The organism is Nitrospirota bacterium (genome assembly GCA_016214845.1).
Classification (GTDB): domain Bacteria; phylum Nitrospirota; class Thermodesulfovibrionia; order UBA6902; family UBA6902; genus SURF-23.
Map to the genome: position 1 here is coordinate 1 of JACRMS010000020.1, position 115,343 is coordinate 115,343.

Consider the following 115,343-nt stretch of genomic DNA (forward strand, 5'->3'; position numbering starts at 1 on the left):
ACTTTATTACAGATTCTGTCAGTTACTCTTTTCGAAAAAATGCCTTTACAACAAATAGTTCAGTATTCCAATTATGGTTTCAATATAACCGAAAATCAAAACCAGTTGAATCTATTCGATTCTTAACCGGACAGTAGTGATAATGAGACATTAGATACTTCCTCACTTGGCTGTCATGCAGTCGAAGAATACCATACAGCAAATGGACCTGCTGATTATGCATTGTTTGTACATGGCAAGTTGCTCGGTATTATCGAGGCAAAGAAAGTCGGGGTAGGCCCTCAGAATGTACTGGAACAAGCAAAGCGATACTCACGGGGCTCTTTTAAAGGACCGGGCAACTGGAACGGCTACCATGTGCCTTTTCTTTATTCAACAAACGGTGAACTGATTTATCACATAGACGTCCGCGATGAGCAAAACCTCTCCCGCCAGATTGCCAATTTTCACACAGCCGATGCGCTGACAGAATTATTCAACGATGATAAAGCCGGCAGCGCCGCGTGGCTTCAAGCTACTCCTAACAACATAGAGAGACTGCGTGATTATCAGAAAGACGCCATTGCGTCCATTGAGTTTGCAATGATCCAGGGGAAACGCACCATGCTGATCGCAATGGCAACCGGTACAGGCAAGACATATACGACAGTCGCGCAGATATATCGTCTCCTCGAATCAAAAGCAGCGAAACGCATCCTCTTTCTGGTTGACCGGCGTGCGCTCGCCGCACAGGCTGTCAGCGCCTTTGCAGCATTCAATACTCCAAAAGGGAATAAATTCATTCAGGAATACGAAGTCTTCAGCCAGCGATTTTACCGGGAGGATTTCGATGACGACAAACCGTTTGACCCCAAAGTTCTGCCCGGGGCTTATCTGACAGCCCCAAAACCCGCTCATACATTCGTTTACGTTTCTACGATACAGAGGATGTGCATCAATCTGTTCGGCTGGGAGAGCGCATTTCCTCAGGACGGCGGCGACCCCGACGATGAAAGCGATGCAGAAAAGATAGACATCCCTATTCATACCTTTGATGTAATCATTGCCGATGAATGTCACCGTGGTTATACCTCACGGGACACTGCAATCTGGCGCAACGTACTGGACTATTTTGATGCCGTAAAGATCGGCCTCACCGCCACCCCGGCGTCTCATACCCTCGCATATTTCAGGGATGTTGTCTTCCGATATACTACCGAACAGGCTATCCTTGACGGGTTCCTTGTAGATTATGATGCAATCCGTATTAACTCAAATGTTCGCATGAACGGAGCTTTCCTCAAAGAGGGCGAGCAGGTCGGTATAGTTGATACCAGTACCGGAAAGATTATTTAAGACGCCCTTGAGGATGAACGAGAGTTCGGCTCAGCAGACATCGAACAAAAGATCACATCGCCTGAGAGCAATCTTAAAATAATAACGGAGATAGCTGAATATGCTCGAAGGCACGAAGAAGAAACCGGACGCTTTCCAAAGACTCTCATTTTTGCCGTGAATGACCCGCCGTTTACTTCCCATGCAGACCAGCTTGTGAAGATATGCCGTGAGGTATTTGGAAAGGGAGACGATTTTGTCCAGAAGATCACCGGCAGCAAGAGTGTGGACCGACCTTTGCAGAAAATCCGCGAGTTCAGAAACAGGCCGAATCCCAAGGTCGTTGTTTCGGTTGATATGCTCACTACCGGAGTTGATATTCCGAGCCTCGAATTTATCGTATTTCTGCGCCCCGTCAAATCACGTATCCTCTGGGTGCAGATGCTCGGTCGCGGAACGCGAAGATGTGACGCGATCAATAAATTCAAATTTGTCATCTTTGACTGTTTCAACGGGACGTTGATCGAGTATTTCAGGGACACCACGGACTTCGAGGTGTCCCTTCAGAAGGAGGCGCTTTCCCTTCCGCAGGTAATCGAAAATATTTATCAGAACATCGACCGTAATTACCATATCAAGGTCCTCGTCAAACGCCTGCGCCGCATAGAGAAAGAAATGAGCGGCGAGGCAAGGGAAAAGTTTTCTGCTTATATCCCCGATGGCGATGTGGGCAGGTTTGCATCTGAATTGGCTGACAGAATAAATAAGGATTTCAATAACACGATGATGCTCCTGCGGGACAAGGATTTTCAGGACTTGTTGCAGAACTATCCAAGGCCGAAACGCTCTTTTATTATCGGTTACGATATCACGGATACAGTCAGTTCAGAGGTTATGATCCACAGGGGCTCTGAATATCAGAAGCCGGAGGATTATCTGGTTTCTTTTTCACGGTTCGTAAAGGAAAACCCGGAGCATATCGAAGCTATACGAATCTTGCTGGAAAAGCCAAGAGAATGGAAGACCGCTGTGCTGAACGAACTGGTCGATAAGCTGAAACAAAACAAGTTCCCTCCTGACGAACTCGAGAAGGCGCATAAGTATGTCTACAAGAAACCTCTCGTGGATATTATCTCCATGGTCAAACATGCGGCCAGGGAGCAGGAGCCGATACTGACCGCAGAAGAGCGTGTGAACAGGGCCATGAAGAAGGTTACGGACGGCAGGAGCTTTAATGATGAACAGCAGAAATGGCTCGGCCTTATCCGCGATCATCTGGTCAGGAATCTCACGATAGAAGAAGCCGATCTGGACTATGCGCCGATCTTTGAGCGGAACGGCGGGTTGGGAAAGGCAAGAAGGGTATTTGATAAAGAACTATCGTCGCTGCTAACTGAGATCAATGCGGCCATAGCAGCTTAGAAAGGATTTTCATGTCTGATATTGTTAACAAACTCTGGGGATTCTGTCACACGCTTCGTCATGACGGAATAGACTACGGCGATTACATAGAACAGCTTACTTATCTGCTGTTTCTCAAGATGGCTGATGAGCGGGATATCGAAGTCCCCAAAGGATGCGGCTGGGCAAGCCTCAAGGAACTATCGGGAACAAGCCTGACTGATCATTATTCCAAAATCCTTCGCAAGCTCCGGGAGGCACAAGGAATCCTTGGTGACATCTTTGCCCAGTCAATGCCGCGCTTCAATAATCCCGTGAACCTTAAACGCATCATCAATATGATCGACGAGGAACACTGGTCGGAGATGGATGTGGATGTGAAGGGCGCGGCCTTCGAGGGTTTGCTTGAAAAAGCAGCGAGCGAAGGAAAGAAAGGCGCGGGGCAGTACTTTACGCCTCGTGTTTTGATCCAGTCCATCGTCCGGGTCATGAAACCGGACCCGCGCGATGTGCGTGATTTCACGATCTGCGACCCAGCCTGCGGTACAGGAGGTTTTTTAGTCTGTGCTTATGAATGGTTGATAGAGCAGACTAAAGGGGCCTTTGACCGCAAAGATATCAAGCGGATAAAGTCCGCGACCTATTATGGTCAGGATTTAGTACCGCGTCCCAGAAGGCTTGCGCTCATGAATCTCTTCCTTCATGGGTTAGAGGCGAAGATTTATTTAGGCGATACGATTTATGAACCTAACAGAGGAGAGCTTTATAATTGCGTGCTGACCAATCCGCCCTTCGGCACCAAAGGCGCGAATCAGTCGCCCGTGCGGGACGACTTCACAATAGAGACAAGCAACAAGCAACTTAATTTCGTTCAACATGTAATGAATATTCTCAAACCCGGCGGCAGGGCCGCGATTGTTCTGCCTGACAATTGCCTCTTTGAAAATAAGGCGGGAGAGGTTTTTGAAATCCTTATGCAGGACTGCAACCTTCACACTGTCCTGCGCCTGCCGAGAGGCACGTTTACGCCTTACAGCCAGGGAGTGAAGGCAAATGTCATTTTTTTCCAGAAGGGGGTGCAGACTGAAAACGTCTGGATTTTTGATGCCCGCTCCAACGTTCCCGGGATTACAAAGAAAGACCGGCCGCTGGCTTCGAAGCATTTTGAGGAATTTGAGAAGTGCTACAGCAAAAACCCTAATGGTCAAAGTAAGCGGAAAGATTCAGGAGAGGGAGGCCGTTTCCGCAAGTTTCATGTAGATGAGATCAAAGAGCGAAACTTCAAGCTCGATATCACATGGCTCAAAGATGAATCGCTTGAAGACAGCGACGGGCTGCCCGATCCGCAGGACTTGGCCAGTGAAGCCATTACTGAGCTTGAGGCAATGGTTGATGACTTAAGGGATATTGTTTCACTGGTAGAAAAAGAAGAGGGTGTGGAGAAATGAGTGAGTTGCCGGAAGGGTGGGTGACAACACCACTTCAAACACTTGCAGCAAAGACGAAATATCCGATAGGAGACGGGGACCACGGTCAGATCAAGCCTGCCACGTACACTGACAAGGGGATTCCTTATATCCGTGTTGCTGACATGGGATGGGGAAAATTCGAGCCAAACGGATTGGTCTATATCCCAGAATCTGTCCACGAGAAAAATATAAAAAGCGAACTTCATCCAGGAGACATTCTGATTGCCAAGACTGGCGCGACTATTGGGAAGTGTTGCATTATTCCTGATACGATTCCGACAGCAAACACCACGTCATCTGTAGGCAAGGTGACAGTCAATCAAGATATCACGTCGCCTCAATGGATTCTTTACTATTTTCTCAGTCGCGAATTCAAGGAACAGATGTGGGCAGTAAGCGAGAAAACAGCACAGCCAGGCTTTAACATTGCTGACCTGAAGATGTTTAAAGTCCCCCTCGCTTCTTTGTCCGAGCAAAACCGAATTGTGACAAAACTGGATAAACTATTAGGCAAAGTGGACGCCTGCGAGAAGCGGCTGACAAAGATTCCGGTCATCCTCAAACGCTTCCGCCAATCCATCCTCGCCGCCGCATGCTCTGGAAGATTGACAGCGGAGTGGCGAGAAGACGATAGTTACGAAAATGACTTGCCTGCTGACTGGCAATGGATACCGCTCGAAGAACTACTTCCTCGTGGCGGTATATTTGACGGGCCGTTTGGCTCAAACCTGAAGTCGTCCGACTACACAGACTCGGGCGTCCGTGTGGTTCGGTTGGAGAATGTCGGGCACCTTAGGTTTATCGGAGAAAAGGAAAGTTTTGTTAGTCGCAAAAAATATGAGACACTTAAGAAGCACACGGTCGGAATAGGCGACATTATCTTTGCTTCGTTCATCTCCGAAGAAATTCGCGTCTGCCTGCTTCCAGTGCTGGCAACGAAAGCCATTGCCAAAGCAGATTGCTTCTGTTTACGACCCAAGGCGGAGGTAGTAGATCGGCAATACCTTACTTACCAGCTTGTCAGCAGGGAATCCTATGATAAGCTGGTTGAAGAAGTTCATGGTGCTACGCGTCCACGAATCAATACAACTCAACTCCGCAAGGTAGAGATCAGGATATGTCCGCTCCCCGAACAACAAGAAATCGTCCGCCGGGTGGAGGCGTTGTTTGCTCTGGCTGACCAGATCGAGGCCCGCTATACCAAGGCAAAAGCCTATGTGGACAAACTCACCCAGTCCATCCTTGCCAAAGCCTTTCGTGGTGAACTTGTCCCGCAGGATCCAAATGATGAACCTGCGTCAGTGCTGCTGGAAAAGATTAAGGCGGAGCGGGAGAAGAACGAAAAGACGAATGTTCGGTCTAAAAAAACCACTAAATGAAAACTGCTTTTTCTGATATAATAACCTCAAATTATTTCTTCGTTAAATGGGAACGATGAGCAACTATCCAATCTTATCCAAGGCTCCTATCACAGAAGCAGTTATCGACTTTCGCGTAAAAATACGAGAAGACTTGCGTCTTGAGCAGATTGAGTCAATATACAATGCGGTCTCCGGTCAATACCCGGATAAAAAAGAAAGATTTAAATGGGAAGGGAAACTGGAATTTAAGAAAGGCGCTCCTCTTCTCTCAAATGCTGCAGAAGCAATTGATGGGTATATGTTTTATTCTGCTGATCAGAAACAGATCCTCCAGACAAGACTGGATGGTTTCACATTTAGCAGATTGAAACCTTACGAAACGTGGGAAAGTTTCCGGGACGAAGCACACAGGTTGTGGCAAATCTACAGAGATGTCGTTTCTCCTGAAATTACAAGAGTAGCTTTACGATATATCAACAAAATAGAAATCCCCCTACCAATAAAAGACTTCGGCGATTATTTGACCGCAGCGCCAATCGTACCAGAAGAACTGCCGCAAGACGTCAGCAGTTTTCTGACACGTATTGTCATACATGAACAGGCAATTGATGCCGCAGCCATCATTACACAGGCCTTTGAGCAGATTGTTAATCCTAAGATTCTTCCTGTAATATTAGATATTGATGTATTCAGGCAAAAATCTGAAGGTATAAATGAAGATGATGCTTGGAGTACTATCGAACAATTACGCGATTTCAAGAATAATATATTCTTTAAAAGTATTACGCCGAAAGCAAAGGAGCTATTTCAATGAGTGTTGCAATACAATGTATTGACTGTCCAAGCTTTTTTGTTGGTCCAAGCAGTACTGGGTTCAGTGATGATTCAAGAAATCTGGTGACGAATCTTCTAAATCAATTCCGGGAAATCTGTGAACCATTAACCATTGGACGTCATTTAGAGGAAGCAATGGAGTCGCTTATTGAAGTTTACACAGAATGTACAGAAGCAAACTGGGACGGCTATGGCGCTGAGCCAGTGTCGAAAGATTCATTTTTTGAGGCATCTAAATTTATAAATTTAATACCATCTTCCTTCCCAATGCCTCAAATTACGGCTGAACCTTCCGGGGAGATAGGGTTAGAGTGGTATAAAGATAAAAAATTAATATTCGTCATAAGCCTTAGCGGGAAAAACATTGTTACCTATGCCGGGATATTTGGGAGCAACAAGACGCATGGCACAGAATATTTTGGGGACACGATCCCACCGGTCCTTATAGAAAATCTCAGACGTCTCTATCCATAAGATGAGGGGAAATGGATTTAGAACAGGTACTCCCTGAAGAAGACTTAACACGTTATATTCTTCATAAAAATCATTTCAGTGCTCTGCATAATAGAGTTAAATATGCAGCCTTCCTTCCCGCGCCTAACGGGGAGACTTCCGTATTTCGTATTTCAAATCTGTCTGATAATGAAATCTGGGAGACAGGTGACAAAGAAGTAGCGCAGAAACGCGGTATACCGCTGTTTGGACGGGCTGATATTTTAGCGTCTCAAATCCTTCGAAGACGATTGAGAATAGTGCCTGATGATAAACCACAGCGACATGCAAATATCATTGGATGGCCGGAGGAAAAGTCAGAGCAAAAACTAATTGCAATCGAATTGGCCTATAATGCTCGGCTGTACATAAAATGAAAAAGCTGAGAGACATTCCAGAACCGGATCGTCCGCGTGAAAAACTCCGTCAAAAAGGGGCGGAAGCTTTAACCGACCTTGAACTGATGGCTATTCTTCTGGGCAGCGGAACAAAGACGCATGATGTTATGATGGTTGCAGACCGAATTCTTAAAGCCCTGGATGGTAATAATGCAAAGCTGGATATAGAAGAATTGCAGAAGATTGACGGCGTAGGATTAGCAAAGGCAACTCTTATTGCAGCGGCCCTCGAATTTGCCCGCCGTCGCATTCGTCCTGAAGGATTAAGGATCTCTTTCCCTGCCGACGTACTTCCATTGATCCAGCATTATGCCGACCGCAAGCAGGAGCATTTTATAAGCATTTCAATAAATGGCGCTAATGAAGTGATCGCAAGTCGTGTGGTGTCTGTCGGGTTGGTTAATAAAACACAGGCACATCCACGAGAGGTATTTGCAGATTCAATTACAGACAGGGCGTCAGCAATCATCATTGCTCATAATCATCCATCCGGTGGATTGACGCCAAGTAAAGAAGACACCGAGATTACCAGACAACTGAAGTCCGCAGGCGAAACCCTCGGCATCCGCCTGCTCGATCATATAATCTTTAACCATAATGGATATTACAGTTTCCTTGAGAACGGAGAAATGTGAATAGTGACGTATGATGTATCAACAAGCCCTTTACGTTCCACTTAATGTCGATAGCAATTCTTTAATCCTCTTCTTCAAAACCGGATGCAATTTCTCCGGCGCGATCTCTGCAAGTGGCTTCAAAACAAATTCCCTCTCGCTGATATGAGGGTGAGGTATCTCTAATTCAGGCGTCTTCATTATCAGATCATCATAGAGCAGGATGTCGAGGTCTATGACACGGGGGCCCCAGCGTTTTGCCGGGCGTCTGCCGATCTCGACCTCTATCTTTTTTAAAACAGACAATAACTCGTCAGGCCCAAGATCGGTCTCAATCTCAACAGCCATATTGATGAACTTCGGCTGGTCTTCAACTCCCCACGGCTCTGTCTCTAAAAGCGAGGAGCGTTTTGTAACTTTGATGTTGTTTGCTTCGAGGAGCCTTATCGCCTTCCCGCAATTGTTTTCTCTGTTGCCGAGATTGGATCCGATGCCGATGTACGCTGTGGGCATATCCCCGGTATTTTATCACAAACTATTTTCTCCGCGTTTTTCTTTAATCTTCCTTTAATCGACCGTCTGGTAAAGTGAAGTCAAAGATTGGGCAAGAAGTTCAATCTTAATTTTATAAAAAGAAGGCGGTTGCCGGTTATGAGACACTCACTATTTTTTAGAAACGTTCAGCCTTTCCTCTTCAAGTTCATCCTGCTGATACTCATGACCCTGATAATAGACTTCATGCTGCATGAATCCGGACTGCTCTGGATCGGAAGGTATCTTGGCATCCCCGGCACTTTTCTTATCGCAGTCTCTTTTGCCTATTCAGCGAGAAAGAAAAAAATAATTACGCATGGCTCACCGGCCCTCTTCCTGAGACTGCATGAGTACCTGGCGTGGACGGGCGCCCTCATGATTCTCGTACACGGGGGAATTCATTTTAACGCTCTATTGGCATGGGCCGCTTTGATCGCAATGCTTGTCGCGGTAATAAGCGGCCTGGTCGGCAAATACCTTTTAAAGGAATCGAGAGAGACACTGACCGCTAAGAAAAACCTGCTCTTAAAGAACGGTATGAAAGAGGAAGAAGTTGAAAAGGAACTGTTCCTGGAGTCCTTGACCGTAAAGGCCATGACTAAATGGAGGTCCGTGCACAGGCCGATAACAATTGTCTTTGCGATCTTTACATGCCTGCACATTGTAACAATCATTTTTTTATGGAGGTGATTTATGATAAAAACAACTTTCATTGCAATAACACTGATACTGACTGTCCTGTTACTTTCAATATTTCCTAAGCAGATGCTCAGCCCCGGCGACCTTTTGAAAGGCCACCGGCACATGGACAATGATTGCCTGAAATGCCATGTCCTTTTAACCGGCAGCATGGGAGAAAAGTGCGTCTCGTGCCACAAGCTTTCCAGCATAGGAAAATTTCTGGTATCAGGTGCCGCGGTCAATGCGGACTCAAGACCCGGGAAGGCGCACTTTCACCAGCTTTTTTCAAACGAGTCATGTTCATCTTGCCATAGTGAACATACGGGGAGAAAGGTAGATGCCGCCCCGAAATTTTCTCACACATTACTGCCGGTCAAGAATATAGGGAATTGTTTAAGCTGCCACCAGAAACCTTCCGACGCGCCGCACCAGCGGTATGGTCAAAACTGCGGGCAGTGCCATAATACAACCGGCAACTGGCGCGCGGCAAAGGTCGCTCACGACTACTTCCGCTTTGACAAAAATCACACGCCTGACTGCCTGAAGTGTCATCCGTCAAACAACAACTATAAGGAATTTACCTGTTACGGCTGCCATGACCATACGCCTGAAAAGGTCCGGCAGGCGCATCAGCAAAAGGGCATTTTAAGTTATAAAAATTGCACGGTCTGCCATCCAAGCGGCGACGGAAAAGATGCTGAACGCATCTTGATGCTGGTGAAAAACCAGCATGTCACTGAGAGTGGCTCACAAGGGGATGGTTACAGGCAGCTTGCAAGTTACAAAAATATCGCCCCTGCTGTGATAAGGGACAACAGCATAAGCAACTGCCTGTCATGCCACCAAAGGCCGTTTGACACCTTGCACCAGAACAACCAAAGCTGCAATCAGTGCCACTCCACAAACAGTTGGCGCACCGCGAGGATCGACCACGCGCAGTTTTTCCGTTTTGACAGAAACCATAATTCCGACTGCAAGACATGTCACCAGAGCGGTAACTACAAAGAATATACATGCTACGGCTGTCATGAACATTCGCCGTCAAAGATCCAGCGGAAACATCAGAAAGAAGGCCTGTTCAGTTATCAAAATTGTTCGGCCTGTCATCCAAGCGGCAATGAAGACGATGCCAGGCGCACGGCAAGGTCAATAAGAGATCAGCATGGTATGGAAAGCAGCTTCAGCGGCGGGGCTTATAACCCGTCAGAAGGCTACGGGCAAGCCGGATATAATTACATCGAAGCCCGTGATAACCAATATGGCGGTTACGATAAACGTCAAAAACATCAGAAGGATGATGAGGAAGAGGATGATGACTGAGTTTAAATTGCCTTCCCTATCCTCTGCACAGCTTCTTTCATTCTCTTTGCCGGAACTGTCAGCGCAAAGCGGATGTAGCCTTCTCCCGGCGCGCCAAAACCGTTGCCGGGAGTGCCAAGCACTCCGGCGTTTTCAAGGAGATGAGCAACGAAGCTGGATGAATTGAAACCCTTCGGCACTTTTGCCCAGAGGTAAAAAGTCGCGCGCGGTTTCTGGACTTTCAGGCCGATGTTCTTTAAGCCGTTGTACAGGACATCTCTTCTTTCCTGGTAGGTGTCCCTTATTTTTTTGAGGACGGCATCGCCGGTATTCAGCGCCTCAATTCCGGCCTCCTGCACTGCCTGAAAGATACCGGAGTCGAGATTAGTCTTTATCTTTCCAAGCCCCGCTAACGCGTTTGCGTTTCCCGCTGCAAAGCCGATCCTCCATCCCGTCATGTTGTATGTCTTTGAGAGCGAGTGGAACTCGATGCCCACGTCTTTGGCCCCGGGCATTTGAAGAAAGCTCATGGGTTTTTTGCCGTCATAATAAACCTCGGAATACGCGGCATCATGGCATACAAGAATATTGTTCTTTGCTGCAAACCCGATCACGTTATTATAAAAATTCCTGTCCGCAACGGCAGACGTAGGATTATTGGGATAGTTGATAAACATGAGCTTTGCCTTTTTCAGGACATCCCGGGGAATTGCCTTTAAGTCAGGAAGATATTTGTTCTTCTCGATCAGCGGCATGATGTGGCTCTTTCCGCCCGCAAAGAGCGTGGCAACGGGGTAGACAGGATATCCCGGAGACGGCACAAGCACAAAGTCGCCGGGATTTATAAACGCAAGGGGTATGTGCCCGATGCCTTCTTTTGAGCCGATGAGCGAAAGGACCTCGGTCTTCGGATCAAGCTTCACGTTAAATCTCCTCTTGTACCAGTCCGCCACCGCCTGCCTGAAAGAAAGCATTCCTTCATACGACGGATAACGGTGGTGCGCGGGATTTTCAACGGCCTTCTTCATCCTCTGAACAATGTTTTTCGGGGTCGGGATGTCAGGGTCGCCGATGCTTAGATCTATTACGTCAATGCCCTTTTTCAGGGCCTCCTGCTTCATCTTGTCAATCGCCGCAAAGAGATAGGGCGGCAGGCCCTTTACCCTTCTGGCAAGGTCAATGGAAATTTTTTTATGCAATTTATTCCTCCTGAAAGTTTTGTAAACTAAAAAAGTCCTCTATTATACGGAGTTTGACGGAATTATTTCAAAACCTGTTCAATCAATGTATAATTTAATCTTATAAAAAACATACTGGAGGAAGATATGAAACATTTAACGAAATACATTTTACTATTATTGTGCGGGTTGATTATAGCCTGCGCGCAAAAAAGTGAGATGCGCAGCGGGCCGGTTGAATATAAATCGGACAACGTAACATTGAAAGGATATCTTGCCGTTGATAATAAATTCAAAGGGAAGAGGCCCGGCATACTCGTTGTGCATGAATGGTGGGGGGCCGGCGATTTCGTACGCGACAGGGCGAAGAAGCTTGCGGAGCTTGGCTATACAGCCCTTGCCGTTGACATGTACGGAGACGGTAAACAGGCAACCACGCAGGAAGAGGCGGCGGGATACGCAAAAGGGATTTCTTCTGATCCTGAGCTCAGGAAGGCGCGGTTTCTGGCGGCGCTGAATTTATTGAAACAGCAGGAGACCGTGGACCCTGACCGCATTGCTGCAATCGGATATAGTTTCGGAGGCAATGTTGTGCTGGAAATGGCCCGCGCGGGTGTCGATCTCAAAGGCGCTGTCACTTTTTATGGAGGCCTGTCAACCAACAATCCGGCCCAGCCAGGAGTTATAAAGGCAAAAATATTAGTGTGCCAGGGGGACAAGGATTGGTATGTACCGGCCCTCTATGTCACTGAATTTGATCAGGAGATGAAAAAGGCAAATGTTGATTACAAACTCATTACGTATCCAGGCGCCGAGCACGGTTTCTCCAATCCTGATTCCACGTCAATTGAGCAAAAGTTTAAGATGAAGGTTGCATACAATGCCGAGGCCGATAAAAAGTCATGGGCCGACATGCAGGAATTTTTCAAAACGATTTTCAAAAAATAACCACAGAGACACAGAGTCACGGAGGAAATAAAAATTGTTTTTGTTATACATTTCCTCTGTGTCTCAGTGACAGTGATATGTAATGCGGGATAGTTTATTTTGATACGGAAAGCACGCCTGCTAATTCCTTTGCAAAGTCCGATAGCGTTTCATCGCGCGCGCCGAAGATGATATATGCCTTGTATTCATGAGACCTCTTTAAAATATCTTCCCTGTGCTCGATAACTTCAACAGACTTTCCCGCAGCGCTTATCTCCTCCGCGAGGTCGCGGCTTGATATGTCTTTGCCTGCTGTGCCTCCGGCGTAGTAAATCGGCAGGAGCATGAGGTGGTCCCGGTCGCGCAGGTTTTGTATGAAGGCTTCTATGTATTCATTTTTCATGAGCCGCGTAGGGCCAAACCCGTGCGGCTGGAATATGTAGCAGATATTCTCTTTCAGTTGCCTTACTGTCTTCATCATGGACGAGATCTTATGCGGATTGTGGGCGTAATCGTCAATGACAAGCCTTTCACCGTCATTCAGGTGAACGTCGAATCTTCTCTCTATCCCTTGGAACTCATGGAGAACTTTGGCAATAGCATTCAAAGACACCCCTGTCTCCGAAAGCAAAGCAATACATGAAAGCGCGTTGTAGAGGTTGTATTCTCCGGGTAGTGAAAGAATGAATCTCGTTTCATGAACTGAGAACTCCGTGATGAACGGTTTGTAGCTTATTTTTTCTGCCCTGAAATCAGATGGGCTATGGATGGAAAAGGTGATCATGTTTTTATCAGCTATTCCAACGAGGTTTGTGTCATCAGCGTTGAGGACAATCTTGTCCTTTGTATTTTTTGCGAGTGTCATGAACATCTTCGCGGTCTCATTGACTGCGTGATGGTCGAGGGCGAGGTTTAAGATAATGGAGTGCTGCTGCCTGTAATTTACGATAGTGCCGTCCGATTCACAAGCCTCTATAACGAGATATTTGGAATTCCCCGTGAGCGAATTGCCGGGATTGGAGAAAGATTTAAACTGTTTCACCCTTCCGCCGCCGATGAAATTAGGCTTAAGCCCGAGCTTCTGCATCAGAAATGCAAGCAGCCCGGACGTGGTTGATTTTCCGCTTGTCCCCGCAACGGCGATCGTGCTGAATGAGGCGGTGATCTCGGCAAGATATTCGGGACGTGTCTTTACCGGGATTCCAAGCGACCGGGCCTTTATGACTTCGGGCTTGTCAGGCTCCACCGCCGTGCTGAAGACCGTAAGATCAAATGTAGCATCTATTCCATTCCCGTCCTGGGGCACGATGTTAATACCTCTTGACTGAAATGTTTTTTTCAGCGGATGCAGAGGGTCCATATCAAAGGCCCTGTCAGAGCCGACAATGATATGCCCCTTGTCTGCCATGAAACAGGCTATGGCAGACATTCCGCTGCCTGCGATCCCGGAGAAAAATATTTTCGATGGCTTGAGGCGCATTGTCGCGGTATTTTAACATTTATAAAAAAATGTAGAGACGCCATTAATGGCGTCTCTACATGATCTGAAGATTTATTTTCTAAGGTTCTTTACCTGTTGACTGGAGACACGGGGGGACAAGCGGTAGTAGGTCTCAAATAGTTCTTCATAATATTGCTGGCCATTTCATAGAAATTAATGCTTGCCAGACTGTCGCGCCTCTTGGCCAGAAAATCCGCCATATTGTTTATTGACATGCCCAGCACATTGTCGTATTGCACGACCCCGAGATCTTCCATATTAAGGGCAAGGTAATTCTTTGCGACCGACTTGACGATATTGCCGACATTTCTTTCTTTTGCGTCCCTTACCATGTTTACGATCAATTTTATTTTTATGTTGTCAATGCACTGGAGCATTTTCTCCTGGTACTCTTCTCCCAGGGCCTTAAATGAATCGTAGAGCTTGGATATGGAATCAATTGCCTCGCCCTGGACTGAATTGCCGGCCCGTTTAATGAGCTCAGCGGCATTCTCGTCTTTGCCGAAGGTCTCGTTCAACTGGCGGTAAAGGCTTGCCTTGATAAAGCCGTACGCATTCTGTATTGAGGTTATCTGCGGGGTAAGCACAACTATTTTGTTCGGGGCATAAAGGAAAAAATCCACTGTAGTAAAAGACGTACCAGCACCGAGGTCCAGAAGGATCAGGTCCGCATCGAGCCTCTTTAAGTGATTGAAGAGCTTTGTCTTCTGCGTATATTTAGGATTGGCCATTCCCAGTATATCGTCAGCGCCGCAGATTATTCTCAGGTTTTCCACAGGCGTTTCCATTACCACTTCATCAATCGTCTCCACTCTCTTATTGATGAAATCCGCCAGGGTATTTTTAGGGTACCGTATGCCGACGAGAGTGTGCAGATTGCTGCCGCCGAGGTCCGCATCTACAAGTATGACCTTGTTGCCAAGCCTTGCCAGCGAGGTCCCAAGCAGCAGGGTGACGATGCTCTTTCCGACGCCACCCTTGCCTCCGCCGACTGCCCAGAATTTATTTTTTATTTCATCCATATAATAATCCCCCGCTTATTTTTCGTACTGCTCCCAGAGATTCCACATCATGTTGTGGTCCTTGTTTCTCATTCCGATCAATTTCTCGATGGCCTCCATCTGCCAATTCTCAACGTCCTGGAATTCGATCCCCAGCTTGATGGAAAAGCTCCGGGGGTCAATCTTTTTTATCCAGCGGATCAGGGCCAAAATACTCGCCTTGCCTCCGTGAGGAATGCTGAAAGTGATCTTGATTTTTGCGTTATTCAGGTCTTTCAGGCTGAGCCTGCCGTATTTATCTTCAAACTGCATGCAGGCGCCGCTTAAAGAAATATCTTTTAACTCTCCGTTGTAAGACACGTGTTCGGTGCTTTGTGAAAACAGCTTGAATTCGACCGGATAGGTAAAGACAGCGCGCGGGAATTTTCTTCTGTCCGCAAGGTCGTCTTCACTCGCATTATCATCCTCTTCCTGTTCCGTTAATTCTTCTACACGCGGAGATATGTTATGAGAATGGAGCTTTTCTATTGTTAGATCGATGATATCCCCATCAAGTGAAGATGTTTTTTCCGGCTTCTCTTCCTGCATATCAATATATACGGCAGGAAGACATGAAATCTTTAGACGGGGTTAAGCAGGCAGTTTCCTCAATCTTGCAAACCTGGTGAATAAGGTTTTATGCTCCGATTCCTTCTTGAAACCGGCATTCTCAAACATCCCGACAGTCCTCTCCATCTTTACTTTATTCACCTCGACTCCCGGTTCATAGATGGCAAGGATTCCGCCGGGTTTAATGGCCCTGCTGATATTTATTACAGCGCCATCCTGGTTTTTTATTTCGTGGAAACAGTAATACAGAAGGCACACGTCCGCAAACGAATCCCCAGCGCTGTGTGAGGCTATGTCGGCAGTAACAAGCTTAACCTTGCCGCCAAATTTCATTACCCTCTTGTTCAGTTTTTTTACCATGCCGGGCTGTAATTCAACAGAGACGACTTTTCGCGCGCGCCCGGCAATCGCCTCTGTCAGAAAACCGTTACCCGGCCCGATCTCAAGCACCACGGAATCCGCTCTGATCCCAGATTCATCAAGGACCTTTTTCCTGTCGGTAAAGGTCTTTCTGATGGGATTATAGAGTACAAATGACAGCCATGAAGGACAGACGTGACTCACAACAACTCTGCCGCGCGTTCTGCGAGGACGGACCGCGCGCTGTGCTTAAGGTTCAGATAGCAGAAGTTCTCTTCCTGTATGAACTTATTTATCAGGTGGGCCAGGCCGTTAGACGCGGCATCAAGAAAGGGGGAATCGATCTGCTCCAGGTCCCCGGTGAAAACAACCTTTGTCCCCTCCCCGCATCTCGTGATAATAGTCTTGACGTCAAGGGGCCTCAGGTTCTGCGCCTCGTCAATAATGAGAAAACGCCTCGGCAGGCTTCTGCCCCTGATGTAGGTAAGTGGTTCGATGTGGACGATCCCGGATTCAATCAGGTAGTCCGCGCTCCGGTAATCGCTTTCTTTGTCATCGCCGTGCTCGTTTGGCGTGCCGACAATGAAGTCCAGATTGTCGTATATCGGCTGCATCCACGGGTGGAGTTTTTCTGTCACGTCTCCGGGCAGAAAACCCAGATCATTGCCAAGCGGGACGATTGGCCTTGCCACCATGACCTGCTCGTATCTCCTTGAATACTCCGGCGAGCCTTTGTGTACGGGTTTTGTGCAGAAGTATAAACCGGCGGCGATAGCAAGCAGGGTTTTCCCTGTGCCCGCCCTTCCGGTAAGGGCTATCACGCTTATCTGGGGCGACAGGAGGGCATCGATCGCGCATTCCTGCTCTATATTTTTCGGCGAGATGTTCATGACAGAGCGCTGTCTCCTGATAAGCTCCATGTTGCTTTCGCCATAGACCCTGAATATTTTGTCCCCGGATTTCAGATACCGTACGGATTTAATGCCGTTTGTGACTTCCCCTCCATCGACGATACTCCCGTACCGCTGGAACACCGTGGTTTTGTCTTTCAGATAATCCTGTGTAACAAGTCCGAGCGCGTCAGCCTTGATCCTGACAGACGTGTCCTTTGACACGAGTATTACGGGGTGTGGCGCGTTATCGACGTTTGCAAGAGAGACGGCTGCGGAAATGATCCTGTTGTCGTTTGAAGGCCTGGTCAGATGCATGTTCTCTTCGATCATTACACGGAGCGAGCCGCCGTTTGGGGTTTTGACACCGGCTGACAAGTTGCCCTGCTCCCTGAAAGAATCTATCAGCCTCAACGCCTGCCGCGCAGAGTACGGGATTTCGCCGTTGCCTCTCTTTAATTTATCTAATTCCTCGATGACGGTTATCGGCAATATGATATCGTTGTCTGCAAATTGAAGGATGGCTTCCGGGTCGTGAATTAATACGTTTGTATCAAGGACAAAAGATTTTTTCATTCCTGTTTATTATAACGGATATTTATTTCTCCGGCTTAAGTTTTTTTGCATATTCACGTTGATTCCTGATATTATTTATTCAAAATTTTTCAGCGGGGGGAAGTTATGCTTGAAATTGACATACCTAATTTCGGCGCAGTAAGGCTCCAGCATCTTGTCACAGATTTCACCGGGACCCTATCATTCAACGGGACGCTTATCCCTGGCGTTAAAGAGCGCTTCCTCAAGATATCGGAATTCCTGGACATACATGTGCTGACATCCGATACGTTCGGCACCGCGTTGCTGGAATTAAAGGGACTCCCCTGTAAGGTGCATATACTTGAAGGAGAGTACCACGATCTCCAGAAAGAAGAATATGTTGAAAAGCTCGGCCCGTCTTCCGTGATCGCGTTCGGTAACGGCAACAATGATAGGAAAATGCTGCGGGTCGCAAGGATCGGGGTGGCAGTCACCGAAGGAGAAGGCTGCGCGGTTGATATACTGATGGCGGGGGACATACACGTCACAAGCATAACTTCAGGGCTTGATCTGCTTCTCAATCCAAAACGGATCAAGGCGACGCTGAGATACTGACAAGCTTACAATGATGCAAACATTGTTCAAAAATTTATTTAATCCGATAAATTTTTTAAAGCACACCGGGTTTGAAAAATCTTCAAGCATGTTTGCAAATTACAGATTAAATATATCTGTTGCAGGACCAAGGTATCGGTAAATAATTTTTTTCACAACATTTGCATCATTGTAAAAGTGTCTTTCGGAAGAAGGGGAGAGACGATGGATATATTCGAGTTCATTTTTCCAGTATCAGGGGTCAAGACCTCGATCTTCATCCCGCCGCTTGTTGCGCTTGTTGTCTCTTTTTTCACATCAATGGGAGGCGTGTCTGGCGCGTTCCTGCTCCTGCCTTTCCAGATGAGCGTTCTTAAATATACCAGCCCTTCTGTGAGCGCAACAAACTTTGTCTTCAACATTGTCGCCATTCCAAGCGGGGTGTACCGCTATTTAAAAGAAGGCCGCATGGCATGGCCACTGACCTGGATTGTTATTGTCGGGACCCTGCCGGGTGTGTTTATAGGTTACTATCTCCGGGTCCTTTATCTTCCTGATCCGCGGACGTTCAAGCTCTTTGTCGGGTGTGTATTGCTGTATATCGGGAGCCGTCTTTTTTATGAAGTGACCGGCAAGGCAGCGGCAGGGAAAAGCAAGAGCAAGGCGCTGGAAGATAAATTTAAACAGCGGGCGGAAGAAATTAAAAAACAGCAGAACGCGCGCCTCGCATCGGGGCTGCCGAAAGACGCGGTTGTCAAGACAATCTCTTTCACTCTCTCAAGAGTGGAATACGAATTCTGGGGGGAGAGGTTTTCATTCAGCACGCCGGCAATGTTTGTCCTTGCATTTTTCGTGGGCGTTATCGGCGGCACTTACGGGATCGGCGGCGGCGCGATCATCGCTCCTTTCTGCGTGGCGGTCTTTCATCTGCCTGTTTACACAGTTGCCGGGGCCGCGCTGATGGGGACCTTTTTAACGTCCATCGCCGGAGTGACCTTCTACAGCATCATGCCCGTAAGGGAAGGGCTTGCCACGTCGCCTGACTGGCTGCTGGGCTCTCTCTTCGGCGCGGGCGGTTTTGCAGGTGTGTACCTGGGCGCGAGGTTCCAGAAGTTTGTGCCTCAGAAATTTATAAAGATGATACTCGGGCTTGCGATCCTGTTTTTGGCGGTCAAATATATTGTTCAGTATTTTTAGTTTTAATCCACATTTCATCAACCTGCTTTGCACAGTAAAACCTCATTAAAATCAACGAGTTTTAAAATATGTATTTTCCTCTTGACTTATACTACATATTGTGGTTTAATTGCAGTGCACCTCTAAATAGAGGGTAAAATTAAGCTGGATAAATTTTGAAAAATCGTATTAAATAAATGGCCTTTTAATCAAAAAAAGGGAGGAATTATGGCGGAAATGGTCACGACACATCTTGAGTTAACACCGAGTGCATTAAAGGTCCTGGAAAAGAGATACCTCAGGAAAGACGAGGAAGGGCGGACCGTTGAAGCCCCGGAGGACATGTTCAGGAGAGTCGCAAAGACCGTTGCCTCTGTAGAACTGAACTACGCGAAATCCGAGGCCGAAGTCAAAACCATAGAAAATGAATTTTATAATCTGATGACGGCATCAAAATTCCTCCCAAACAGTCCGACTCTCATGAACGCGGGAAGACGGCTTGGACAGTTGTCCGCGTGTTTTGTGCTTCCGGTTGAAGACTCCATGGAATCCATTTTCGAGGCGGTAAAAAACGCGGCATTGATCCACAAATCAGGCGGCGGCACAGGCTTTTCATTCTCCAACCTCAGGCCCAAGGGCGACATCGTAGGCTCTACAAAGGGGATCTCTTCGGGGCCCCTTTCATTCATGACGGTCTTTGATTCAGCGACCGAGGCCATAAAACAGGGCGGCACAAGAAGGGGCGCGAACATGGGCATTCTCCGTGTGGACCATCCTGATATCCTCCAATTCGTTTCCGCCAAAGAAAACAATTCCAGGCTGAATAATTTCAATCTCTCAGTCGGCATAACGGACACCTTCATGAAGGCGCTCGAAAAAGATGAAGAGTACGATCTGATAAATCCCCACACCAAACAGCCCGTGCGCAGGCTCAAGGCAAGAGAGGTTTTCAACCTGATAGTACAGCACGCGTGGAAAAACGGTGAGCCGGGCGTTGTTTTTATAGACAGGATGAACCAGTATAATCCTACTCCCTCGGTCGGGCAGATCGAAAGCACCAATCCCTGCGGCGAGCAGCCCCTTCTGCCGTACGAGTCCTGCAATCTCGGCTCGATCAATCTTGCAAAACACATAAGGTATGACGCGTCCCGCGCCGCTGGTGTGGACTGGGACACCCTGAGGGAGACCGTGCACCGCTCCGTGCATTTCCTTGATAACGTCATTGTCATCAACAGATATCCGCTGAAGAAGATCGAAGAATCAACAAAGGCAAACCGTAAAATAGGGCTCGGTGTAATGGGCTGGGCTGACATGCTGATACAGCTTGGCATCCCCTACAATTCGGAAGACGCCTCAAAGCTCGCGACCGAGGTGATGAAATTCATACAGACCGAAAGCAAAAAGCAGTCGTCATTTCTGGCCGATGAAAGGGGGACCTTCCCTAATTTCGAGGTCAGCATTTACAGGGACAAAACCCCTTTAAGGAACGCCACTACAACAACCATCGCGCCAACCGGGACTCTCTCGATAATCGCGGGATGTTCAAGCGGCATTGAGCCGCTGTTTGCGGTAGCGTTTGTGCGCAACGTCCTTGAAGGCACAAAGCTCTATGAGGTCAACCCCATCTTTGAAAAGATCGCGAAAGAGCGCGGCTTCTGGAGCAGGGAGCTTATCGACAAGATCGCGGAAAAGGGAAGCCTTCAGGGGATCACTGAGGTTCCCGATGATGTGAAAAAGTTTTTTATCACGGCGCACGACATATCCCCGCTGGACCACATCAGGATGCAGGCGGCCTTTCAAAAACACGTTGACAACGCGGTCTCAAAGACCGTCAACTTTTCTCACAACGCGACCCCGAAAGAGGTGGAAGACGCGTATTTCCTTGCCTACGGCCTCGGCTGTAAAGGCGTCACTGTCTACAGGGACGGTTCAAGGGAAGAGCAGGTGCTCTCCACCGGAAAAACAGAGCAGGGAACAAAGGGTAAAGAACAAAAAGAACAGGTCGTGGACCATAAAATAACGCCGAAGAAAAGGCCCGAGGTCATCACGGGCACAACAAGGCTCATGAAGACCGGCTGCGGCAACCTGTATGTCACCATCAATGAAGATGAGGAGGGAAACCTCTTTGAGCTCTTCACTCAGATGGGCAAGGCAGGCGGATGCGCATCAAGCCAGGCAGAGGCGATCGGAAGGCTCGTGAGTCTCGCGCTCAGGAGCAACATAGAACCCGAAGAGCTTGTCAAAAATCTCAAAGGCATCAGCTGCCACAGCCCCGCGTGGGCCAACGGCGGGAAGATCTCATCCTGCTCCGACGCCATATCAAAGGCCATCGAAAGATACGCTGAACGCGGCGCCAAGAAAAACGGCAACGGCAACGGCTCGCATCACGAAGAGCATAAAGAGAGCAAAGAAAATATAATGCTCTGCGGCGCCTGCCCCGACTGCGGAGGGGCCGTAGAACACGAAGGCGGCTGCGCAGTGTGCAGAGACTGCGGGTTTACGAAATGTTCATGATGAGTTAACCTTTAGAGGCGAGGCGATGCCTCGCCTTTTTCTAAAATGTCAGAAAATATTTATAAAACGTCATACGAACATAAGAAGACATCAAACAGGAACATGGGAAACTATGTTCCTGTTTTTGTCTCCCCTCTATCAAGAGGGGACAAAGGGGTGTGTTTCCATCATCTGCTGACGACAGTACATCGTTTCAATTAAAATAAGATAATATGCAAAGCAAACTTTCCATAATCATCCTCCTCACCACCCTCCTCTTCTCCTGCGCCCCTTTCCCTCACAGGGAAAACAAGCCCCGTACAGGGGAAGATTATCTCACAGCCTCGTGGTACGGGCCGGATTTTCACGGGAAGCCGACTTCATCGGGCGAGAGATACGATATGTACGGGATGACGTGCGCGCACAAGACTTATGATTTCGGGACGAAACTGCGGGTCACAAATCCTGATACCGAGAAATATGTTGAGGTGGTCGTCAATGACAGGGGGCCGTTTATCTGGGGCAGGGACCTCGATCTCTCCTATGGTGCCGCAAAAGAGATCGGCCTCATGGGAAAAGGCGTCGGCGCTGTGAAGATAGAATATCTCGGAAGGGACATGCGTTACGCCAAGCGATTGCCCTTTGAACCTGTAGCGTCATCCGGCGGCCTGACCATCCAGGTGGGTTCATTCATTGAGCAGCCAAACGCCGACCGTCTTAAGAAGGGCCTCGAATTTAAATACAGCGATGTCTACATTACAACCGCCAATGTTAACGGGCAGAAATTCTTCAGGGTGAGAATGGGTGAATTCAGGGAATACAAGAACGCCTATTCCGTCGCGGCAAAACTTGCCGATGAAGGGTACAGCACGATTATAGTTGCGAATAACTAAGAATTAACCACTGAGAGCACTGAGGCACGGAGGAAAATAAAAACTGAATTAGCCACGGATTACCCGGATTCACACGGATTTATGTAGAAGTTTATTTTTTTAATCTGTGTTTATCTGTGAAATCTGTGGCTAATTCTCATGTCTGTGATTTTATAATGGACACTCGCGCAATACATAAGTTGTGGCCTCAATTGAAAAAGCAGGTGAGCGGGCTTGATGTGCCGTGGCTTGAGAACATGGTGCAGCAATCCTTCAGGGACAGGGACCCGTTTAAAGTCCTCATCTCCTGCATACTGAGCCTGCGCACACAGGACAGGACAACAGGCGCAGCCTCTGAAAGGCTTTTCAATCTTGCGCCTGACGTGAAGACAATGTCAAAGCTTCCAATGAAGACAATTGAGAAGGCGATCTATCCGGTCGGGTTTTATAAAGTAAAGGCGCAGAGGATAAAAGAACTGTGCAAGGCGCTGATCAAGAATTGCAATTCAAAAGTCCCTGATGATCTGGATGAGTTGATGAAGCTAAAAGGCGTCGGCAGAAAGACCGCGAACCTCGTCATCACCCTCGGCTATCAGAAACCTGGAATATGCGTTGATACCCATGTGCATAGAATTACAAACAGATGGGGCTATGTAAAAACAAAGACGCCTGAACAAACCGAATTCGCACTCCGGGAAAAAATCCCTCAGGAATACTGGCTCGAAATAAACGGCCTGCTCGTCGCATTCGGCCAGGGCATCTGCAGGCCGGTCTCTCCATTGTGCAGCAAATGCAGCATTGAAAAATATTGCGAAAAAGTTGGAGTGACAATCCATCGATAGAAAATGCAGGGGCGGGTTTAAAACCCGCCCCTGCCGCAGAATGGATGCTATACTTTATCTATGAAAAATCAGGAGGTCGCCAGGATCTTCAACGACATTGCTGATATTCTTGAGATCAAAGGTGACAACCCTTTCAGGATTCGCGCGTACAGGCGCGCGGCGCAGAACATTGACGGGCTTGCCAAAGACGTCACGGAAATATCCGCGGAAGAATTGCAAAAGATTCCGGGCATCGGGGCTGACCTTGCAAACAAGATTCATGAGTATGTCGGGACAGGTCATTTAACATTCTATGAAGAATTAAAAAAGGAAGTGCCCTCCGGCCTCGTTGACCTCCTCTCCGTTCCGGGTCTTGGCCCGAAGACTGCGAAGCTCCTCTTTGACAAGCTTCATGTTAAAGATGTGGACGACCTTGAGAAATACGCGAAGGAAGGAAAGCTGAAAGGCCTTCCCGGCATTCAGGCAAAGACAGAAGAGAACATCCTCAAAGGGATCGCGATGATCAAGCGGCACACTGGACGTTTCCCCCTGGGGCGAGTGCTGCCTGTTGCCGAAGGGATTGTGGAGAAGCTGAAGGGAAAACCTTTCATTAATAAATTGAGCATTGCAGGAAGCCTCAGGCGCTGGAAGGACACGATACATGACATTGACATACTTGCAACTTCAAAAGACCCTCATAAAGTGATGGACGTGTTCGTCCATCTGCCGCAGGTAAAGGAAGCGCTTATGAAGGGGCCGACGAAATCAAGCGTTATCACCGCTGAAGGAATTCAGGTGGACTTGAGGGTTGTGGAGGAAGACTCGTTCGGCGCGGCGTTAGCTTATTTTACCGGCAGCAAGGAGCATAACATAAGGCTCCGCGAGATGGCTGTGAAAAAGGGAATGAAGATAAATGAGTACGGCGTCTTCGATGTCAAGACGGACAAGAAATTAGGCGGAGAGCATGAGGAAGATGTCTATAAAATACTTGGTATGCCGTACATCCCGCCTGAAATACGTGAGGATACTGGAGAGATCGAAGCGGCCCTTACAGGCAATCTGCCGAAGCTTATCGAGTTGAAGGACATAAAAGGCGACCTCCATGTGCATACCACTGACAGTGACGGGAGCCACGACATAGAGGAACTTATTGAAGCCGCGAAGGCGAGGGGCTACGAATATCTTGCTGTAACAGACCATTCAAAAGGACTCGGCGTAGCCGGGGGATTGAGCATCGAGCAGGTGCTTGAGCAGAATAAAAAGATACAGGCTCTGAACAAAAAATTAAAAGGCTTCAAAATCCTTTCCGGCACGGAGATGGATATCAAAAGTGACGGGACACTGGACTATCCCGATGATGTTTTGAAGAAGCTTGATATTGTCATCGCCTCCATACATTCAGGGTTCAGGCAATCTAAGGAACAACTCACAAAGCGGCTTGTCTACGCCATGAAGAACCCGTACGTCAACATCATCGCCCATCCGACCGGAAGGATCATCGGAGAGCGCGAGGCATATGAAGTAGATATGGAAGAAGTTTTAAAGACAGCAAAAGAAACAGTCACAGCAATCGAGATAAACGCCTATCCGCTGAGACTCGACTTGAGTGACATGTATGTCAAGAAGGCAAAAGAAATGGGGATCGCGCTTTCGATCAATACAGACACCCACGTCACGTTCCAGTTTGACTTTATGACCTACGGCATAGGCACTGCGAGAAGGGGCTGGGCTGAGAAGAAGGATGTCTTGAATACGCTGGGGTATGAGGCGTTGATGAAGAGATTGAGAAAAAAGAAAAGTGCAAAAGCGCAATAGCGCAGAAGTGCAATAGAACAAAGGTGCGGGCGCGGGGTTGTGTTATAATCATGTTATAACATTTTGAGGAGGTGTTGATGCACAGGAAAATATGTTCAATAGGAAACAGCCGGGGGGTTTCCATCCCCGTTGACGTCCTTGAAAAGCTTGATCTGTCAGTCGGCTCGGATGTGGATGTAAAACTTGACGAGAACAAATCAAGGATAATAGTAGAGCCCGTCAGGAAAAAGAAATATCCTAAAGGTGTTGACAGGGAATTTGTTTCTCAGGTTAACGAATTTATAAAGAAGTATGAGCCTGCGCTCAAAGAGCTTGCAAAAAAGTGAAATGTCTTTCCGCGGAACAGGCGCTGTTTATTCACAGCAGGCTTATTGATGAAACAGGCGGCGCTCACGGCGTCAGGGATTTAGGTCTCCTTCAATCCGCCGTATCAAGACTACAGGCAACATTCGAAAGCAAAGACCTCTATCCCGATATCTTCCATAAAACTGCCGCGCTGATGGAATCACTCATAAAAAACCATCCCTTTATCGACGGCAATAAGAGGACCGCTATAACAGCTTCAGGTATTTTTTTGAGAATTAACGGTTACTCACTGGAAGCCTCGCAGAAGGAGCTTGAGCGATTCGTACTCAGAATGGCTACCGGGAAAATTTCCTTTGAAGCGGCTGTTAAGTGGTTCAAGATCAATTCCTTAAAACAATAATACCCGGCAAGAGCCATAGTACGAAAGACCAATAGCGCGCTTTGAAAAATTTACGTCGTTCTTCTTTTGTTATGCGCTGCGGTACTTATGCACTATTTCAGCTTTTGCTCTTCTGCAATATGGAAAATGTGGCATTGGATAGTGTTATGTCAGAGGGGGTGCTTCTGAACTCTCCTCCATCGAGTTTAATTCTTTGAGTTGCAAAAGTTTATACCAGAAAAACGGTGCCACTGGAGTACGAAAATGCCTGCATGCAATCAAGTCGATTGCTGAAATTCCTGCCTTACCCGCCGTTGACGAAGCGATGACATTGTGGCGTTCTGATTTAAGAATGCCTTCCATCCGAGCGCGAAACTCTCTTGCATCATCTGGCAAAACAATCGGGGCTTCAGACTCTCCGCAATGATGATAAGCAGTCCAATAATAAAGATGTTTGAAAAAGTCTTGATTTGTTGGATGCCATAGCTGAAGACATATCTCAGCGTAGTCCTTTTTTGAATTTTTCGTCAGCACATCATAGAGATCGTGCCGTTCTAAAATTACAGACCATCCTGCAATCGTCGGTAGCAGCCAAGATGTGCTCATAAGACGAGTAGCAATCTCATCATCTCCGAAAACAGTTGCTTTGACCAAATCATCTGTTGAATCGGTACAGATTGGGAAATCTCGCTTGCGCTTAAAAGTGTAGTCAACGCGCTTGACTAGTTCAGCAAGCCAATTTTGAGCTTGAGAGATATTTCCTGTAAGAACCAACAGGAGCATTCCAAGCACAATGTCTACTATCTGGATATCAAGTCGAGGAGAGCCTGAAACAGGATTGTCTTTAAGCAATGCTGTCAGCCCGTCGGCAACAATAGCTGCGTTATTAAGCTCGGTCTTCCGGGTCTCCTCATCTCCTGCAGCGGCTAAAATTCGACAGAGTCCAATTGATGCAAGCAGACCAATTTGCTCAAAAACTACCAGAGAAAATTCAGCGTTTTCCCGGCAGTATCCGGATAACCCATCTTGCACATATAGATGCCCTTGAAGTTTCTCAAAGTACCGGTGAGCGACCGCATTATAGCTTTGAAATAGATCACTAAATTCCTGGTAATAACGACGTCTGTCGTTTTCTTCTTCTTGCTGTATTCGATGCCAGGACCAAAGCAAGGCGCGTTCTGAGGCTACAAGCGCCTGCTTCAAGTTGCCCTCTTCCTCTGACCATCGTGAAAAAACCTGTGCAGAAAGATTAATAACTCGTAAAGCTTTTACTATATATTGCGATCCGTTGCCGGTGTCCACCCGCTCACCTTCATCCGTCAATCTTAACTGCCGATGGAACAATCGATATAAGTCCTTCTGGTCATAATCGAGTTCGCCCGCTAAGGCGAGGGCTTTCCTAAGATGCGCTCTATCTTCCGTGTTGAAAATATTTTCATTCAGCATGTGTTGCTCAATGAGTGATGCAATCATGTCGCCACCCCAAAAGCTGAAAAGAGCCCGCATAGAGTGTTCCTTTGCGTAGTTATCCCAGTTGATCTGAGTATCTTGCTTTAAGTCACCTGTCGTAGCAAGGACGATTCTTTTCCTAATTGACTCGTGGGCGGGTTCAATATGCGTTTTCAAGTAAACATCAATAACTTCGTTCAAGCTCTGTCGAACAGACTGTGGGCCTGAATCCCACTCGCTACGGCCTATATCCCCACGCTTGATTACCAATAACAGCAATTCCTGAATGCCATCTTCAGGCGCAAGACCTACTGCTGCCAAATCAACACCGAATTGACGAATTCCGGTTTGCGGTTTTGAAATTGGAACGTAACCCATCACCATCAGAAGGTCTGGGAGAAGCTTATCAAATTCGTCCCGTTCCTTGAGACTTCGCAGGTACTGTGCAAGAATCAATTTCATGATTCACCTCTTTTCGCAAGCCGAAACAATAGCCGACTTATTTCATACCCCACCGTATCGATTGCATGTCGTCTGGGTACCGCAACTTGATGTGAGAACGACTGGAGATAACTAGTGTCAGTATAGCCTCCGTCGTGAAAACTGAACGACCCGATTCCAGCTTTTATTGGTATATGAGTTACAAGCTGATGAAAGATGGATTGCTTTTGAGATTCCTCTGCCATTGTGTTCATCTGCTTTGCACGTGCTTTTGCAAATTGACGCTGGAGGCTGGGTGGAGGTCTTAATTCTGAAAGACGCGGCAATGCTTCAAGTTTTCTAATACGGCTTTCGATAGCTTCAATTATACTTGAGTAAAAAGCAATCAATTCACTCTCTTCTGTTAGCTTTTTTGCTGCCTCAAGTGCTTCGACTGTCGACTCCGGGAAGTCTTGTCCTATCTCTTCAACGAATAAGGAACGAACAATTCCGAATGTGCGATGCTCTGCATCTTTAGTTTTGAGAAAAGACATCGTGAGCGATAGAAGGTGATTCTCAGAGTAAACATACCCAAGCGTACGTCTTGCCAAAAACAGCAGATCGCTTAGCTCCGAGAGATCGAGCCGCGAACTGCTGTACTCTGGGTTTTTTAGTCCATGCACCCCTAAATAAGACAGTAATCCGGCAGCAGCGGAGGCAAGTCGTCTACTGTCTGAAAGAAACCAGTCAGTAATTATCTGAGAAAGCAATGCCGGGTGTTTGATCAGTTTAGATGTTGTCGAGTCAAACAACTTTGTCATCGACTTATCTTTCGGCGAGTTATCTGCGTTAGCTTGGACCCAATCAGTTAAGCAAGAGATAACAAACTGCTGCTGCGATTCGTCACTGATCAACTGATAAAGAACAGAATCGAAATTATCAATACCACCTTTTGTCTCCGGTAACAGTTTACATAGCAATCGAACCCATTTGTTGAAGCTATCCGTCCCTTTCATCCCATTTGTATTCATCATCAACATACCAGCAATTGCGGCAAGAACATCTTGATCACCAGACTCTCCAAGCTTAGTCAGGGTGTCATCAAATGCACCTATGACTGGAACGGCATGGGCTGCAACGGTTATAGCGGCATGACGAACTCGCTCAACGGGATTCGACATATTCATGATGACGATAGCTGATACTGCTGGAATTGCATCTGCTGTGATTATTGTCAACGCAAGCAGTCGCCCAAGAGTCCACAAGGCGGCACTCTTAAGAATTATGTTTGCGGCTTGCGTGTCTTCGAGTGCGAGTTTGACAGCTTCATTGGGTAATGATTTAGCAAGCGCCGAGAATACGACTGTATATAGGCCAGCCGTTGCTTCTGATATTTCAGATCTGAGGCGGACATGGATTGATTTACAGGTATCGGGCTGAACAACCAAAACCTTTTCAATGTTATTGAAAAACATACCAGCGGCAAGATCATTCTTGGTTTGTTCGTGTTGTGCAGAGCAGAGCGTAAAAATCCCGTCTACGGGTAAATTACTTATATAAGGCAGCGCAGCCTCTACTACATGAAGAACATCAAATACCTGCATTGATTCATTTTCAATTGCGCTTGCAGCAATGGAAAATATATCTTCTGATTCATTGACAAAAGAGAGCAGGCCGCCTGATGCACTATCAGCCATGCCAATCTCGCATCGCCAAAGGTCATATGCTGTCCCAATCCACTTTTGAGCATCATCTGAGAATGCCTGCCGATTCTTCTGGAATACATACGCGGCAACGCAACGGTTCCGTGCCTCTATCGAGGGAAAGCGAAGAGTGTTACCATCGATGACGAAATCATCTGTTTCCTTGTGTGATGATTTCAGATTTTCCGCATCTTCAACAGGTAGGTCGCAGATCAATTCCTCAGATTGTTTCATGTGAAGGTCAAACGCGCATTCACCGACTATTATCATTGACTGATCTTTATCCTCCATACCTCACCCCCTGCTCCCTCACAATCATCTCCTTCTCCCTCTCAATCTCTTCTATGAGTTGCCGTTCGCTGGGCAGATAGAGTTTATATCTTGAAGCGAAGAGCTGTTTGTTTTCCTTGCCTCATATCTCCGCTTCAGGGACCGCAACCTCTTCCCCGCACCCCGGACAGCGATAACGCCCTTTCCGCTCATCAACTGCTGAAAATCTCATTCCTGTGTCAACACCCGGTGTTGCTCGATTACTGACGATCAGAAATCCCTCGAAAGTTACGTCTTCCTCAATATCGCAGCGAGGGCATGAGAGCAGCTCTCTGTCTTCACAAAACAATCCCATCTGTCTTTGCTGTTTTTTAATTGCCTGTATTTGTCTGGTCAGGGCGCGAATTTCTGATGACAACATACTTCCCCTTTTACGCTATCTTCAACTCTTTCCGGATATGCTCGGCGACCCACTGACGCACCAGGGTTTGATACGGGATACCTTTTTGCGTAGCGACTTTTTTTATTGAGACAAGATACATCGGGTCGATCTTGATAGTTACGTTCCGCAGTTTTCTCTTCCGCTTTCGCGTTATGATGTCTCGTTTGAGTGCCTCGTCGAGGCTGACCGCAACGTCCTCTTCGATGATCTCGCCCAGGACGCCCCGTTTGTCGTAATATTCTTCGTCCGTTATTTTCTTTTTTGCCGCTCTGACTTTCATAAGTTTATCTCCTTCCGGGCATTACCTCCGATTGTATTACTTTGATTTATCTATGTCAAAGGTTTCAGAGTCGTGAACGGCAACTACTTCTTTGTTATTTTAAACATGCTACAATAATTCTGAATCTTTACAAAGAGGAATTACCTTGTTAGCTCAGCGTAAAAACTCCGGCACTTTTAAACTGACCTCGGACTTCAAGCCCACGGGTGATCAGCCGAAAGCGATTGAGATGCTTAATGAAGGCATCCTGAAAAACCACAAGCACCAGGTGCTGTTAGGCGTCACGGGGTCCGGCAAGACATTTACGGTTGCTAACGTCATTGAGAATGTGAACAAACCGACTCTCGTCATCGCCCACAACAAGACCCTTGCTGCGCAGCTTTATGGCGAATTCAAGTCCTTCTTCCCTGAAAACGCGGTGGAATATTTTGTGAGCTTCTACGACTACTATCAGCCTGAAGCCTACCTGCCATCCACCGACACGTATATTGAAAAAGACTCCATGATAAACGAGGACATTGACAGGCTGAGGCACGCGGCGACACGCTCCGTGCTGGAGAGAAACGACACTATTGTTGTCGCCTCGGTCTCGTGCATTTACGGCATCGGCTCGCCTGAGGATTATATGGGGATGCATCTTTTAATTGAGGAGGGGATGCGCACCGAGAGGGACGCGTTTTTGAGAAAGCTTGTGGACATGCTTTATGACCGCAGCGAGGATTTCAAACGCGGGACATTCAGGGTGCGGGGAGATGTTGTCGAGATATTTCCGTCGTTCTCCGGCGACAACGCGCTGAGGGTGGAATTCTTCGGCGACGACATTGACGGTTTGCATGAGTTTGATTCCCTCTCGGGCAGGGCCATCAGGCGTCTTGAAAAGATCGCACTCTACCCGAACAGCCACTGGATAACGCCAAGGCCGAGAATTGAGCGTGCCATGAAAGAGATCAACAAAGAACTTGATGAACGGCTCACTTTTTTTCTCAGGCAGGACAAACACCTTGAGGCAAAGAGGCTTGAGCAGAAGACGCGCTTTGACATGGAGATGCTCAAGGAATTCGGATACTGCCACGGGATTGAAAATTATTCGCGTCACTTAAGCGGAAGGGCCCCGGGGGAGCCGCCGTTCTGCCTCATTGATTATTTCCCGGAAGACTTTCTCCTCATCATTGACGAATCTCACGCGACAGTCCCGCAGATCGGCGGGATGTACGAAGGCGACAGGTCGAGGAAACAGACGCTTATTGATTACGGCTTCCGCCTGCCGTCTGCGCTTGATAATCGCCCGCTCAGGTTCAACGAATTTGAGCACAGGGTGAAGCAGGCGATCTACGTGTCTGCGACACCGGCTGAATATGAGATCAAAAAATCAAACCTCAGGATAGCGGAGCAGATCGTCAGGCCCACAGGTTTGATGGACCCCGTCATTGAAGTGCGTCCCGTTGCCGGGCAGATCGATGATCTACTCGGTGAGATCAGAACGAGGGCCGAAAGAGGAGAAAGGGTCCTTGTGACCACGCTGACAAAGAAAATGGCCGAGGACATCACTGAGTATTATTCTGAATTGAATTTGAAGGCCCGTTATCTGCATTCGGACATTGACACCCTTGAGAGGGTGGAGATACTCAGAGACCTGAGGCTTGGAAAATTTGACGTGCTCATCGGGGTAAACTTACTGAGGGAAGGACTGGACATCCCGGAGGTATCGCTTGTCGCGATATTCGACGCTGACAAGGAAGGGTTTCTCCGTTCCACACGCTCACTGATCCAGACAATGGGCAGGGCAGCGAGAAACATTAACGGCATGGTCATATTCTACGCTGATAGAATTACAGGCTCGATGAAAAATGCCATGGACGAAACCAACAGACGGCGAAAGATCCAGGAGGCCTACAACAAAAAGCACAACATAACGCCGACGTCTATCAAGAAGGAGATAACGAACATCCTCAGTTCAATCTACGAAGCGGACTACTGGACCGTGCCTGTTGTGGCGGAGGAAAAGGTTGAATACGGCGATGAAGCAGCGATCAAAAAGCTTGAAGATGAAATGAAGCAGGCCGCGGCGAAACTCGATTTCGAAAAAGCCGCGGAGCTGAGAGACCGGATAAAGGCGATCAAGAACAAACTGATCGAACTGGGGATAAAGGCGTGAGTCGCTGGTAACAGCCAGTAATTATTTTGAAACCTATCATCATTAAATCCAACATCTTTTTAATGACAACAGAAATTCCTGTAAGGTATAATCTTCTCACATGAAACGCCTTGTCATAAAAATCGGCAGTAACATCCTCGCCTCTGCGGAGCGGGGGTTGAATATTGAGCGGCTTCACGCGCTGGCAAAAGATATTTCTGAAGTAGTGGACGCCGGGCATAAAGTTGTGATCGTCTCCTCCGGCGCGGTTGCGGCGGGACTTAAGAAACTCGGGCTGAAGGAAAAACCCAGGGACATCAAACTCAAACAGGCCGCCGCCGCAATCGGTCAGTCCAGCCTGATGTGGGCGTATGAACAGAACTTCGCCGGATTTCAGAAAAAGGTCGCGCAGGTGCTTTTGACGAGAGACGATATCGAAAACCGCCAGAGGTATATCAACGCGAAAAACACCTTATTCACCCTGCTGAGTTACGATGTGATCCCAGTTATCAACGAAAATGATCCCGTAGCAGTTGATGAGATAAAGTTCGGGGACAATGACATGCTTGCCGCGCTTGTTGCAAGTCTTGTAGAAGCGGACATGCTGATCATCCTGTCGGATGTCGATGGGCTTTATTCAAAGAACCCCGCGCACAAGGACGCGGAGCTCATCGGGTGTGTTAATGAGATCACATCCGGCATTGAAAAGATCGCGGGCGGCGCCGGCAGCGCCGTCGGTACCGGGGGGATGTATTCAAAAGTACTTGCCGCGAAACAGGCGAACAGCCACGGCATTCCCGTGGTGATAATGAACGGGAAAAAGGGCGGGCTTATCACGCGTCTTATTAACGGTGAGAAGGCCGGGACATATTTTCAGCCCAAGGCGCAGCGCATCTCTTCAAAGAAAGGCTGGATCATATACGGGGTGAAATCAAAAGGCGTTATCCATCTTGATGACGGAGCGGTGAACGCGCTGACCACGCAGGGCAAGAGCCTTCTGCCTTCCGGCATTATAAAAATAGAAGGCGACTTTGAGGTCGGCGATTACGTGAGGTGCGTTAATCAAGAGGGAAAGAAAGTCGCCAAAGGGCTGACCAACTATTCCTCAAAAGACCTCGAACGTATCAAAGGTAAAAAAACCTCCGAGATCGAGAAAGTCCTGGGATATAAATACTCCGACGAGGTTGTGCATAGAAACAACCTCGTTTTAGTTTAACGACAAAGCTACTCTGAAGCGGCCCCGTTAATGCAGTAGTAAATATTCCGGTTAAAATATTTTTTCTGCACATCACAGACGCCGCAGTTACATCCCTGCTTATCCGGCTTTGCAGCGCTCTTTCCCCTGGCGCAGAACAGCGCCTCTCCGCCTCCGGGATAAGTCAGGCACGAGCCGCAATATTTCATGCAGATATCTGCGTTCTCCTGGTTATCTTCTATTTTTGGCATGATATCCTCCTTAAATTTTCTTTTGCTTTAAAAGCGATGCCGCTCCTTCGTCTAACAGAAAACAAAGTTTTCCTTTTTCGGGTCTAACCATAGCTGCAGGAAGTGAAATATTTCCGCCTTCAATTACATCCTTAACAATTTTCGCCTTGCTGCTGCCGCTGACAAAAAACATGATATTTTCTGAATTATTGATCAAAGGAAAAGTTATCGTGATCCTTTCGTATAAGACAGCCTGCGATTGCGGGACCGGGATTGCCAGCCGCTTTGTTTCCTGAAGCGCGGTCGAATCAGGGAAAAGAGAGGCGGTATGTCCGTCTTCACCGATGCCGAGTAATACCAGGTCAAACCCCGGCAGCTTCACGTGCCATTTTTTAAAAAAGGCATTTAACTCTTCTTCATATTTTCTGGCTACATCCTCCGGAGATGTGTCCGAGGTCAAAATCGGATGGATATTTTTTGGAAGTATGGGAATGTGCCGCAGGAGCGTCCGGTTGATCATGCGATGATTATTCCAGTCGTTTTCATAAGGGACAAAACGCTCATCGACCATGAATATGTGCGTCATGCCCCAAGGAAGGGTTTTATTCCAGGATAGTTTCTGATACAGGACCGCAGGGCTCTTGCCTCCAGACAGGGCAGCGGTAAAATATCCTCTTTCCTGAATTGCCGCTTGAGAGATCTCTTTCCATTTTTCGATGACGAATTCAGCCATTTCGTCATCGTCCTTGAAGATGAGGACTTCCCTTACCATATCCTCCATTGCCTGCCTTCGCTTCTGAGCAGGTCATCGGCCTTTTCAGGCCCCCATGACCCTGCTGAATAGTTGGGAAGCTCAGGCGCGGGGGTCTCTTCCCATCTTTTTATTATCGGGTCCACTACGGCCCACATCGCCTCAACGCCGTCCTGACGGGCAAAAAGGGTCTGGTCCCCCTTCATACAGTCGATCAGCAGGCGCTCATAAGGCAGGGGGAAATGGACATTGCCCTGAAAATCACGTTCATAATTGAAGTCCATACTGACCGGATAAAGCTGGTTGCCGATGCCGGGATGCTTGACGCCGAAATTCAGGGTTATATTTTCATGGGGCTGGACCCCGAGCACAAGGACGTTGGGCTCGGATATTTCACATACGGCGCTGAAAAGTTTCAGGGGCGGCTGTTTGAAATGTATGCTGATCTCGGTTATGCGTTTTTTTAAACGTTTCCCGGTCCGAAGGTAAAAAGGGACCCCCGCCCACCGCCAGTTGTCTATGTGAAATTTGCCAGCAAAGTACGTCGGTGTGTTTGAATCACGCGCAACATCTTTTTCTTCGCGATAGCCCGGGACCTCTTGCCCGTCTATCACCCCGGCCCCGTACTGGCCGCGTACGGTGAACCTGTCTATGTATTCATTGTCCATCTGGCGGACAGTCCGGTACACCTTTGCCTTCTCATCGCGGATATAATCCGCCTCAAAACCTATCGGAGGCTCCATCGCGACCAGCGACAGGATCTGCATCATGTGGTTTTGCACGATGTCCCTGATGACGCCTGCCTTCTCGTAAAACCGCGCCCTGTTCTCAATGCCGATTGCCTCGGACACTGTGATCTGCACGTGGTCGATGTAGCGCCTGTTCCAGAGCGGCTCAAAGATGCTGTTGGCAAAGCGGAAGAACATTATGTTCTGCACCGTCTCCTTGCCGAGATAGTGGTCAATGCGGTAGATCTGGCCCTCGTCAAAGGCCCTGCCGATGGTCCTGTTCAGCTCGATGGCGGAGGCCCTGTCGCTGCCGAAAGGCTTCTCAACAATGAGCCGCGTGCTGAACACGCCTTTGCAGAGCTTGCAGACTGAAAGCCTGTCAATTATCCCCGGCATGGACTGCTGGGGCACGGCCATGTAATAAATTATTTCTCTTGTGCCTTTGTCCGTAGTCTTTGTTATTTCTTCAAGCCGCAGGGAAAGTCTCCTGTAACTGTCTTCATCCTCAAAGCCCCCGGAGAGGTAAAAGATATGCCTGCTGAAATTTTCCCAGCATCCCCAGTCGATGGCTTCTTCGCTGTATTCTTCGATGGCCTTTCTGACGAACTCGCGGTATTCATCGTCAGAGCGGGGGCTGGACGCGAACCCGATTACCGAGAACTCTTCCGGCAGGTGCTGGTCTTTGCAAAGGTGATACAATGTCGGCAGGAGCTTCCTCCTGCTCAGGTCCCCTGTGCCGCCGAATATCACCATCGTGAAGGACTGGATATTTACCTTCTCAGGCAATATCTCACAGAAAAACGCGTTTGAGAAACCGGTTTTTTCAGCCGTCAAGACAGTCTCCCGGACTTAATAAACCTGTCCGCATTTATTTACCCGTGACCTTGCCTGTAAAGATATAATCATTGTCCTGCACAGTGCTGTGACATTTTATGCAGTCTTCAACCTTCCCCTCTGCGAGGATGTTGAACTGAGGATCAAACTTTGCCCAGAACCAGTCGCCGCCTTCAGGATTGTAATCCTTCGCCTTATACATAACCGTGATTGCCATCAATTGCTTGTTTGCATCATAGTTTTCTTTTACGATTATGGACTTGCCGGCCATGCCCTTTCCCTTTTTGATTGAATCAAGCGCAGCGTCATTTACATACGTTGTTAAAAGCGCCCCGTGAGGTTCTTTACCCTGATACATCTCTCCTTTGCCGGGCCATTTCTTCCATTTCTTGTACGGCTTGTGGGTTGTAATGTGATAGCGCACGTCTCCGCCTGCAGGCCAGGGCGTATGCTTCATGATTGCCTCATAAGGAATTGCCGCGATACCTTTCTCAGGATGCATGGCATAGGCAGCAGACACCACAGCCACGGCAAATAATAATACCGATAGAATCAGCATCTTCTTTCTCATTTCTTTTCTCCTTTCAGTCTTAAAAAGGTTAGCATGGACAGGTTACTATTAGTAAATACTGCCCGGGTTCTTTTCTTAAATAAAATATAGCACATCTTTTTTGCGTCCGCATTATTTTTATGAAATATAGTGTCCATATCTTGAGCGGCCGTGATGCGTGGCATATCCTGAAAAATGTCACTGAGGGGTGTATATCGTTACAACAGGTTCGAAGCTGAATATCTCCATCGCAGAGTCAAACACCTTGGCCTTTTTATGGCCCTTTATTTTCTCCTCAATATTCCCCGGCAGCCTCTGCACGGTCCCGTTGGATATAACGACTACAGGTGAATGCAACCCCTCTTTAATTCCCCCCTTGCTAAGGGGGGACACAGGGAGGTCTTCATAATACCGCGGATTCCTGTACTCCCACGTAAATCTGAGCGCGGATTCTTTTATCTGTTCAAAAGGCAAAGTAAAGCTCGCGTCGTAATTATATTTGATGTCTTTATCTGTGAACATATCAAGCATAGGTACCGTGACCGCGATATTGACGATTGTATCTGTCGCGGGGATTGTGAAGGCCTCTATCCGATCAGCCTCAATTGAGTTTAAAAACTCCCCAGCGTCTTTTATGTTTACCAGATTCATCTTTTGCAGAAACGGCAGGTAGGCCGCGATTGCCACGGTAAGCGAAGCAGCAACTACGCAATAGACAGTAAACCTTCTGAGCTCAGCGGTTTTGATTTTCTGTAGACCATATGAAGCCATCAGCGTCAACATCGGAAAGGCCACCATTACATATCGCGCCCTCCTTATTTGCAGAAGTATGATAAGGAACAACAGCCAGCCGACAATGATAAACTTTAAATCCCTTTTCCGTATGGCCTCAAAGACGGAATACACTGCCGCAAGTGTAATGAACGGATGGACCTGAAATAGGAAGGTCGAGACAAAGCTCTCCCCCCACCTTCTTAATCCCGGGGCCTGATATTCCCGGAGGAATTTTATCTGTGCAAATATGACATCGTATTTGATCCAGACCATAATGGCAATGAGTAATCCTGCAATGAAGAAGACCGTGATACCGCGACAGATAACCCCACCCAACCTCCCCTTATCTAAGGGGAGGAGCAAGGAGGGGTTATCTTCTGTGCTCTGTCTTCTGTCTTCTGTCTTCTGTTTTCTGTCTTCTCTGCTCTGCACAAGGAATATCACAGGCAACACCGAAAGCATCACCCACGTCGAATACTTGGAGAAGACAGCGCAGAATATGGCAATGGATGAGACTGTGACCCATATCCCGCCTTTGCTCAGGGCGTTAATGAACGTAAAGATCGAGAGCATGAGAAAAAACATTGTGGGCACATCAACGAGCATAAGAGGAACCTGCGGGAAAAAATAAGGGATTCCAAGAAGAAGTAATCCCGCAAGAAACCCCGTCTCCTCATCCCAGAGTTTTTTCCCGGTGAGACAAGTAAGCACAACGGTCATCGAGAATAAAAAAGTCGTGAAGGCCTCAATGTATATTCTCGCTTCCCCAAAGATTCTGAAGATCAGCCCGTAGAAAAAGGACATGAGCGGCAGGTCCGTCCACGCGTTGATCTCCCTGCCCCATTCACTGATGAAATACTTTATCCCGTACAGTTCAAGATGCTTGGCCTGGGTGAAATACCTCGAAGCATCCACTAAAAGCTCCGGCTCGCCCCAAAAAACCGCGCTCACTGCAAACGAAAGAAGAAAGAGGAGTCCTCCTTTGTAAAAGGGGGATGCAGGGTGATTTCCAGATGATAACCGTGACAGGAAATACGCAGCCGCTATCCCGCAGATCAGGACAACAGCAAACCGGACCAAATCAGCATCTGCAAAAGCCCACTGCCAGCTTGTCAGCCTGTTGTCGTCAAAGGCGCGGCAGGCGTATTGAACAAAAAATGTTGAGAATGTCAGAAGCGCTATGAGGATGGAGGCGAATATATTTTTGCGAGATTGTTTGCCGGGAAACATTTCTGAGTATATTACATGAAAGGCCCGGTTCTGTCATTCAATGCTTGGTGCGGTGGAACTGCAAGCGCTGCTGTTTATGAACGAATTTATATAGTGCCAGTGTATAATTGTCATTCCGGCAGTTCTTAAGCCGGAATCCAGTTTTTTTAAAGTCCTGGATGCCCGATTAAAGACCCCCGATTACGAAATTCGAGGGCAGGCTTCGGGCATGACAAAAAAATAAATGGCAATTTATGGACAGACTCTAAACAACTGCCGGCACCCTACCACGAGATCACTCTGTCATGAGAGAATATCTCATCAACAATTTTTTCATAGGAGACTTTTTTTTTGGAAAGCTCGATAACTTTCACTTCATGGGCCTTTGACTGGGCATCTATGATCTTCTTCGATAACCCCGTCGGCTTATCGTTTATGATATGGAGGACCTTCATAGCACGATCACCCTGTCGGCCTCGTGGTTCATCATGGCATTGTTATACTGGCTTCCGCAGACCATCTCCCCGCAGGCCCCGGTTTTCGGCACATTAAGCTTCTGGGTGGAGTAATCGCAATAGCTCATGCTGACTCCAGGCAGCTTGCACAGCGCGGCTATTTCCTTCTTTGAAAGAAGCTTAACCCCGTCATCCATGAAAAAGACAATGACCTCATGCCCTTTTGATTGCGAAGCCTTTGTTAAGCCGATCAGGTCCTTTGCGTGCCTGTCTGTATTAACGAAAATGCCGAGTTTCATGTCAGTAAATATTATACACGAAAAAAAAGCCCGGATGATCTGTCAACCATCCGGGCTTCATTGTAAATTCCTATTTCTCTACAGGATACTTCTCATTATTGCCCCACTCCATCCAGGAGCCTATGTAAATTTTGACATCCGGATAACGTAAGACCTCTTTGAGGACAATATACGTGTCAGCAGCACGCGGACCGCCTTCGCAGTAGGTGATCACTTCTTTATCAGGTGTGACTCCCGCTGCCTCATAAGCGGCTTTAAGGTCAGCAACTGATTGATAAACTCCGCCTTCACCACGGTTTGTCGGATAAAAATTCAGATTGACCGCCCCGGGAATGTGGCCTTTACCTTTTATATATGGAATGTCCTTTTCCCCTGTATATTCATCTTCAGCGCGGGTGTCTACAACAACAACTTTGGGGTTCTTGAGATTTGCCAATATGTAATCCGCATTTGCCATCATGGACTTGTCGCCTTCACCTGCCACGTAAGTAGCCGGGGAAATTTTTACTGGGTCAGCTGATGTCTTGCGGCCCTCTTTCTCCCATTTGTCTAGAGAACCGTTCAGTATAGTCACATATTTATGGCCGAAATATTTCATCAGCCAGTATGCGCCGGAAATAAAAGGGTTCGCGGCAGGTGTGCTGTATAAAACCACATGCGTGTCATTTCTGCTTATGCCGAGTTTGCCCATCAAGGCTTCGAATTTTGCCTTGTCAGGGGCGCCGTTATTATTCATGGCAGCCATAAGATCGCCCATCGGGAGATAAGCGGAGTCTGCGATGTGTTTGCCTTCATATTTCTTCACATCATCATCTCCGACAAAACCTACGTACACCAATTTGGCCTTCTCAATGTTATCTCCCAGCCACTGGGTCGAACCAAGCGGGTCCGCAAATGCATTCTGGTTCACGCTGACAAGCGCTGTCAGAAGCATCAGTGCGATAAAACCAAACACGATTTTTTTGCGTAAAAACATACTTCCTCCTTTTGAATGAAAGTTATTTTTGATGATAGCGGAAAATAATCCTCCATATTAAATAATACGTGCTTGTTTTATGTCAAGTGTTCTAATAACAGTTTAAAAAGAAATTATGCCATCTTTCTCACCATCTTGTTTTTAGTTTAAGTTAATATATCAATTAATGGAGAAAACCTGTTATACCGTCACAGCGGGATCGAAACCGGAAAGAATCGATACATATGTTTCCCTGAAAAGCGGCCTCACGCGTTCGAATGTTCAAAGGCTCATTGCAGAAGGTCATGTCCTGGTCAATTCATCTTCGGCAAAAGCAGGCCATAAAGTTAAAGTAGGCGACCGGATCGAGTGGACGTTGCCGGCCGCGCTGGAAGGTTTACTCATTCCGGAAGACATACCATTAGACGTCATCTACGAAGACGAATATATGATAGTCATAAACAAACCTCCCGGCATGGTAATGTATCCCGGCCTGGGCCATGACAGCGGCACACTCATGAATGCCGTGGCCTCAATAACAGGGAAACTCTCCTCGGTCGGGGCCCCTTTGCGGCCGGGCGTTGTACACCGCCTGGACCAGGACACCTCAGGGCTGATAGTAATAGCCAAAGACGACACAGCCCATCATGATCTTGTAAAACAATTCAGGGAGCGCGAAGTTGAAAAGCATTACCTGACCCTCCTGTATGGAAATTTAAAAGCTGACAGCGGTGAAATAAAGACCCTTATCGGCAGGTCCGCGTCAAGCAGAAAGAAGATGTCGGCAAAACCCAGAAGCGGCAAGGAGGCTGTTACCCGATACGAAGTGGTTAAAAGATTTAAATTCGCCACGCTGACAAAGGTCAGGATCATCACCGGTAGGACCCACCAGATCAGGGTCCATTTCGCGTCAATTGGGTTCCCTGTGTTAGGCGATAAAACTTACGGCAAGAAAACCGCGATCACGTTCGCGCAAAAAACTATCAGCTTTCCCCGCCAGATGCTTCACGCATACAGTTTAAAACTCAAACACCCTGTCAGCGGAGAGGTCATGGAATTCACCGCCCCCATGCCGGAAGATATAAAAAAGGCGATGGAGGAGTTTGAGGGATAGGCCCAGTAAGAAAAAAAGACATTATTTGATACTTCGCTAAACTTCTTCAGCAGGCTGTTCGCTGTCGACCGGCTGCAATTCTTCTTTGTACCCGCACTCTTTTTTCAGGCACGCGAGGACTTGTTCCTTCTTTGTCTTCTTCTCTATTAAAATGCTTGCGCCGCATTTGGGGCACTGTTTATTTACCGGTTTATACCATGTCGCGAATTTGCATTTCGGATAATTGCCGCAGCTGAAGAACACCTTGCCCTTTTTCGTCCTTTTCTCGACGATCTCTCCGCCGTCTTCAGGGCATTTGACGCCGATGCTCAGGGCCTTTGTTGTCTTGCACTCAGGATATTTACTGCATGAAATGAACTTCCCGTACCTGCCTGTCCTGAGCACCATCGGTGAACCGCATTTTTCGCACTTCTCATCCAGTTCCTGCAGCACGGCATTTTGCGCTGCATTGCCGGCGCCTTCCTGCTCAAGGGGTTTGGTAGTTTTGCATTCGGGATATCCAGTGCACGCGATGAACCTGCCGTGCCTGCCCCATTTGATCACCATCGGCTTGCCGCATTTTTCACAGACCTGGTCCGTTGGAATGTCCTGGGGCTTTACCTTGCCGATGATTGCCATTGCCTCCGCGAGGTCCTTGTCAAAAGGCTTGTAAAAATCATTCACGACATCAACCCACTTGAAGCCGCCTTCTTCTATCTTGTCGAGATTGTCCTCCATGTTCGCGGTAAAGTTATAGTCCATGATATCAGCGAACCTCTCAACAAGCAGGTCGCTTACAACAACGCCGAGTTCTGTCGGCTTGAATTTGCCTTCGGCCTTTTCCGCGTATTTTCTGTCCTGTATCGTTGAAAGAATAGAGGCGTATGTGCTCGGCCTTCCGATGCCCCTGGCCTCAAGCTCTTTTACAAGCGAAGCCTCAGTGTATCTTGGAGGAGGCTGGGTGAAATGCTGTTTCGGGATAATGCCGTGAGACTTCAGTGTCTCATTCTCTGATAATGAAGGCAGGAGCCCTTCTTCTTCTTTTCCGTTATCTGTGCTTTCAATATACAGCGTCATAAATCCGGGGAATATAACTACTGTGCCTGATGCGCGGAAGGTGTATTTGTCCGCGCCTATATCGATTGAGGTCTGCTCAAGCTGCGCCGATTCCATCTGGCTCGCGACAAAACGCTCCCAGATGAGCTTGTAGAGTTTGTACTGGTCCGGTTCAAGAAATTTCTTTACGGCGGCAGGCGTCCTGTAAGCAGACGTCGGCCTGATCGCCTCGTGCGCCTCCTGCGCTGATTTCTTGCTTTTGTAAACCGGGGGTTTTGGCGGGGCATAATCCTTGCCGTATTCCTTGACGATGAATTCCCTTGCCTCCTGCTGCGCCTCGGCTGCCGTCCGCACGGAATCAGTTCTCATGTAGGTTATAAGTCCGGTTGAGCCTTCTTCGCCGAGTTCAATACCCTCGTAGAGTTTCTGCGCCAGCATCATGGTCTTTTTCGCCGTGTACCTGAGCTTCCTTGCGGCATCCTGCTGAAGTGTGCTTGTGATAAAAGGCGGTGAGGGCGAGCGTTTCCTCTTTTTCTTTTCAATCTTGGTGACAATAAAGCTCTTGCCCTGCAGATCTTCAACTATGCCCCGCGCCTGTTCTTCATTTTTAATGTCAGCCTTCTGCCCGGCTACCTGGAAAAGTCTCGCCTCAAACTGCGGCGGCGTTTTGCCCTCCAGGGCAGCGGTGATGCTCCAGTATTCTTCCGACTTGAACGCCTCTATCTCTCGCTCCCTGTCTACTACGAGCCGGACCGCAACAGACTGCACCCTTCCGGCGCTGAGGCCGCGTCGCACCTTGCGCCACAGAAGCGGAGAGAGTTTGTAACCGACGAGCCTGTCAAGGACCCTTCGCGCCTGCTGGGCGTCAAAAAGATTTGAATTGATCTTCCTCGGGTGCTTGATGGCCTCTGTCACGGCCTTTTCCGTTATCTCATTAAATTCCACCCTGAATACTTTTGCGGAATCGCCGTTCAGCTCTTCGGCAATGTGCCACGCTATCGCTTCACCCTCTCTGTCGGGGTCGGGACCGAGAAACACCTGATCAGCCGCCTTTGCCGCCTTCTTCAGGTCCTTCATTACCTTCTCTTTCCCCTCGATCACAACATATGTGGGGGCGAAGTTATTTTCAACATCAACGCCTATATCTTTTTTGGGAAGGTCTTTGACGTGGCCGATTGACGCCTTGATGGTAAAATCCTTGCCGAGGAATTTACTGAGCGTTTTTACCTTGGCAGGAGACTCAACTATTAAAAGTGATTTCATCTGATATTACCTCTTGTATAAAAAATACTGCCCGTTAAGTGCGATGCTTATGCCGTTTATCTAATCGGCAGTTCAAGGGAAACCTTTACATCGAAAACCACAGAGGGCACAGAGAGAAATTTTTTGTTTTATTAATCCACAGATTACACAGATGCGCACAGATTGTTTTGTTTAAATTCCATCTGAGTAATCTGCGAAATCTGTGGATTCAATTTTTTATCATTCTCTGAGCGCTCTTTCAATTCAGGGAAAAGTTCTTACCCTGTAACTGTCTTACAACTCCTTTTAGTTCAAGACTCAATAGTACTGACAACGCCTTGCTTGTGGGCATTTTTATCTCTCTGATAATAGAATCTACATGCTTCGGCTCACTGCCCAGATAATTGTAAAGCGCCTTTTCGTCGTCGCTCATCGCGGGCAGCGATTTTTCAGCGCATACTTTATCTTCTTTTAAAATGCCTTTTATCTGGGGGCGGAGTTCCTCCAGCACCTCTTCAGCGCTTTCCACGAGCTTTGCGCCTTTTTTAATAAGGTCATTTGTGCCCTTAGAATTTTTTGACGTGACGTTCCCAGGGACCGCAAAGACCTCTTTGCCCTGCTCAAGTGCATAGGCTACTGTAATGAGAGAACCGCTGTCAAGTGCGGCTTCTACAACAATGACGCCAAGCGATAACGCGCTGATGATCCTGTTCCTCCTTGGGAAATTCTCTCTGTTAGGCAAGGTGCCGAATGGGAATTCGCTGATAACGGCCCCGGACGAGGCGATCTCATCAACGAGTTTTTTGTTCTCCGGCGGATAAGGGACGTCGATGCCTGAGCCTAACACGGCGATCGTCCTGCCGCCTGCCTTCAACGCGCCTTTGTGAGAAACGCTGTCTATCCCTCTTGCCATGCCGCTTACCACTGTCAATCCTGACGCAGACAGTTTATAACTCATTTTTTCCGCCATCTGCATTCCATAATTAGTTGAGGTCCTCGAACCTACCATTGCTATAGCATACTTGTCAGTGTCTTTCAACTCGCCCTTGACATAAAGCACGGCAGGGGCCCCGTGGATGCGTTTCAATATTTCGGGATAGGATTTATCATTGCGGGTTACAAGACGCACATTGTTTTTTTCCGCCTTCTCGATTTCCTCCTGCACCTTCTGCCACTGATTAAAAGCTGCGATGTTACCCGCCCTGTTTTCGCCGATGTCCTCTACCTGTCTCAATTCCCTGACAGACATACGGAAGATATTTTCAGGGCTGCCGAATGCAGCAAGCAACCGCCCCGCGGAAACAGGGCCAATGTCGGGAACGAAATTCAGGGCAAGCCAGTATTTCAGGTCAGGCATAATTTATATAATGCAAAATGAGAAAGGAAAAATGCAAAAGCAGGATTTTTATTTCCCGCTCCGCAGCTTCCGCATTTTCAAACGCAGCGCATTCAGTTTTATAAATCCCTCCGCGTCCTTCTGGTTGTAAACAGTCTCAGCCTCAAACGTCGCAAGCTGCGGATTGTACAAAGACCTCGGGGATTTTCTGCCGGCCACCATGCAATTGCCTTTATAAAGCTTTAAACGCACAGTCCCAGACGCGCCTTTCTGCGACTCGTCAATGAGGCTCTGCAGTGCCAGTCTTTCAGGAGAGAACCAGAAACCGTAATAGATCATCTCCGCATATTTGGGCATCAGGGAATCTTTCAGGTGCATGACCTCCCTGTCGAGGGTGATCGATTCGATCGCGCGATGGGCGATCTGAAGCACTGTGCCGCCCGGTGTCTCGTACACGCCCCTGGATTTTATGCCGACAAACCTGTTTTCAACCATGTCCAGCCTGCCGATGCCGTGTCTTCCCGCGATGTCGTTGAGTTTTTTCAGGAGGTTTGCGGGCGAGAGCTTTTTCCCGTCAACGGAGACCGGGTTGCCATCCGCATAACCGATCTCGATATACTGGGGTCTTGACGGGGCTTTCTCAGGAGATACGCTCAATGTAAACATGTCAGCGGGAGGCTCAGCCCACGGGTCTTCCAAAATCCCTCCCTCATAACTTATGTGAAAGAGGTTCATGTCAGAGCTGTATGGTTTCTTTTTCGTCACTGGCACAGGTATGCCGTTTTTCTTCGCATAGTTTATCAATGATTCCCGTGAATCGAATTTCCATTCCCTCCACGGGGCGATGACCTTTATGTCGGGTTTTAATGCATAGTACGTCAATTCAAATCTCACCTGATCATTGCCCTTGCCGGTTGCTCCGTGAGCGACCGCGTCCGCCTTTTCCTTTTGTGCAATTTCAATCTGCTTTTTAGCGATGAGAGGACGCGCAATTGACGTGCCCATGAGATAAGCGCCTTCGTACACCGCGTTTGCCCTCAGCATCGGGAACACATATTCCTTCACAAACTCTTCCCTGAGGTCTACGACATAAGCCTTTGAGGCGCCTGTCTTCAGGGCCTTGCTTTTTACTGCCTTAAGATCTTCACCCTGTCCGAGGTCTGCGCAGAAGGCGATAACTTCGCAATCATAAGTCTCCTTCAGCCATTTGATAATTACAGATGTATCAAGCCCCCCGGAATATGCGAGCACTACTTTTTTTATCTTCATTGCTTTCTCCTGAAATTGTTTTTTGATGAAACATTATACCTCAACATAGGTTGAAATGTTAAAATCTATTCATGAGAAAAAACGCTTCTTTCATCGCGATCTTCTTTTTCGTGGCAGTCCTCCTGTATATGCTCTCAAGAAAGGAATTCGCGCCCATCCCTGCCGACGAAAGACACGTCAGCGTAACTGCCAAGGAAAGATGCCTCGATTGTCATGCAAAGGACAAAGAGGCGCCCCTGAAAAAAGAACACCCTCCAAAAGACCAGTGCTTTGAATGTCATAAAAGAGCGAAGAAATAATTCATATGACCAAAGACATCGGCATAGTTGACACGCGCAGCGTTTCGCCCACTGTAAGCGCTGCCGGTAAAGGCGTCAATGTAAAAGCAGGCACTGTTGTTAAGGCGGAGGTCGTGGATTTTACGAAAGATGGGAATGCCCTCCTTCGCATCATTCCTGCCGGTACAAATAAAGATGCTATGGCTGAAACGATCATTAAAGCCTTCTCCGGGGTCCCTCTTGTCAAGGGACAGAGCGTGTTCCTTGAAGTCCTCGGGTGCAAAGACAATATCAGGATGCAGCTTGTCGGAGACATGAAAGGCCCGGCAGCGCCTTTACAGCAAAACATCCCGGTGAAATTTCTCGATATGCTTGCCGGGCTTTCCGAATCAAAACTCGGCAACCTGGAATTCAAAGACCTTGTGAGCATGCTCAAGTCCCTGCCTGAGAGCATAAAGGCGGCCATCCCGGAATTCGAAGGTCTTGAAAAACTTCTGCTTAACGCAAAGGAGCTGGACGGCAACCTCCTCCGCGCCTTTGTAGAGACATCAGGAGTGGCCTTTGAAACAAAATTAAAGATTGCCGTGCAAAGTGATCCCAAATCATTTCTCCGGAATCTTATTGCGCTCCAGGCTGGAGGAGACCTGAAAGGGCTGCTCATCAGGCTTGCAGATCTCCTGAAAGACAAGGATGTCATTCAAGCCCTCAGGAAGGGAGGTGTTAAGATCTCGCAGCTCTCTGACATGGTCGAAAAATTTACCCGGAATATAGAGTTCTTCCAGTTGACGTCAAAGATCGAAGATATGTTCTACACCTTCCTGCCGCTCCTGTGGGACGGCTTGAAAGACAGTGAATTCCTGTTCAGAAAAAATAAAGATGGAGAAAATGATTCGTATGCCTGCGATATAAACCTGGACCTCGAAAAACTGGGGAAACTCTCCGTTTCAGTGACAACCCTTGATAAGGCATTTTATGTTTCTTTTTTTGTTGAGCAGCCGGAGATCGCGGCAATCATAAGTTTGGAAAAGAAAGCGCTCAAGGACCGTTTTGCGGCACAGGGACTTAAGCTGAAGGCAATTCATGTCAATCAAAAAAAGGACATATCCTTTGGTAAAGCCCAGTGCCGGGGGATTAATTTAACAGCATAACCATGAAAGAAAAAACCGGAAAAGCCGCGGCATTAAAATATATACACGGAAAAGACCCCGCTCCACAACTTGTGGCCAAAGGCAGGGGAGAAGCCGCAAAAAAGATCCTCGAGATCGCAAAGAAACACGATATCCCCATCCACGAAGACAAAGAACTCGTCGAACTCCTTTCAACGCTTGACCTGTACCAGGAGATACCGCCTGAATTATACAGGGCGGTAGCAGAGATCCTCGCCTTCATTTATTTAATAGACAGGAAAGTCCCGCTCAATAAACCCCGTTAGAATGCTTTCGTCCTTCTTATATAGGGCATGCATAAAACAAGCAGTCCGGGAAATAAGACGGCGCTCAGTGCCTGCAAGGGATATTTAATCACGAAAACCACCGGCGTCAACAAAAATCTTACCGCGGTTTTTAAGACAACATGCCTGCTTATGAAATCCGCAGCAGGAGGCGAGTATTTATAATAATAATGTACAAATGTCCTGCCTGCGGAGTTAGTCAATAGATGATGGTCTCTGAATTTTGTTAAGACCGTTACCTCCTCCGCAAGATAGCTTCCGTACGCAGCGGTCGCAATAAAACAACCGCCTCCTCCACCGCCGCCTCCTCCTCCACTACTAACGCAGGTCGTCCCTGTCTTGCCTGCTGAGATTGAATAAGCTGCGCTGTCCAGAGAAGACGATATATTCATGACTACCATCACTGCTTTGGAATAAGTCGAGGCAGTTCCAAAGAGGTCTATCTGAGATGAAACACATGCGCTGCTTAATGTTACATCCTGTTCATCGTAGACGCCGGGGGCCTTTTGTAAGATAAGCCTTACAGCAAGGTTTCCCGAATTCATATTATTGAATGTTAAGGTGAGGGTTGACGATGTTTCGTCAGGCTTAAAGGCATAGAAGCGGCTGGACAAATGATCTATTGTGCCGCTTATGCTTTGCGGAAATGTCGCGTATGCTGCCTCATGACGGATTAGAGGATAAGAAGCCCCGTCAGGATAATCTCTCTTGTAATTTGCCGCCTGAAACAGGCTGAAGGCCGAGCTTAAATTTGTTCCCTGTGATACAAGTGCACCTGATATAGCATCAAGCGCTGTCGCGCCGCTGCCGATCCGGCCCCACACCGATTTTATTAAACCGCTGCCGAAGGTTTTTGAAAGATATTTTGCGAAGATAACAGTGCCGTATTCGTGAATGTTATCTGTTGAAGTCAGAGGAAGTTCAGGAGAGTCAAACCACCTGTTTGGCCTTCCGGCAGTGCCTGCTATCGTTACGCCGTCTATATCGTACCATGTCTCCCCGATGTCCCATTGACCGTTATCATTAATATCATCATACTTAAAGCCTTCGTAGTTGAGATAATCTTTTACCTCAGGATAGATGAGGTCTTCCATCCATGTGGCTGCAGCCTCCATCCACCATGCGTTTGCCGTCGTGTTTACAGTGTATTGAAACTGGGATGTATGAAAGAATTCATGCGCGGCGGTCACCTTCTGCGCCCCGGTCTGGTTGCCAAGCGGGTCAAGGTTTTCAGGGAATCCAACGAAATCATTTTCTATGACAATATAAACATCGGAAGGACTGGAATCGAAACTCGTATACCCGAAGGCATCCATATTAATCAGATACACGTCAAGCCTGGCATCACCGCCTGCCGTGCCGTCAGACGGCGGGGTAGTGTAGCCCATATTTGTAATTACCTGCGTCCAGGAATTATCAAGGTATCCGGCAAGGTCAATGACATATTGCGGAACTGTAAGCGCATTTCCGTCAAAACCGAAGACCGCATCTCCATTGGTGTTGTCTTCAGTATAATGGATTTTAAAATGCCCGCCTGCGCTGTCATAGGTCAGAACAGTTATGCCCAGCCCGTAGAAGTCCGGGTCGTTTGTGTCAGTCGGTCTTTGAAGGACGAAATGATTGTCTTTAAAAAGAAGATGACTGTTCTCTTTGGCCTCAAGAATTACAGGAGTTGCTGATTTTACCGGCGCGTCTGATTGAAAAGCACTTGGGAGTCTCTTTTTGTTGAATATTGCGTCGAGTTTATAATTAAGTGCAGACTGATAATCCAGTTCTCCCTTCTCGTAAGCCTTCTGTAAAAGATTTATGCTGTCTTCTTCTGAATAGGAAGACGCGGGAAAAAATAAGATACACCCTGCAAGAAATAAAAGGCGGATGCTGTAAAAAAGTTTCCAGTTCAATCTCTCAACACTAACCCTTTCTGAATATTTTTAATTGTGGTCCTGCCTTTCGCAATATTCACTCTGCCAATATTTTCATTGTTGAAGACAATATCATAATCTCCGGGTGGAAGTTCAATCATGAATATCCCCTCATCATCAGTTGTTATCTCCGGAGACCACTTATCTTTGATCAGAGTTATCCTCTCTCCCTTAAACGTCTGGAAAATACCTTTGTGCTCCTTCAGCTTTCCCCCGGTAACGGGTTTATAAACAACCCCCGTCAGGATTCCCTTTCCGGCGTCTTTCAGAGGAGAAAGTGAAACCTTGTCAACCTTCACCGATTTCTCCTGCGCCCTGAAAATTATCGCCTCTGGATAATATCCGTGCTTCGTGAAGAAAAGCGCCCCGTACTGCCCTGAGGTTACACCGTGCGCTTCTGCAAATTTATCATTTGCGGGGATTGTTTTTAGAGCGGTCCCGTCAAATAAACTTATCTCAGTATGGTTGACGATGCGTCCCCTGATATCAGCCGGGGTTATTTCAACAAGGATTTCCGTGCCCGCGCAGGATGTGTTTATAAGCAACAGCAAAACAAAAATCATTAAAAAATGCATGGAGCTATTTTATCATGTTCTCAGGATAAAAAAAGGGCGGGGCTTAAGCCCCGCCCTTTTTGAGCAGATTCTTTTACTGAAGCTCTCCGCCTATTACAGCAGGAGCATTTGTAATTACCGGCTCATCACCGATAGCGGGGTCTTCCCATGTATCGATTGAGGGCAGGGCATAGGAAGTAAGCGTCAGTGTTGAACAATTGCTGATATCAACACTCTGCATCCTCTGTTCCTTCCTCAGGGCCTTTATAAGATATTCATTGGTCCCTTCGCTGCAATCCGAACCGTCTGCGATTGTAATCTCAGGCACCCACCTTGTGTCGGGGCCGCAGTTTGTCGGCGCTCCGGTATCCATGTCTATGCATGTGCCCGGGATGCCGTGGAGATTTCCAAAACCGCTGTATTCAAGATAAAAGGAGACACCATCGTACTTGTGTCCAGCCTGTGAGTGAACATACTGCACCTGTAACGGCGGCTGAAATTCCAGAACTGCTCCGTTGGCATCTTTCAGTACAGTAAACTGGTTCCACTGGTTCGCGCCTGTCTCCCAGGTGTAGTACTCTGTTAATTCGCTCCACGCCTTCCATCCGCAGGTCCCTTCATTCGCTAATCCGTCCTGGTTCCAGTCATCGCATGCAAGCTTTGCAAGATTGGCTTCTGTTGGTTCAAACAACGCGCCGCTCATGAAACCCCACTGCTGGCCGCCTGTGCCGGTCCCCCAGAGAAGCGCATTGCCGCCTTCTTTGAGGATCATGTCATCAGCCGATGCGCTGAAAGTATAATTGTGGGACGAATCAACCTGAGGATCGTAACCAGGCTGATATGTCGGGTCAGAAGGCGAAATGCCGCCTGCGCCCGCACTGTATTTTGGACAATTGTCATAGCATTTGAAGCTGGCCGGCACAGTGTCTCCGGGGAACACAGCGTCTTCCTTAAAGAAAATTACGGAAGTTGCGTCTGTCGGGTTGTTGCAGCTAAAAGTGGGCTGGGCCGGAGGGGGATTGTTATTCCATGTGCAGGTCAATTTTACCCTTACCTGCCCCCCTAATGACTGGGACCAGAAATTAAGCTCACCCTGATTAAGGGCGCTTAAGTCCATATTAGACTCGGCGGTGTTCTCCCACATATTATTTTGCTGGTTCATCTGGGCGAACTTTACGAAGTTCGCGCCGTTCCATTTTACACGGGCGCTGTTGCCGTTGTCCCACCAGTCCAGAGGGACATTCTTGATAGCGCCAAGCGTAGTTGTATTTCTTACGTGCTTTTTGAGCCTGCCGCCTATTTTAACTACAGTGTAAGGCACTGCTGTTTCTCCGCCCTGTCCGTATGAGACTTTATAAACGGTAGTGCCGTTAATTACGTTAGCTTCCTCTGGAAGCCATAAGCCGTAATAGCCGATCCATCCGTAGTAGTTGTCTTTCTTAATAGGGAACCCGGAATTGCGAGTCACTCTGCTGCCGTCTGAGTTGTAAAGACCATAGTCCCAGGCGGTTTCGTCAAAAGACGACCTGCTGAAACACTTAGGGTCGGAATTGTCTGCGTTTGCCCTCATGAAATTTGTAGTGTTGAAGGCAATATTGAAACTTTTCTCCTGGGATTGGCCGTTCCAACTATCCAGGGTATAGGCGGTCCCGCTGCCACTCGATCCGTCTGCAGCCCTGTTTAATACTGTCTTCTCGCTGAAGGTCCCGCCTTCATTGCCTTCATTGGCGAATTTCAAGAGCACCTGTCCGGTGATATCTACCTCTGTTTTCAGGACCCCCTTGAACGCGGCAACGTCTGTGTTTACAACACCGTTAACCACAGGATGTCCTATAAAGTTCATTGTAAATATACCGTAAGGGTTCGTGTCGCTTTTGCCTTCAGTTATCGCAACCTTGACATAGATCACTTTTTCAGGCATGTCCTTGTCCGCCTCTTCATGGACCCAAACTTTGACAATGTGAGGCGAACTGCTGTCGGCCCTTGAAGAGTTGACGGTCCACATCTCATAGTCAGGCGCTGTAGAGCCGGACGACTGGTTCTGTGAGCTTTCCCCGGCGCTTGCGGCGTCGTCTTTACTTTTACTGCATTGATTCATGTCGATCTGGGCTTTATAATCGCCCTTGTTGATCATGACGTCGTATTTGGTTTGGGCCATCGCGCAGAGTATTTCATTAATAATGCTGAATGCTTCTGCGGAACGCTCATGTACATAAACTTCCTGCTTGTCATTGTTGTAATCTGAATTTGACGGGATGTCTGAAGGACTGAGATAGAGTTTTCCTATCATCAACGCCGCTACCTTACTCGTTGATGCTTTAGCTTCCACAACACTTACTTCTTCGGCCACAGTTAATGCCGTGACACTTCCGCTGCTTCCGCTGCTGCTGCCGCCGCCCCCGCCCCCTCCGCTGCATCCCGCGAATACCACAAGGGCAGTGGCCATCAAGATAAAACAGATTGCTGAAAGAAGATTTTTTTTCATACTTAATTACCTCCTTTAGGTTTATTTTTTTTCGGTGTGCTTCTTTTGAAGCGCCCAAGCTAAATTATTAGCCCGTATCTTCCAACAGCATTTTTTTCGGCATTTTTAGAGAAATCTTTAGCTCCAAGCTCCAAAAAAAAATTATGACCTTATTGTAAATTTTCATTCTGAGGGCGAAATATTTCATGAAACACTTATTAAGTGGCAGAGTTTAATGGAAAAATAGGCAGGCCATCTCTTAATAGCGGATGGAATTAATTATTTAAGGAGACTTTTTTTTGTTCTGATTCTCCCTGACGCAGGATTGCTTTGGCAAGCGGGAGTTTCAAGGAGGGTGCCCTCTTTCGTGCCGGCATCAAGCAAAGGAATTCACGCGCATCCCCTTGTCCTGGGAATATTGAACTGATCTGCCTTCCCTGTCATAGGTCTTGTTTGCTTCAAAAGGAGTAATAAAATTGACATGCTTGCGAATATCTAAAGATTGAAGACTTGGCCCTTTACCACCAACTGCCATTAAATGATTATAAGACGTTATATCAATGATATCTACAGTTGCTTCCTGTTCTGTTGGATAATTTTGTCTCCTGTTGTCGAAATACTGGTTATGCGTACGAATGTCATTTATTGTATAGTTGTCAAGCTTCAGTTTGAAGAAATTAAGAAAGTTCAGATTGATTACCGTTGTCATAAAGCTCTCTTTTTTAAATAGCCCGGCAAATTCTGAGGTTGTTAGTTTGGAATTTATTATACCAAGTCATGAGAAGAATATAAATACAGCGAACATACTTGAGACCGTTAATGCATTGTTGACCTATTTGGATGCAGCATCTACAATATACTTAACTCAAAGGGAACAAACTTGCTTTAATTCAAATTAAGTAATAGTCGTGATACAATTTTGTAATTCAGGGAACACGCGCTTAATAAATAGTTGACAACCGGTTGATTTAATATTGTTCCTTGGTTGCCTTGTATAAAGAGGTCGGAAAAGAATTGTTACGGTCAATTATGATAAGAAAAAGATTAGGAGTGTTTTTGCTGTTTCTCATTGACATCGCAGTAGTCTTTCTTGTGCTGGAGAGCGCGATGTTTATCAGAAAGAACACCCTGCCGTATTTCGTGCGGTTCCCGGAGTATCCCTCAATAGATTTCATTTTTTTCTGGTGGATTTTCCCTGTATGGGTGTTTTTTTTCGCATATGAAGGACTGTATACAAGAAGGTTCTCTTTCTGGGATGAGGTTAAGGTATTGTGGAAGGCGATCTTTTTTTCATCGCTCGGGGTATTTACGATACTCTATTTAGGCAAGTTTGGTGAGCAGGTATCCAGGACCACTGTAGTATTAATGGGCATCATTTCATTTCCTGTCCTCCCTGTTATCAGGATTAGCGTCAAGAGGCTTTTAATAAATATCGGATTACTTAAAAGCAAAGTCCTTGTTCTGGGGGCCGGAAAAACCGGAGCGCTCATTGCAAAGGCATTAAAGAGAGATGTAAACCTCGGTCTCAATGTCGTCGGCTTTCTTGATGACGACCCGGAGAAGATAGGCAAGAAACTGGAAGGGATAAAGATACACGGAGGGGTTGATAAGGCACAGAAATATATCGGCAGGTGCGGTATAGAGGATGTTGTCATCGCGATGCCGGGTTTCGATAAAGCGAAAACCATATCGTTAATCAACAAGCTGCAGCACAAGACCCATAATATCCTGCTTATCCCCGACCTCTTTGGGATCACGGTGCTCGGTACGAACCTCCAGCACTTTTTCCAGGAACAGGCTATCGGGCTTGAAGTCAAGAATAATCTTGCACAGCCAGTAAATGTCCTTATGAAGAAAATATTTGATATAGCCGCCAGTATTTTGTTTCTATTTCTCCTTGCAATACCGATGTTGTTAATCGTTATTCTTATTAAGACCACCTCGAATGGCCCTGTAATATTTTCACAGGAGCGAAGGGGCAAAAAAGATGTGCCTTTCAGGTGCTACAAATTCAGGACCATGTATAACGGTGCTGAGGAGAGGCTTGAGGCACTGTTTGAAAGCCATCCGGAGGCCCAAAGCGAGTGGAAAAACAATTGGAAACTCAAGGATGATCCGAGGGTAACCAGGATCGGCAGATTTTTAAGAAAGACTTCTCTTGATGAACTGCCGCAGATATTCAATGTCTTAAAGGGCGATATGAGCCTTGTTGGCCCAAGGCCGGTCACAAAGACGGAGATAAATGAATACTATAAAGATGCCGCAGCGCTTTGTTTCTGTGTCCCCCCCGGTCTTACGGGTTTATGGCAGGTGAGCGGCAGGAGCAATACGGATTATGATTACAGGATCACTCTTGATTCGTGGTATGTCAGGAATTGGAATATATGGCTGGATATTGTTATCCTATTCAAGACCGTAAGGGTGGTGCTCAAGATGGAAGGGGCTGTTTAGGGTTGGAATCTAATCAGTAACAGGAGGAGAACATGGAAAAATGGAAATGTACAATTTGCGGCTATGTATATGACCCTGAGGCAGGAGACCCCGATGGGAACATCCCGCCTAATACACCTTTTGAAAAAATACCTGATGACTGGGTATGCCCTGTATGCGGGGCAACAAAAGACCAGTTTGAAAAGGTTTAGCCCGGTTTATTCGTAATGCGTTATGAGTAATGTGTGAAAGAATAACAGATTGCTCTACTCAATATTGAATACTGCCACTTCCTTTATTCCCGGCAGATATTCACCTACAGGCACAAGTTTCTTGCCATCGCTGGCACAGCCTATAATTATAGTCCACAATTGATTAAGCTCTTTCTTTTCCCTGTCATTCTCCGGGGTCATTTTAAGAAGTGAGCCGTCAAGTTCTATTTTCATTATTAACAGCCTCCTTTGCTACTTAAATTTATCAGGGTCTACCACAAACCATGCATTTCCGACTTTATCGCCGGGTGTGTCTCCGGGTTTTTCTTGTCCTTGAAGTAGTAGTAAAGCGGAAACCCGTTTCACTCAAAATAATTCTCGATACAAAAAAGAGGGATAAACGCCAGGGCCTTTATCCCTTTATGACTTATAAGCATCTTCTGTTTCTTCCTCAAGGTGTTATTCATTGTGGACGTGTTTCTTCCAACTGTCCAGATAGTCTTTTGTAACTCTCTTTATCCCGTGGTGGGTTTTTGCATGATCTGCCGCCTTCCTTAAAACGTCGCCAGATGTCTTGCCTTTGGCCACAAAGTCACATTCAACACCTATGTCTTTGCATCCGAGTACCTTCATATCACCACCTCCTTCAACTCACTCTCTAATTAAATTATAGCAGACAAAAAACAGATTACAACTGCCTTGTAAACTCCTCTTCCGCCTCTTTTATCAGCGCTTGCGACTCATAAATATATCTTGGTGAAAAATGAACAGCTTCAATCCTCCCCGCTCCCGCCTCCCTTGCAATTCTCCCCGCCGCTTTCGCGGTAAGATGGCAGCGCTCTTTTGCCCTGTCTTTGTCCTTGTCCATGAAAAAAGTCTCTATATAAAGGACATCCGAGCCTTTTGCAAGTTTAATAATTTTTCTTATATTTTCCTCGCTGCCCGACGCATCCACAACATAGGAGATCTTCTGCCCTTTTGTAATTGTTGCTATTGCCCGTAGTTCTTCAAATGTGCGGGATTTGCCGTCAATTGAAAAAATACTTTCAGTCAGGCCTTCCCTTATTGCCTTTTTGAATTCTCCCAGCCACGGGCCGACCGGGAGATCCATTTTGTTCAGCTTGTCCTTGTCAATGTTTATATGAAAGTCTTCATCAAGACTGAAGGCGAGGCAGGGGATCTGATGATCAAGGATCGTAGATGACACCCTGAAAAATGAACCTTTCATTATTACGCCGTCAAACAATTCAGCCCCTGATTCTTCACGTTTAAAAGAGTTCTGCGCCTTAAAGGAAGTTTTTTTAATGAACTTGTCCGTAACCTCCGAGACTTCGAGCACAAGCGGATAGTCCCCGATAAGGTTCCATGTATAGCTTCTCAATTTCCCCTCAACGCGGTCGGTAAATCCTTCGGGTCCGTAAAGTCTTAGAGGTGTTTCTTTTTTCAGGCTGACCCTGAGGATATTATCGAAACCGATGAAGTGGTCAATGTGAGTATGCGAAATAAAAATATCGGTTGTCTTTAGAATGTCCCTTGCCGAAAGGTTTTCAGTGGATCCAGCGTCAAACATCAGCGCCAGTCCTTCCCTGAGCATCCTCACGTAAAGACAGGGGTCATCAAAGGGACCGTTGAGAAGCCTTGCATGGAAAGAAGGTTTCATGTTTAAAATAATAGCTTAATTAGTGATATAATAACACTTGTCATTGATTGTTAATCATTTTTTTGGCCGGCAGCTAAATATCTGCCATAGAATTGCCGATTTAGTATGTGGGACACATTTGAATTTCTATTACTATTAATGGACGGAGGATTGAATGCCTGAGTTAAGAAAGGACCCGGTATCCGGCAGATGGGTTATTATTTCAGTTGAACGGGGCAAGCGCCCTACTGATTTCGGTATGAGGACCCTCACAAAAAAAGGAGGCTTCTGCGCCTTCTGCGAGGGGAATGAGCGCACAACGCCCCCTGAAATATTGGCCTTCAGGCCGGATGGAAGCAAGCCCAATACACCGGGGTGGACCCTCAGGGTTGTCCCGAATAAGTTTCCAGCCCTGCATATTGAAGGGAATTTAAACAGGGCCGGCGAAGGCATATTCGACAGGATGAACGGCATCGGCGCGCATGAGGTAATTGTAGAAACTCCCAACCACAGCCTGACGCTTTCATCTATGCCGCTGAAGTCAATTGAGGACGCCCTCTGGGCGTTTCATCACCGGATCACGGACCTTAAAAGAGACCCGCGCTTTAAATATGTGCTCGTCTTTAAAAATGAAGGCGAGGAGGCAGGCGCTTCGCTTGAACACACACATTCGCAACTGATAGCCCTCCCCATTGTCCCTCATCTGGTAGAGGAAGAAATTGAGCAGGCAAAGCAATACTACAGCTATAAAGAGCGCTGCATTTTTTGCGACATTATGCGTCAGGAACTAAACAGCAAGACACGCGTCATCTCCGAGAATGAAGATTTCATCGCTCTTGCTCCTTTTGCTCCGCGTTCGCCGTTTGAGACAATGATATTGCCCAAGAAACATGAATCCAGCTTTATGCCTGACGGCAAGTTCACGCTCCTGGCGCAGATCCTTCAAAAAACGCTGAAGCAGATTGACAAGGTGCTTGAGATGCCGCCGTATAATCTGATGATCCACACATCGCCGTTTAAAATCGAGACGAATGAATATTACCACTGGCATATAGAAATAATACCCAAACTTACAAAGATTGCAGGTTTTGAATGGGGGTCGGGTTTTTACATTAATCCCATGCCGCCTGAAGACGCCGCGAAATTCATGAGAGAAGCGGAGATATAGCTATTAGCTATTAGCTGATAGCCATTAGCTTAAATGGCTGAGATAGCGGAAAACAAACAGCACAGCGCAAAGTCCCCTGAGGCGGAGGTCTTGATCAGAGTCTCCCAGATTGCGAGTTCAACTCTTGAACTCAGGGAGATTCTCGACACGATCTCGCATGTCATAGTAGATACCCTCAACAAGGACCTGTGTTCCATCTGTCTTTTAAAACCTGAAAAAAAGGTCATCTGCATTGAATCCTCAAAAGGCAGCACCAAGGAATCCGTTGTCGCCTTCTGCATTAAAGACCAGGACGGCATTATTAATAAGCTGTTTAAAGAGGCGCAGCCGATTGCTATAGACGACATCAGAAAAGAGCCAGATGTAAAGGCGATCCTCAATCCCGAGACAGAAGATATGCTGTCTCTTCTGGCAATCCCGATAGTAAAAGACAACACGGTTACCGGGATCCTCATGGTCCAGACCAGGCAGCCTTATGTTTACAGTGATGATGAAATCAACATTTTCATCATTATCTCTCACAGCGTCAGCGCCGCCATACGGAATGCGGAGCTTTACAGGAGTGTTAAGTCCCAGCTTGATGAGCTAAAAGTAATACACGAAGTCGGCAAGGCAATAACCTCCATCCTGAACATCGATGAACTCCTTCCATATATTTGCGAAGAGGTATCGAAGGTCTTTAATGTGACCGGATGCATTCTCAGGCTCCTTGAGGGAGAAAACCTCCAAATAAAAGCCTCCTACGGACTGCCTGATATGATCAAACAAAAAATGACTCTTCGCACAGGTGAAGGCGTAGCAGGCCATGTCGCGCTTACAGGCGAGCCGCTTGTTATCGACGACGTATCCACTATGCCTGAAAATTTGCACGTGCCCGAGATACAGGCAACCTCCGTGCTCTGCGTACCGCTCACTATCGGCGAGAATGTAATCGGCACCCTTGGGCTCTATGATAAAAAAGACGAGTGGGGAATTACGACATTCACAAAGGATGATGTAAATACACTGATAACATTCGCCTCCGCCTCATCCATTGCCATAGAAAACGCGAGGCTCTACAGGGCCGAGATCGAAAAAGAAAAAGAAGTGACCCAGACAAAAGATTACCTGAAAGGCCTTATTGATAATTCCGCCGACGCTATTGTCACATCGGATTTAAACGGGGTGGTCACCTCGTGGAATAAAGGGGCCGAGATAATTTACGGATTTAAACAGGACGAGGCAATGAACACGTTTCTGCCGATGATCCCGCCGTTTCTTGTAGAGGAAGAAAAGGCGTTTATGGAAAAAATCCATCAGAAAGAGACCTTGAGGAATGTAGAGACAATAAGGCAGACAAAAAACGGCAGGCTTATTGAAGTAAGCCTTACCCTTTCGCCGATACTGGATCCGTCAGGGAATGTTACCGGCATAAGCGGCATATCCAGGGACATCTCCGAAAAGAAGATGGTCGAAAAGGAGCTGATCAGGAAGAACCAGGAGCTGTCCAGGCTGTTCTTCATAAATTCCGTTGTAAGGAGCACGCTTGAATTAGACAAGCTTCTCAAGATGGTGCTTACGGTAGTTACAATGGGCGACGGACTCGGGTTTAACAGGGCCATTCTTTTTCTCGTTGACGAATCCAGGGATGAGCTTTACGGAACAATGGGAGTAGGGCCTGGAGGGCCTGAGGAAGCAAGAGAGATATGGCTTTCCATGGAAGGCAAAAGCCTTGGAGCTATTATAGAGGACATTGAAAAAGGCCCCATATATCTCGACTCATATCTCGATAAACTGAGCCAGAACCTGACCATACCCCTTGACTCGGATTGTATTCTTACCCGCTGCATACAGGAGAAGAGGCCGTTCAATATCCAGAACGCAAAACTGGAACCACTTGTAACGCCATACCTTATCCAGATGACCGGCGCCGCGGCCTTCGGCATCGTGCCTCTTATATCAAGAGACAAGGTAATCGGAGTAATCTGGGTTGATAATCTTTTCACCGGGAAACCCATTAAGGATGAAGACCTGCAGTTCCTGATGGGCTTTTCAAGCCATATTGCCTCAGCCATCGAAAACGCGAGGCTCTTTGAAAACGTGTCACTCGCAAGGGCGGAGCTTAAAAATATCTTCGAATCAATATCCGACATGGTCTATTTTACGGACAACGATTACAACATAAAGCGCATAAACCAGGCGGTGGTCAACAGGATCGGGAAACCGGAACAGGAGATCATAGGGAAGAAATGCTACGAAATATTTCACGGAAAAGACAAACCCTGGGACACCTGCCCTCATGCCAAGTCGGTAAGTTCAAGGAAATCCTTTGTGGGGGAACTGGAAGACCCGTACCTCGGCGCCACATTTGTTGTTTCAAACTCGCCTATCTTTGATTCAGCAGGGAATTTTGTTGGAACGGTCCATCTGTCACGCGATATAACGGAGCTCCGCACTCTGAGAGAGCGGGTGGCCCATTCCGAAAGAATGGCGGCCCTCGGAGAGCTGGCAGCAAGGGTAGCCCATGAGATAAGAAACCCGCTTATCTCCGTTGGCGGTTTTGCCAGAAGGCTGGAGAAAAAACTTTCGGGCGACACACAGGAATACGCAAAGATCATCGTCAATGAAGTAGCCAGGCTCGAAAATATCCTGAAGGAAATTTTAGGTTTTGTAAAGAGCTCAAGGGTAAACAAGGTCAATGTAAATATAAATGAACTTGTAAACAGCATCGTGGATTTTATTTCTCCTGAAATACTCGAAAAAGAAAACATAATAATCAAGGAAATATCAGAGGCCCCGATAATGACCGCCGTGGACCCTGACAGGATAAAGGAGGCCCTCCTGAACATTATTACAAACGCCTCTCAGGCAACAGACCACGGAACGATTACCATAAAAACAAGACAGGAAGATAAAGAGGCAATTATAGAGATGATGGATGACGGCTGCGGCATAAGGGTTGATGACCTTAAAAGTATTTTCAACCCGTTCTTTACGACAAAACCTCACGGGACAGGTCTCGGCCTCGCAGTGACCCACAAGATTATTCAGGAGCATAACGGCAAGATCAAGGTCGAAAGCGTATGGGGCGGCGGCACCGCTTTCAAAATATGTCTGCCGGTTGAAGAAAAAGATGATAAAAAATAAGCGATTAACAATTGTGCTATACTTCAAAATAAAAGTAACGGAAACCTTGGCAAATAAAAAACACCAAACAGGAAAGGGGGAAGCTATATGAGGCTTCTTGTAGTTGATGACGATTTAAATATACAACGTCTTTATAAGGAAGAGTTGGAGGAAGAAGGATACGAGGTTGTCATTGCAAGCACAGGGAAAGAAGCCCTGGAGATTTTTGCAAAAGAGAAATTCGACGTAGTGACGCTTGATATACTCATGCCCGATATTGACGGGATAAGCCTCCTGCGGAAGATGAAGGAACAGCGCCCGGCCATCCCCATTATAATGTCTACTGCTTATGATTACAGGGACGACTTCGCAGTATGGGCGTCTGAGGCATACATTGTGAAATCATCCGACCTCAGTGAGTTAAAGAGCACTATTAAAAAGCTTATGACCGCGTAATTCTTAACCGCTGTAAAACTTTTAAAAGTGGTTCCATTCTTTTTCTATCACTGCAGGGCCGGGGATTTAATGAAAATCTTCAGGCCTGCATCTTATTTTCGCTTTGGAAAAAATGTTGAGTGTCTGAAAAGGTTTACAAAATAAGCAGCTATTGGGTAATATTCAATGGTAGCTGATAGCAGGCAAGCGGGTAGCTGTCAGCTGATAACTTTTTTTGGAGAGGTGGCCGAGCCGGTCGAAGGCAGCCGCCTGCTAAGCGGTTGTGGGGGTAATACCTCACCCAGGGTTCGAATCCCTGCCTCTCCGCCATTAACCTTAACTTTTAGCAGGAGGATTTGCATGCAGGAGAACAAAATTTATGTAGGAAATCTCAGCTACTCTGTAACCAATGATCAACTGGCAAAGTTATTTGCCGATTACGGAGAGGTTAAACAGGTAACTATAATTGAAGGCAAAGGCTTTGGATTTGTTGAAATGTCAAACGCCTCAGAAGCAGATAAAGCGCGGGAGGCCTTAAACGGGACCGATTTTAACGGAAGGGCCCTGAAGGTTGATAAAGCCCGCCCGCCCAAAAGCACCGGACCAAGGAGAGATTTCCCGAGAAGGGACAGGGATGACAGAAGGGGGAGATTTTAAATGAAAAAAACATTATTGATAATATTAGCGGCCGTCGTACTTTTTTCATTCTTGTCATGCAAGAGAAAAGAAGAGCAGAAACCAGTGCCTCAACAAAGCACTGCCGCCCCAAGAGGGCCGATCGTGGATTCTCCACTGACCCCTCCGCCCGGACATGGCACTTCTGGTCAGGGACAAAAGGTTGAGTTTCAGGTGGTAGTCCCTCCTGAAGTGAGCGCTAAATGGTCTGGCGTAAAATTCATTGTTGAGGACCGGAAGGAGAATAAGAAGCTGGAGCTTACCGCTACTGTTGGCGGTGAGTTTAAAATTCCCGACTCAAGCTTAGTTGTCAAGGTAGGCCCTTTTCTACCCGACTTCAAGATGAACGGCCCGGTCATTACATCGGCCTCAAACGAGCTGACCAATCCCGCAGTTGGCGTGACGGTCCTTGAAAACGGCTCCCAGATATTCCCGGCGCCGGGAGGGACCGCAAAGTGGGGATGGCTCTATCAGAAATTCCCGGCAGTTCACGCTTTTCAGCATGAGCGCTTTGCCCTGGCTTTGAAAGAAGGGATACAGAAATAAAAGGATGCGCCCATAGCTCAATTGGATAGAGTGCCGGACTACGAATCCGTAGGTTGCAGGTTCGACTCCTGCTGGGCGCGCTTTAGTAAAGACAGACTTAAGAAGAGCACAGAAGTCAGAGAACAGAAAACGGAAATAAACCTTGCAACTCTTTAGTCTGTCATCTGTGTTCTATGTTCTGTGTGTCTGAACTTGTCTTGTACCAGATATTGCACGCCCCTTCAAAAGAGACCATGCACGGGCCCTTCGGTGTTTTCGGAGTGCATACTTTCTTAAACAGTTTGCAGGCAGAGGGATAAGCCTTCCCTAATATTATCGTCCCGCAAATGCAGCCGGGGATTTTCGCCTCTTTCACTTCTTCAAGCTCAAAGACCTTCCTCGCATCCCTTGAAGAATATTCGTCCCTCAATTCGAGTCCCGAACCGGGGATATGTCCGATGCCCCTCCAGTTTACATCCGCTACTTCAAAATACTTCTCCATAAGTCTCTGCGCCTGAGTATTGCCTTCCGGTTTCACCACGCCTTTATACACATTTCCTGTTTGCGCCTTTCCGCTCTTCAACTGCCGGAGTATTTCCACAATGCCAAGCAAAAGATTGTCCGCCTCAAAGCCCGCTACAACAGTCGGGATGCCGTATTTTTCGGAAAACACATTCCACGCATTCGAGCCAACGATTGCAGAGACGTGTCCGGGAGCAATGAACCCGTCAATGCCGATCTCCGCGTCTTTGACGAGTATCTCCATGATCGTTGGCGTCAGCCTGTGCGAACTCAGTATGAACAAATTATCGGGCACTCCCATTTCCAGGATACCCGCAGTCGGAGCAGTTGTGGTTTCAAAGCCGATGGAGAAGAACACTATCTTCGTCCCGGGATTTGATCTCGCAATGTTCAATGCCTCAAAAGGAGAGGTGATCATCCTGAAGTTTTTCCCCTCAGACCGGATGGAGCCTTTTTGCGTCGGCACCCTCAGCATATCGCCATAAGTTACCAGAATGACGTCGTCTCTTTTTGAAAGATATATCGCATTGATAATATCGCTTTCAGGACAAACGCACACGGGACAGCCGGGGCCGGGGATGATCTCAAGATTTTCAGGCAGCAAACTCCTCATCCCTGAAAAGGCGATGGTGTGCTCATGCGACCCGCAGACATTCATAATGCGGATTTTCTTATCGGAAGGGACGAGAGAGTGGATGAGCCTGATTATGTCATTTGTCTTGTCCATGGTTTTAGCTATTAGCTTATAGCTGAAAGCTAATAGCTGCCTCCCTCAGCATATCCTCGGCAGCATGTCTTCTTCAAGCATATCCAGCAGGCGTTCGCCGCCGATCTTTGTTCTCAGCCTTACTCCCTTGAACTTGGAAGTGACGTGTCCGATGACTGACGCGTTTTGCCCTAAGGGATGCTTCTTTAGTATGCTTAGAATTTTATTTGCACTTTCGTGCGACGCGATAATGATCGCCTTGCCTTCATTTGCAAGATAGAGAGGGTCGTAGCCAAGCATGTCGGAAATAAAACGGACATCCTCTCTCACCGGCACATTCTCTTCAAAGATCTCCACTCCGAGCCCGGTTACGTCGGAGACTTCGGCAAGCACTGTCGCAACCCCGCCTCTTGTCGGGTCTCTCATCCACTTTAGCCCCTCTATCTCAAAAAGAGGCTGAAGCAGGTCATTCAACGGCGCGCAATCACTTAAGAGATTCGCCGTTATGGTGAATTCATCCCGCACCAGCGCGATAGCTGTCCCGTGATCTCCGATCGTGCCTGTTATCAGCACCATGTCTCCCACTGACACATTATCCAGGGGCAGGGGCTTAACGATCTCGCCGATGCCTGTTGTATTAATGAACATGCCGTCGCATTTGTTTTTCTCAACAACCTTGGTATCTCCGGTGACTATGTGAACGCCGGATTGTTTTGCGGATTCCGCAATGCCCTTAAGAATTTCTTCGAGATGCTCTATGGGGAACCCTTCTTCCAGTATGAAGCCGATGGAAAGATATCTGGGGACCGCGCCGCTTACCGCAAGGTCATTGACTGTGCCGCACACAGCGAGTTTGCCTATATTGCCCCCGGGGAAAAAAAGCGGCCGGACAACATATGAATCCGTGGTCATGGCAACGTGATGGTGTTTAAGGTTGATATACGCGGCGTCTTCAAGCGGCTTCAACTCTTCCGAACTCAGATATTTCAGAAATGTTTTTTGTATCAGGTCCCGCGTGAGCCTGCCGCCGCTGCCGTGGCCTATTTCAATTTTTTTCATTGTATTATTATCCACAGATGTCGCAGATTACACAGATTAAATAAAAGTCTCCAGGGAAAATCTGCGTCATCTGTGCAATCTGTGGATTAAAAATTTAATCCACTCATCCATTCCTTCCCCGGTCTTTGATGATACTTCAAGAATATTCAGAGAAGGATTCAGGGACAGCGCATCTTTTTTTATCTTCTGCATATCAAAATCAAAATATTGCACGAGATCGGTCTTTGAGATGATAAGCAACTGTGCGGTCTTGATGGCCTTCGGGTATTTCAGCGGCTTGTCATGACCTTCGGGAACTGATATGAGCACAACCCTCAAATGCTCGCCGAGGTCAAAGAATGAAGGGCACACGAGATTGCCCACGTTTTCTATGAAGAGTATATCCAGTCTTTTGCCGTTTAAACTATGCTCAAGTGAATGGAACCCTTTGTGAACAAGGATGGAATCCAGATGACACGCTCCTCCGGTGGTAAGCTGTACAGCGGGTACGCCTTTTTTCCTGATCCTCTCGGCATCGAGGTCTGTCTCGATGTCGCCTTCAAGCACCCCGATATTGATCTCGCCTTTCAGCGCGTCAATGGTCTTTTCAAGCAGCGTGGTCTTGCCGGAGCCGGGGGAGCTTATGATATTTATCGCGAAGATCCCGTCTTCGTCAAAGTGCTTCCTGTTTCCGGCGGCGGCATCTTCGTTTGCTTTGAGAAGGCTCTGGTTCACGTCTACAACTTTATTTTGTAAAATCCCCCCTCGCCCCCCTTTTTCAAAGGGGGGGTGGGGGGATTTTGTATCATGACTATGATCATGGCTGTGACCGCATCCGCACACGTCACACATGGGATTCCTCCTCGGTCTCTATTTCCACGTTTTCAATATGCATCTCTTCTCCAGACAAAAGTTTCAGGCTGTATGATCCACAAAACGGGCATGTTTGAAAGGAAAGATTGTCTGTCTCAAAAGTCTTCTTGCAAGTATTGCATTCATAAACCAAAGGAACTTCTTCAATGGAAATTGCTGCGGAAGACATGAGGGGATGCTCAAGCTTGACAGCGTCAAAGGCGAATATCAGCGAATCAGCAACGATGCCGGACATCTTCCCGATCTTCAATTTCACGCCCGTGACCTTCTTTGCATTATTTTCGAGTGCTATCCTTGTAAGCTCTTTAACCATCCCGATGGCTATTGATACTTCGTGCACCTTCGTCCTCCTCATCCATGACACGGAGGACTTCATCCAGCGCCTCCCATATTTCGTCAGCAAGCTGTTTGTCCACCTTTTCTATGGCGAACCCGACATGCACAATAACATGGTCGCCGATCTTGATCTGGTCCTCCGGTAAAAGCTGAAGCCCTATTTCCCTTTTCACGCCTTTGGCTTCCGCTACTCCTGAAGGATAATGAATTTCAACAATCTGCATCGGGACACCGACACACATAACGCCTCCGTTTGTATCAGTTTACCACACCGCTGTCCAAAATTAACCGCAGATTAAAAGCCGAATGCCTCATAAACACAAAGACGACACCTTATAAAAAAACCGCAAAGTGCATAGAGCAGAGGGGGTACCTGCTCAAAGCGTTACAATCTCCGCCTCTTTGGTAGTCGTGTCGAATATCATGTCCTGCTTGTCGAAGCCATAGCGATTACTCAAACATCAACGCCTTTCGGACTTTCTTCATATCAGCCTTCCCGTTCAGCATCTCAAGAAGTTTGAATGCGACATCAATTGAGGTGTCGGGCCCCCTGTTGGTGATCACTCTGCCGGAGACGACGATCCTTTTTTTGACCGGAACGGCCCCGCAGTCCCGGAGGATTTGCAGGTTGTCATGCCGTTTACTCGCAGTGTAGGTCGTGGCCTTCTTGCCTTTGAGAATTCCGGATCTCGCGGCGGGAAGGGCGCCTACACACATACAAACAACAATGCCGCCGCTTGAGTAAACCTTCTTTATCAATGAAAGCACTTCCTCTTTGAAAACCTCGGTCCATCCGCTGTCATTGAATCCGCCCGGAATAATAAGAGCGTCATATTCTTTTGCGGTTACATCCTTAAGCAGCATGTGGGTTTTAATTATGAGATTGTGTTTGGATGGAACGGTCCGTTTAAAACCGGTTATGACCACATCAACGGGTTTTACTTCTTTTAAAACCCTCGTCCAGCCGAGGACATCAGTAAAGGCCGCAACCTCTATGTCTTCAAATCCACGCGGGAGAAAGAGAAGGACTTTCTTGTCTGGTTTCATATTTAGCGTGTTTCAAAACTTATAGATCACCATCCCGGTCAAAAGCTTCGGGTAAAAATATGTCGATTTCGGCGGCATTCTTTCACCAGCGAGAGCGACTTCCTTGACATCATGAATTGCGGTTGGGTTCAGGAAAAAGACCGCCTCGAACGAACCCTTCCGGGCCCTTTCCACAGCTACCCCGGCGTCCATTTCATATTCATAATGCTCTATCTTTAACAGTTTCTCAAATACCAGTTTGTGAAGCACTGTCACATCAAGATTTCGCAAACACTCCGGCATGTCCAATTCAATTTTTGGGCCGCCGGCCGAAAGCGTGTAATAGTTATTTGTGTTGGTAAGGAACATCCCGAAGGAATGCGTCTTCTGCCGCATGGCCTCAAACATCTGCTGCCGCGCCTGTTGCTCCGGTAAGCCGGGCTCGCTTATTTTCTGTATGTCGAAATATTTCCTGAGGGTCTCTTTTATGTTGATGTTTGAATCCACCTCAACGATCCTGTGTGTCGGCAGAAGGGTCAGGCCGTCGTCTTCGATGTTGGCAAGAAACATCAGAGTAAAATTATACGGTTCATCTCCCGTCTGAATGAGGCCTTTTTCTTCCATCTCTTTCTTGAACTTGAGAGATGTCTCATAACGGTGATGTCCGTCGGCGATGAAAATGTCCTTATCAGACATTTCTTGTTTAATTGTATCGATCGAGGCAGTGTCATTTATCCGCCATAGCCTGTGAATGAAACCGTCCCCGTTCTTTGCCTCTATAAAAGGTTTCTCCCCGGAGATGTTTTCGAGGATGGAAGAAGTCTTCTTCTCCACGCTGCTGTAAAGTGAAAAAATAGGGCTTGTGTGCGCCTGGCAATATTTAAGGATATTGAGCCTGTCGGATTTTGGTTTTGAATAAGTCATTTCATGCGGGTGGATTCTGCCTGTCCCAAGTTCTTCAATTCTGACAGCGCCGAGAAAGCCCCGTGCCTTTTTTGTCTGGCCGTTCATATCGTAGCTTATTTCATAACAATAAAATGCCGGCTCCGCGTCCCGGTTTAACACTCCCTCATCAAGCCAGTCAGAAAGAAAATTTGCCGCCCTTGTGTAGCGGTTTTCATTTTCATTGTCATCATCGCTGTCCTTGCCGAAATCAATGCGGATGATATTGTGAGGACTTTTTCCATAAAGTGTTTCCTTGAATTCAGGCGTAACAATATCATACGGCGGCGCCATAGTTAAATTGGCGTCCACCTTCTGCGGATTATACAAAACACCTTTAAACGGAATTACCTCTGCCATAGTTTTTTTATTCAATGGTAAATATTATCCGCAGATTTCGCAGATTGCACAGATTAAAGAAAAATCTTTTAAAAAATCTGCGGGAATCTGAGTAATCTGTGGATTATTTTATTCTTCTTCATGTCTCTGTGGTAATTTATCCATCCAACATATACTAATCTCCCTCAAACTCTGTGAGATAGTAATATTTGTATCCTTTCTCTTTTAATTTTTTCGCCCCGCCGACGTCCGGGAGATTGACGATAAATGCCATCTCAACTACAACTCCTCCGAGTTTTTCGATCAGCGTGGCAGCAGCCAATGCAGTGCCTCCTGTTGCAAGGAGATCGTCAACAATAAGGACTTTCGCCCCTTTGACCATCGCGTCCTTGTGTATTTCAATCGTATCTGTACCGTATTCTAATTGATACTCGTGCCTTACAACCTCAGCGGGAAGCTTGCCGACTTTCCTGACAGGCACGAAACCTTTTCCAAGTGTATAAGACAACGCGCCGCCGATAATAAAACCCCTTGCCTCTATGCCGACGATAAGATCGAAATTAATGTCGCCCTTTATATATCTCTGCGTGAAGTTATCGATCACCAGCCTGAACCCCACCGGGTCTTTGATAAGGGTAGTGATGTCCCTGAACATGATCCCTTTCTTGGGGTGATCGGGAATGGTCCTTATTTTTGATTTGATCGGCATATCGTTCTCCTTTATAAATTATTTAGCCGCAGATTAACACGGATTCGCACTGATTTTTCCGTGTTTAATCGTGGCTGAAAGATTATTCATGTTATATGCAATGGTCCTCATATTCTTTTATCTTAGGTATCACGTCCAGGAACAATTTGATGACATTGCTGGCATTTTTTTTCATTGTATCGAGGATCATCTCCCAGGTTACCGGGGCCTCTTCCTCGTGCCAGCAGTCATAATCCGTTGACATAGCTATCGCGGCGTAGTGCATTTTCTTCTCCCTGGCGAGAACAACTTCGGGGACCGTGCTCATATTAATAACGTCCGCGTTCCAGCTCCTGAACATGTGGCTCTCAGCCTTTGTGGAGAAACGGGGGCCTTCGATAGTGATGACGGTCTTGTTTTTATGAAAAGGCAGTCCCATATGATTTGCGGACAGTGAAAGCAGATCAATCAGGTCCTGACAGAACGGCTCCGCCATCGGTGTATGCACGACAACGTCCTCGTCAAAAAATGTTGTCTCCCTTTTTCTCGTGTGGTCAATGAACTGGCTGGGGAACACCAGATGTCCCGGGGCTATCTCCTGCCGCAGCGAGCCTACAGCAGTTGACGCAAGGATGTGCGTGCACCCCTGTTCCTTCAGGGCATAAATGTTGGCCCTGAAATTTACCTTGCTCGGATAGATCGAGTGGTTCTTGCCGTGGCGTGCGATGATCACAGCGTCCACCCCTTCAATTGAGCCGCACGTAAGCACGGACGTCGGCGAGCCGTACGGCGTTTCAACTTCGATCTCCCTTGCGTTCTTGAGGATATTGGGGTCATCAAGCCCCGAACCGCCGATAATTCCGACTTTAATCATGATTGCTCCTTGAAATTTTATTGATATGCTGATTGAAAAAGACTGCCTATGATTATAGACGATTCAATATTTACAACTCAACTTGTTTAATTCTTTTCCCCTGAGAATTATTGCTGAATGAGGATTTTGGCGACGAGGGTGATGTTAGAATTCCTTAATTACAATGTTCTTTCAAAAAAGCTCTGAATGGCCTGCTTTTGTGATCCGCCCTGAAACAATAAATGGGGTTCTGTCCTTAATCGCCCTTGGTAATACTACTGCTTAATCAATTGCCGCAATCAATTCTTGCGTTCCTCCAAATTTAAGCAGAAACTCACCGTAGCTCGATTTAAAAAGGTCCCGAAGTACATCATCTAATTCCATTGGTTTGTCTCCCGGTGGGTCTTCTAAAGAAAATCGGAGCTTCTTTTGCTTAAGGATCGAATATAAAAACAGTGTATGAAAATAAACCTGAGAGACATACTTATTGTCTGCAATCTGTAATACTTCATCCCCGTCTAATTTGGATTTATATGTCCGCAAGAGGCTGCTGTCCATGTTGATGAATATTGTTTCAAGTTCATCCTTATCATTCGTATCAGTTGCCATAATTTCTACTTCATCAAATGGACTGCCAGAGGCCTCGAAGTCACTCCATGTTTTAACCCCTTCTCTTTCATCTTTATACACCAAAACCATTTGAGGTAATCCGATCTGAGGTACATTTTCCTCCTCAGGTCTTGGCTCTTTTTCTTTCAACTCTTCGATCTTCACATAGAATATCGATTCAAGCGCTCCGTCAGGCTGAACAATGGACGATAGATTAGCTTTAATTTGAAGCTCATCTCCTGCTTTTAAAGTATTCTTTGGCTGCATATTAACCCGTATTGTTCCATCTTGCGGGCTTGATTTTACCACTTGAAAGTATTCATCGATCTCTCGTGGTTTGCCGGGAGCATTTCCGCCAACAGCATCATTAGGAGCATGTTGCAAAACATAAAGATTGAGTTCTCCTTTATCTTTTATCCGGTCGAAGTATTCATTTTCAACATCTGTATCAAACCGAATTGTCTTATCTCCTCCTAAAGGAATCGTCTTGAATATTTTCCCGTCCTTGTCCGGCTTACCCTGTATCTTAAAAATTGACGGGTATCTTTGCGATATAAACGGTTCCTTAGTTTTCGGTTTGCTATCCGTTTTAATTTTGCTTTTCTGTGTTTCGTCTTTTTTCTTATCTATTTCTTCAAGCTTAAAAGTCTGTTTCAGCAATTTGAGCATTTCAGGGTTTAGTGGAAGATTCTTGGAAAACTTTTTCAGCAATTCATTTGCATCACTCGTATCTGCCGAAAATGAATCTTTCCTCTGTTTGTATATATCATTAAGCTCACTTTTCCGGAGATATTCTGCAAGAAGACTTCTGATAATTTCGGATTCTTTCCCGTTTTTCAACCTGTCTCTTGATGCCATAAAAAGGTTATTTCGATAATGCAAGGTCATATTTGTACAGTCAACATGTATGAGCAAGTAGTCTTTGAGTAATTTATATTTCAATGATCTTGTTATAAATTCCGAGGTATAAAAGCCATGTACCTGCCCATTAAGACTGAAGGCGACACTCATATTATTCTTGAAAAACTCGTTCTGGATTGTGTCTTTAAATTCTTTAACAGTCTTATCTTCGCTCTTAACTTTGAAAACAGTAACTGTTGCCCTGATTTTCCCAACCTCTTTATTACCTGTTATTTCCAAAGAGAATTGCCTGTCTACATATTTGTCCTTCTGATATAAAAGCCTGTTGGATATACCAAACATTATCCTTTCAAGGCCGATGTCCTTGGGATATCTTTCCTTACGGTCGATGATATAAATTGGTAGAGCCGGATTATGGAGGTATTCATTAACGCTCTGATTTAAGTCTCTGGAAATAACCGACTTGCTCCCCGGAGGCAGATCGTAGGAGTAGAGTTTAATAATGGTACCGGTTCTAAACTTACGCCTATAAATGTTCAGGTCTAATTCATCGATTGGGAATTCAGGTATCTTGCCGTCTGGGCAGAAATACTCATAGTATGTGTTTTTCTTGGTTTCCTCTTCTTCTTTGGTAAGAGGATGTATTCTCAGCAGGCTGAATCCGAAGTTCCCTGTACTGTCATATCGTTTGGAAGCTACAAGCTGGTATCTTTTTTCACCACAATATACAAGCGCCCCGGCTCCGCCCATATTGTACTTGCCCTGGACGAACTTGATATCGTTTTTATTCCCTCGTAAAAGTGATAGAAAAGTATTAGGGAAATCCTGAGGATGCTGCCCTTCACCGTTATCGAATATTACAAGTGAACTATCACCCCGTGGGCTGTTGGGATCGGCTAAAATCTGGATGTCTTGAGCTACTTCATTCCTGTATACTTGAAGATCGAAGTTTTCATAGCTGTAAAAACTGCGCACCGCATCATGCATATTCTTTGGTGCAACCTGTGAACGAGGGTCAATGCCCTGTTCATAGCACTTCTTCATCAGCATGGCATCGATAGAGTTTGTTAGTTTTTCGACGAGGGCTGCGACAGGTTTTGCTTGCTGGTTTTCAACGACACTAACGTTGCTTTCGTAACTGAAAAAAATATATGCCAAAAGATTTATAATCCTGTATCAATGCATACACGATAATTCATGAAAGGAGGATCGGCATGAGGTATTCTGTTCTTGCATATGATGTCCCAATGAAAATAAATCATCCGATTGAGGGGCATTATTTTGTTCATGAGGAGGAATTGGGTTATTACAAAACTCTTAAGGGGGCATTAAAGAAATGCGAACGCTTTTGCAAAGAAAACAAACATGAATTATATCTGTGTTATGTCACTGAATACGATGACGATGGCAATCAGCTTGCACACAAACCTTATGATGAATGGGTAACCGTGTAAATGCAATTTGTTCGAATTATTGGCTTAAACGAAACCGCATCCCAAAATTAGATTTTTAACCGACAATCAAAACTCTTGCGCTTTTCCACCACAAAAAGCATAATAACAGCATGAAAGTGGTGGAAAATGACAAGGTCATAAGCGGGATGCTTCGGGATGAGCTTAAACGTTGCCGGGAGATGATCGACGGTCTTGAGCGGTCTGTATCCGGGCTTCCCAAAGGCGCATTGAATGAGCGGAAGAAAAGATACAAGGGTAAGATATATTCATACTCTTGTCTGAAATATCGCGAAGGTGAAAAAGTTATTAGTAAGCACATTCCGAATAAAGAAGTGCCGGAGATATTAAAGAAGCTGGAACTGAGAAAAAAGTATGAAAAAGAAATACAGTCCTACAAAAAGAAAATATCCTATCTGAACAAGATCACTAAGACCGACAATAAAAGGGGACATGGAGATATCGCTAAAAAATAAAAACATATTCCCGGCGGAAGTCATAAAGCTCCTTCAGGCATTTTATTCGGTCGGGTTTTTCGACGAGTCCCTGCTGATCGGAAGCTGGGTCATGTCTCTTTATCAGGAGGCTTTTGGCATTCAGTATGTTTTGCGCACGATGGATATCGATTTTGCAGTAAAGTTTGCTCTATCTGACAGAAACAAAGAAATAGACCTTGAGAAAGTCATTACTGATCTCGGTTATATCCCTGTCGTTATGCAGTCTGGTATTCGCAAGTTTACCCGTGAAAACTTCACTGTTGAATTTGTTACCCACCGAAAAGGCGGTAGAGACGTTCAGATTGTGCCAATAAGAAAATGGAATATCACAGCTTCGCCACTCCCGTTTGTTGACCTCCTTCTTGGTTTTCCATTTATAGCGGATTTAGGGAATTTCAAGGTAAGAGCTCCATTGCCTGAAGCCTTTTTTGTCCATAAATTAATTACTGCACAAAGACGACCGGGTGAGGGCAAGAAAGCTAAAGATCTCGATCAATGTTCAATCATTGCCCGTCAGCTCGATCCCGACCGTTTGGATACGGTTGTCGGGTCATTCAAGTTCAGCAGGAAAACTCAGAAAGCGTTAAGAGCCTCATGTGAGGCGATCGAATTTCCCCCACAAAAGTTGAGATTAAAGTAATGATGTGGTGGAAACACTGTAATATAAAACTCACAAATTGTGTTTAGAACAACATGTAAATGCAAATGGTGTCATCAAAATGAAAAAGGAAAAACTATAGCCAAAGACGAGGGGAAAAAGAAGAAGTATGGGCGATAAGCACATTAGGCACGTATTAGGATTATCCGGCGGCAAGGATAGCGCCGCTCTTGCAGTATATCTTCACGACAAAATTCCCAACATCGAGTATTTCTTTTGTGACACAGGTTGTGAGTTGCCGGAAACATATGAGTTTTTGGAACGTCTCAAAGCTCGTCTCGGGATAGAAATAACGTATCTGAATAAGGAGTTGATTCCTAAAGATGATCCTGAGGCTATCTTTAAACACTGGTTAACTATTTATAATGGTTTTTTGCCTTCCGCTATGGCGCGCTGGTGCACTAAGCAATTGAAGATTGTCCCTCTTGAGAAGTTTATTGGAGATAATGAGACTATCAGTTATATTGCGATAAGAGCGGATGAGGATCGCGACGGCTACATATCTTCCAAAGATAATATCAATCCTGCCTACCCATTTAAAGAAGCTGGTATTACAAAGAAAGATGTTTTTCAGATACTGGAAGACAGCGGAATAGGCTTCCCCAAATATTATGAATGGCGGTCCCGCTCCGGATGCTATTTTTGTTTTTTTCAGCGGAAGATAGAGTGGATTGGACTTTATGATAACCATCCTGATCTTTTTGAGAAGGCGGCGAGGTATGAGGGCGAACATTCTGATGGACGGAAGTTCACCTGGAATGATAATGAAACTCTTCGGGAGTTACTTGAACGACGGGGAAGAATAATTGACGAGCATAAGAAGCTTGAAGCACGTTTGACGAAAGAAAAATCCAATAAGACGTTGATCGATGTTTTATCACAGCTTGATGAGGATGAGGGTTTTAATCCGTGTTCTGCTTGTCATTTGTAATTCTTTTGAAGTTGCCACTGCGACTTTAAAAAGGTTGAATAATTATAACTCTCTGTATTCACCACGAAATACTTCTCTTACATGCCACTCGATAAATTCTCTATCGGGATAGTAGGATTTCCTCTGAGGAGGAGTAGTTTTTTTGCCATGAAAATTCATCAGCCATTCCTGAAATCCAACTGTCCCGTATGCGTGGGCCGATACTAATATTTTCATTTTGTCAGATATGGTAAAGGCGCCTCTATCAAACAATTTGTGGTGTAATGCGCATAAAGCAAGTCCATTAACTTCAGTATCAGGGCCTCCAGCCTGGTACCATTTAATATGTGCTGCTTCTAATGCAATGGGAAAGTGGCCTAATCTCACATCAAAACCACACACAGCACATCTGTATTTATATGCCCTCAAAATATTTTCCCAAAATTCAGGATGCCTCTTTTTTCCCTCAGATATTTGTGACTCAATATCGATTCCCACTGATTGCAGAATATCCTCATGAATTGATGAAGGGAAATTTGAGTCTAAAAGTTCCTGGACTACTTTGACTAACAATTTCTTATCTGCCTGAAATGTATCGAAAAGATGTTTCGGGAATCCACCTGCAACCTTGTAATTAATAAGATCAGCCTTTTGGGGATCGCCGCTTTTGTTGAGTTCAATCTCCTCAGTCCCGGAAACTTCCCATAAATTGTCATTTTGCAATCTCCAAAATGGATATTCAGTTCGATAATTCAAACGCACAGGACCAAATTCTCTCAATAATATACCCAAGGTTTTGTCTATTTCCTCATAAGAAATCATTCTGCTTTTGTTTTGAAATAGTTTCCCAAGAGCAAATAACAATAATAGTGGTTTATGAGGAGCTCTTTCTCCGCCTCTTTTCCAGACTGTAATTTTTCTGAATTGTTTTAAGATCGTTTCCTTATTCATTTACATTATCCTTCGACAACTATGGCTGTAGCCAATATCCCTGGTTTGGTTCCCCTGACACCCTCCCAATATTTTTCGCTTCCATTCTTTAAGGCGCGCACTAAAGTATAAGCAATAGGCTCTCTTTGTGATGTCGCCACCGCTTTGATCAGTCCCCTATCATTTATGCTCTTTAGTGATTTGCTTATATGTTTCCCTGAATCATTAAGAATACTGATTGCATTCGACCTGATCTTGTCATCCTTGCCCGAACATAGAGCTGCCAGGAAATGAGCGAAGGCCGACTTCCCTGTGCCATAGACCTCGGTTAATGTCCAGGCCCGTACAGAATTAGGAGAATTCAAAGCATCGCAAAAGCGCTGGATAAAATCATTTGCCTTGGGCGTTGGAATATACCCATTGACGCTGTCTGCAATATTAAGATCGCGCTCAAGATTTACGGAGCGAGTATACCTGCGTTTTATTTTTATGCAATCATAAAGAGACACTGTTCAGCCTCGCTTCCGGTAATAATGCTTTAAGAGCCTTTCAGATAATTCCTGAGGGTTTTTATCGTAAGACATCTGAATTAATCCCGCAGTTTCAGATAGAAATATATCATCAAATTGTGTAGAGATTATTTCAATTGCCTCACAGAGCACATTTTCCCTGATCTTAAAGCATAACCCCGGACTTCCCTCATCATATAATAAACGGGAGATGGTTATAGTTTTTGCCCCTTCAGCATGAGATGCAGCAAATTCGAGACACGCTGCAACTATGATTTCGGGGGTCAATCCTGCTTTCGGGCCGATATTCATTGCATATTGTTTCGGATCCCCATAATGCTTAATTAATCCTAACTCAACAAACGGGCTATCTATTGAATCCTCTATCAGTCCTTCCCGGCTTCTCTGTTCAACGAACATCCTGAGAAGGCAAGTAGTATCTTTGGAAAGAGATGATACATTTATGTTGCTTAATGGAAACTCTCGATCTTTGAATTCAATGAGCCCGGAGAGCATATCTTCTGAAGTAAAAACAGGCTGATTGAAGATGTTGAAAGCATAATACCAAGCTGTGGCTTGGCAAGGCGCTTTCAAAAGATTCCAGTGTAGCAGCCATAATGAGGCAGTATCCTCAAGATAAGGATCCCATCCTTCACAGCCGAGTAATTGTTTTCCAAAATCAGTCGGGATAATTGCTCGACTGTTTTTCTTAGGATCCTCCTGAAGAATTTTATATGCTAAACTCCAATATCTGATAGCCTTCGCCATGTTCTTCCCCACGCCCAAAATAGAAGGCGCAGACTCCTCAGAAAAAACAGTATTGTTTTCTAATGCCTTCTCAAACCCTTTCTTCAGCCATCCGAAGCGAGGATGGAAGGTTTCATGTCTTGCAAATATTGGATTGATATTGGATGTTGATTTAGATGTAATCACAATTATGGATACCTAACAATTTTAAAATTCAACGCTTAATTTTAATCCAACGTCGAGTGAAACGGCAAGGAGAATATGTGCATAGTGCAATAGAGCAGAAGCTCGGAAGGCCAACAACACTCAGCAATAAATTATTCTTCCTCACCCCCTCTGCCTCAATTATAGGTAGATTGCCTTTCAAGTGTGCCCCCCATGGAATTTGTGAAACAAGTTGCTTCACAAATAACCTGTCAGAAAAAAATCCCGGGCGTAAGACTTAACAATAACTCGTGCCAGATTGGTGTACTTTTAATATTATCTACAACTCAGTATAGATCGTAACATACACCTGTGTCTCGCCGTCTTCTGTAACTCCGCGGGCGATGCCGAAGGCGGGGGTTATTTTCAATTTATATCCAAGCACCATGTCCAGTCTTGCTTCAGCGCCTACACCGACGGAGATATCGTTAGAGTGAAATTTTTTCTCGCGTCCCCAGACATTGCCTGCGTCAGCAAAGGCGGCGACATGCACTCTGTCCCAGAAAAACGGTTTTGTGTTTATGCCCCTGAGGATGTACTTCACCGGGAACCTGTACTCAAGCGTTCCCTTTGCAACGTGTTTGCCTGTCTGGAAGCCTGAAGAAAATCCCCTGATGAAATATTCATTGCCGGGGATGCCGCCGACGCTGAACGCCTGCTGGGCGATCAGGTCTCCGCCTGATGTGGCGCCCTTCAGGTTTAAATAGAGCACGTGGTGTTTCCACGTTTTGATGTACTCTTCATAATTTAATTTATACTCTTCCTGGCCCAGGTCGCTGCCGACGGCTTCGGAATAATTTTTATACAGGAAGGAGATGTTCCTTCCCTCTTCCCTGCTTATTGAATAGGGATATTTCAACGCGTTTGTAAATTCAAGGCCCGCAAAAACATTGCTCCTTCTGCCTTCGAATACTTCAAGCCCGTCAACTCTTCTGCCCTCAATGTCCGTCAGGTGCTTGAGAGTTTCGGTATTGAACCCGGCAACAAGGTTGAGACTTGTCTCAAGGTTGGTAAAGAGCGGGAACCTTGCGCCCGCTGTGAAACCGCTCCGCCTCTCATAGTAATTGTCATCGTCATTGAAAAACTCAGAATAAAAAATTGGCGCACTGTATGACCTGAAAAAAAACGTGGGATACCATCTGTCATAGATATAATTAAAATCATAATACCCCCGATGGCTCACGCCGTATCCGCCCTGCAGGATGTAGGTATGATATCCAAGCACGTCCTGCCCAGCAGTGAATGCGCCGAATACCGCGCCGTCATTGTCAAACGAAAGAGTGGGCATCCAGAATTTTGGCAGCAGGGTTTTGCCCGGGCAGTACGGCCTTTTTTCAGAGAGCGGTTGGGGGGCTGCTGTAGGTGCGGGTTTTAAACCCGCCCCTACGGGTGAATCTGGATTTTCATTTATTTGCTGCCCCTCACTTTTCCATTCCGGGGTTATCCTCGGGCTCAAAGTATCAGACCATTGTGAGGCTTCATAGGGCATCTCCGCAAGGTAAAAACCTTTTGAACTATATCCGGTGAAGAATATTTTCCCGTCCTTTGATACTTCGGGGTGAAAGGTCCCGCCTAACACGTGCGACACCTGAGAGAGTTTTTTGTCAGTGATGGAATGCGCAAAGAGGTTATACACCCCTGTCCTGTCCGACGCAAATATAATGGTCTTCCCGTCAGGGGCCCACGCAGGATAAACGTTGTTGTAATTGTTGGTGATGAGCGTCTCCGCGGTTTTTGTCTCAACGTTGAGCAGCTCAATGGATGTTTGCCCTGAGTAGTTGTGCCTTGCAAAGACGATAAACCTTCCGTCAGGCGACCATCTCGGAGATGACAGGGCTGAATCCTGAAAATCAGCAATGACATTGACCCCGTTAGAAGCGATCTCCAAAATAGAAATATCCTGCCTGCCGGTCTCCACCTTTACAAAAGCAATCTGTTTGCCGTCAGGAGAGACGTCAACATCCTTGGCGCGTAATTTTTCTGTTATGCGGCTGACTGACCTCGCCGCAAGGTCATATGAATAAATGTCCTGATAAAGGTTGTAGACGTTCTTCAATTCAGCCTGCGTGAAATAAAGTTTCTGCCCGTCAGGCGACCATGAAAGGTTTGAATCAGAAGGGAATCTTCTGACGGTTGCAGCCTCTTTCAGCGTTGCCGTTTCAACGATCACAATTTCCTCATGCCGGTGCGGGTCTTTCCTGTTTACCGCGAGATACCTGCCGTCAGGAGAGAGCCGTGCGTTTGTGACCCTTTCGCCTTCAATTTTTAATTTGGTGTAATTTGTCAGGGGCCTTGCATTCAGCTCCTGGATTTTTTTGTTTTGGTCTTTTTTCAGCTCTGCAATCGTGTCTTCATAAAGCTCGGAATAATCCTTTCCCGTAATATTTTCAGGCGGACTGCTTATAAGAAACGGAAGCCGTCCCGAGTGCGCGTAACTGAGCTTGCCGATATTTTCATTCCCATAGGTTTGCGCGATATGTTTTTCAAGCAGCATCCCGTAGATGTAAGGGATGTTTCCCGACGGCCAGTAGGGGATGTCACCGTTTATCTGGTCAACGCCTGGAAGGCTGTCCTCCAGGACCGCCATCCTGAATATCATTTCAACATAAGGGCTCTTTCCCCTTCCATCAGGTGTATATTCGCTCTCCGCCCATGTGGCAGTGCCCTCAAGCCACCAGTCAGGCATGAATACATTGGGCGGGGCAGTTAATAAAAACGCGAGGAACGAAAGCGGATCGTAACCCGGCAGCGGCTTGCCGAAGATGCTTCTCGTTGTCTCTGAATAACCTCTTGAAGAGTCCATTGTCATGATATGTGTATATTCGTGCAGGATAATATACTCAAGCCAGTCATCATACTCGGAAATGGTCATGTCGGGCATCGGGGGCACGGCAAAAATATATATCATGTTATAGGGAAGGACATTGGCAAAACCGTTTGCGAAATCGGAGTTGTCTATAAGAACGATCTGGGTCTTTTCTTTTGGATACCACTGAAAGCTGCCGGACATTTTCTGATGAATGTCTTCGGCAATTGCAGCCGCCCTGTTTGCTATCCCGTCTTCGCCCTGATGGAAGTGGATGGAGAAATGTTCAGTCTCGATGGTTGAAAATCTGAATGACGGGTCAATGGTTGCAGAAAGGGCAGGTGAAGATGGGAAAAAGATCGCGCAGGTAAAAAGCAAAAATATAAAGAGGGACAAACTATAGCGTTTTTTCATAATGAACTCCGTTCTAAATTTGCACTGCATGCAGGGAAAGAATAGAGTCAATAGTTATGCGTGAAGAGTTTAAAAATGATGCATAATGATTCTTTTCACTTTTAACTTTTAACTCCCAACTTTTGACTTTTCATTGTTCTTCATTTCTTTTTTTATCGCTGCAAAGACTTTCTTCTGGACTTCTTTCAGCGGCCCTTTTATCCTGCATCCCGCGGCAGCGAAGTGTCCGCCCCCGCCGAAGCTCTTTGCGATCTTCTCTACATTGACCCTGCCTTTTGAGCGGAGGCTGAGCTTGAATACGTCTTTGTCATCTTCCCTGAAAAAGACAGCAGCCTCGATGCCCTTTACCTTTCTGGGGAAATCGACAAAGTCTTCGGAGTCCTCGGCTGTTGTGCCGGTCTTTTTGAACATGTCCGCAGTCGTGGTAATCCAGGCTATCCCGTCCTTTGTATCAATGGTGGCAAGTGAAAGTCCTAAAAGCTTCATTGATTTAAAAGGGATGCTTTCGAACAGCTCCTTTGCAATGCTCCACGGTTGTGCGCCGGCCTGAATGAGGTGACACGCTATCCTTAAAGATTCAGGCGAGGTATTGGAATATCTGAAGCCTCCTGTATCTACAAGCAATGCAGTGTATAAATTCGTGGCAATGTTTTTATCAATAGTTATCTTGAGCGCGGTCAGGAGTTTATAAATGAGTATGCCTGTTGCCGCGGCCCCTGGATCAATAACGCTTGCGGACAACTTTTTGTACAGCTCGGATCTTTCAGCATCATCAGGCGGTATGTGGTGGTCGATGATAACGGTTTTTTTCGCCTTCAATTCCTTAAACCCCGTCCTATCCAAAGTATTGCAATCTACGATGCACAAGACATCAACTTCTTTTTTAGGCTGTGTCTGTTTTATAGACTTTGCCGAGGGCAGGAACTTCAGGATTTCAGGAACGCCGTCTTTGCTCAGGGCATAGATCTCTTTCTTTCCCATCTGCTTAAGTCCGAGCGCAAGCGCCAGTACCGAGCCGATGGCGTCGCCTTCTGGATTGATATGCCCGACAAGTATAAAAGATTTATTCTGCCTGAGAACATTAAGAAGCCTAGAGGAGATCTTCGTCTTCATCAATGGGACTCCTTTCCGATTTGATTTCATTTAGAAGTTTGTCAATCTTCATGCCGTATTGAATGGACTCATCAAGTTTGAAAGTAAGTGACGGGACGTACTTCATCTTCAATCTCCTGCCGAGCTCGCTCTTGAAAAGCGCTGACAAAGAGCTTAGTTTCCGCACTGTCTTTTCAGCATCTTCTACTTTCAGGACGCTGATATATATGGTCGCGTTCCTCAGGTCATCGCTTACCTTTGCGCCCGTGACAGTAACAAACCCGAGGTTTTTGTGTTTGATCTTGTTCATTATCATGTCGGCGATCTCTTCCCTGATCAGATCACCGACCCTTGCCGAACGTTTGTATGGATGCATGGTTTCCTCTTGTTATGTCATTCCCGCTTGCCGGGAATCCGAATTTATAATTTCATGCTCAAGCGGACACACGAATAAAATGTGGATTAATTTTAGCATAATTATCTGAATGGATGGGAAGGGGTGCAGAGCGCAGAAGTGCAATAGTGCAAAAGTCAAAAGTGCGGAAGAGGGAAAGAAGGGAAACTTAGCTGCGCTCGCAATGACAATCAGTATTACAGCAGCTCCATGGTTGCATCTATTAATTCCACGGAGTGAATACTGATAACCAGGTTCTTTATCTGCTCGAAGACCTTGTTTATCATGACTGTCTCATTGGAGACAAATGCGATGCCGATCACGCTTCGCTGCCAGAGGTCATTGGCGTCGACCTCAGCCACGGAGACGTTGAACTTGTTTTTTATCCTGTCGATCAAACTTTTAATGACGAAGCGTTTCTCTTTAAGGGAGTGTGACTCGTGGATGTGCAGATCTAAAGTAAGAAGGCCGACGATCATATCAGTAGTCAGTAGTCAGAAGTTAGGCTAACGACTGACCACTCATTTGTCATTTGGATTTCGACATTGTCCGTTAGAAGATTTATTGACCAAATAAAATTGAAATTATTCCAGTTTTGAGGCGACCTCTTCCTTGACGTAGTTTTCAATTATGTCGCCCACCTTGAGGTCATTGAAGTTTTCTATCATGATACCGCATTCAAAACCTGAAAGCGCTTCTTTTATATCTTCTTTGAATCTCTTCAGCGATGACAGTTTGCTTTCATAGATGACGACATTGTCTCTGATGACCCTGACGCCGGAGCTGGTCCTTGTGATCTTCCCGTCGGTCACGTAACAGCCCGCGACTGTTCCGAGCCTCGATATATAGAAGAGGTTTCTTACCTCAGCCCTTCCCAAGATCTTTTCAGTAATGGTAGGGGCGAGGAGGCCTTCGAGGGCTTTTTTGATCTCATCGATCGCTTCGTAAATTATGTTATAGAACCGGACGTCCACGCCTTCTTTTTCAATAAGGGCTGACGCCTTCGCATCCGGGCGTATGTTAAATCCTATAATGATCGCGTTTGACGCGGTGGCAAGCATGACGTCTGATTCGTTAATGCCGCCTGCGCTTGCGTGGATCACGTTTACTTTGACCTGCGGGTGCGTGATGGCGGAGAGGGCGTCTTTGACCGCTTCCGCTGAACCCTGGACATCAGCTTTGATAATGACGTTAAGGTCCCGTATCTCACCCTGTTTTACTTTTTCATAAATTTCATTAAGGGTAAGTTTCTTCATCTGCGAGGCGGCGGCGGTCTTCTGCTTTTGCATCCTGTTCAGGGCGATCTGCCTTGCCTTCCTCTCATCATCCATGACAATAAAGATGTCGCCTGCCTGCGGCACATCAGGAAATCCTATAACCTCAACAGGAGTAGAAGGTCCGGCCTTGTCGATCTTCTTTCCGGTATCGTCGATAAGCGCCCTTACCCTGCCTGCTACTGTTCCAACGAGAAATGGGTCACCGACTTTCAGCTCTCCGGCGTTGACAAGCACGGTGCCTACAGGGCCCCTGCCTTTATCAAGCTTGGCCTCAACGATCGTGCCCTTTGCGGGCCTGTGGTAATTCGCCTTGAGCTCCATTACCTCTGACTGAAGCAGGATCATCTCGAGCACTTTCTCGATCCCTATTCTTTTTTTAGCGGAAACCTCAACGAATATGTTCTGTCCTCCCCATTCCTCGGAAACTACGCCGTACTGGGAGAGCTCATTTCTGACCCTGGTAACGTTTGCTTCAGGTTTGTCGATTTTATTTATTGCTACCACGATAGGCACGTTTGCCGCCTTCGCGTGGTTGATGGCCTCGATGGTCTGCGGCATTACGCTGTCATCGGCCGCAACTACAAGGACCACGATATCAGTGACCTTTGCGCCCCTGGCCCTCATCATTGTAAACGCCTCATGGCCGGGTGTATCAAGGAACGTTATCTCTTTATCTTTAAGCTTCACCTTATATGCGCCTATGTGCTGCGTTATCCCGCCTGCCTCTGTTTCAGTGACCTTTGTCTGCCTTATAGCGTCAAGCAGGGTGGTCTTACCGTGGTCGACATGCCCCATAATTGTGACGATCGGCGGGCGAGGGCTAAGCACGGTTTCATCAGAATCCTTCTCTTCAAGGATTGCTTCTTCATCTTCTATCTGCGCCATCTCGATCTTCAGACCGAAGGCCTCCGCGACGATCTGCGCCGCGTCAGCGTCAACAGGCTGGTTGATCGTCGGCATGTAGCCAAGCTCCATGAATTTCTTTATCACTTCATTCATCTTCTGCCCTATGAGATCGGCGAATTCCTTTACTGTTGTGCCTTCCTGAAATTTAATAACACGCTTCCTCGGCTGGGTGATCTGGGGAGGCGGAGCAGGTTCTGTCTTCTGGGCAAACGGCCTTTTGTCGTGCTTTTTGAACTGGGGTTTGAAATCCTGGATCTTCTTTGTTACATCAACCCTTCTTATGGAATCAAAGGCCCGCTGCATCCCGGGTTTGGCCTTGAACTTATCAAGCTTTCCGCGCTCGATCTCTTTTTTGAACCTGTCAAGGACCAATAAGTCTTCTTCTTCTGTTGTAGTTGCCGGTTTTGCTTTGGTCTCTAAGGGCGCAACTGGCGGCTTCGCGGCCGGCGGCTTGACCTCTTTAACAGGTTCTTTGTGGGCCGGTTTAGCCGGGGCTTCGGGTTTATGTTCTTTAACGGGTTTCTCAGTCTTCGGTTTTTCAACAGAATGTCTTATAACAGCCGGGGCTTTCTCAACAGGTTTGGCTGCTTCCGCGGGTTTCTTTTCTTCCTGGGGAACGGCGGGTTTTACTGCCGGGGCTTCTTTTTTAGGAGGGGAAGGTTTTTCTTCAGCCTTTTTTAATAACTCCGTTTTCCCGAAGATGCCGGCCAGCTTGTCGACAAGTTCAGCGTCTAGATTGGACATGTGGGTCTTTACCTGGATCCCCATGCCCGCAAGCTTGACAATGATCTCCTTATTGGTAACGTTTATCTTTTTAGACAGCTCGTATATTCTCATTCCGGGCATTTATTTTTCCTGAAAAATATAAGTGTTAAATCGTTGCAAGCCCTTAAACTTCAGAAAATTTTTGATGTAGTTTAAGGGTTGTAAGTTTGTCTGGGTTAATGTTATCATAACTTCTCTTTTTAAAGCAATTATACCGTCCGCTTAATAACATAAGGAGGTAAGAAAACAATGGCAGAATGTTCAATTTGCGGTAAGAAAAAGGTGACCGGCAACAATGTCAGTCATGCCAATAACAGGACCAAACGCGTATTCATGCCCAATCTGCAGAAGGTGAAGATGCAGACTGCTCATGGAGTAAGAAGGTCTTCTGTCTGCACCAGATGCCTGCGCTCAGGAAAAGTTAAAAAGGCAGTCTAAATTTAGACGCTGAGAAGATAAGAAGCTTGGGAGATGAGAAGAGCAAGAGGACACACCTGATCTCATCTTCTCAACTTCATATCTTCTTTCCATAATTTTCTTAATTACACATGCAGTCCCTTCAGAATATCCTCAATACATTCATCAAAGATTACGGCATTGAAGGCGGTGTGGCCCTCAATGCCATCAGAAATCAGTGGGACAAGCTCGTCGGACAGGCCGTTGCAGCTCACACCTTCCCGGACACCATTAAAAACAAAGTTATTACTTTAATAGTAGACACCCCCCAGTGGCTGCATCATCTCGGTTTTTTCAAAGAAGAGATCATCACAAAACTCAAGCCTTATAAAATAGACGAGATACGTTTCAGGATCGGCAGGCTCCCGGAAAAGACAAATGAAAAACAGGTGACACAAGACAACGAATTGTCCGAAGATGATTCGAGGTTCCTCGAAAATACGCTGAAGGACCTGAAGGATGAGGAGCTTAAGGAAAAATTCAGGACCCTGATCGTGCACGGGTTAAAGAGGGGAAAGAAGTAACACTATTTTCGTTGAAAAAAAGTGCCCCCTGCAAGGATCGAACTTGCGGCCCCAGGTTTAGGAAACCTGTGCTCTATCCTACTGAGCTAAGGGGGCTCTCTTTGGGTTAAAGACTAATGAGTTAAGAGTTTGAAAAAAAAATATAACCAGCCGCCGATTAGTTTAGCATATCATCACAGTAAAATTGTAGTAAATCATGTTCTATTGTATCTTCTCTTGACCGACACAGTATTTTATTTCCTGAAGCAGTCAGCAATATTTGATTTTTACAGGCTGATATGATATAAAAATATACTCTTTGCTCTTACTTTGTATAAAGAAAGGGCTGCTCTCCCCGCTTAAAGAGTAAATACATCATGCGGGAAGAATTAATCCATAAGGAGGTGTAAATGAATTATTACGAAAAAGTCATGATTCTTGACCCGAATCTTGACGACAATGCCGCAGAAGAGACCGTTGGAAAGATCAGGGACCTAATCACCAAACAGGGCGGAGAGATCCTAAAGAAAGAAAATTGGGGCCGCCGCAAGTTAGCTTACGAGCTGAACAAGCATCAAAAGGGAAACTATATTTTCCTGTTTTTTAAATCCACCCCCGCAACCATATTTGAAATCGAAAAACTCTGCAAAGTGCTTGACCCGATCATAAAGTTCATGGTTGTTAAGCTGACGAAAAAGAAACAGATAGAAGCAGTGCTGCAATCTCTGGCGCAGGCAGCAGCAAAGGTCGCCGCTCACGATACGAAGCCTGCTGTGTCAGGCGAGAAAGTTACGGAGGAGAAAAAGGATGTTCAATAAAGTTATCCTGATAGGCAATCTTACGAGAGACCCCGAGATGAGATATACCCCGCAGGGTACGTCCGTCTGTAATTTCGGGCTTGCAGTTAATCGCAGATACAAACAGGGTGATGAAGCGAAAGAAGAGGTCACTTTCATAAGTATAGTGGTCTTCGGCAAGCAGGCCGACACATGCGGGCAATATTTAAATAAGGGCAGCTCTGTGCTTGTTGAGGGCAGGCTGCAGGAGAGACGCTGGGAGACGGAAGACGGGCAGAAAAGGAGCAGGCACGAGGTCGTAGCGCAGTCTGTCCGGTTCCTCGGCAAAAAACAGGGCCCTGCCGGGTTTGACGCCCCAGGCGGGGAGGAGACCGCCCCTCCGGACGAAACCACTGAACTGGAACCTTTTTAACCGGATCAAAATTTAAAAAATAAGGAGTTATAAATTGCAATTTAAAAAATTTCAGAGAAGAAAATACTGCAGGTTCTGCGCGGACCATAGTGTATTTATCGACTATAAAGACATCAAGACCCTCAGGAACTACCTGACCGAGAGGGGAAAGATGATTGCCGGCAGAATGACCGGCAATTGCGCGAAACATCAGAGGGAGCTTACAATCGCCATCAAGAGGGCGCGTAATATAGCCCTCCTTCCGTTTGTAGAGAGATAATGAGAGTACCTAAAGGGTGGGTGCCTGTTGTATCAAGGGAGATCCTGGAAGAGCTCCTGAAGAAAAGTTTGATTGAACTGACGGTATCCAAAGAAAAGGCCGCCGAGTTATTAAATGAGCTGATGCTTGAAGAGCTGACGGTAGAAGACAGGCTCAACGAAGAAGTAAGGCAGATGTTGAAAAAATTCGATTCGGAAATAGAAAAGGGCCGGCTGGACTACCGTAAACTTTTTGATATGACAAAACAGAAACTGGTCAAGGAGCGGAATATTATTTTATGAGGCTCTCCGACGACAAGATCAGCCATCTTTCACACATTGTCCTGAAAGGGCTTGCCGATAAAAAGGCAATTGCTCCCCCCGCGGACGAGGGGGCCATCAGGCGGGAGATAAAAAGGATTTTAGTTAAAGAATCAAAACTCGCCGAAGAGATGGACGAATCCATCAGGAAGAAGCTACAATCCTACTCAAAGAAGATACCTGAGGGGACTTCCGAATGGGACGTCCTCTACCAGAAATTCTTCCAGGAAGAATCAGCCAAAAAAGGCAGGGGATAAACGTCGCACGGTCAATCCGCATTGATTGACAATTAAGCTTTTTTAGGGTATTTTTTAATTCGCTTGTTTTGTGAAGGGCCTATAGCTCAGCTGGCTAGAGCGCACCCCTGATAAGGGTGAGGTCATTGGTTCGACTCCAATTAGGCCCACCATGCTGATTTTGCGGCAGGCAAAATCAGGGTTGAAAGTTAAGAGTTAAAAATTATAAGATATAACACGGTGAGAGGGTTCAGGATTTATCACCGTTCATTTTTTGCCTCAAAATTTGTGAAATAATTTTTGGTTCGGGGGTGTAGCTCAGCTGGGAGAGCACCTGCTTTGCAAGCAGGGGGTCATCGGTTCGATCCCGTTCACCTCCACCAAATTTTTTTCTCAAAAATAGAGCAAGTAGCGAAAGAGTGCAAAAAAGTTAGCGGTTTCTGTAAAAATATTTCCTGCTGGAATTTATTTTCGGTCTGCCTGACAGTGAGAGATTGATTGTCAGTTGATATTAGGGTTTAATTCCTGCTGAATCTCCTGAAACCGGAGCAGGGGATTATCTTAAGCTTTCCGTTTTTCACAACTTCATCGAGCAGAAAATTCATGCCGACATTGTCGCTCGAAATATGTCCGGCGATCACGACATTAATATGGCGTTTCTCAGCTTCTTTCCTGTGTTCGTCGCTGAGATGCATTCCGACGATAGTGTTTACGCTTGAATTGGCAAGGCTTTCAAATATATCTTTTGAGCCTTCGGTCCCGCCTGTCATGTCGACAAATATTTTCCCCGCGCTCCTTTCGCCGGAGCCAAGGAGTATCTTCGGCCCTGAGTTGTTCTTTGCGGCCTCGCGGTATTCGGGAATCTCTTTCAGGATCTTAATGATATCGCCAAGCGTGTCAGGGGATTTTTTATCAAAGGTTTTCTGAAGAAAGTCCACAACCATATTGTCTGCGGGAGTATGCATGCACATAAACGGTATATCAAGCAGGGCAGCCACATCCACAGCGCGGGTATGGTTGGCTGGGGAAAGCCGTCTCTCGATTTCTTTTATCCTGCCCTCAAGAAGTCCCTCCGCAATATTAATAGGTACTCCGAACTTATTGAGTATGTCAGCCTGCATGTACATGACCTCGTAAAAATTGGCGAATGCCTTCCCGGAAGGATGGTGGGTGATGACAAGGTCGATCTTTGTCCCTTTTGACGAAAGCCTGTCTGCAAGGAGGATTTCCGCTGCATCCATGTCGATGCCCACAAGCGCGGTCTTTATTTCTTCTTTGCCTGTGCCGTGCAGTATCCTTGAGTCGGCGTACGGGTTGGTAAGGGCTTCTGTATCAAAGAACTCCTTGTCCTCAGCCTTCATGTCCTTGTAGGCTTTTTTCTTTTTGTCGAGGGACTTCAGGACTGTCTTTTTACCGCGCGGATCAGCCTCAATTCCCGCCGCAACAATGGTTTCGTAAATCTTTCTTAATTTCATCTGACCTCACAATATTAATGAATAGCAAAAGCAGGAAGGCTGGCGAGTAATTTCTATGCGACACCTTTTAAAAAAAGCTGAGAGCACACGGCAAAGTACTTAGTGCTAAGCAACAACAGGCATTGCCACTGAAGCAAAATGTAATATCTTGTCGATTATAGAAATTATTCGCCAGCCTTCCTGCTCTTGCGTTAAACTCCCAGTAACTCTTTCACAAGATTATTGACAAGCTTGCCGTCCGCCTGCCCCTTTGTTTTTGCCATCACGGCCTTCATTACCTTACCCATATCCTTTGCCCCGGCTGCCCCTGTCTCGGCAATAGCGTCTTTCACTATTGCTTTTATTTCGTCTTCGCCAAGCTGTTTCGGGAGGTAGCCCTGTATTATGACGAGTTCCGATTTCTCTTTCTCCGCGATATCGGTCCTGCCGGCTTTTGAAAACTGCTCAATGGATTCATTCGCCCTTTTAACAAATGTGCGAAGAATGCCGGAGATCTCATCGTCATCAAGGGGGCCGCCTTTTTCAATCTCCCTGTTCTTTATCGCGGCCTTGATCATCCTCAGGATTGAGACTTTATCTTTGTCCCCTGACTTGAGGGCGTTTTTAAAATCACTTGCTATCTTTTCGGATAAGGGCATTTCTACCTCGAAGGAGATTTGAATCTCTTGAGGGCTTTTTTCCTTGCGGCTATAGCCTTCTTTTTCTTCTTTACGCTTGGTTTATCGTAATGCTCTCTTTTCTTTATCTCGGAGAGGATGCCTTCCCTTTCGCACTGTTTTTTAAACTTGCGAAGGGCATTTTCAAAAGAGTCATTGTCGCCAATTTTCACATAAGGCATATCAGTTCACCTCCCTCTCGATAAGATTACGAATAATATACATTTTATCAACGGGTTAAAGCAAGAGCCAAGCCATTTTTTCCTTGAAGGTTTAAAACGGGCAAACATGAAGAAGTTATTTTACTGTCCGGTTTTTTTCATCAAGCTTAATAATTCCGTGACAGTGGGCCCTTTTTGCTCTTAGTATACATCTTAGCATGGGTCATTCGATTATCTTGGGCACTCTGTAAAAACTCTCGTCTTTATCGGGGGCATTCTGCAGGGCGCTTTCCCGCGGGAGAGAGGCGGTCAAGCTGTCTTCCCTGAGGACATTTTTCACTGAAAGCACGTGGGCCGTAGGCTCAACGCTCGTTGTGTCAAGCTCGTTCAGCTTATTTATGTAGTCAATGATGCTGCCGACCTGTCTGGAGAAAAGTTCTTCTTCATGCGTTGTAAGTTTCAGCCTTGCAAGCATGGCTATATGTTCAATCTTCATTATATCTTTTCAAGGTTGGCGAATTTAAGGGAAAGCCTTTTCATGCCAACGGACGGAAAGTTTACTGTAACTTTTAGATCATCGGTCTCGCCGTAACTGTCTCTTACGACCCCTATTCCCCACTTGGGATGTTTCACCCTCGAACCCGTTACAAACGGAGATACGTTCAACAGTTTGGACGGCACCTTAACAACATTAGAAGTGAATGCGTCTGCTCTCGGCCTTTTCTGTATCAAGCAGTAGCACGCTTCAGGTATGTCGGGAAGGAACCTCGACGGCTGCTGCTCCTGCACGGAAGTATATAAACGTCTTTTCTTGGCGGCTGTTAAAAAGAGGCGGTCCTGCGCTCTTGTGATACCTACGTAAAAGAGTCTCCGTTCTTCGGCAAGCTCATCTTTGTCGTTAATGGCATGAAAATGCGGGACAAGCCCGTCTTCAAACCCGGCAATAAATACCACGGGGAATTCAAGCCCCTTTGCGCAGTGAAGGGTCATAAGAGAGACAGTGCTGTCATCGCTTAGTTCGTCAGTGCTGCTGTAAAGCGAGGCGGTATCAATAAAGCCCCTTATGTCCTTGCCTTCGGCAAAGTTCACAAGCTCCATCACATTCCCTGCTCTCTCTTCACCGACCCACTCGATGTAGCCTGTTTTTTCAAAAATAAGTTTCAAAAGTTCGGGCAGGGCAATATCTCCATGGGCGATCAATTCATCCATGATGCTGACAAAGCCGCTCAGTTTGTCCTTTAAGGCATTTGTATATGCGCTGCTTTTTACAATGTGTTTCATTGTCCTGTAAAGGCTCTCTTCTCTCTTGCGCGCTTCGTTCTCCACCCTCACAACGGTCGCGTCTCCGATCTGGCGCGTCGGGCAGTTAACGATCCTCTTAAGACTGACGGAATCATCCGGATTGGCGATGACCCTCAGGTAGGAAATAATGTCTTTCACCTCTTTGCGGTGAAAGAAGCTTATTCCCCCGTAGATGCGGTACTGCAGGTTATTTTCCCTCAACGCCTCTTCAAGGACCCTTGACTGCTGGTTCACCCTGTAGAGAATAGCGATGTCTTGATAGGAATATTTGCCCATCAGGTACAATTCTTTAATGGTCTGGGCTATGTATCTTGCTTCCTCCACCTCATTGCTTGCGGTGCAGTAATATATCTTCTCGCCTTCGCCCCGATCTGTCCAGAGCTTCTTGGGCATCCTCGCGGGGTTTTGCGCGATGATACTTCCGGCTATGTTGAGTATATTTTGGGTGGACCTGTAATTCTGTTCAAGCCGTATGACCTTTGATTTTGCATAGTCCTTTTTAAAGTTATGGATATTCTTTACCTCTGCGCCCCTGAATTTGTAAATGCTCTGGTCGTCGTCTCCTACCACGCAGATGTTTTTATGTTTTGAGGCGAAGAGCCTCGCGAGCCTGTACTGTGATGTGTTGGTGTCCTGAAATTCATCGATCATCAGATGCGAAAATTCATTTTGATATTTCTTCAGCACCGCGGGATGTTTTTCACACAGTTTTACGCACAGCATTATAAGGTCGTCAAAGTCGAGGGCGTTATTTTTCTTTAGTTCGTCCTGATATCTAACATAAACCCTTGCGAATTTTTCATCAAAACCATAACTGTCTTCATTGGCAAGCAGTTCTTCCGGGCCAACCAGGGAGGCCTTCAGGGAAGATATCTTTGACAAAATGCCTTTATAAAGGGCTTCGTGGATCTTAAACTCTTTTAATATTGAGCGGACCAGATTACCTGAGTCATCATCGTCATAGATACAGAAATCTCTCCGGTACCCAAGCTGCTCTATCTCTTTTCTCAAAATCTTTGCTGACAATGAATGAAAAGTTCCTACCCACAGGCCCTTTGAGCTCTTTCCCGTAAGGGATTCTATCCGTTCCCTCATCTCGTCGGCAGCCTTGTTTGTAAATGTCATTGACAGTATGGACTGAGGATGGACCTTCTGCGCAGTTGTGAGATACGCAAAACGATGGGTAATAACCTTCGTCTTGCCGCTTCCAGCCCCCGCAAGGACGAGAAGGGGGCCGTCAGTATGAAGGACAGCTTCTTTTTGTTGAGGATTAAGATCGTTTAGTAACACCTGTCTTGTCATCGTATCCCCTTAAAGTGAAATATATATAATGTGTAAAACAAACTGCAGACCGTACGACTTACATTGATAATTATATCATAGATTAGCGATAAAATTGTTACATTTATCAGGTAATTGATAAAACTTATAATTCTGATAATTGTAATTAACCACAGAGTACACGGAGAACAAAGAGATAAAAGATTTTATATTCAAAAAGTTACTCGGATTATTTGCACTTGTTTTGCTCTCACCATGAAGGTGAATTGGCTTTATGCCTGACTATATCGACTGGCAGGTCTTTCTCTGTGACCTCTGTGGTTTACTTTTTAGAGTGGGGAATCTTTTCTGTCTATTCTACCGTGACGCTTTTTGCGAGGTTCCTCGGCTGATCTACATTACATTTTCTCAGCACCGCCATATGATAAGCGAGCAGGTGAAGCGGGATAGAGAAGATAATGGGAGTCAGATAGTAATTGGTCTTCGGCATAGACAATACATGCGAGGCATGTGAAAGCACTTTGGCGTTTCCCTCTGTCGCAACCGCTATCACTTTTCCGCCTCGGCTCTTAACCTCTTCCATGTTTGAAATAATCTTTTCAAAAACATTGTCGTCAGGCGCCAGCGCGAGCACGGGCATATCATTATCAATAAGGGCTATAGGGCCGTGCTTCATCTCCCCGGCAGGATATCCCTCAGCGTGAATGTATGAGATCTCTTTCAGTTTCAAAGCGCCCTCAAGCGCAATAGGGTAATTTATCCCCCTGCCGAGATAGAGGAAATCCCTTACCTGGCAAAATTTCCTGGCTATCTTTAAAACAGCGTTATTACACTGAAGGGCCTTTTCCACTTTTTCAGGCAGCAGCAGCAATTCATTGAACAGTTCTTTTATTTCACGAGGCTGAAGTTTCCCCTTGGCCTTGGCAAGCGCTATCGAAAAAAGATAAAGCCCCGTCAATTGAGTGGTAAATGCCTTTGTCGAGGCCACGCCGATCTCCGGGCCTGAATGGGTGTAAAATACGCTGTCAGCCTCTCTTGCAGAGGTGCTGTCTACAACGTTGCAGATAGTAAGGACCCTGGCCCCTAATTTTTTTGACTCCTTCTGGGCCGCAAGCGTGTCGGCGGTCTCTCCCGATTGTGTAATGACAATAACAAGGCTGCCTTTCGGGATGAAAGGTTTTCTGTATCTGAACTCGGATGCGATATCAACCTCACACGGCACTCTTGCCATGTCTTCGATCATGTATTTTCCGATGAGGGCGGAATGCCATGATGTGCCGCAGGCAACAAGGAATATTTTGCTCAGATTTTTTAAAGCGCTCTCCTTCATGGAAAATTCATCGAGATTGACTTCGCCCTTTCCCATTGAAAACCTTCCCCTGATCGTATCAGCGATGGCCCTCGGCTGCTCGAATATTTCCTTGAGCATGAAATGCTTGTAGCCGCCTTTCTCCGCCATCGAAGGACTCCACGAGATCTTTGATGGCACTTTCTTTAAAGGTTTTTTGGTTTGAACATTGGAGAATGAAACTCCCTGATGCGTGAGCGTCGCCATATCGCCGTTTTCGAGGATCACCACGTTCTTTGTATATTTAAGGAATGCCGGGATGTCTGAGGCTATAAAAAATTCTCCGTCGCCTGTCCCCACGACAAGAGGGCTGTCCTTTTTCACGGCTATGATCTTGTCCGGCTCTTTCTCATTTATGATCCCGACAGCGTATGCGCCATCCACGTGTTTCAAGGCCTCTCGCGTTGCGTCCTCAAAACCAAGGCCCTTTTGCGAGTAGCTATTTATCAGGTGGCAGATGACTTCTGTATCGGTTTCGGAAGTAAAGACGTGTCCTTTTTTCTTCAGATCCTCTCTCAGCTCGAAATAATTTTCTATGATCCCGTTATGCACGAGGACAATGCCTCCTGCCCTGTGAGGATGCGCGTTTTCTTCAGAGGGCCTTCCATGTGTCGCCCATCTGGTGTGTCCCAGTCCTATGACGCTTTTCAGGTTTTCATTTTTGATGGAGGCTTCCAGGTCCCGTATCTTGCCGGCGCAGCGCCTGACCTCTATCTTGTCATTCCTGAAAAATGCTATACCCGCGGAATCGTATCCGCGATATTCGAGGCGTTTGAGCCCGTTAATAAGGACCGGGATTGAGTTTCTTTTGCCTATGTAACCGATTATTCCACACATAATAAAGTAGTCAGTAGTCAGTAGTTAGTAAACAGTAGTCAAAGACAAACCCTCAACCGCCTGCTGCAAACTACTTGCTACTTTTTTCTCCTTTCACTTTTAACTGTTTCTGCTTTACCCAACCAATTAAATTTTGCTGTTTGGCCCTGCTTATTGCAAGCGCGCCTGCCGGGACATCCTTTGTTACCGTAGATCCCGCAGCCACATATGCGCCTCTTTCAATTTTAACAGGAGCGACAAGCTGGGAGTCGCTTCCTATAAATACCCCGTTCTCAATAACGGTGGTAAATTTATTCTTTCCGTCATAATTACAGGTGATGGTGCCTGCCCCTATATTAACATCTTTGCCGACAACAGCATCTCCGAGATAGGTCAGATGAGACGCCTTTGTCCCGTTGCCGATGTTAGATTTTTTTACTTCTACGAAATTTCCTATCTTAACATCGCGGCCAATCACGCTGTGGGGCCTGAGATGCGCAAAAGGCCCGATAGTGCTTCCAGTGCCTACTCTGCTTTTTTCAATAAGAGAGTTGTCTTTGACCGTGACTCCATCTCCGAGAACGCTTTCAGAGACCCTCGCTCCAGGATATATAACGCAATTCTTCCCGATTTTTGTTTTGTCTTCGAGGTAAGTGTTTGGATAAATGACCGTGTCCTTTCCTATTGTCACAGATGGATGAACGAATGCTGTGCCGGGGTCAATGAACGTAACCCCGTTTTCCATCCATTTTGCAATTATCTTTCTTTTTATAATGTCTGAAATTTTGTACAACTCTTCCCTGTTGTTCACTCCGCTTATCTCTTCCGCGGGACAGACATACGCCTCAAGCCTCCTGCCTGCCCTGGAGACAATCCCTACGATATCGGTGAGATAATATTCGCCAGAGGAACTGTTCATTTTAATCCTGTCGAGATGTTTCAGGACATCAGTCTCCATCACATAAACGCCGCTGTTCAATTCTTTACACATGCTCTTTTCTTCAGGTGTGGCGTGCTTATCTTCCACAATACCGGTGACCCTGCCTTTATCATCGCGCAGGACCCTGCCATAGCCGGACGTTGAATCATCAATAAAAGTCAGAAAAGACAGGACATTTTTATTCCGCCTGTGTTTTGCCAGCAGACCTTTCAATGTATTTGTAGTTATAAGGGGACAGTCTCCGTTGAGGACAAGCACGGTGCCCTTTATTAATTCCTTTTTAGCGGTTGAAACAGCATCCCCGGTGCCAAGAAGTTTTTCCTGCACAACGAATGACAGGTGGTCTTCGCCGCTCATTCTTTTCTTAACCGCCTCAGCGCCGTTGCCGATGACTACGACGGTTTGTTGAGGCTTCAGAGGTTTAACGGCATCAATGGTGTATTGAAGCATAGGCCTTCCCAATATCTTATGAAGGACTTTGGGCAGAAGGGATTTCATCCTCTTTCCTTTGCCCGCTGCAAGTATAACTACCGACAGGTTCATTTGAATATGATAAACTTTTATCGCCTTGTTTGCAATTTGGTTACATTATTTAATTCGGTATTTTAATTAAACATCTTAATTCCAACTTACAACTGCACATACTCCTTCAGCAGCGCTGGATACATAAAGGGATTGAACAAAATGTTTGTCATGAAATAACATTCGTGCGTGCAATAGCAGCTTTTGTTCTGAATTGATTGCAGGACCTTCTGCGCCCCGCTGTCTTTCAATATTTTTCTCAGATCGTAACCGTTGTCTCTAACATTTCCCATCTTCATATTAAATGATTCGCAGGGATAAACATCTCCTGTCTCTGTCAGGACAAGGTTCAACTTCCCCGCGTAGCATGGGACCAATTGTTTCTTCTGAATCATTGTCTCATAGATCAACCTGCGCTGAAGTATGTCCTGGGCAGCTTTCAGCTTTGCCCCTTTGAAGCTGTAGATGCCGGAAACTTTTTTCTTCAGGTTTGTTGCCAGCCTGTCAATGGTTTTATGATACTTTTCAATGTCAACATCCTTCAGCCCTTTATCGGAAACACTTCCCCTTATAAGCGACACGGTGTGGGTCCTGACCTTGTCCAGCCCGTTGACAAAGTCAATAAGTCCATCAATATGGCGCTGGTTTGCGGAACAAAAAACCGTGTTTATGCCGAGGTCGAAATTCGGGTATGCGTCAAGCAGTTCACCGAGGACTTTGTATGTTTGCAGAGTCTTCTGGAAACTCCCCTTCATTCCCCTGATCGAATCATGCACACCTTCCAGTCCTTCCATGGAAAGCTTCACGACTATCGTGCTTCTTTTGCAGTGTTTCAGAATCGCTTCGATCTTCTCTCTGATCACACCGGTGAGCAGTCCGTTGGTCGGGAAGAGGATTATTGCAGGCTTGTTTCTTTCATAAAATATTTTTGTGATCTCAACTATGTCATCCCTCAGAAATATTTCGCCCCCTGAGAATGCGAGCCAGAGGAGGCTGCCAAGTGATGAAGATATTTTTTCAATCTCACCGAGGGACAATTCGGGCAGACTCTCTTTCTTTTTTTCCCCGGAGAGGTAAAAACAGAAGGGGCATCTGAGATTACATCTTCTGGTGAGGAAGAAGGTCAATTGGACCGGGCTTCGTTTCCAGAAGACTGAACCGATATGGCGAAAAGGAGAGTAGGGCATATTAGTATCCACAGATTACACAGATAGCGCAGATTAAAAAAAACATCTGAGTAAATCCGCGTAATCTGTGGCCTTTTAAGTATTCAATCACTCCAGCAATTGCCCCGGTCCCGACCGGAAGGGGATAGAGCATACTGTAGTATATTAAAGCCTGCGCGGTGAATAAAATGCCCTTTGTCTCAAAAAATGCCTTTAACAATCTCCTGCTTATAAATGCATTCAGGATGAAGAGGAGAAGCAGAACGAATAATAAGGCAGGCTGTTGCAAAACCGCCATTACGGCCAGGGTTATCACGCTCAGAAGATATGAAGCAACATCGGTCTTTAATTCTACCGAGGCAGTGCCGGAGTCTGAGAGCAGGTCTTTGTTTTTCAACGAATACATGTTCCAGTATTTGGATTTCCGGTAGGCGTTCTTCAACGATCTAAGGAGAGAAAAATTAAATATGTGCTGCACCTGGATTTCAGGCTCCATAATAAGCCTGCATCCCATCCTCCTCAGCCTATGGCTGAACTCAACGTCCTCGATGATCGGCAGAAAAACTTCAGGGAAGCCGTCGCTATTTTTAAAGGTCTCAGCGTCAATTATCATTGCATGGGCGGCGATATAATCGGGGTCCTCAATGTTTTTGGTCTCGGAATAATTTATGTACACAGACTGAAAGATGCTGAAGAAATTATTGTCATAAGGCATTCGGGTATATGTGCCCCCGATGATAACCCCTCCTTGATTTTCCTTGCTCCTCTCCTTATTTAAGGGGAGGCCGGGTGGGGTTATGGGGTGTGAAGACACGAATGCCCTGTTTGCAATCGCCAGCGTATCTTTCTGAAAGATGCAGTCTGCGTCGGTGAAGAAGATGATCTCGCCGCTGCTGTTCTCTGCCCCGGTGTTACGCGCCTTTGATGTCCCTGAGCGTTTTTCAAGGCTGATGAGTTTGCAGGGAAACTTTTTAATGACCTCAAAGGAACCGTCTTCTGAACGGTCATCAACAACGATGACTTCAAAGTTCTTATATTCGGAGGCAAATACGGACTCAAGACATTTGCCTATGGTCGCGGCCTTATTGTAATTCGGGATGACTACGGAGATACTTTTTTCCATTTCGATTGTTTATTATAATATACCCTAAGAAAGGCTGAAGGCAAAAGGAAGAAGCCTGGAAAAAAGGAGAGAAGAATGGCGAAAAAGATAGCGGTACTCGTCAGGGACAGAAAGCCTGAGGCGTTGAGGATGGCGGTCGGGGCCACGCTTGCAAATGACCAGGTAACAGTATTTGTCATGGATGATGAACTTGAGGAAGATGAAGATATATTGCTGAACCTGGAAATGCTGAGCTCGTTAAAGGCCCGGATAATCTCCAATAACAAAAAGAACAAGTTTGAACAGAAAACCACAGAAGAGATCGCCGCGCTGCTTGCAGACTATGATGTTGTAGTCCCTTACTGATTACAGTTCTCAACCGTCAACTCATTGACAAATTGCGTGTATAATTCTAAATTATAATCAAACTAAAAATTCGAGGTATTCAATGCTCAATAAAGTAGAAGCACTATCGCCGACAACAAAAAGGCTCCAGATCAATATCCCGCCGGACGTCATCAAGTCCGAAACGGACAGCGTTTACAGCAAGCTCAGCAGCACCACTAAGATACCGGGCTTCAGGCCTGGCAAGGTACCTAAGGCCATTCTTGAAAAGAGGTTCAGCAAGAACGTTGAGGCCGAGGTCATTGAAAAGATCGTACCCAGGTATTATCTGGAGGCCCTCAAGGAGGCGAATTTAGAGCCGGTCAGCTATCCCAACATAGACGATAAAATAGAGATTGTGCCGGGACAGCCGCTTTCATTCAGTGTGACAGTGGAGGTAAAGCCGGAAATTGGTGAGATAAAATATGAAGGCATCGTGCTGAAAGAAAAGGCCGTCACGATTGAAGAAGAGGATGTTGAAAAAACCCTTAAGCTGATGCAGGAGAGCAAGGCGTTGTTTACTGTTACAGAAGAAGCGTTGAATGAAGACGACATGGCCATCATCGATTGCAATGCCTTTGTTGATGGTAATGAGATCAAGGAAATGTCATACAAGGAATATCCCATGCTCCTTGGCCCTGATGCGATGCCCAGGGAATTCGTCAGCGCCTTGACCGGCAAGAAGAAAGGCGATACTGTTGAGGCGAAGATAACCATGGAGCAGGACAACCCGAACAAGGTTATTGCGGGAAAAGAGGTTTTATTTAAAATAAATATTACAGAGGCCAAGAAGAAAAATGTCCCGCCACTGGATGATGAATTTGCAAAGGAAGCCGAATGCGGCAGCCTTGATGAGCTGAAAAACAAGGTCCGTGAAAATCTCTCCGCCAGAAAGAAAAGCCAGATAAATCTGGAATACAAAAAGGACATCCTGAACGAACTGATCAATAAACACGCTTTTGACATACCGGACTCTATGCTGCATGGTGAGATTGAATCCCTGATCTACCAGGCGAAGCAGAATGCGGAGAGAAAGGGCGAGGCCGTAACAACCCCCGACGAAGAATTGAAAAGGCAATATGAGACAACCGCAAAAGAAAACGTCAAGGGCGTGCTCCTGCTCGAGGCAATCGGCAGGCAGGCACACATCGAGGTAAGCGATGCCGATGTTAAGGAAGCGGTCGGTGAGATCGCGGCCCGTAACGGCATGAAACCTGAAGAGGTGATGCGGCTTTACAGCATGAGAGAAGGCTCATTGGACGCCATGAAAAGCAGGCTGTTTGCGGACAAGGTCCTCGAATTTATCTTAGGCAAAGCGAAGATAGAAAATTAACGGGGTGTATCGCGATACGCCTCTACTTTCCAACCAAGGAGACAAAATGAGTTTAATACCTATTGTAATAGAACAAACCGGCAGGTCTGAAAGAGCGTATGATATCTATTCAAGGCTTCTGAAAGACAGGATCGTCTTTATAGGCACTCCCATTGACGATATAGTGTCAAATACGGTCATTGCCCAGCTGCTTTTTCTTCAGACCGAAGACGCTGAAAAAGACATTCACCTTTATATAAATTCTCCAGGCGGCGTTGTTTCCTCGGGCCTCGCGATCTATGACACGATGCAATACATCAAGCCTGACATATCCACATACTGCATCGGGCAGGCAGCCAGTATGGGCGCACTGCTTTTGACCGCGGGCACAAAAGGGAAAAGGTTTGTGCTGCCCAATTCCCGCGTCATGATACACCAGCCCATAGGAGGTTTCTACGGGCAGGCCACCGATGTGGAGATCCACGCAAGGGAGATCCTGAAGATGAAGGACAATCTCAATAAGATCCTCGCAAAACACACAGGCCAGACTCTTGAAAAGATACAGGTTGACACCGAAAGGGATTATTTCATGTCCGGGCAGGAGGCCAAGGACTACGGCCTCGTTGATGAAGTGATAGAGACCCTGAAAAAGCGGGCGGAATAATCAAGGTAATTTTGGAGACTCACTATGAATGATAAAAAAACAAACAAAAGCGAAAACAGTATTCTAACATGCTCTTTCTGCGGCAAGACCCAGAAGGAGGTAAGGAAGCTCATTGCGGGGCCTACAGTGTATATCTGCGATGAATGCATAAACCTCTGTAACGAAATAATGGCAGAGGAGTTCAGTTCATCCTTTGACATCAATATCACGCAGAAGATCCCCACGCCAAAGGAGATAAAGCACTTTCTTAGTGATTACGTAATAGAGCAGGATCATGCCAAGAAGATCCTGTCAGTGGCGGTGCACAATCATTACAAGAGGGTTAACAGCCCCAAGCAGGCCGATATAGAATTGCAAAAGAGCAACATCCTTCTCATCGGCCCGACCGGAACAGGCAAGACCATTCTCGCGCAGACGCTCGCGAAATTCCTTGACGTACCTTTTACCATTGCTGACGCCACAACTCTTACGGAAGCGGGATATGTCGGGGAAGACGTTGAGAACATTATCCTCAAGCTCATACAGGCGGCGGATTATGACGTTGAAAGGGCGCAGCGCGGCATCATCTACATTGACGAGATCGACAAGATAAGCCGTAAGACCGAGAACGTTTCAATAACGAGAGATGTCTCAGGCGAAGGTGTTCAGCAGGCGCTTCTGAAAATCATAGAAGGCACCATCGCGAATGTCCCGCCCCAGGGCGGCAGGAAACACCCGCAGCAGGAATATATCCCGGTCAACACCGCCAACATACTCTTTATCTGCGGAGGCGCGTTTATCGGCCTTGAAAAAATAATAGAGGAGAGGATCGGCAAGAAGGTTGTCGGCTTTGGTTCAGAGCCGAAGGTGCACGGCAAAAAAATAGATGAGTCGCTCAAGCATGTGCAGCCCCAGGACCTGATCAAGTACGGGCTTATCCCTGAATTCGTGGGCAGGCTTCCTGTTGTTGCAACACTGGAAGAGCTGAGCGAATCAGCGCTTGTGAGGATACTTACGGAACCAAAGAACGCGATTATAAAACAGTACCAGAGGCTTCTCTCGTTTGATAATGTTAAGCTGAAATTCACAGAGACCGCGCTTGCGGCCATTGCAAAAGAGGCCATCAGGCGCAAGACCGGCGCGCGCGGACTGAGGGCGATCCTCGAAGAAATTATGCTTGACGTGATGTACGAAATGCCGTCACAGAGCGAAGTCAGGGAATGTTTGATAACGGAAGAAGTGGTCACCAAGAAGGAAAAGCCTATCCTCGGCTACAAAGAACACGCAGAGTCCGCATAGGGCAGGAAGAAAGTTAGCGTTCCTATTTCGGCATTCCCTGCGCGAATGAGCCCTTTTCCACCCTCTCATTGGGATCATGATAATATTTAAACCTGAAAAGCGCGTCAAGGCCATGGCAGTCGATGCACAGCAGGCTGTAAGTCTGCATCCTGAGAAAACTGTTGGTTGCTGTGCCTTCAACATTCGCGCCCGTGCCTTTGTTATGAAATTTCGGGTCCCATTGATGAACGTTGTGACACGACGGGCATGAGATATTGCCGACTGACACGTTCTTCCCTGTATGCTGCTCAAAGAGCGGGAAATAGTTGGGCTTCCCCTTTGCATCTTTTCCAACGTTGGTAATAAGCTGCCCTTCAGGATGAGAGGCAATTGTGGGGACCTTGTTTTTTGCAACGCCGTTATCAGAGTGACAGGAATTACACATCATGTCCATCAGGTTGCCCCCTTTTGCAAAGCTTTGTCCCCAGAGTTTTAATTTGTTCTTGCCGTTGTGAACAATATGACAGACGCCGCACGGGCCTGATTCAGCAGGGGTCTCTCCGGTAATATTTTTTGAATCAGGCGCGGTAACAATCATGTCGTGGTCGGTCCTTTCAATATAGCTTTGTTCGGGATGGCAGTTCCCGCAGAGACTGGAAGACGGTGAGTTTGCAAGCCTCAGGAAACTGTTTTGTGAAGTGCCCTCAACGGTTGAATGATCTCCCGGTATAATTTTTGCGGGGTCCCAGCGGTGAGGGTCGTGGCAGGTCTGGCATGCCATCAGGCCGCTTTTCGATACCTTCCCGTTTTTGTCAAAAAGCGGCAGGGTGGTGGTGAGCCCTTTTTCTGCAGGAGTGATATTTAAGGGATGGGAATAGTCCTTCACTATTTTTTTCTTTGCCATGCCGTTTTCATTATGGCAGCTTATGCACAAGTCCTGCACGACCTGCCCGCTCTTCGTGGTTATTTCCCTGGCCCAGAGGTAGCTTTTCTGGCCTCCGTGCACGTTGTGACAGGACCCGCATAGCCCTGACTGGGCCGGCGTTTGGTCAAGGTAATTTTTTGTCTCAGGGGCGACCTTCGCGATATCATGCTTGGAGTCGGCAATGTAAAATTTATTGCTGTGACATTCCTTGCACAGATCAGGAGCGGACCTTCTGAGAAAGGATGTTTTATTGTCACCCTTTATGTCTTTCCTTATCTCTCCTTCAGCGGAATCAGCGCGCCATCTGTGAGGGTCATGGCAGGTCGCGCATGTGACATTGCCGCCTTTGTCCTGGATGCCGAATTTATTGAAAAGCGGAAGGGTCAACTTGTCCTTTTCGACCCCGATAACTGTCAGCAATGTGTCCGGCGAGTTGCTTTCAAAGGGGTTAACATCCACAGGATGACGATAGTCTACCGGAATGGCCTTCTCCGCGATATTTCCCTTACTGTGACAACTGAGGCAGAGCCGTGTAGTGAAGTCCGTCCCTTCTCCGGCCTTTCTGGCCTCTTTATGCGGCAGGTGACAGGGCGAACAAATGCCCGACTCTGCTACGTTCTTTCCGTCAAGATTCTTTTCTCCCGGTGCGGAATTCTGGAGATTGTGTTTTGTGACCTCAATATATTTTTTATCGGTATGGCAGGTCAGACACAGCGTGGACTTGTTGTCCCTTTTGATCAATAACAGTTTCTCCTCGATCTTGTTATTGTGCACCTTATGACATGTCTGGCATATGATCTCGGCATTGAACCCTAATTCCGCCCCTTTCTGAAACAGCTCTTCCGGTATCTTCACTTTTTCAGGTTTTACATTTATGACGTGATAGTGGTTCCTTTTGCCGTCAGGGGTAAAGATGTTTTTGTCCGTATGGCATTCGAGGCAGAGGCGGGAGTCCTTTGCGCTCTCTATAAGGAAACTTGCGTTCGGAGACCCGTGGACCGTGTGGCAGGTTTCACAGATGATCTGGTTCTTCCCGTCCCCGATTACAGCGCCGTAAGAAACGAGGGCCTTCGGAATCTCTTTCTCTCCCGGGCCGACAGGGTGGTTGCCGAAGGCAGTTCCCCCGTCCTTGTCAGCGTGGCACATTACGCACATTGCTGAGTTCTTGTTTGACGTCCTGACAAAGATGGTCCTCTCCATCCCCATCTCGCTCGGCACTCCGTGCGCGGTGTGGCAGGTAAAGCACTGCATCTTGCCGTCTTTGTCCAGCGGAAATATTTTCGGTATCTTCATTGAGGCGGGAGGCGGCTGGTTGATCTTGTGCCTTAAGTCATTATATACCCTTGCCCTCGAATCAACTACGCTTCCGTCGTGACATGAAAAACACATCTCGGGCTTTGCCACGGTCTTTTCACTTGTATACGGCACAAGGTCCGAGCCCCTTCCCTCGATATAGAAGGTGTCTATCCAGTTGTAATGGCATATCGCGCATTCTTTGGCCGAATCCGGATTTCTCGGCGCAGTTTCCGAGGCGGCCGAAATGCTTTCAAAATAAAAAATGCAAAATGCAAAATGCAAGATCAGGGATATTTTTAATATATTCTTTCCCCGGACTTTTGACTTCTGACTTTTGACTTCTGACATCTCCCCTGTCATTCCGCATCCTTTTCCAACTGGTACACGCTTACCTTTTCTGCGAACATTTCCACGACATAGAGCCTGTCTTTATTGTCTATGAATATCCCTGCTGGCGTAACGAATTTCCTGACCGCTCCTTTGTCCGGATCGCCGATCGCCGAATAAAAATCGCCGACCGGTTCAAATACCTGGACCACTCCCATATAGCTGTCGCTGACATATATCTTCCCGTTCCTGTCAATTGCGACCCCTTTGGGCCTGAAGAATTCACCTTTTTCAACACCCCATTTGCCGACGCTTGCGACATACAACCCTTCGGGACTTAAGATCTGGACGCGCGTATTGATGACATCCACTATGTAAAGATAGCGCTCTGCGTCAAGGGCCATCAAGAACGGGTATCTGAATTCCCTGTCTCCTTCTCCAGGCGCGCCGTAAGATTCGATCTTCTGCAATGTCGCGCGGTCATATGCGTGAATGCAGTGATTATCATTGTCGACTATGTAGATTTTGCCCGCGGATTCGTCAATTGAAACATCTGTCGGGTCTGCAGGCCTGCCGTTTTTTGAAAGGACCCTGATCTGTGAAAGAAAACCCCCGGTTGAATTGAAGATCTGCACGCGGTGATTGCCGGAGTCCGCCACGTAAACTCTCCCCGCGCTGTCAATGCCTATGCCCAGCGGAAATTTAAACTCTCCCTCTGCCGGTCCCTTTGCTCCGAATGAAAATATGAACTTGCCGTTTTGATTGAAGACCTTGACAGCGCTGTTTACGCCGTCCACGACATATATCAGCCCTTCCTTTGAAACTGCCACATCGCTGGGCTGTTTGAAGCTGTAAGTTATATCAAAGAGATGCTGAACATTCGTCAGCCTGACGGCTTGGGCCGGGGCAGGCAATGCTGAGAAGGCGATCAAAAAAACACATAGTACACAGAGATAAGCAATCCGCAGATTGCTCAGGATTACGCAGGTTTTTAATAAGAGCCTTTTGCTTAATCTGAGAAATCTGCGGCATCTGTGGATGAAATTTATCATTCTTTGCGCACTCTGTGGTTAATTAATTTATATCTCACTTTTTACCGCTTTTTTTTCCTCGACCTTCGGCAATTCTTCTCCCGGATGGAGCATCCTCGGCATGTAGAACTTTGTGTAGTTCTTTATCATCCCGACGACTTCCGTGCTCACTATGGAATCTATTCTCTCTTTCGGATACCCGAGGTCGGCAAACGGCAGCAAAGACGCCTCCTTCTGGTGGCAGTCCTCGCAGATGGCCGGCTGTTTACTGACTATCTTATGTATCAGTTTTTTGGCCCTTGATTTCTGCGCCTCCGAGAGGGATTTTTCTTTTTCCCTGTATTCGCGTGAAAAGGCCATCCGTTCCTCCGAGTCGATCCTCTGGAGCTTTCCGTCAACGCGCTCAAAAGGAATGATTTTTGCCTTGTACGCGCCCGGCGCTGAACCCTTCACAGGGCTTTCGACCAGTTCCCCGTTGGTCCTGTCATACCATTTATAGACCCTTGTCTTCTGCGCCCCCTCGAGTTTTACGTGGCAGGTCTCGCAGCCGACAAAGAACGCGTGCATATTCAGAAAGGCCCTCAGCTCTTTTATGTGATCATGCGGCATATCGCCGTGGCAGTCCACGCAGTATGACCGTTTGTCCGGGCCGATCTGGAACCCGATATGGTGGAAGTGCCCCTTTATCCTTCTCTCTTCGAGGATCTTGTAACCGAGGTAATGTTTTATCTTCTCGTCGCTTTCGAGTATGATCTTTTCAAAAGAGGTCTTTGTCGCTTCGTGTTTTTTCTGCTCTACTATCTGCCCGATCTCCAGGGCGCGCTCCCTGCCGTGATATTCTTCTATTATATGCGCGAAGGTCACTTCCCAGATTATATAGATGAAGAACACCGTGAGCGCCATAAAACCCAGCATATATATTTTATAGAATAGTTTTTTCATGCAGAATGCCCTCCTTCCGTAGATTCATGCGTATGCCCGCCGTGCGGAGGCAGTATCTCATGCTCCAGCCCCGCCTCTTTCATGACTTTTACGTAGTGTTCGTAATGTTCTTCCGCCATAAGTTCCTCGGACATGTATCCCGTCAGAAATACCGTCCCCATAGGGAAAACGGATATTGAGAAATGGACGTTGTACCAATGCCAGATGAATAGAAATAGAGCGGCAAGCAGGGCCTCATCGCTGTGGGCAATCAACATGAAGTTTAAAAGCCCGCCCGGCAATAAATGCGTGGCGAGTTCCTTGTTCCATATGATGAGGCCGGACAGCCCTATGATGACCATGCCCCAGAACGGCGCCCAGTAATCAAATTTTTCTTTCCATGTAAAATTGTCGCCATCAGGCCGTTTGTTCGTCAGGAACAACAGATACTTCATAAGGTCCCTGATGTCAAACGCGTCTTTGAGGTTCGGGACGAGGGGTTGTTTGGCCAGTATCATGAGGACCTTCATTACACTCAACTCTCCTTTCTGCTTTAAGGGGAGGACCTGTTTTTTGTAAATAACATATGCCAGGTATCCGATGTGATACACAAACAGTATCAGCAGTATTACCCCGGTAGTTATGTGGACAATAGGGGCGGCCTTTATGCCTCCAAACAGTGCGTAGAGATACGGCGCCCACGCGGCATTGGAGAATTTCAGCGGCATCCCGGTCAGTACCAATGTAACTACCGACCATGCGAGGATTATATGCTGTATCCTCTGGTTCATTGAAAATCTGTAAAAATACCTTTTCCCGTCTTTTATCTTTATCGCAGGATAGCGTTTCATGTCTTATTTCCTCCTTTTAATGACAGCATTAGGGAAGAACCTTCTTATCAGGTCAAGTAATATTATGCCCATTAAAGGAAGCAGTGTGCCGCCTGTCAGCACAATGAAAAACACCGTGAAGAAGTATTGGGCAGGGCTCTGTTTAAGATTGAATTCAGCATGAACATTATACGTTGCAAGCTTGGGTGAGGCGTTAGGATGACAATCTATGTTTGAGCAGATCTTTCCCCGGTTCATATCATTGGTGGAAGCCTGGGTGTTTTTATGGCTCAACATCTGGTGAGCGGACTGGCCCTTGTTTACGTGACAGTCAAGACAATCCGGGATCCTTTCATCAAGGAACCGGGCGGCCTTCCCGTGGAAAGTCTCTCCGTAGGAGAATACGGCCTTTGTTGACAGCCCGTGTCTCTCCACAAGCTGTGAATCGTTGTGACACCTTGCGCAGACCTCAGCGATGTTGATGGGGTTTCTGCTCTTATGCAGTCTTGTTGTAACGTGATTGTAGAACCTGTAGATAAACTCGTCCTTCTTGTGGCACACCCTGCATCTGCCAAGCGACGCCTCGGATATCCCGGGACGCACTTTCTTAAAGAAAGACAGGGGCCTGTATAACGGCTCATCATGGCAGTCCTTGCATTCAGGAAAATCGTTGGCATATTTTTTTGATTTGCCTGCCGGATCAATCCTGCCGTGTACGCTCTGGCTCATGTCGGCGTCCACGCTTTTGTGAGAGAACTTTTTTTCGCTTGACGGCTCGATAATATGACACTCCACAAGACAGTCAACCTTTTTTGCGGGTTTGTGCGGGATCTCCGTGATGTCCGTATGGCATCCTTCACATTTGACCTTGGAGTGGACGCCGTTGTTATAGATGGATTCGTTGATGAAGAAAAGCCTGAACTTCCCTTCTTCATCAACCCTGCTCATTCCGGGATACTTGTGACACAAAAGGCAGTTGCCTATGTCCGCCGCAAAGGCGCTGCCGGGAGAGGAGAAAACCAGGAATGGAATGGACAGAAAGAGTAAAAGATAAGACTTTAGATTTGGTAGTGATACCTTCATACTTCGCCCCCTTCTACTGCAAGTTTCTGTTATTTGATTTGTAAGACTATACCCTCTATGATTCTTTTATATCACAGATTTTTTGTTTGTAAAATAAATTATTATTATGGTGAGATAATCGGGGTGGGACTTCATTTACAAAATGATTAATAAAGGCGGAGTAATTAAGAATAAAAATCACAGAGAGTGCAGAGGTTTTAAATTTGCCAACAAAAGAGAAGGAGAAGCTGCTTCCGGTTTCGCAACTTCTCATTCTCATTTTTTCATTATCAGTCTCCAATCCCCGGGCCCGGAGCTTTGCCGTAATACTTGCGCCAGATGTTGAAGTCCTGTATCCAGACAGTCCCGTTTCCGTCCAGATCTACATATGCAGGAGCTGGCGGAACTGTCTGGCCAGACCATCTGCGCCATTCGTTATAATCTATGATATTTACAAATCCGGTGTTGTCAAAATCCGGATCACACAGGTCGCCGTAATGTTGTGTGCCTGCCACAGATAGGTTGTCATCATCTGCTGAGTTGCTGTCCCTTTGATCAGGATTTGCAACCAGTCGGCAGTTGTCACATACGTCACCAACTTTGTCACCGTCTGAATCGGCTTGGTCTGGGTTTGGAGTAAGGTAACAGTTGTCGTCACAATTTACTGTGTTGCCTCCGGTACAAGAATTGTCCCCCGCGGTACCACTTAGGTCCCCATCATCAGGAATACCATCGCCGTCTGTGTCAGCCATAGTGACAATCTTATTTTCCCGGTTGCCTACTTCGTCGTAGTAATAATCAATCGCAGCGCCGTTTTCGTAAAGAACACTCTCCAGCCGGTTCAGGTCGTCATAGACATAATCTATGGTCTCTGCTGAATACGATAACGTTGCTCCAAAGAAGATAAATGTGACAATTGCTAACCCTGTTAATGCTTTGCTCCCTGATTTAAATACCATTTCCATGCCCCCCCTTTTGTGAGTTTTTTTATGATAAGTCCTCAGATTTTAGCTTATTTGTATCATCGTTTAGGTTTTAATACCTATTCATTTTTTCATCTATTAGAATATATCTTGTATGATTGCCCCCGTTCTTTTACCTTTCTTTATATCATTTTCCAGACTTGCCACCTTTCTGAGGCTCTTTAATTTTATACTCACGCATCCAGTCTTTCCTTTTAACATCCTCGCGCCAAGGCTTTCCAACTTTATAAGATTCTAATTGCGAAACCAAATTATTCATCAGATTCTCATTATTATCTTTTTTAAGTAACGTAATGGCTCTTTCCCCCGTCTGGACTGCCTCTTTGAAATTACCTGATTCAGCATAAGCTGCAGCCAGCGTACCCAAGAAAACCACTTCACCCGGACGAAGTTCAATTGCTTTCAACGCCAATTTTAAAGCCTTAGTTCCATCTCTAAACTTGCCGTCAGTACATGAAGATAAGAGAGCTGAATAGTTGTTGTATACTAATGCATTCTGCGGGTCTAACTCTATTGCTTTTTCGTAATCTTTAATAGCAGAGGCAAAATCTCTTTTTTCGTGCCAGGTATTTGCACGGTTAAACACTGCCTGAGCATACTTCGAATTAAACTCTATTGCTTTTGTATAGTCAGAGATAGCGTTGTCAAGATTACTCTTTTCATACCATGCCTCAGCTCTAAAATAGTATGCCTCAGAGTTGCTTGTATCAATTTTTATCCCCTCTGTATAATTATCAATGGCACTCTCATAATCTCCCTTACCGAAGAGTGTTGATGCCCTGTTAAAATAAATTCTACCTTTTAAAGAATTATTAGGGTTAAGCTGTAACGCCTTTGTATAATCAGATAAAGCAAAGTCATAATTACCCTTACTATTCCAAATAAAGCCACGATTAATATATGCCTCGATAAGTTCTTTATTTATTTCCAATGCCTTTGTGTAATCAACAATGGCATTATCCAATTTACCCATCTTAAACCAAGCAACTCCACGATTATAATATATATCCGCATTGCGTGGATTTATTTCTAAAGCCATGTCATAAATTTTTATAGCCGATTCATAGTTCCCATCCCTGTTTTCACGATTACCTCTGCTAATTAGATAATTTTCTTCTGAGCAGCCATTTAACAATGGAATTGTAATTATTAGACACAAAACAATAACGTTAGAACTCTTCATAATCATATTCTGCTCCTATTTACACATGTTCATTATTTTATTGTACACAGGTTTCATGGTATCAATGGGATGAACAATTGTTTCGTATATATTAGCGTCAAGTGCATTTTTGAATGCAATTGGCATTGTTATTATATTTACAGTTGTGGATAATGAGTCTCCATATGCATTCTTAACGCCTAAGTTATTTAACATTGCATCATGCTGTATTGATGTTTCATAAAAATTAGGCACATTATATTCAAAAAACTCCATGAGGGAACTCCCGGGTTTTAGTACATCTGCAGGAGCATTAACGGATCCCATCACTGCGGGATCTCCTTGCTTACGTAACCATTCCGCTAATCCCTCAGAATCAATCAGCAATATCGGGTTGTTGCCAACATACGCCATGAGGTTAGTATCACCCCCCTCAAAGCCAATGGGGTCTTCGCTTATGAATCTCCCAACCTCAGGGTCATAGTAACGTGCTCGCATGTAATACATTCCGTTCGGCTCAGTCATAACTCCATGTTGCCCAACAAACTTGAGCGGCTGAGGAATCGCTTCTACTTGATTGAGAATTTTCCCGAATGGATCATACGCATATTTATTCACAACCGCCTGTGATGAATTACTCATGGCAATCGTGCTGCCTACTGCGTTGAAATGATAAGTATACACCTGATTCGCCGGGGTAACCCTTGCGAGCAAACCCGCTCCATAGATGTAATAGCTTGTAATGTTATTCGATCCATCCGCCTCTGCAAGCAAATTCCCGCTTGCATCGTATATGTAGCGTGTAGTTACTCCGTCTCTCACAGCCTGAACACGATTACCTTTACCGTCATAAAAAAACTGAGTATTACTGCCAATTCCGGTCAACCGATGCTCATAGTCGAACGAATATGTCGAACCGTAAGCTGTAGACAACTGTCCCTCAAAGTCATACCCGAAACTTGCGGTATTGGCAGCTAACAGACGGTTCTTTTTGTCGTTGTACGTATAGCTTGCGTTCTCAGGTGAAAGTATCTGCACCAATGGTTCATTCTGAACAACCTGCGTCCGGTTGCCGTTACCGTCAAGAGTGAAACTATAGCTCGCCAGTGTCGTGGCATCCGACTTTTTATTCTCAAGTGAAATCAATCTGTTTGCATTATCATAGCCATAGATCGTTACTGTGCCGTTGAAGTTCATAACGAAGTATAAGCGCCCTGCATCGTCATAATAATATGTCGCCGTCTGATTCAGCCAGTCAATCTTGACCGTCTCCAATCGATTCAATTCGTCATAAGTATAACTCACCGATTTATTCCCCGTATATATTAGCTTGGTCATATTGCCGTTAGCGTCGTACTCGTATGATACGGAAAAGCTTGCCGGATTCAGAGAGTAGGTGAATGTGGAAGATGTCAGCCGCCCGATAGTGTCATAAGCATAGCCTGTATTGCCTATTGAATCCTGCATTACCGTAAGTTGATCGTATTGGTCATAAGTGTAATTGACTGTCGAGGTATCAGGATATGTGACTCTTTCAACTTTATCGGTCGGCGTGTAAGCATAATCTATCATGTGACCCTTGCGGTCTATTTTATAAAGCAGCCTTCCCGCGTCATCGTAGGTAAACGATGTAGTCTTGCCCAGAGGGTCGGTCTTGAGTTTGAGTTGCAGGCGGTTATTATACTCGTTAAAATTTGTAGTGCTGCCAACCTGATCGGTGAGGCTGTACATTATGCCAATTGGATAGTAATTGGTAGTCAGCACGGGATGAGCGCCAACCTTTGTGGTCTGCGGATTGCCGTAGCTGTCATATGTCAGTGTTGTTACCGCGCTGCGTCCGTCAGTGGTCGTTTGCGTCAGTCCATTCGCATAGTAAGAAGCTGTTGTCTGTGACAATCCATTGTCAGTCGGCAGAAGATTTGCGTCATAGAGAACGCCATACCTTGACAATGCCGGATGATGTTCGCTGTCATATTCAACATGACTGCCGTGAAAAACGTGATCAACGGTGTCGGTCAGTCTGAATTGCGCATCGTAAACATAATCGGTAAATAAGCCCAACGCATTGATGGTAGTCGTTAGATTATGGTTCCCGTCGTAATAAAACCACGCCTGATTCCCTTTCGCATCTACCGTCTCGACGACATGGTTTTGCCCATCGTATTGAGTTGTCTTTAAGTTTTCAAGCGCATCCTTCTCGGCAACTGTACGCCTCTTATCATCAATGAAATAGATCGTCTGGCTGCCGGATTCTTCCCGGATGTTCCTGTATCCTGAAAAATAATATTTGTGAATCGTGCTCGTCCCCTGTCGCGGCTCGGTCTGCTCTTTGACTCTGCCGAGACTGTCATAAACATTGGTTACAGTTGTGATGCTCATAGGAGTTGCCTGTGTAGTCATTCTGTGACTGCCGTCGTATCCGTAACTCCATACTTTGCTTTCAGGATCGGCGTAGCCAGTTAAATCATCGATGGTATATCCATATGATACAAACCTGCCTGCTGAATCGGTGACAGACGTAAGCTTGCCTCCCGGATAACCCAGAGTAAGTGAGCGGTTAAAGGCATCCCTCACTGTTATTAAGTCATTTCCGCTGTATGTAAACGTCATTGTATTGCCGTCCACATCAACCCATGAACTGATCTTGTTGTCGGAGTTGAAATTGATCCGCGTTCCAAAACGCTCCTGTAGTTGATAAAGACCCGTCTGTTTTACAAGCCCTGTAGTCACGCCCGGCGGGGAGCTGTATGTTCCGTCCGGCAGCATAATGTAAGTCAGCACTTTGTCCTGCAAGTGGACCGAGACGGCATTTTCAAAAAGTTCATCCATTTGCCATTTGCCTGTAAGAGCCGCTGTTGTCCATTCTTTAACGGTTGGCATGGATGAACTCATGAGATCGAGTGTGACTACTGAAGCCACTAATGACGCGACCGCATCAACAGGCTGACGCATTGCAAGTCCTGAATCCACATCGCTGTGAGTATTCACATATATGTTGTAGCTGTGCGTCCATCCATAGCCAAGATTGCTCTTCTCATTATGATTATCGCTGTTGTAGTAGCGTTTGAAATGCAGGCCAAGCGGCTCCTCGCCTCCAAGCCCGATGTCTTCCTGATCGAGGACATATGCGCCGGTGGTCATATCTACAGGATCCCCGCATTGAGCGGTTGAGATATGGGATGGAAAGAGTAGCTCTGAGCCGAATTCATTTTGCACGCAATAGGTGCAGGTCTGCAGCGGATATGCTCCATACCCTCCGTAATAATCACCTCCTATAATCATGCCTAATTCCGCTTTGCCGGAGACATCCTGGCTGTACTTCACGTATCCCTTGCCCCTCCATTGCAACAATGCTATCTGGCCGTTTGCAGGCAGCACTAACGTCACGCCGCTATTGACCGCACTCTGAAAATCCTGCAAGTCCTGCGTGCTGTAGCCTGTCAACTGGGTTTGAATACCTGAGAAGTTTGCGCTGTTTGCGAGAAATATTTTGCTGCCCTGTGAATTGGCCAAATGAATCAACTTAATTGTAGACGCTGCCGGTCTGTCCACTCCCTGCAACTGTTCAAGCACCCCGTGTTCAAGTGCGCTGCCAAGAAAACTGCCTGCCTTAAAACAAGCATTCTCATCGGCAGTGATGTTGTTTCGGGAAATATATGAGTTCACCTGCGTCTTGACATCAACATAATAACCTTGTTCCTGCGCCATTATGCCGAAC

General features: G+C 46.5%; 109 protein-coding genes, 5 tRNA genes and 1 pseudogene (1 of these 115 running past the window's edge). 50 read left to right on the plus strand and 65 right to left on the minus strand.

The genetic code is table 11. The features are described 5' to 3' along the window. Positions 1-240 precede the first annotated feature (240 nt). The 7 genes and pseudogenes from HZB61_05895 to radC all read left to right on the plus strand — a co-directional run bounded on the left by HZB61_05895 (position 241) and on the right by radC (position 7,904). A pseudogene (locus HZB61_05895) lies at positions 241-2,736 on the plus strand (DEAD/DEAH box helicase family protein). An 11-nt stretch (positions 2,737-2,747) separates the two neighbouring features. Then, positions 2,748-4,163: an N-6 DNA methylase gene (locus tag HZB61_05900; protein MBI5056128.1), complete on the plus strand. Its 1,416-nt coding sequence runs from the start codon at positions 2,748-2,750 to the stop codon at positions 4,161-4,163. After that, positions 4,160-5,563 carry a restriction endonuclease subunit S gene (locus HZB61_05905; protein ID MBI5056129.1) on the plus strand — a complete coding sequence of 468 codons (1,404 nt, stop codon included), beginning with the start codon at positions 4,160-4,162 and terminating at the stop codon, positions 5,561-5,563. The genes HZB61_05900 and HZB61_05905 overlap by 4 nt, the downstream gene beginning before the upstream one ends. A 55-nt stretch (positions 5,564-5,618) precedes the next feature. Further along, complete coding sequence (locus HZB61_05910) at positions 5,619-6,359, plus strand: TIGR04255 family protein (GenBank protein ID MBI5056130.1); 741 nt, start codon at positions 5,619-5,621, stop codon at positions 6,357-6,359. Continuing rightward, on the plus strand, positions 6,356-6,853 hold the full coding sequence (locus tag HZB61_05915; GenBank protein MBI5056131.1) for a hypothetical protein: 498 nt from the start codon (positions 6,356-6,358) through the stop codon (positions 6,851-6,853). Before HZB61_05910 ends, HZB61_05915 begins: the two co-directional genes overlap by 4 nt. An 11-nt stretch (positions 6,854-6,864) precedes the next feature. Then, complete coding sequence (locus HZB61_05920) at positions 6,865-7,248, plus strand: hypothetical protein (GenBank protein ID MBI5056132.1); 384 nt, start codon at positions 6,865-6,867, stop codon at positions 7,246-7,248. After that, the gene (gene radC / locus HZB61_05925) at positions 7,245-7,904 is read left to right on the plus strand and encodes a DNA repair protein RadC (protein MBI5056133.1); all 660 of its coding nucleotides are present in this window, start codon (positions 7,245-7,247) and stop codon (positions 7,902-7,904) included. Before HZB61_05920 ends, radC begins: the two co-directional genes overlap by 4 nt. Positions 7,905-7,934: 30 nt before the next feature. Here the strand turns inward: radC and folK are convergent, their stop codons facing one another. Further along, positions 7,935-8,396 (minus strand): 2-amino-4-hydroxy-6-hydroxymethyldihydropteridine diphosphokinase, encoded by a 462-nt coding sequence (gene folK, locus HZB61_05930; protein MBI5056134.1) that lies wholly within the window; start codon positions 8,394-8,396, stop codon positions 7,935-7,937. A 138-nt stretch (positions 8,397-8,534) separates the two neighbouring features. On the opposite strand from folK, the gene HZB61_05935 reads away from it, so the two are divergent. Together HZB61_05935 and HZB61_05940 are read left to right on the plus strand one after the other, a co-directional pair. After that, on the plus strand, positions 8,535-9,107 hold the full coding sequence (locus tag HZB61_05935) for a hypothetical protein (protein MBI5056135.1): 573 nt from the start codon (positions 8,535-8,537) through the stop codon (positions 9,105-9,107). A gap of 3 nt (positions 9,108-9,110) precedes the next feature. Further along, positions 9,111-10,418, plus strand: a complete 1,308-nt coding sequence (locus HZB61_05940) for a hypothetical protein (protein ID MBI5056136.1) — start codon at positions 9,111-9,113, stop codon at positions 10,416-10,418. Positions 10,419-10,420: 2 nt separating this feature from the next. On the opposite strand, the gene HZB61_05945 is transcribed toward HZB61_05940, so the two are convergent. After that, positions 10,421-11,584, minus strand: coding sequence for an LL-diaminopimelate aminotransferase (locus tag HZB61_05945; GenBank protein ID MBI5056137.1), 1,164 nt, complete (start codon positions 11,582-11,584; stop codon positions 10,421-10,423). Positions 11,585-11,722: 138 nt separating this feature from the next. Between HZB61_05945 and HZB61_05950 the strand changes: the two genes are divergently transcribed. Continuing rightward, positions 11,723-12,523, plus strand: coding sequence for a dienelactone hydrolase family protein (locus HZB61_05950; protein ID MBI5056138.1), 801 nt, complete (start codon positions 11,723-11,725; stop codon positions 12,521-12,523). Positions 12,524-12,617: 94 nt separating this feature from the next. Here the strand turns inward: HZB61_05950 and HZB61_05955 are convergent, their stop codons facing one another. From HZB61_05955 to HZB61_05975, 5 genes are all read right to left on the minus strand, one after another. Then, the gene (locus HZB61_05955) at positions 12,618-13,931 is read right to left on the minus strand and encodes a hypothetical protein (protein ID MBI5056139.1); all 1,314 of its coding nucleotides are present in this window, start codon (positions 13,929-13,931) and stop codon (positions 12,618-12,620) included. Positions 13,932-14,071: 140 nt separating this feature from the next. Next, positions 14,072-15,025: a P-loop NTPase gene (locus tag HZB61_05960; GenBank protein ID MBI5056140.1), complete on the minus strand. Its 954-nt coding sequence runs from the start codon at positions 15,023-15,025 to the stop codon at positions 14,072-14,074. Between the two features lie 15 nt (positions 15,026-15,040). Beyond that, the gene (locus HZB61_05965; protein ID MBI5056141.1) at positions 15,041-15,592 is read right to left on the minus strand and encodes a PilZ domain-containing protein; all 552 of its coding nucleotides are present in this window, start codon (positions 15,590-15,592) and stop codon (positions 15,041-15,043) included. 42 nt (positions 15,593-15,634) lie between these two features. After that, a complete protein-coding gene (locus tag HZB61_05970) occupies positions 15,635-16,177 on the minus strand; it encodes a class I SAM-dependent methyltransferase (protein MBI5056142.1) in 543 nt (180 codons plus the stop codon). Next, positions 16,174-17,439: a PhoH family protein gene (locus tag HZB61_05975; protein ID MBI5056143.1), complete on the minus strand. Its 1,266-nt coding sequence runs from the start codon at positions 17,437-17,439 to the stop codon at positions 16,174-16,176. Before HZB61_05975 ends, HZB61_05970 begins: the two co-directional genes overlap by 4 nt. Before the next feature lie 105 nt (positions 17,440-17,544). On the opposite strand from HZB61_05975, the gene HZB61_05980 reads away from it, so the two are divergent. The 8 genes from HZB61_05980 to HZB61_06015 all read left to right on the plus strand — a co-directional run bounded on the left by HZB61_05980 (position 17,545) and on the right by HZB61_06015 (position 25,877). Then, positions 17,545-18,015, plus strand: coding sequence for an HAD hydrolase family protein (locus tag HZB61_05980; GenBank protein ID MBI5056144.1), 471 nt, complete (start codon positions 17,545-17,547; stop codon positions 18,013-18,015). A gap of 204 nt (positions 18,016-18,219) precedes the next feature. Next, positions 18,220-19,191, plus strand: a complete 972-nt coding sequence (locus tag HZB61_05985) for a sulfite exporter TauE/SafE family protein (protein ID MBI5056145.1) — start codon at positions 18,220-18,222, stop codon at positions 19,189-19,191. Positions 19,192-19,398: 207 nt separating this feature from the next. Further along, positions 19,399-21,684 (plus strand): vitamin B12-dependent ribonucleotide reductase, encoded by a 2,286-nt coding sequence (locus HZB61_05990; GenBank protein ID MBI5056146.1) that lies wholly within the window; start codon positions 19,399-19,401, stop codon positions 21,682-21,684. Positions 21,685-21,896: 212 nt separating this feature from the next. Next, positions 21,897-22,556 (plus strand): septal ring lytic transglycosylase RlpA family protein, encoded by a 660-nt coding sequence (locus HZB61_05995; GenBank protein MBI5056147.1) that lies wholly within the window; start codon positions 21,897-21,899, stop codon positions 22,554-22,556. Between the two features lie 155 nt (positions 22,557-22,711). Continuing rightward, entirely contained in the window at positions 22,712-23,377 is a 666-nt protein-coding gene (locus HZB61_06000; protein MBI5056148.1) for an endonuclease III, read from the plus strand. A 60-nt stretch (positions 23,378-23,437) separates the two neighbouring features. Beyond that, the gene (gene polX / locus HZB61_06005) at positions 23,438-25,171 is read left to right on the plus strand and encodes a DNA polymerase/3'-5' exonuclease PolX (protein ID MBI5056149.1); all 1,734 of its coding nucleotides are present in this window, start codon (positions 23,438-23,440) and stop codon (positions 25,169-25,171) included. Between the two features lie 77 nt (positions 25,172-25,248). Then, positions 25,249-25,497, plus strand: coding sequence for an AbrB/MazE/SpoVT family DNA-binding domain-containing protein (locus HZB61_06010; GenBank protein MBI5056150.1), 249 nt, complete (start codon positions 25,249-25,251; stop codon positions 25,495-25,497). Then, positions 25,494-25,877, plus strand: a complete 384-nt coding sequence (locus HZB61_06015; GenBank protein ID MBI5056151.1) for a type II toxin-antitoxin system death-on-curing family toxin — start codon at positions 25,494-25,496, stop codon at positions 25,875-25,877. Before HZB61_06010 ends, HZB61_06015 begins: the two co-directional genes overlap by 4 nt. A 144-nt stretch (positions 25,878-26,021) precedes the next feature. On the opposite strand, the gene HZB61_06020 is transcribed toward HZB61_06015, so the two are convergent. From HZB61_06020 to HZB61_06035, 4 genes are all read right to left on the minus strand, one after another. Continuing rightward, positions 26,022-27,767, minus strand: a complete 1,746-nt coding sequence (locus tag HZB61_06020) for a hypothetical protein (protein ID MBI5056152.1) — start codon at positions 27,765-27,767, stop codon at positions 26,022-26,024. After that, a complete protein-coding gene (locus tag HZB61_06025) occupies positions 27,764-29,719 on the minus strand; it encodes a hypothetical protein (GenBank protein MBI5056153.1) in 1,956 nt (651 codons plus the stop codon). The genes HZB61_06020 and HZB61_06025 overlap by 4 nt, the downstream gene beginning before the upstream one ends. Before the next feature lie 121 nt (positions 29,720-29,840). Further along, positions 29,841-30,119, minus strand: a complete 279-nt coding sequence (locus tag HZB61_06030) for a hypothetical protein (protein MBI5056154.1) — start codon at positions 30,117-30,119, stop codon at positions 29,841-29,843. Between the two features lie 10 nt (positions 30,120-30,129). After that, positions 30,130-30,420: a hypothetical protein gene (locus HZB61_06035; GenBank protein ID MBI5056155.1), complete on the minus strand. Its 291-nt coding sequence runs from the start codon at positions 30,418-30,420 to the stop codon at positions 30,130-30,132. A 145-nt stretch (positions 30,421-30,565) separates the two neighbouring features. Between HZB61_06035 and uvrB the strand changes: the two genes are divergently transcribed. Then, complete coding sequence (gene uvrB, locus HZB61_06040) at positions 30,566-32,575, plus strand: excinuclease ABC subunit UvrB (protein ID MBI5056156.1); 2,010 nt, start codon at positions 30,566-30,568, stop codon at positions 32,573-32,575. A gap of 100 nt (positions 32,576-32,675) precedes the next feature. Continuing rightward, positions 32,676-33,770, plus strand: coding sequence for a glutamate 5-kinase (gene proB / locus HZB61_06045; protein MBI5056157.1), 1,095 nt, complete (start codon positions 32,676-32,678; stop codon positions 33,768-33,770). 8 nt (positions 33,771-33,778) lie between these two features. Here the strand turns inward: proB and HZB61_06050 are convergent, their stop codons facing one another. The 8 genes from HZB61_06050 to HZB61_06085 all read right to left on the minus strand — a co-directional run bounded on the left by HZB61_06050 (position 33,779) and on the right by HZB61_06085 (position 40,555). Continuing rightward, a complete protein-coding gene (locus HZB61_06050; GenBank protein MBI5056158.1) occupies positions 33,779-34,000 on the minus strand; it encodes a DUF2769 domain-containing protein in 222 nt (73 codons plus the stop codon). Between the two features lie 10 nt (positions 34,001-34,010). After that, entirely contained in the window at positions 34,011-34,751 is a 741-nt protein-coding gene (gene pgl, locus HZB61_06055) for a 6-phosphogluconolactonase (GenBank protein ID MBI5056159.1), read from the minus strand. Then, a complete protein-coding gene (zwf, locus tag HZB61_06060) occupies positions 34,745-36,211 on the minus strand; it encodes a glucose-6-phosphate dehydrogenase (protein MBI5056160.1) in 1,467 nt (488 codons plus the stop codon). The genes pgl and zwf overlap by 7 nt, the downstream gene beginning before the upstream one ends. Before the next feature lie 115 nt (positions 36,212-36,326). Next, positions 36,327-36,794: a cytochrome P460 family protein gene (locus HZB61_06065; GenBank protein ID MBI5056161.1), complete on the minus strand. Its 468-nt coding sequence runs from the start codon at positions 36,792-36,794 to the stop codon at positions 36,327-36,329. Positions 36,795-37,040: 246 nt separating this feature from the next. Then, positions 37,041-38,846: a glycosyltransferase family 39 protein gene (locus HZB61_06070; GenBank protein MBI5056162.1), complete on the minus strand. Its 1,806-nt coding sequence runs from the start codon at positions 38,844-38,846 to the stop codon at positions 37,041-37,043. A 263-nt stretch (positions 38,847-39,109) separates the two neighbouring features. Beyond that, complete coding sequence (locus tag HZB61_06075; protein ID MBI5056163.1) at positions 39,110-39,280, minus strand: hypothetical protein; 171 nt, start codon at positions 39,278-39,280, stop codon at positions 39,110-39,112. Next, entirely contained in the window at positions 39,277-39,579 is a 303-nt protein-coding gene (locus HZB61_06080; protein ID MBI5056164.1) for a DsrE family protein, read from the minus strand. The genes HZB61_06075 and HZB61_06080 overlap by 4 nt, the downstream gene beginning before the upstream one ends. A 70-nt stretch (positions 39,580-39,649) precedes the next feature. After that, complete coding sequence (locus HZB61_06085; protein MBI5056165.1) at positions 39,650-40,555, minus strand: sulfurtransferase; 906 nt, start codon at positions 40,553-40,555, stop codon at positions 39,650-39,652. Positions 40,556-40,721: 166 nt separating this feature from the next. Here HZB61_06085 and HZB61_06090 point away from each other — a divergent pair, with 166 nt between their 5' ends. Then, positions 40,722-41,648 (plus strand): RluA family pseudouridine synthase, encoded by a 927-nt coding sequence (locus HZB61_06090; protein MBI5056166.1) that lies wholly within the window; start codon positions 40,722-40,724, stop codon positions 41,646-41,648. Positions 41,649-41,684: 36 nt separating this feature from the next. On the opposite strand, the gene topA is transcribed toward HZB61_06090, so the two are convergent. The 3 genes from topA to HZB61_06105 all read right to left on the minus strand — a co-directional run bounded on the left by topA (position 41,685) and on the right by HZB61_06105 (position 46,530). Next, complete coding sequence (gene topA / locus HZB61_06095) at positions 41,685-43,946, minus strand: type I DNA topoisomerase (protein MBI5056167.1); 2,262 nt, start codon at positions 43,944-43,946, stop codon at positions 41,685-41,687. 238 nt (positions 43,947-44,184) lie between these two features. Beyond that, positions 44,185-45,282 (minus strand): DNA-protecting protein DprA, encoded by a 1,098-nt coding sequence (dprA, locus tag HZB61_06100; protein MBI5056168.1) that lies wholly within the window; start codon positions 45,280-45,282, stop codon positions 44,185-44,187. Between the two features lie 48 nt (positions 45,283-45,330). Continuing rightward, positions 45,331-46,530, minus strand: a complete 1,200-nt coding sequence (locus HZB61_06105; protein MBI5056169.1) for an argininosuccinate synthase — start codon at positions 46,528-46,530, stop codon at positions 45,331-45,333. A gap of 71 nt (positions 46,531-46,601) precedes the next feature. On the opposite strand from HZB61_06105, the gene HZB61_06110 reads away from it, so the two are divergent. Genes HZB61_06110 through HZB61_06120 form a run of 3 tightly spaced genes read left to right on the plus strand, consistent with a single transcriptional unit; the run spans position 46,602 to position 48,240 of the window. Further along, the gene (locus HZB61_06110; protein MBI5056170.1) at positions 46,602-46,829 is read left to right on the plus strand and encodes a hypothetical protein; all 228 of its coding nucleotides are present in this window, start codon (positions 46,602-46,604) and stop codon (positions 46,827-46,829) included. A gap of 5 nt (positions 46,830-46,834) precedes the next feature. After that, a complete protein-coding gene (locus tag HZB61_06115; GenBank protein MBI5056171.1) occupies positions 46,835-47,956 on the plus strand; it encodes a flagellar hook-length control protein FliK in 1,122 nt (373 codons plus the stop codon). 2 nt (positions 47,957-47,958) lie between these two features. Beyond that, on the plus strand, positions 47,959-48,240 hold the full coding sequence (locus HZB61_06120) for an EscU/YscU/HrcU family type III secretion system export apparatus switch protein (GenBank protein MBI5056172.1): 282 nt from the start codon (positions 47,959-47,961) through the stop codon (positions 48,238-48,240). On the opposite strand, the gene HZB61_06125 is transcribed toward HZB61_06120, so the two are convergent. From HZB61_06125 to HZB61_06140, 4 genes are all read right to left on the minus strand, one after another. Beyond that, the gene (locus HZB61_06125; protein ID MBI5056173.1) at positions 48,237-50,159 is read right to left on the minus strand and encodes a hypothetical protein; all 1,923 of its coding nucleotides are present in this window, start codon (positions 50,157-50,159) and stop codon (positions 48,237-48,239) included. The two genes, HZB61_06120 and HZB61_06125, sit on opposite strands and share 4 nt — an antisense overlap. Then, on the minus strand, positions 50,156-50,743 hold the full coding sequence (locus tag HZB61_06130) for a hypothetical protein (GenBank protein ID MBI5056174.1): 588 nt from the start codon (positions 50,741-50,743) through the stop codon (positions 50,156-50,158). The genes HZB61_06125 and HZB61_06130 overlap by 4 nt, the downstream gene beginning before the upstream one ends. Before the next feature lie 85 nt (positions 50,744-50,828). Further along, complete coding sequence (locus tag HZB61_06135) at positions 50,829-53,219, minus strand: hypothetical protein (GenBank protein MBI5056175.1); 2,391 nt, start codon at positions 53,217-53,219, stop codon at positions 50,829-50,831. Positions 53,220-53,574: 355 nt separating this feature from the next. Further along, entirely contained in the window at positions 53,575-53,907 is a 333-nt protein-coding gene (locus HZB61_06140) for a hypothetical protein (protein ID MBI5056176.1), read from the minus strand. Positions 53,908-54,227: 320 nt separating this feature from the next. On the opposite strand from HZB61_06140, the gene wbaP reads away from it, so the two are divergent. Together wbaP and HZB61_06150 are read left to right on the plus strand one after the other, a co-directional pair. Beyond that, positions 54,228-55,649, plus strand: coding sequence for an undecaprenyl-phosphate galactose phosphotransferase WbaP (wbaP, locus tag HZB61_06145; protein MBI5056177.1), 1,422 nt, complete (start codon positions 54,228-54,230; stop codon positions 55,647-55,649). A gap of 32 nt (positions 55,650-55,681) precedes the next feature. Continuing rightward, a complete protein-coding gene (locus HZB61_06150; GenBank protein MBI5056178.1) occupies positions 55,682-55,840 on the plus strand; it encodes a rubredoxin in 159 nt (52 codons plus the stop codon). 54 nt (positions 55,841-55,894) lie between these two features. Here HZB61_06150 and HZB61_06155 read toward each other — a convergent pair whose 3' ends face one another. The 3 genes from HZB61_06155 to HZB61_06165 form a co-directional block, all read right to left on the minus strand. Next, the gene (locus HZB61_06155) at positions 55,895-56,074 is read right to left on the minus strand and encodes a hypothetical protein (protein MBI5056179.1); all 180 of its coding nucleotides are present in this window, start codon (positions 56,072-56,074) and stop codon (positions 55,895-55,897) included. A gap of 225 nt (positions 56,075-56,299) precedes the next feature. After that, on the minus strand, positions 56,300-56,473 hold the full coding sequence (locus HZB61_06160; GenBank protein MBI5056180.1) for a DUF1059 domain-containing protein: 174 nt from the start codon (positions 56,471-56,473) through the stop codon (positions 56,300-56,302). 55 nt (positions 56,474-56,528) lie between these two features. Next, complete coding sequence (locus HZB61_06165) at positions 56,529-57,500, minus strand: ribonuclease Z (GenBank protein MBI5056181.1); 972 nt, start codon at positions 57,498-57,500, stop codon at positions 56,529-56,531. A 154-nt stretch (positions 57,501-57,654) separates the two neighbouring features. Between HZB61_06165 and galT the strand changes: the two genes are divergently transcribed. The 7 genes from galT to HZB61_06200 all read left to right on the plus strand — a co-directional run bounded on the left by galT (position 57,655) and on the right by HZB61_06200 (position 63,488). Further along, complete coding sequence (gene galT / locus HZB61_06170) at positions 57,655-58,647, plus strand: galactose-1-phosphate uridylyltransferase (GenBank protein MBI5056182.1); 993 nt, start codon at positions 57,655-57,657, stop codon at positions 58,645-58,647. A gap of 33 nt (positions 58,648-58,680) precedes the next feature. Further along, on the plus strand, positions 58,681-61,773 hold the full coding sequence (locus HZB61_06175) for a GAF domain-containing protein (GenBank protein MBI5056183.1): 3,093 nt from the start codon (positions 58,681-58,683) through the stop codon (positions 61,771-61,773). 87 nt (positions 61,774-61,860) lie between these two features. Continuing rightward, positions 61,861-62,208, plus strand: a complete 348-nt coding sequence (locus HZB61_06180) for a response regulator (protein ID MBI5056184.1) — start codon at positions 61,861-61,863, stop codon at positions 62,206-62,208. Between the two features lie 216 nt (positions 62,209-62,424). Then, positions 62,425-62,517: transfer RNA gene (locus HZB61_06185), tRNA-Ser, on the plus strand. Positions 62,518-62,547: 30 nt separating this feature from the next. After that, positions 62,548-62,844: an RNA-binding protein gene (locus HZB61_06190; GenBank protein ID MBI5056185.1), complete on the plus strand. Its 297-nt coding sequence runs from the start codon at positions 62,548-62,550 to the stop codon at positions 62,842-62,844. After that, positions 62,845-63,408 (plus strand): hypothetical protein, encoded by a 564-nt coding sequence (locus HZB61_06195; protein MBI5056186.1) that lies wholly within the window; start codon positions 62,845-62,847, stop codon positions 63,406-63,408. Positions 63,409-63,414: 6 nt separating this feature from the next. Next, positions 63,415-63,488 (plus strand) — tRNA-Arg (locus tag HZB61_06200). An 80-nt stretch (positions 63,489-63,568) separates the two neighbouring features. On the opposite strand, the gene hypD is transcribed toward HZB61_06200, so the two are convergent. The 10 genes from hypD to HZB61_06250 form a co-directional block, all read right to left on the minus strand. Continuing rightward, on the minus strand, positions 63,569-64,636 hold the full coding sequence (gene hypD / locus HZB61_06205; protein ID MBI5056187.1) for a hydrogenase formation protein HypD: 1,068 nt from the start codon (positions 64,634-64,636) through the stop codon (positions 63,569-63,571). Positions 64,637-64,681: 45 nt separating this feature from the next. Next, positions 64,682-65,674, minus strand: a complete 993-nt coding sequence (hypE, locus tag HZB61_06210) for a hydrogenase expression/formation protein HypE (GenBank protein ID MBI5056188.1) — start codon at positions 65,672-65,674, stop codon at positions 64,682-64,684. Positions 65,675-65,740: 66 nt separating this feature from the next. Beyond that, entirely contained in the window at positions 65,741-66,505 is a 765-nt protein-coding gene (hypB, locus tag HZB61_06215) for a hydrogenase nickel incorporation protein HypB (GenBank protein ID MBI5056189.1), read from the minus strand. Continuing rightward, positions 66,498-66,866: a hydrogenase maturation nickel metallochaperone HypA gene (gene hypA, locus HZB61_06220; GenBank protein MBI5056190.1), complete on the minus strand. Its 369-nt coding sequence runs from the start codon at positions 66,864-66,866 to the stop codon at positions 66,498-66,500. Before hypA ends, hypB begins: the two co-directional genes overlap by 8 nt. Then, positions 66,832-67,104, minus strand: a complete 273-nt coding sequence (locus HZB61_06225; protein ID MBI5056191.1) for a HypC/HybG/HupF family hydrogenase formation chaperone — start codon at positions 67,102-67,104, stop codon at positions 66,832-66,834. The genes hypA and HZB61_06225 overlap by 35 nt, the downstream gene beginning before the upstream one ends. Before the next feature lie 208 nt (positions 67,105-67,312). Next, a complete protein-coding gene (locus HZB61_06230; GenBank protein ID MBI5056192.1) occupies positions 67,313-67,909 on the minus strand; it encodes a DJ-1/PfpI family protein in 597 nt (198 codons plus the stop codon). A gap of 12 nt (positions 67,910-67,921) precedes the next feature. Further along, a complete protein-coding gene (locus tag HZB61_06235; protein ID MBI5056193.1) occupies positions 67,922-69,205 on the minus strand; it encodes a DUF1015 domain-containing protein in 1,284 nt (427 codons plus the stop codon). Positions 69,206-69,344: 139 nt separating this feature from the next. After that, positions 69,345-69,878, minus strand: coding sequence for an adenine phosphoribosyltransferase (locus HZB61_06240; GenBank protein ID MBI5056194.1), 534 nt, complete (start codon positions 69,876-69,878; stop codon positions 69,345-69,347). 91 nt (positions 69,879-69,969) lie between these two features. Next, on the minus strand, positions 69,970-70,731 hold the full coding sequence (gene mtnP / locus HZB61_06245; GenBank protein MBI5056195.1) for an S-methyl-5'-thioadenosine phosphorylase: 762 nt from the start codon (positions 70,729-70,731) through the stop codon (positions 69,970-69,972). A 261-nt stretch (positions 70,732-70,992) separates the two neighbouring features. Next, a complete protein-coding gene (locus HZB61_06250) occupies positions 70,993-73,167 on the minus strand; it encodes a hypothetical protein (GenBank protein ID MBI5056196.1) in 2,175 nt (724 codons plus the stop codon). Positions 73,168-73,394: 227 nt separating this feature from the next. Between HZB61_06250 and HZB61_06255 the strand changes: the two genes are divergently transcribed. From HZB61_06255 to HZB61_06270, 4 genes are all read left to right on the plus strand, one after another. After that, complete coding sequence (locus HZB61_06255) at positions 73,395-73,634, plus strand: hypothetical protein (GenBank protein ID MBI5056197.1); 240 nt, start codon at positions 73,395-73,397, stop codon at positions 73,632-73,634. Between the two features lie 110 nt (positions 73,635-73,744). After that, positions 73,745-74,107 carry a hypothetical protein gene (locus HZB61_06260; GenBank protein MBI5056198.1) on the plus strand — a complete coding sequence of 121 codons (363 nt, stop codon included), beginning with the start codon at positions 73,745-73,747 and terminating at the stop codon, positions 74,105-74,107. Beyond that, positions 74,085-74,768 (plus strand): hypothetical protein, encoded by a 684-nt coding sequence (locus HZB61_06265; GenBank protein ID MBI5056199.1) that lies wholly within the window; start codon positions 74,085-74,087, stop codon positions 74,766-74,768. Before HZB61_06260 ends, HZB61_06265 begins: the two co-directional genes overlap by 23 nt. Before the next feature lie 127 nt (positions 74,769-74,895). Next, on the plus strand, positions 74,896-75,717 hold the full coding sequence (locus tag HZB61_06270) for a phosphoadenosine phosphosulfate reductase family protein (GenBank protein ID MBI5056200.1): 822 nt from the start codon (positions 74,896-74,898) through the stop codon (positions 75,715-75,717). Positions 75,718-75,759: 42 nt separating this feature from the next. On the opposite strand, the gene HZB61_06275 is transcribed toward HZB61_06270, so the two are convergent. The 8 genes from HZB61_06275 to infB form a co-directional block, all read right to left on the minus strand. Further along, positions 75,760-76,647, minus strand: a complete 888-nt coding sequence (locus HZB61_06275) for an HNH endonuclease (protein MBI5056201.1) — start codon at positions 76,645-76,647, stop codon at positions 75,760-75,762. Positions 76,648-76,652: 5 nt separating this feature from the next. Then, complete coding sequence (locus HZB61_06280; GenBank protein ID MBI5056202.1) at positions 76,653-77,135, minus strand: hypothetical protein; 483 nt, start codon at positions 77,133-77,135, stop codon at positions 76,653-76,655. Positions 77,136-77,138: 3 nt separating this feature from the next. Next, positions 77,139-78,074, minus strand: coding sequence for a DUF4007 family protein (locus HZB61_06285; GenBank protein ID MBI5056203.1), 936 nt, complete (start codon positions 78,072-78,074; stop codon positions 77,139-77,141). Between the two features lie 292 nt (positions 78,075-78,366). Further along, entirely contained in the window at positions 78,367-81,306 is a 2,940-nt protein-coding gene (locus tag HZB61_06290; GenBank protein ID MBI5056204.1) for a PD40 domain-containing protein, read from the minus strand. A 108-nt stretch (positions 81,307-81,414) separates the two neighbouring features. After that, positions 81,415-82,419, minus strand: coding sequence for a bifunctional oligoribonuclease/PAP phosphatase NrnA (locus HZB61_06295; GenBank protein MBI5056205.1), 1,005 nt, complete (start codon positions 82,417-82,419; stop codon positions 81,415-81,417). Continuing rightward, positions 82,397-82,774, minus strand: a complete 378-nt coding sequence (gene rbfA, locus HZB61_06300; protein MBI5056206.1) for a 30S ribosome-binding factor RbfA — start codon at positions 82,772-82,774, stop codon at positions 82,397-82,399. The genes HZB61_06295 and rbfA overlap by 23 nt, the downstream gene beginning before the upstream one ends. Positions 82,775-82,989: 215 nt before the next feature. After that, entirely contained in the window at positions 82,990-83,271 is a 282-nt protein-coding gene (locus HZB61_06305; GenBank protein ID MBI5056207.1) for a DUF503 domain-containing protein, read from the minus strand. A 105-nt stretch (positions 83,272-83,376) separates the two neighbouring features. Next, positions 83,377-85,821, minus strand: a complete 2,445-nt coding sequence (gene infB, locus HZB61_06310; protein ID MBI5056208.1) for a translation initiation factor IF-2 — start codon at positions 85,819-85,821, stop codon at positions 83,377-83,379. Between the two features lie 168 nt (positions 85,822-85,989). Here infB and HZB61_06315 point away from each other — a divergent pair, with 168 nt between their 5' ends. Further along, the gene (locus HZB61_06315) at positions 85,990-86,178 is read left to right on the plus strand and encodes a 50S ribosomal protein L28 (GenBank protein ID MBI5056209.1); all 189 of its coding nucleotides are present in this window, start codon (positions 85,990-85,992) and stop codon (positions 86,176-86,178) included. A 110-nt stretch (positions 86,179-86,288) separates the two neighbouring features. Next, the gene (locus HZB61_06320; GenBank protein MBI5056210.1) at positions 86,289-86,720 is read left to right on the plus strand and encodes a DUF721 domain-containing protein; all 432 of its coding nucleotides are present in this window, start codon (positions 86,289-86,291) and stop codon (positions 86,718-86,720) included. A 22-nt stretch (positions 86,721-86,742) separates the two neighbouring features. Here HZB61_06320 and HZB61_06325 read toward each other — a convergent pair. Continuing rightward, positions 86,743-86,816, minus strand: a tRNA-Arg gene (locus HZB61_06325). Positions 86,817-87,109: 293 nt separating this feature from the next. Between HZB61_06325 and rpsF the strand changes: the two genes are divergently transcribed. The 7 genes from rpsF (at position 87,110) to HZB61_06360 (ending at position 89,085) form a co-directional block, all read left to right on the plus strand. Continuing rightward, on the plus strand, positions 87,110-87,517 hold the full coding sequence (gene rpsF, locus HZB61_06330) for a 30S ribosomal protein S6 (protein ID MBI5056211.1): 408 nt from the start codon (positions 87,110-87,112) through the stop codon (positions 87,515-87,517). Then, a complete protein-coding gene (locus HZB61_06335) occupies positions 87,507-87,908 on the plus strand; it encodes a single-stranded DNA-binding protein (GenBank protein ID MBI5056212.1) in 402 nt (133 codons plus the stop codon). The genes rpsF and HZB61_06335 overlap by 11 nt, the downstream gene beginning before the upstream one ends. Positions 87,909-87,927: 19 nt before the next feature. Next, positions 87,928-88,167, plus strand: a complete 240-nt coding sequence (locus HZB61_06340) for a 30S ribosomal protein S18 (protein ID MBI5056213.1) — start codon at positions 87,928-87,930, stop codon at positions 88,165-88,167. Next, the gene (locus HZB61_06345; protein ID MBI5056214.1) at positions 88,167-88,448 is read left to right on the plus strand and encodes a DUF507 family protein; all 282 of its coding nucleotides are present in this window, start codon (positions 88,167-88,169) and stop codon (positions 88,446-88,448) included. The genes HZB61_06340 and HZB61_06345 overlap by 1 nt, the downstream gene beginning before the upstream one ends. Continuing rightward, the gene (locus HZB61_06350) at positions 88,445-88,723 is read left to right on the plus strand and encodes a DUF507 family protein (protein MBI5056215.1); all 279 of its coding nucleotides are present in this window, start codon (positions 88,445-88,447) and stop codon (positions 88,721-88,723) included. The genes HZB61_06345 and HZB61_06350 overlap by 4 nt, the downstream gene beginning before the upstream one ends. A 75-nt stretch (positions 88,724-88,798) precedes the next feature. Continuing rightward, positions 88,799-88,875 (plus strand) — tRNA-Ile (locus HZB61_06355). Positions 88,876-89,009: 134 nt separating this feature from the next. Continuing rightward, positions 89,010-89,085 (plus strand) — tRNA-Ala (locus tag HZB61_06360). Positions 89,086-89,220: 135 nt separating this feature from the next. Here the strand turns inward: HZB61_06360 and HZB61_06365 are convergent. From HZB61_06365 to HZB61_06405, 9 genes are all read right to left on the minus strand, one after another. Further along, on the minus strand, positions 89,221-90,177 hold the full coding sequence (locus tag HZB61_06365; GenBank protein MBI5056216.1) for an NGG1p interacting factor NIF3: 957 nt from the start codon (positions 90,175-90,177) through the stop codon (positions 89,221-89,223). Between the two features lie 191 nt (positions 90,178-90,368). Beyond that, on the minus strand, positions 90,369-90,815 hold the full coding sequence (locus HZB61_06370) for a GatB/YqeY domain-containing protein (GenBank protein MBI5056217.1): 447 nt from the start codon (positions 90,813-90,815) through the stop codon (positions 90,369-90,371). A gap of 2 nt (positions 90,816-90,817) precedes the next feature. Next, on the minus strand, positions 90,818-91,015 hold the full coding sequence (locus tag HZB61_06375; protein MBI5056218.1) for a 30S ribosomal protein S21: 198 nt from the start codon (positions 91,013-91,015) through the stop codon (positions 90,818-90,820). Between the two features lie 202 nt (positions 91,016-91,217). Continuing rightward, positions 91,218-91,490 (minus strand): Asp-tRNA(Asn)/Glu-tRNA(Gln) amidotransferase subunit GatC, encoded by a 273-nt coding sequence (gatC, locus tag HZB61_06380; protein ID MBI5056219.1) that lies wholly within the window; start codon positions 91,488-91,490, stop codon positions 91,218-91,220. Next, positions 91,490-93,598 carry a DUF3553 domain-containing protein gene (locus HZB61_06385; protein MBI5056220.1) on the minus strand — a complete coding sequence of 703 codons (2,109 nt, stop codon included), beginning with the start codon at positions 93,596-93,598 and terminating at the stop codon, positions 91,490-91,492. The genes gatC and HZB61_06385 overlap by 1 nt, the downstream gene beginning before the upstream one ends. Positions 93,599-93,929: 331 nt before the next feature. Continuing rightward, complete coding sequence (gene glmS, locus HZB61_06390) at positions 93,930-95,762, minus strand: glutamine--fructose-6-phosphate transaminase (isomerizing) (GenBank protein MBI5056221.1); 1,833 nt, start codon at positions 95,760-95,762, stop codon at positions 93,930-93,932. A 70-nt stretch (positions 95,763-95,832) separates the two neighbouring features. Continuing rightward, on the minus strand, positions 95,833-97,224 hold the full coding sequence (gene glmU, locus HZB61_06395; GenBank protein MBI5056222.1) for a bifunctional UDP-N-acetylglucosamine diphosphorylase/glucosamine-1-phosphate N-acetyltransferase GlmU: 1,392 nt from the start codon (positions 97,222-97,224) through the stop codon (positions 95,833-95,835). An 86-nt stretch (positions 97,225-97,310) separates the two neighbouring features. Further along, on the minus strand, positions 97,311-98,390 hold the full coding sequence (locus HZB61_06400; GenBank protein MBI5056223.1) for a radical SAM protein: 1,080 nt from the start codon (positions 98,388-98,390) through the stop codon (positions 97,311-97,313). Between the two features lies 1 nt (position 98,391). Continuing rightward, positions 98,392-99,492, minus strand: coding sequence for a glycosyltransferase family 2 protein (locus HZB61_06405; GenBank protein ID MBI5056224.1), 1,101 nt, complete (start codon positions 99,490-99,492; stop codon positions 98,392-98,394). Between the two features lie 75 nt (positions 99,493-99,567). Between HZB61_06405 and HZB61_06410 the strand changes: the two genes are divergently transcribed. The 4 genes from HZB61_06410 (at position 99,568) to clpX (ending at position 103,109) form a co-directional block, all read left to right on the plus strand. Further along, on the plus strand, positions 99,568-99,837 hold the full coding sequence (locus HZB61_06410; protein ID MBI5056225.1) for a hypothetical protein: 270 nt from the start codon (positions 99,568-99,570) through the stop codon (positions 99,835-99,837). An 82-nt stretch (positions 99,838-99,919) separates the two neighbouring features. Next, positions 99,920-101,188 carry a trigger factor gene (tig, locus tag HZB61_06415; protein MBI5056226.1) on the plus strand — a complete coding sequence of 423 codons (1,269 nt, stop codon included), beginning with the start codon at positions 99,920-99,922 and terminating at the stop codon, positions 101,186-101,188. Positions 101,189-101,234: 46 nt separating this feature from the next. Continuing rightward, on the plus strand, positions 101,235-101,831 hold the full coding sequence (gene clpP, locus HZB61_06420; GenBank protein MBI5056227.1) for an ATP-dependent Clp endopeptidase proteolytic subunit ClpP: 597 nt from the start codon (positions 101,235-101,237) through the stop codon (positions 101,829-101,831). 24 nt (positions 101,832-101,855) lie between these two features. Beyond that, entirely contained in the window at positions 101,856-103,109 is a 1,254-nt protein-coding gene (gene clpX / locus HZB61_06425; protein ID MBI5056228.1) for an ATP-dependent Clp protease ATP-binding subunit ClpX, read from the plus strand. Between the two features lie 22 nt (positions 103,110-103,131). Here clpX and HZB61_06430 read toward each other — a convergent pair whose 3' ends face one another. The 8 genes from HZB61_06430 to HZB61_06465 form a co-directional block, all read right to left on the minus strand. Then, positions 103,132-105,669, minus strand: coding sequence for a cytochrome c3 family protein (locus HZB61_06430; GenBank protein ID MBI5056229.1), 2,538 nt, complete (start codon positions 105,667-105,669; stop codon positions 103,132-103,134). After that, complete coding sequence (locus HZB61_06435; protein MBI5056230.1) at positions 105,666-106,688, minus strand: NHL repeat-containing protein; 1,023 nt, start codon at positions 106,686-106,688, stop codon at positions 105,666-105,668. The genes HZB61_06430 and HZB61_06435 overlap by 4 nt, the downstream gene beginning before the upstream one ends. 27 nt (positions 106,689-106,715) lie before the next feature. Then, complete coding sequence (locus HZB61_06440; GenBank protein ID MBI5056231.1) at positions 106,716-107,609, minus strand: cytochrome C; 894 nt, start codon at positions 107,607-107,609, stop codon at positions 106,716-106,718. After that, positions 107,606-108,439, minus strand: a complete 834-nt coding sequence (locus HZB61_06445) for a hypothetical protein (protein MBI5056232.1) — start codon at positions 108,437-108,439, stop codon at positions 107,606-107,608. The genes HZB61_06440 and HZB61_06445 overlap by 4 nt, the downstream gene beginning before the upstream one ends. 3 nt (positions 108,440-108,442) lie before the next feature. Further along, positions 108,443-109,501: a cytochrome C gene (locus HZB61_06450; GenBank protein ID MBI5056233.1), complete on the minus strand. Its 1,059-nt coding sequence runs from the start codon at positions 109,499-109,501 to the stop codon at positions 108,443-108,445. 269 nt (positions 109,502-109,770) lie between these two features. Continuing rightward, positions 109,771-110,445, minus strand: coding sequence for a thrombospondin type 3 repeat-containing protein (locus HZB61_06455; GenBank protein MBI5056234.1), 675 nt, complete (start codon positions 110,443-110,445; stop codon positions 109,771-109,773). Between the two features lie 145 nt (positions 110,446-110,590). Continuing rightward, complete coding sequence (locus tag HZB61_06460; GenBank protein MBI5056235.1) at positions 110,591-111,652, minus strand: tetratricopeptide repeat protein; 1,062 nt, start codon at positions 111,650-111,652, stop codon at positions 110,591-110,593. Between the two features lie 9 nt (positions 111,653-111,661). After that, positions 111,662-115,343: the 3' portion of a choice-of-anchor D domain-containing protein gene (locus tag HZB61_06465; GenBank protein ID MBI5056236.1), read on the minus strand. Its footprint extends 2,369 nt past the window's final position; only the last 3,682 of its 6,051 coding nucleotides appear in the window; its start codon lies beyond the right edge, outside the window; it ends in the stop codon at positions 111,662-111,664.

Excerpts from the sequence above, each read along its gene's own strand:
- HZB61_05900 (MBI5056128.1), top strand. The coding sequence starts at position 2,748 with ATGTCTGATATTGTTAACAAACTCTGGGGATTCTGTCACACGCTTCGT.
- HZB61_05905 (MBI5056129.1), top strand. The coding sequence starts at position 4,160 with ATGAGTGAGTTGCCGGAAGGGTGGGTGACAACACCACTTCAAACACTT.
- HZB61_05910 (MBI5056130.1), top strand. The coding sequence starts at position 5,619 with ATGAGCAACTATCCAATCTTATCCAAGGCTCCTATCACAGAAGCAGTT.
- HZB61_05915 (MBI5056131.1), top strand. The coding sequence starts at position 6,356 with ATGAGTGTTGCAATACAATGTATTGACTGTCCAAGCTTTTTTGTTGGT.
- HZB61_05920 (MBI5056132.1), top strand. The coding sequence starts at position 6,865 with ATGGATTTAGAACAGGTACTCCCTGAAGAAGACTTAACACGTTATATT.
- radC (MBI5056133.1), top strand. The coding sequence starts at position 7,245 with ATGAAAAAGCTGAGAGACATTCCAGAACCGGATCGTCCGCGTGAAAAA.
- folK (MBI5056134.1), bottom strand. The coding sequence starts at position 8,396 with ATGCCCACAGCGTACATCGGCATCGGATCCAATCTCGGCAACAGAGAA.
- HZB61_05935 (MBI5056135.1), top strand. The coding sequence starts at position 8,535 with ATGAGACACTCACTATTTTTTAGAAACGTTCAGCCTTTCCTCTTCAAG.
- HZB61_05940 (MBI5056136.1), top strand. The coding sequence starts at position 9,111 with ATGATAAAAACAACTTTCATTGCAATAACACTGATACTGACTGTCCTG.
- HZB61_05950 (MBI5056138.1), top strand. The coding sequence starts at position 11,723 with ATGAAACATTTAACGAAATACATTTTACTATTATTGTGCGGGTTGATT.
- HZB61_05955 (MBI5056139.1), bottom strand. The coding sequence starts at position 13,931 with ATGTCTGCCATAGCCTGTTTCATGGCAGACAAGGGGCATATCATTGTC.
- HZB61_05960 (MBI5056140.1), bottom strand. The coding sequence starts at position 15,025 with ATGGATGAAATAAAAAATAAATTCTGGGCAGTCGGCGGAGGCAAGGGT.
- HZB61_05965 (MBI5056141.1), bottom strand. The coding sequence starts at position 15,592 with ATGCAGGAAGAGAAGCCGGAAAAAACATCTTCACTTGATGGGGATATC.
- HZB61_05975 (MBI5056143.1), bottom strand. The coding sequence starts at position 17,439 with ATGAAAAAATCTTTTGTCCTTGATACAAACGTATTAATTCACGACCCG.
- HZB61_05980 (MBI5056144.1), top strand. The coding sequence starts at position 17,545 with ATGCTTGAAATTGACATACCTAATTTCGGCGCAGTAAGGCTCCAGCAT.
- HZB61_05985 (MBI5056145.1), top strand. The coding sequence starts at position 18,220 with ATGGATATATTCGAGTTCATTTTTCCAGTATCAGGGGTCAAGACCTCG.
- HZB61_05990 (MBI5056146.1), top strand. The coding sequence starts at position 19,399 with ATGGCGGAAATGGTCACGACACATCTTGAGTTAACACCGAGTGCATTA.
- HZB61_05995 (MBI5056147.1), top strand. The coding sequence starts at position 21,897 with ATGCAAAGCAAACTTTCCATAATCATCCTCCTCACCACCCTCCTCTTC.
- HZB61_06000 (MBI5056148.1), top strand. The coding sequence starts at position 22,712 with ATGGACACTCGCGCAATACATAAGTTGTGGCCTCAATTGAAAAAGCAG.
- polX (MBI5056149.1), top strand. The coding sequence starts at position 23,438 with ATGAAAAATCAGGAGGTCGCCAGGATCTTCAACGACATTGCTGATATT.
- HZB61_06010 (MBI5056150.1), top strand. The coding sequence starts at position 25,249 with ATGCACAGGAAAATATGTTCAATAGGAAACAGCCGGGGGGTTTCCATC.
- HZB61_06020 (MBI5056152.1), bottom strand. The coding sequence starts at position 27,767 with ATGAAATTGATTCTTGCACAGTACCTGCGAAGTCTCAAGGAACGGGAC.
- HZB61_06025 (MBI5056153.1), bottom strand. The coding sequence starts at position 29,719 with ATGGAGGATAAAGATCAGTCAATGATAATAGTCGGTGAATGCGCGTTT.
- HZB61_06030 (MBI5056154.1), bottom strand. The coding sequence starts at position 30,119 with ATGTTGTCATCAGAAATTCGCGCCCTGACCAGACAAATACAGGCAATT.
- HZB61_06035 (MBI5056155.1), bottom strand. The coding sequence starts at position 30,420 with ATGAAAGTCAGAGCGGCAAAAAAGAAAATAACGGACGAAGAATATTAC.
- proB (MBI5056157.1), top strand. The coding sequence starts at position 32,676 with ATGAAACGCCTTGTCATAAAAATCGGCAGTAACATCCTCGCCTCTGCG.
- HZB61_06050 (MBI5056158.1), bottom strand. The coding sequence starts at position 34,000 with ATGCCAAAAATAGAAGATAACCAGGAGAACGCAGATATCTGCATGAAA.
- pgl (MBI5056159.1), bottom strand. The coding sequence starts at position 34,751 with ATGGTAAGGGAAGTCCTCATCTTCAAGGACGATGACGAAATGGCTGAA.
- zwf (MBI5056160.1), bottom strand. The coding sequence starts at position 36,211 with ATGGTGATATTCGGCGGCACAGGGGACCTGAGCAGGAGGAAGCTCCTG.
- HZB61_06065 (MBI5056161.1), bottom strand. The coding sequence starts at position 36,794 with ATGCATCCTGAGAAAGGTATCGCGGCAATTCCTTATGAGGCAATCATG.
- HZB61_06070 (MBI5056162.1), bottom strand. The coding sequence starts at position 38,846 with ATGTTTCCCGGCAAACAATCTCGCAAAAATATATTCGCCTCCATCCTC.
- HZB61_06075 (MBI5056163.1), bottom strand. The coding sequence starts at position 39,280 with ATGAAGGTCCTCCATATCATAAACGATAAGCCGACGGGGTTATCGAAG.
- HZB61_06080 (MBI5056164.1), bottom strand. The coding sequence starts at position 39,579 with ATGAAACTCGGCATTTTCGTTAATACAGACAGGCACGCAAAGGACCTG.
- HZB61_06085 (MBI5056165.1), bottom strand. The coding sequence starts at position 40,555 with ATGTTTTTACGCAAAAAAATCGTGTTTGGTTTTATCGCACTGATGCTT.
- HZB61_06090 (MBI5056166.1), top strand. The coding sequence starts at position 40,722 with ATGGAGAAAACCTGTTATACCGTCACAGCGGGATCGAAACCGGAAAGA.
- topA (MBI5056167.1), bottom strand. The coding sequence starts at position 43,946 with ATGAAATCACTTTTAATAGTTGAGTCTCCTGCCAAGGTAAAAACGCTC.
- dprA (MBI5056168.1), bottom strand. The coding sequence starts at position 45,282 with ATGCCTGACCTGAAATACTGGCTTGCCCTGAATTTCGTTCCCGACATT.
- HZB61_06105 (MBI5056169.1), bottom strand. The coding sequence starts at position 46,530 with ATGAAGATAAAAAAAGTAGTGCTCGCATATTCCGGGGGGCTTGATACA.
- HZB61_06110 (MBI5056170.1), top strand. The coding sequence starts at position 46,602 with ATGAGAAAAAACGCTTCTTTCATCGCGATCTTCTTTTTCGTGGCAGTC.
- HZB61_06115 (MBI5056171.1), top strand. The coding sequence starts at position 46,835 with ATGACCAAAGACATCGGCATAGTTGACACGCGCAGCGTTTCGCCCACT.
- HZB61_06120 (MBI5056172.1), top strand. The coding sequence starts at position 47,959 with ATGAAAGAAAAAACCGGAAAAGCCGCGGCATTAAAATATATACACGGA.
- HZB61_06130 (MBI5056174.1), bottom strand. The coding sequence starts at position 50,743 with ATGATTTTTGTTTTGCTGTTGCTTATAAACACATCCTGCGCGGGCACG.
- HZB61_06135 (MBI5056175.1), bottom strand. The coding sequence starts at position 53,219 with ATGAAAAAAAATCTTCTTTCAGCAATCTGTTTTATCTTGATGGCCACT.
- HZB61_06140 (MBI5056176.1), bottom strand. The coding sequence starts at position 53,907 with ATGACAACGGTAATCAATCTGAACTTTCTTAATTTCTTCAAACTGAAG.
- wbaP (MBI5056177.1), top strand. The coding sequence starts at position 54,228 with ATGATAAGAAAAAGATTAGGAGTGTTTTTGCTGTTTCTCATTGACATC.
- HZB61_06150 (MBI5056178.1), top strand. The coding sequence starts at position 55,682 with ATGGAAAAATGGAAATGTACAATTTGCGGCTATGTATATGACCCTGAG.
- HZB61_06155 (MBI5056179.1), bottom strand. The coding sequence starts at position 56,074 with ATGAAAATAGAACTTGACGGCTCACTTCTTAAAATGACCCCGGAGAAT.
- HZB61_06160 (MBI5056180.1), bottom strand. The coding sequence starts at position 56,473 with ATGAAGGTACTCGGATGCAAAGACATAGGTGTTGAATGTGACTTTGTG.
- HZB61_06165 (MBI5056181.1), bottom strand. The coding sequence starts at position 57,500 with ATGAAACCTTCTTTCCATGCAAGGCTTCTCAACGGTCCCTTTGATGAC.
- galT (MBI5056182.1), top strand. The coding sequence starts at position 57,655 with ATGCCTGAGTTAAGAAAGGACCCGGTATCCGGCAGATGGGTTATTATT.
- HZB61_06175 (MBI5056183.1), top strand. The coding sequence starts at position 58,681 with ATGGCTGAGATAGCGGAAAACAAACAGCACAGCGCAAAGTCCCCTGAG.
- HZB61_06180 (MBI5056184.1), top strand. The coding sequence starts at position 61,861 with ATGAGGCTTCTTGTAGTTGATGACGATTTAAATATACAACGTCTTTAT.
- HZB61_06190 (MBI5056185.1), top strand. The coding sequence starts at position 62,548 with ATGCAGGAGAACAAAATTTATGTAGGAAATCTCAGCTACTCTGTAACC.
- HZB61_06195 (MBI5056186.1), top strand. The coding sequence starts at position 62,845 with ATGAAAAAAACATTATTGATAATATTAGCGGCCGTCGTACTTTTTTCA.
- hypD (MBI5056187.1), bottom strand. The coding sequence starts at position 64,636 with ATGGACAAGACAAATGACATAATCAGGCTCATCCACTCTCTCGTCCCT.
- hypE (MBI5056188.1), bottom strand. The coding sequence starts at position 65,674 with ATGAAAAAAATTGAAATAGGCCACGGCAGCGGCGGCAGGCTCACGCGG.
- hypB (MBI5056189.1), bottom strand. The coding sequence starts at position 66,505 with ATGTGTGACGTGTGCGGATGCGGTCACAGCCATGATCATAGTCATGAT.
- HZB61_06225 (MBI5056191.1), bottom strand. The coding sequence starts at position 67,104 with ATGTGTGTCGGTGTCCCGATGCAGATTGTTGAAATTCATTATCCTTCA.
- HZB61_06230 (MBI5056192.1), bottom strand. The coding sequence starts at position 67,909 with ATGAAACCAGACAAGAAAGTCCTTCTCTTTCTCCCGCGTGGATTTGAA.
- HZB61_06240 (MBI5056194.1), bottom strand. The coding sequence starts at position 69,878 with ATGCCGATCAAATCAAAAATAAGGACCATTCCCGATCACCCCAAGAAA.
- mtnP (MBI5056195.1), bottom strand. The coding sequence starts at position 70,731 with ATGATTAAAGTCGGAATTATCGGCGGTTCGGGGCTTGATGACCCCAAT.
- HZB61_06250 (MBI5056196.1), bottom strand. The coding sequence starts at position 73,167 with ATGCATGATGCGGTGCGCAGTTTTTACAGCTATGAAAACTTCGATCTT.
- HZB61_06255 (MBI5056197.1), top strand. The coding sequence starts at position 73,395 with ATGAGGTATTCTGTTCTTGCATATGATGTCCCAATGAAAATAAATCAT.
- HZB61_06260 (MBI5056198.1), top strand. The coding sequence starts at position 73,745 with ATGAAAGTGGTGGAAAATGACAAGGTCATAAGCGGGATGCTTCGGGAT.
- HZB61_06265 (MBI5056199.1), top strand. The coding sequence starts at position 74,085 with ATGGAGATATCGCTAAAAAATAAAAACATATTCCCGGCGGAAGTCATA.
- HZB61_06270 (MBI5056200.1), top strand. The coding sequence starts at position 74,896 with ATGGGCGATAAGCACATTAGGCACGTATTAGGATTATCCGGCGGCAAG.
- HZB61_06275 (MBI5056201.1), bottom strand. The coding sequence starts at position 76,647 with ATGAATAAGGAAACGATCTTAAAACAATTCAGAAAAATTACAGTCTGG.
- HZB61_06290 (MBI5056204.1), bottom strand. The coding sequence starts at position 81,306 with ATGAAAAAACGCTATAGTTTGTCCCTCTTTATATTTTTGCTTTTTACC.
- HZB61_06295 (MBI5056205.1), bottom strand. The coding sequence starts at position 82,419 with ATGAAGACGAAGATCTCCTCTAGGCTTCTTAATGTTCTCAGGCAGAAT.
- rbfA (MBI5056206.1), bottom strand. The coding sequence starts at position 82,774 with ATGCATCCATACAAACGTTCGGCAAGGGTCGGTGATCTGATCAGGGAA.
- HZB61_06305 (MBI5056207.1), bottom strand. The coding sequence starts at position 83,271 with ATGATCGTCGGCCTTCTTACTTTAGATCTGCACATCCACGAGTCACAC.
- infB (MBI5056208.1), bottom strand. The coding sequence starts at position 85,821 with ATGCCCGGAATGAGAATATACGAGCTGTCTAAAAAGATAAACGTTACC.
- HZB61_06315 (MBI5056209.1), top strand. The coding sequence starts at position 85,990 with ATGGCAGAATGTTCAATTTGCGGTAAGAAAAAGGTGACCGGCAACAAT.
- HZB61_06320 (MBI5056210.1), top strand. The coding sequence starts at position 86,289 with ATGCAGTCCCTTCAGAATATCCTCAATACATTCATCAAAGATTACGGC.
- rpsF (MBI5056211.1), top strand. The coding sequence starts at position 87,110 with ATGAATTATTACGAAAAAGTCATGATTCTTGACCCGAATCTTGACGAC.
- HZB61_06335 (MBI5056212.1), top strand. The coding sequence starts at position 87,507 with ATGTTCAATAAAGTTATCCTGATAGGCAATCTTACGAGAGACCCCGAG.
- HZB61_06345 (MBI5056214.1), top strand. The coding sequence starts at position 88,167 with ATGAGAGTACCTAAAGGGTGGGTGCCTGTTGTATCAAGGGAGATCCTG.
- HZB61_06350 (MBI5056215.1), top strand. The coding sequence starts at position 88,445 with ATGAGGCTCTCCGACGACAAGATCAGCCATCTTTCACACATTGTCCTG.
- HZB61_06365 (MBI5056216.1), bottom strand. The coding sequence starts at position 90,177 with ATGAAATTAAGAAAGATTTACGAAACCATTGTTGCGGCGGGAATTGAG.
- HZB61_06370 (MBI5056217.1), bottom strand. The coding sequence starts at position 90,815 with ATGCCCTTATCCGAAAAGATAGCAAGTGATTTTAAAAACGCCCTCAAG.
- HZB61_06375 (MBI5056218.1), bottom strand. The coding sequence starts at position 91,015 with ATGCCTTATGTGAAAATTGGCGACAATGACTCTTTTGAAAATGCCCTT.
- gatC (MBI5056219.1), bottom strand. The coding sequence starts at position 91,490 with ATGAAGATTGAACATATAGCCATGCTTGCAAGGCTGAAACTTACAACG.
- HZB61_06385 (MBI5056220.1), bottom strand. The coding sequence starts at position 93,598 with ATGACAAGACAGGTGTTACTAAACGATCTTAATCCTCAACAAAAAGAA.
- glmS (MBI5056221.1), bottom strand. The coding sequence starts at position 95,762 with ATGTGTGGAATAATCGGTTACATAGGCAAAAGAAACTCAATCCCGGTC.
- glmU (MBI5056222.1), bottom strand. The coding sequence starts at position 97,224 with ATGAACCTGTCGGTAGTTATACTTGCAGCGGGCAAAGGAAAGAGGATG.
- HZB61_06400 (MBI5056223.1), bottom strand. The coding sequence starts at position 98,390 with ATGCCCTACTCTCCTTTTCGCCATATCGGTTCAGTCTTCTGGAAACGA.
- HZB61_06405 (MBI5056224.1), bottom strand. The coding sequence starts at position 99,492 with ATGGAAAAAAGTATCTCCGTAGTCATCCCGAATTACAATAAGGCCGCG.
- HZB61_06410 (MBI5056225.1), top strand. The coding sequence starts at position 99,568 with ATGGCGAAAAAGATAGCGGTACTCGTCAGGGACAGAAAGCCTGAGGCG.
- tig (MBI5056226.1), top strand. The coding sequence starts at position 99,920 with ATGCTCAATAAAGTAGAAGCACTATCGCCGACAACAAAAAGGCTCCAG.
- clpP (MBI5056227.1), top strand. The coding sequence starts at position 101,235 with ATGAGTTTAATACCTATTGTAATAGAACAAACCGGCAGGTCTGAAAGA.
- clpX (MBI5056228.1), top strand. The coding sequence starts at position 101,856 with ATGAATGATAAAAAAACAAACAAAAGCGAAAACAGTATTCTAACATGC.
- HZB61_06430 (MBI5056229.1), bottom strand. The coding sequence starts at position 105,669 with ATGACAGGGGAGATGTCAGAAGTCAAAAGTCAGAAGTCAAAAGTCCGG.
- HZB61_06435 (MBI5056230.1), bottom strand. The coding sequence starts at position 106,688 with ATGATAAATTTCATCCACAGATGCCGCAGATTTCTCAGATTAAGCAAA.
- HZB61_06440 (MBI5056231.1), bottom strand. The coding sequence starts at position 107,609 with ATGAAAAAACTATTCTATAAAATATATATGCTGGGTTTTATGGCGCTC.
- HZB61_06445 (MBI5056232.1), bottom strand. The coding sequence starts at position 108,439 with ATGAAACGCTATCCTGCGATAAAGATAAAAGACGGGAAAAGGTATTTT.
- HZB61_06450 (MBI5056233.1), bottom strand. The coding sequence starts at position 109,501 with ATGAAGGTATCACTACCAAATCTAAAGTCTTATCTTTTACTCTTTCTG.
- HZB61_06455 (MBI5056234.1), bottom strand. The coding sequence starts at position 110,445 with ATGGAAATGGTATTTAAATCAGGGAGCAAAGCATTAACAGGGTTAGCA.
- HZB61_06460 (MBI5056235.1), bottom strand. The coding sequence starts at position 111,652 with ATGATTATGAAGAGTTCTAACGTTATTGTTTTGTGTCTAATAATTACA.